The sequence below is a fragment of the Enterobacter sp. MGH 33 genome (assembly GCF_000534535.1).
Taxonomy (GTDB): Bacteria; Pseudomonadota; Gammaproteobacteria; order Enterobacterales; family Enterobacteriaceae; genus Enterobacter; species Enterobacter hormaechei_C.
In genome coordinates this window covers 3,610,040-3,725,382 of the sequence record NZ_KI973212.1, presented here as the reverse complement: position 1 = coordinate 3,725,382, position 115,343 = coordinate 3,610,040, and the positions used below count along the sequence as shown (strand labels likewise).

Sequence of the window (115,343 nt, the reverse complement as noted above, 5' to 3'; positions counted from 1 at the left end):
CCGAGAAATGGATACGCCCTCTGCCTCTGTGTTAGCCGTACCGCAGCCGCACCAGATAAAATCATTTTCATCAATATCGGTGCGCTGATTCTCGTTCTGAGATTTCACGATTCTGGCCACCGGCGAAGCTGCTTTCAGCGTGCCATCGGAGGATTTAGTGGTATTTTCAGAAGTGTAAACAACTGAGCCTGGCTTCACAGACAGCATTGTTGAGAATGCATCGGTGCCATTATTTCTTCCTGCGATTTGGTAAGAGACGGCACCACCAATGCCTGCAACACCTGCCCTGAAGCGAGGAGTACCGTTAACCATCACTGTATGAGCCCATACACTACCCACCGTTGAAAGTCCTTCAACGGTAAAAGCGTAAGGGTTGCCAGCGATACCTGCGATATTCAGAGCATTCGTTAATGTACCTCCGCTCAAGCCTAGCGCGCCAAGGTTTGAGAGTGCAGAACTGGCAGTCTTTGCACCTGTTCCTCCCAGTTCTAATGGGATGACACCATTGCTGTCTACCAAACCGACGTTATATAGATTGCCCTGCGGCAGCCATGCCGATAAGTTCACCGGATTTTTTTGCAGAAAATATTGGGTGAAAAATATGCAAATTGGCTACGTAAGGGTGTCAACAAATGACCAAAAAACGGATCTCCAGCGACAAGCTCTCGAACGTGCAGGATGTGAACAGGTTTTTGAGGAAAAAATGAGCGGGACGGTAGCGAACCGGCCAGCGCTTAAAAAGCTTCTACGAACGCTGAATGAGGGAGATACGCTGGTTGTTTGGAAGCTGGATCGCCTCGGGCGAAGCATGCGGAACCTAGTATTGCTGGTGGACGAACTACGGCAGCGCGGCATCCACTTCAAAAGCCTTACGGACAGCATCGACACTTCCAGCCCAATGGGTCGTTTCATCTTCCACATCATGTCAGCCCTGGCCGAGATGGAGAGGGAGTTAATCGTGGAACGCACCCGGGCAGGACTGGCGGCAGCCCGGGAGAAAGGGCGCATAGGCGGCAGAAGGCCGAAGTTAACCCCTGAGCAATGGGCGCAGGCTGGCAGGCTGATCGCAAACGGAATGGACAGAAAGCAGGTGGCGATTATTTACGACGTTGCGGTGTGCACCTTGTATAAAAAATTTCCGGCGCGGTAGGGGGAGAGGAAAAAATATTGAACATTTAATCCAATTTTCGTAATAAAGTATTGAAATAATGTAATAAAGTTGTTGAAATTTTGGTAAGCGGTTGGGTTGAGCATTGGGGGTATTCATGGCAAAAACAGATTCTATTACACCTGAAGAGTTCAGGGCTATTCACTTTGAATTGTCTAAAATCTCATCAACATGGGCAGACTTATGGTTAACATTGTTTTCTCTCCGTGCTGAAGGCAGCAGGGTGATTACTATTAGATATTCCGATATCGAAGATGACATGCTGCACTTGGCTGGAACTCCAAAATTTGAGCCACGAACAATTAGATTAAATTTATTGCTTTCTAAGCTAATTGCGTACAGAAAGGATTGCAATCCTTCTGATATTTATGTTTTCCAGAGTAGATCAAATCGAGTTAAAGGATTAGCTAGGCCTGTGACTGTAATAGCAATGAATAATGCCTTAAAACAAGCATCCAAATATGTAACAAGGAAAAATATCACTGAATCGCCACGCGTTTAACAGACACCTCAGAGTCATTTAAGATGACTTAAAGAGAGGTGCCCATGAGCGGTAAGCGTTATCCTGAAGAGTTTAAAACTGAAGCAGTCAAACAGGTTGTTGATCGCGGTTATTCTGTTGCCAGCGTTGCAACACGTCTCGATATCACCACCCACAGCCTTTATGCCTGGATAAAGAAGTACGGTCCGGATTCTTCCACTAATAAAGAACAGTCAGATGCTCAGGCCGAGATCCGCCGTCTCCAGAAAGAGCTGAAACGGGTTACCGACGAACGGGACATATTAAAAAAAGCCGCGGCGTACTTCGCAAAGCTGTCCGACTGAGGTACGCCTTTATCCGTGACAACTCCTGTTGCTGGCCTGTTCGCCTGCTCTGTCGGGTGCTGGATGTTCATCCCAGTGGTTTTTACGCCTGGCTTCAGCAGCCGCATTCACAACGCCATCAGGCAGACCTGAGACTGACAGGACAGATTAAACAGTTCTGGCTGGAATCGGGATGCGTCTATGGTTATCGCAAAATCCATCTGGATCTGCGTGACAGCGGGCAACAGTGCGGAGTAAACAGAGTCTGGAGACTGATGAAACGTGTCGGAATAAAGGCTCAGGTCGGATACCGAAGCCCGCGGGCACGTAAAGGCGAGGCCAGTATCGTGTCACCCAACAGGCTCCAGCGACAGTTCAATCCGGATGCTCCTGATGAGCGTTGGGTAACGGACATAACCTACATCAGGACCCACGAAGGCTGGCTGTATCTTGCCGTTGTTGTTGATCTGTTCTCACGCAAAATTATCGGCTGGTCCATGCAATCCCGGATGACAAAGGACATTGTCCTGAACGCACTGCTGATGGCTGTATGGCGGCGTAATCCCGAAAAACAGGTGCTGGTTCATTCGGATCAGGGCAGTCAGTACACAAGCCATGAGTGGCAGTCGTTCCTGAAATCACACGGCCTGGAGGGTAGCATGAGCCGTCGCGGTAACTGCCATGATAATGCGGTTGCAGAAAGTTTTTTCCAGTTGTTGAAACGTGAACGGATAAAGAAAAAGATCTACGGAACGCGGGAAGAAGCCCGCAGTGATATTTTTGATTACATCGAAATGTTTTATAACAGTAAGCGTCGGCATGGTTCTAGCGAACAGATGTCACCGACAGAATATGAAAACCAGTATTATCAACGGCTCGGAAGTGTCTAGATTATCCGTGGCGATTCACACCATGAAAAGTGCTTTAAGGGTAATCGGAAGGAACTAGTTGGACGGGGGTTCATACACTACATACCCACCTGTGGTTAGGACGATGGTCTATGATCACGTCCTTTATCAAGTCATTATTCTCCCTGATGATTTTCGATTTACTACTCGATTGGATGTAAGATAAGTACAAGCATGAATCTTAGGAGGGATTTCAAGTAAGTAAAATGAGATCCTGATCAGAATAAATCAAACCTAGCATTGAGTAGAGTAAATAATAAAGCAGCGCATGCAAGATTTAATAGTATAACAAAACGGGCGGAAACATTCACTGAACAAATCTCCTGATCATGTATTAGTCAGAGAATGACTGTAATGTAAAACCATCTTACATACACCTACTAAAAAAGACAGATTTAAACCAAGGTGCCATCCGATGAGATAGCTAAGCAATTGTGCCTTGGATAGGTCTTACCATCGGAGCATCGGGTTATGCTGGCTTGCTGAGTGCTGAGAAATGAAGAGATTAGAGGTTTATAAGAGGGAGCCAGTTTGTCAAACGAGATAGTTTATTCACGATGCTCAACATATTGAATTATATGGCTTTATCATGGTGGGTTGAAGGGCGTTAAAACGAGCTTATCACAAGCATACAGTTCTTTTTCGTTAGGGGCCTGAAAGCAGATGGGGGCGGTTTTCACTTTTTCTTCTAAAGGTCCAGAGTACTTTGCCGATAGTGAACATAGCGGCGTAGGAGCCTAATGGTGGAAGCCGTAAACTTAAATTAAGTTCAGTCAAATAGGAATTACTATCATGGCACAAGTCATCAATACCAACAGCCTCTCGCTGATCACTCAGAACAACATCAACAAGAACCAGTCTGCACTGTCTTCTTCTATCGAGCGCTTGTCTTCTGGTCTGCGTATCAACAGCGCGAAGGATGATGCTGCGGGTCAGGCAATTTCTAACCGCTTCACCTCTAACATCAAAGGCCTGACTCAGGCTGCGCGTAACGCCAACGACGGTATCTCTCTGGCGCAGACCACTGAAGGCGCTTTGTCTGAAATCAACAACAACTTGCAGCGTATTCGTGAGCTGACAGTTCAGTCTCAGAATGGAACCAACTCTGATTCTGACCTGTCTTCAATCCAGGACGAAATCAAATCTCGTCTGGATGAAATTGACCGCGTATCTAGCCAGACCCAATTCAACGGTGTGAATGTACTAGCCAAAAACGGTAAAATGGCAATTCAGGTTGGTGCTAACGATGGTCAGACTATCAATATTGAACTGAAGACAATTGACTCATCAGCGCTTCACTTGGACGGTTTCAATGTAGCCAGTGGTTATGAAAAAGTAACTTCTCTCACAGTGCAGGATGATGGCGGGGATGATGTATCTGTTTCTGCTGCTAACATCGTTGATTCCAAGGGGAAACAGGTTGAACTTTTAAAATACGCTACCGATGGTGATCCTTCAGAAACTGCTTATGCCTTCAAAAAAGATGATGGCACCTATGCAAAAGTAGATGTTAGTACAGCTAGTCTGGGGGCGGATGGTAAACTTACCGTAGATACTACTGGTGAAGCTGTTGATGATAACGCAGTCACTCAAACAGCAGATCCGTTAGCTGCTCTGGACGCAGCCATTTCTGATGTTGATAAGTTTCGTTCTTCTCTTGGTGCTATTCAGAACCGTCTGAGTTCTGCTGTAACCAACCTGAACAACACCACTACCAACTTGTCTGAAGCGCAGTCCCGTATTCAGGACGCCGACTATGCGACCGAAGTATCCAACATGTCCAAAGCGCAGATCATCCAGCAGGCCGGTAACTCCGTGCTGTCCAAAGCTAACCAAGTTCCTCAGCAGGTTCTGTCTCTGCTGCAAGGCTAATTTTATATTAAGTGTCAAAGCCCCATATATGTGGGGCTTTTTTATTGGCTGAATAAGGTCGTTAAACGTAGTCAAATCCTTTAATCAAAGTTCGCACAATGATTTAGCATTTAACCAGTTTCATTTCGTTTACGCAGGTCCAGCCGTGATTAAAAAACAGGCATTTAAATTTTTGCTTGAACCTAACAAAGGTCAGTTATCTGACTTTTTGGCCTTTGCTGGTTCCTGTCGTTTTGTTTACAACAAAGGCCTTGCTCTTCTTAACGAGAATTACCGTTCTGGTAAAAAATTCATAGGCTACAATCAGCTGGCTTCTGAATTGGTTGAATGGAAGAATGAAGAGAGCCTTTCTTGGTTGAAAGAAGCCCCGTCTCAGTGTTTACAACAATCGTTAAGAGATTTAGACAAAGCATTCAGAAATTTTTTCACCGGCAAATCACAATACCCAAAGTTTAAAAAGAAAGGTCGGCATGATTCTTTCCGCACTCCGAGTCAAAGGGTTAGAGTTGATCAAGAAAAGAAACTGGTGTCTCTCCCTAAAGTCGGCTGGGTAAAGTATCGCAAGAGCCGTGAAATCATTGGTGAGTTAAAAAACGTAACCATTTCCATGAAGCAGGGGAAGTGGTATATCAGTTTTAATACAGAGCATACTGTCCCTGATCCAATACACCCCTCTGATATCAAAACTAAAATTGTACTCAATAATGTGAATTGAATCGCCACGGATAATCTAGACACTTCCGAGCCGTTGATAATACTGGTTTTCATATTCTGTCGGTGACATCTGTTCGCTAGAACCATGCCGACGCTTACTGTTATAAAACATTTCGATGTAATCAAAAATATCACTGCGGGCTTCTTCCCGCGTTCCGTAGATCTTTTTCTTTATCCGTTCACGTTTCAACAACTGGAAAAAACTTTCTGCAACCGCATTATCATGGCAGTTACCGCGACGGCTCATGCTACCCTCCAGGCCGTGTGATTTCAGGAACGACTGCCACTCATGGCTTGTGTACTGACTGCCCTGATCCGAATGAACCAGCACCTGTTTTTCGGGATTACGCCGCCATACAGCCATCAGCAGTGCGTTCAGGACAATGTCCTTTGTCATCCGGGATTGCATGGACCAGCCGATAATTTTGCGTGAGAACAGATCAACAACAACGGCAAGATACAGCCAGCCTTCGTGGGTCCTGATGTAGGTTATGTCCGTTACCCAACGCTCATCAGGAGCATCCGGATTGAACTGTCGCTGGAGCCTGTTGGGTGACACGATACTGGCCTCGCCTTTACGTGCCCGCGGGCTTCGGTATCCGACCTGAGCCTTTATTCCGACACGTTTCATCAGTCTCCAGACTCTGTTTACTCCGCACTGTTGCCCGCTGTCACGCAGATCCAGATGGATTTTGCGATAACCATAGACGCATCCCGATTCCAGCCAGAACTGTTTAATCTGTCCTGTCAGTCTCAGGTCTGCCTGATGGCGTTGTGAATGCGGCTGCTGAAGCCAGGCGTAAAAACCACTGGGATGAACATCCAGCACCCGACAGAGCAGGCGAACAGGCCAGCAACAGGAGTTGTCACGGATAAAGGCGTACCTCAGTCGGACAGCTTTGCGAAGTACGCCGCGGCTTTTTTTAATATGTCCCGTTCGTCGGTAACCCGTTTCAGCTCTTTCTGGAGACGGCGGATCTCGGCCTGAGCATCTGACTGTTCTTTATTAGTGGAAGAATCCGGACCGTACTTCTTTATCCAGGCATAAAGGCTGTGGGTGGTGATATCGAGACGTGTTGCAACGCTGGCAACAGAATAACCGCGATCAACAACCTGTTTGACTGCTTCAGTTTTAAACTCTTCAGGATAACGCTTACCGCTCATGGGCACCTCTCTTTAAGTCATCTTAAATGACTCTGAGGTGTCTGTTAAACGCGTGGCGATTCAAGAAAAGGAAGATAAAAAAAGCTGAGTAATACACGCAATATTCTTAATTGAACGAGTAAAGTAAACTTCCGCCTGTCGTATACAAAACGGGCGGCGACTGGCCGGTGATGGGGCGATAGTAAGAGTTGCAGAGCGAGCTTCGAAACTGATAAAGGCTTTGCGGTAATCGAACCTGTAATGAAGAAGACGCCAGGTGATGTGTTGTTGATTCTGTGCGACTGCCACACACAGTTTGCCAATCTGATGGGGCTGTCACTCATGACAGATGATGGCGAAGCGATCGAAGGTGCTGCTCTGGAAGGGGAGAGGTGCTTGGTAGATTGACATTCTTCATCAACCGCGCGCTGGGTGATGATGACTGCCCAACAATTTAATTTACATTGCTTAACTGTAGGCACTCGTTATCACTCAATGAACAGGAGATCGTATGCTGACGATTTGGGCGCTACAGTGTAATATGCATGCCAGTCGTTGATGGGGTAGTTACTGTGGAGTGTCCACCGCTGTGTCCATCAAGAAGATTTAATCCGCATAGCGAGTAAATAAATCCATACATATGAAGAACATAAGAAATTTCTCCATCATTGCTCACATTGACCACGGTAAGTCGACGCTGTCTGACCGTATTATCCAGATTTGCGGTGGCCTGTCTGATCGTGAAATGGCAGCCCAGGTTCTGGACTCCATGGACCTGGAACGCGAACGCGGTATTACCATCAAAGCGCAGAGCGTGACGCTCGACTATAAAGCTTCCGATGGTGAAACCTATCAGCTGAACTTTATCGACACCCCAGGGCACGTTGACTTCTCTTATGAAGTGTCACGCTCGCTGGCGGCCTGCGAAGGCGCGCTGCTGGTGGTGGATGCCGGGCAGGGCGTAGAGGCCCAGACGCTGGCAAACTGCTACACCGCCATGGAAATGGATCTTGAAGTGGTGCCGGTTCTGAATAAAATCGACCTGCCAGCCGCCGATCCTGAGCGCGTAGCGGAAGAGATTGAAGACATCGTCGGTATTGATGCGACCGATGCAGTGCGCTGCTCGGCGAAAACCGGTGTCGGTGTTCCGGACGTACTGGAACGTCTGGTGCGTGATATTCCGCCGCCGGAAGGCGACCCGGATGCGCCGCTACAGGCGCTGATCATCGACTCCTGGTTTGATAACTACCTCGGCGTTGTCTCGCTGGTGCGTATTAAAAACGGCACCATGCGTAAAGGCGACAAAATCAAGGTCATGAGCACCGGCCAGGTCTACAACGCTGACCGTCTGGGCATCTTCACGCCAAAACAGGTTGACCGTACCGAGCTGAAATGCGGCGAAGTGGGCTGGCTGGTCTGTGCCATTAAAGACATCCTCGGCGCGCCGGTGGGCGATACCCTGACCGGTGCACGTAACCCGGCAGATAAAGCGCTGCCAGGCTTCAAAAAGGTGAAACCGCAGGTTTATGCGGGTCTGTTCCCGGTCAGCTCTGACGATTACGAAAACTTCCGCGATGCGCTCGGAAAGCTGAGCCTCAATGATGCCTCCCTGTTCTACGAGCCAGAAAGCTCAACGGCGCTGGGCTTTGGCTTCCGCTGTGGCTTCCTCGGTCTGCTGCACATGGAGATCATTCAGGAACGTCTGGAGCGTGAATACGATCTGGATCTGATCACCACCGCCCCGACGGTTGTCTACGAAGTAGAAACCACATCGAAAGAGGTGATCTACGTCGACAGCCCGTCCAAGCTCCCGCCGCTGAATAATATTCAGGAACTGCGCGAGCCAATCGCAGAGTGTCACATGCTGCTGCCGCAGGAGTTCCTCGGTAACGTGATCACCCTGTGTATTGAGAAGCGTGGCGTGCAGACCAACATGGTTTACCACGGTAACCAGGTGGCGCTGACCTATGAAATTCCGATGGCAGAAGTGGTGCTCGACTTCTTCGACCGTCTGAAGTCTACCTCCCGTGGCTATGCGTCGCTGGACTACAACTTCAAACGCTTCCAGGCCTCGAACATGGTTCGTGTGGACGTACTGATCAATGGTGAGCGTGTGGATGCGCTGGCGCTGATCACTCACAACGATAACGCACCGTACCGTGGTCGTGAGCTGGTTGAGAAGATGAAAGATCTGATCCCTCGTCAGCAGTTTGACATTGCGATTCAGGCGGCCATTGGCAACCACATCATTGCCCGTTCAACCGTGAAGCAGCTGCGTAAAAACGTTCTGGCTAAGTGTTACGGCGGCGACGTCAGCCGTAAGAAAAAGCTGTTGCAGAAGCAGAAAGAAGGTAAGAAGCGTATGAAGCAGGTCGGTAACGTTGAACTGCCGCAGGAAGCATTCCTTGCCATCCTTCATGTTGGTAAAGACGGTAACGGTAAATAACCTTAAGGAGTTGGCATGGCGAACATGTTTGCCCTGATCCTGGTCATCGCTACCCTGGTGACAGGTCTGTTGTGGTGCCTCGATAAGTTTATCTTCGCCCCAAAACGCCGTGAACGTCAGGCTGCCGCGCAGGCAGCCACGGGCGATGCGCTGGACGCGAAAACCCTGAAAAAAGTCGGCCCAAAACCGGGCTGGCTGGAAACAGGGGCATCGGTATTCCCGGTGCTGGCGATTGTGCTGGTGGTGCGTTCATTTATCTATGAACCGTTCCAGATCCCGTCAGGATCGATGATGCCAACGCTGCTGATCGGTGATTTCATTCTGGTTGAGAAGTTTGCCTATGGCATCAAAGATCCGATCTATCAGAAAACGCTGATCGAAACGGGTCATCCGAAACGTGGCGACATCGTGGTGTTTAAATATCCGGAAGATCCGCGGCTGGATTATATTAAACGCGCGGTAGGTCTGCCGGGCGATAAAGTGACCTACGATCCGGTGGCGAAAGAGGTGACCATTCAGCCAGGCTGTAGCTCTGGCACCGCATGTGAAAATGCGCTGCCAGTCACTTACTCCAACGTTGAGCCAGCTGATTTTGTGCAGACCTTCGCCCGCCGTAACGGCGGTGAAGCAACCAGCGGATTCTTCCAGGTGCCAAAAGGTGAAACCAAAGAGAATGGCATTCGTCTGGTTGAACGCAAAGAGACTCTGGGCGATGTTACTCACCGCATTCTGACCGTGCCCATCGCACAGGATCAGCTGGCAATGTACTACCAGCAGCCAGGCCAACAGCTGGCGACCTGGATTGTGCCGCCGGGACACTACTTCATGATGGGTGATAACCGCGATAACTCTGCGGACAGCCGTTACTGGGGCTTTGTGCCGGAAGCGAATCTGGTCGGTAAAGCAACCGCTATCTGGATGAGTTTTGAGAAGCAGGAAGGCGAGTGGCCGACCGGCGTTCGCCTGAATCGTATTGGCGGAATTCATTAATTTTCGCCAAAAATAACACGTAGCGGCTTTTATTCGCCGCTACGTGAATTATTTCAGCGATAAATCTCTTTGAACTAACGACATCCCCTGTCGTTGTGTATAGAATATTCCCCCGAAGTTTAAGGTTGGCCCTGCAAGGGTGCCACGGCACACGAAACCGCGTTGGTTTTCTCAGGTCGGTTTCGTGTGCTGCATTTTTGACGCATTCATTTATTGGTATCGCATGAACCCCATCGTAATTAATCGGCTTCAACGGAAGCTGGGCTACACTTTTCATCATCAGGAGTTGTTGCAACAGGCATTAACCCATCGCAGTGCCAGCAGCAAACATAATGAGCGTCTCGAGTTTTTAGGCGACTCTATTTTAAGTTTCGTGATTGCAAATGCGCTTTATCATCGTTTTCCGCGTGTGGACGAAGGTGATATGAGCCGCATGCGCGCCACGCTGGTGCGCGGCAATACCCTCGCTGAAATCGCACGCGAATTTGAGCTGGGTGAATGCCTGCGTCTGGGGCCAGGTGAGCTGAAAAGTGGTGGTTTCCGTCGTGAATCCATCCTTGCCGATACGGTCGAGGCATTGATCGGTGGCGTGTTCCTGGACAGCGATATCCAGACCGTAGAAAAGCTGATCCTTAACTGGTATCAGACCCGCCTGGACGAAATCAGCCCGGGCGATAAACAAAAAGATCCTAAAACGCGTCTGCAAGAATATTTGCAGGGTCGTCATCTGCCGCTGCCATCCTATCTGGTGGTGCAGGTGCGTGGCGAAGCCCACGATCAGGAATTTACCATCCATTGCCAGGTCAGTGGCCTGAGTGAACCGGTGGTCGGCACGGGTTCAAGCCGTCGTAAGGCTGAACAGGCTGCCGCCGAACAGGCGTTAAAAATGCTGGAGCTGGAATGAGCATCGACAAAACCTATTGCGGATTTATTGCCATCGTCGGACGTCCGAACGTTGGCAAATCCACCCTGCTGAATAATCTGCTTGGGCAGAAGATTTCTATCACCTCGCGTAAGGCGCAGACCACGCGTCACCGCATCGTCGGTATCCATACTGAAGGCGCGTATCAGGCAATCTACGTCGATACACCGGGCCTGCACATGGAAGAGAAGCGCGCCATCAACCGTCTGATGAACAAGGCGGCGAGCAGCTCCATCGGCGACGTAGAGCTGGTGATTTTCGTTGTGGAAGGCACCCGCTGGACGCCGGACGACGAAATGGTCCTGAACAAACTGCGCGACGGCAAAACGCCGGTGATCCTCGCAGTCAATAAAGTGGACAACGTGCAGGAAAAAGCCGATCTGCTGCCGCACCTGCAATGGCTGGGCAGCCAGATGAACTTCCTGGACATCGTCCCGCTGTCTGCGGAAACGGGTCTGAACGTTGATACCATCGCGGGTATCGTGCGCAAGCATCTGCCGGAAGCGACTCATCACTTCCCGGAAGACTACATCACCGATCGCTCTCAGCGTTTTATGGCGTCTGAAATCATCCGTGAGAAGCTGATGCGTTTCCTGGGCGCTGAACTGCCGTACTCTGTGACGGTGGAGATCGAGCGTTTCCAGAGCAACGAGCGTGGCGGCTACGATATTAACGGTCTGATCCTCGTTGAGCGTGAAGGGCAGAAGAAGATGGTGATCGGCAATAAAGGCGCCAAGATCAAAACTATCGGAATCGAAGCCCGTAAAGACATGCAGGACATGTTTGAAGCACCGGTTCACCTGGAACTGTGGGTGAAAGTGAAATCTGGCTGGGCCGATGATGAGCGTGCGCTGCGCAGCCTCGGTTACGGCGAAGATCAGTAACCTAAGACGACGAGCATATGGATGGATGGCAGCGCGCCTTTGTCCTGCATAGTCGTCCCTGGAGCGAAACCAGCCTGATGCTGGACGTCTTCACGGAAGAGTCCGGTCGCGTGCGCCTTGTTGCCAAAGGCGCTCGTTCCAGACGTTCTAATCTGAAAGGTGCCTTGCAGCCTTTCACCCCGCTGCTGGTCCGCTTTGGCGGGCGAGGGGAAGTCAAAACCCTGCGCAGTGCTGAAGCCGTCTCCCTGGCGCTTCCTCTTTCTGGTATCACGCTCTACAGCGGTTTGTATGTTAACGAACTCATCTCACGGGTTCTTGAACATGAGACCCGCTTCTCTGAACTTTTCTTTGATTACCTGCACTGTATTCAGGCACTTGCTGGCGCAACCGGCACCCCTGAGCCTGTTCTGCGTCGTTTCGAACTGGCGCTGCTCGGGCACCTTGGTTACGGCGTCGATTTTCTGCACTGTGCGGGAAGCGGAGACGAGGTAGAAGACACCATGACCTATCGCTATCGTGAGGAAAAGGGCTTTATTGCCAGTGTCGTCGTCGATAACAGCACCTTTACCGGGCGCCAGCTCAGAGCACTGTATGAACGCGAGTTCCCGGACGCCGACACTCTGCGTGCGGCAAAACGCTTTACCCGAATTGCGCTCAAGCCGTATCTTGGGGGCAAACCTTTAAAGAGCCGCGAATTATTCAGGCAGTTTATGCCGAAACGCTAATGTTTTACCCCTCACCCCAGCCCTCTCCCGGAGGGAGAGGGAGAAGGTAAATGAACAAAAATACCGAGGATTGTCATGGCTGAATTACTGTTAGGCGTCAACATCGATCACATCGCCACGTTACGTAATGCACGCGGTACCGCGTATCCCGATCCGGTTCAGGCGGCGTTTATCGCTGAGCAGGCTGGCGCCGACGGCATTACCGTTCACCTGCGTGAAGATCGTCGCCACATCACCGACCGGGACGTGCGCATCCTGCGTCAGACGCTGGACACCCGCATGAATCTGGAGATGGCGGTCACCGAAGAGATGCTGGCGATTGCCTGCGAGACCAAACCGCATTTCTGCTGCCTGGTGCCGGAAAAGCGTCAGGAAGTGACCACCGAAGGCGGTCTGGATGTGGCCGGGCAGCTCGACAAAATGCGCGATGCCTGCAAACGCCTGGCGGATGCCGGTATCCTGGTTTCTCTGTTTATCGACGCCGATTTCACCCAGATTAAAGCCGCTGCCGACGTGGGTGCGCCGTATATTGAAATTCACACCGGCTGCTATGCCGATGCCGAAAACGATGCAGCGCAGGCGAAAGAGCTGGAGCGAATCGCCAAAGCGGCAACCTACGCCGCGAGCCTGGGACTGAAGGTTAACGCCGGTCACGGCCTGACCTATCACAACGTAAAAGCCATCGCTGCCCTGCCGGAAATGCACGAGCTGAACATCGGCCACGCCATCATTGGCCGCGCGGTGATGAGCGGTCTTAAAGAAGCGGTTTCCGAGATGAAGCGCCTGATGCTGGAAGCGCGTCAGTAATGGCTATTCTGGGCTTAGGCACCGACATCGTTGAAATAGCCCGCATTGAAGCGGTGATCGCCCGGAGCGGCGATCGCCTCGCAAGACGCGTGCTGAGCGATAACGAATGGGCTATCTGGGAGGCGCATCAACAGCCGGTGCGCTTTCTGGCAAAGCGTTTCGCGGTAAAAGAGGCGGCGGCGAAAGCGTTCGGCACGGGCATTCGTAACGGCCTGGCGTTTAACCAGTTTGAAGTGTTTAACGATGAGCTGGGTAAGCCACGTCTACGTTTATGGGGCGAGGCGCTTAAGCTGGCGGAAAAGCTGGGCGTGGCGCACATGCACGTAACGCTTGCCGATGAACGCCACTACGCCTGTGCGACGGTGATCATCGAGAGTTAAATTTTGTCCGCATGGTGCATCAGGACAAACTTATCCCACAGCTGTTCTTCGTTCTCGACGTGTGCCGGATCTTTTAAGATCGTATTGGGAATGGGGCACACCTTCTGGCAGGTCGGCGTCTCATAGTGGCCGATGCATTCGGTGCAGCGGTCGCTGTTAATCTCATAAATGCTGTCGCCCATCGAAATCGCCTCGTTCGGGCATTCGGGTTCGCACATATCGCAGTTGATGCATTTTTTGGTGATTAACAGCGCCATCAGGAAATTCTCAGAAACATCACAAACAGGGCGGGCATTATACGCTCATTCGTTGTTCAGACCAGTTTTTTTACCAGCTCTTCGCTGTGACGAATACGCTCTGGCGCACGCTCCAGATCCTGCTGAACCAGCGCCATAAACAGCAGGTCCGTCAGCATCATCTGCGCACTCGTCGACGAAATCGCCGCACTGCGAGTGGCCTGTTCCTCGGCAATGGTATACAGACAGCGGGTGGCCCGTTGCTGGAGCGCATTCGGGCTGAAGCCAGTAATCGCCAGAATTTTTCCTCCTACGCGCAGGGCTTCGTCGGTAGCCATATTAATTTCACGACGCTCGCCGGAATAGGAGATGGCTAGCAGTAAATCGTCAGGATCCATGGCCTGCACGGTCGCCAGCAGCGCGTGCATATCCTGTTCAACGATGGCGTTATAGCCGATTTTTGTCAGCTTCCAGCCAAAGTTACGCGCAACCAGTCCGGAGGCGCCGATCCCGGTCAATACAATACGCCGCGCGTCGCGAAGCATGGCTACGCTTTCCAGCAGCTTCTCTTCCGTGTTCACATCCAGCGTGGCATGCATTGCCGCCACGTTCTCTTTGATCAGCTTTTCGCCGACCAGACGCATCGGATCGTCGCCGCGGATCTGGTTATGCACCGGCATTGACTGCGGATTAGGGTTGCTTACCAGTGCTTCACTGATCGCCAGTTTTAGCGCCGGAAAGCCTTTATAGCCTATCTTCTGGGCAAATTTCACCACGCTCGACTGGCTCACCCCGGCTTCGCCTGCCAGCTGCTGGGAGCTGAGGTGTCGCGCGCGATCGGGCTGGGAAAGTAAATAATCCGCCAGCTTTTTGTCATTCTGGGCAAACCCTGCGTAGCGCTGGCGAATACGAATTAAACAGTTCATACGGTCTCCTGGCGAAAATGTGATTACCCGCGCAAATACGAATTTTGCTCGCCTGAATGAATTTTATATTCCATTATAGTGCGTTTATTATGAATTAAAAATTCCAGAGGTAAATAACATGAATCTAGGCTCTCTTGTTTCTGAAACGCGTAACCCGCAAACCATGGATCTTGATGCACTGTCCACGCTGGAACTGGTAAACCGCTTTAATCAACAGGATACCCTCGTCGCGCTGGCAGTCAAAGAGACATTGCCCGAGGTGGCAAAAGCCGTAGACGCCGCTGCCGACGCTCTGAAAGCAGGAGGACGCATTATTTACATGGGGGCGGGTACCAGTGGGCGCCTCGGTGTGCTGGATGCCTCAGAATGTCCCCCCACCTTTGGTGTTCCGCATGGTCTGGTCGTTGGCCTGATTGCCGGTGGCCCCGGCGCGCTGCTGAAAGCGGTGGAAGGGGCAGAAGACAATAAACAGCTTGGGGAAGACGATCTCAGGGCGCTGAACCTGACCGCGCAGGATCTGGTCGTCGGGCTGGCGGCTTCTGGTCGTACGCCGTACGTCATTGGTGGGCTGGAATACGCCAGACAAACGGGATGTACCACGGTGGCCATCTCTTGTAACCCGGGTTCGCCGATTGCGCAGGTGGCTGCCATTGCCATCTCTCCTGTCGTCGGGCCGGAAGCGCTCACCGGCTCCACGCGCCTGAAATCGGGAACCGCGCAGAAGCTGGTGCTCAATATGATCTCCACCGGCGCGATGGTGAAATTCGGCAAGGTCTACCAAAACCTGATGGTGGATATGCAGGCCACCAACGTCAAGCTGGTGGACAGAGCCTGCCGCATGGTGATAGAGGCGACAGGGGCAGGTCGGGAAGAGGCGGAAGCGGTACTCAAACAGACCGATTACGACGTCAAACCCGCCATTCTGATGATATTAACCGGGCTGGATGCAGCCGCGGCCAGAGCCAGGCTCGAAGCCCATCACGGGTTTTTACGGGCGGCATTAGAACACCAATAAGAGGCGTGTATGGACAAAACAGCAGCGCTCGCCAGCGACATCCTGCTTGGGATCGGTGGGGAAAAAAATATTCAGCGTCTGGAAAACTGCATGACGCGTGTACGCGTCGAGGTGCACAACGACGAAAAGCTTGATGTAACGCGCCTGAAGCAACTCCCCGGCGTGAGCGGGTACGTTAAACAGGGGCAACAGCACCAGCTGATTGTCGGTCCGGGCAAAGCGGCGCAGGTGGTTGATGCCATGCGCGCCCTGATGACGGGCGGTGAAACGGCTCCCGCCTTTGACGACGCGGAACGCACCAAAGCGCAGGCGAAAGCCAAATACAAAGCCCCCATGAGCGATGCGCTGCGCCAGCTGGCAAACGTCTTTATTCCTCTGATCCCGGCGTTTATCGCGTCGGGGCTGATCACCGGGATTATCAATATCCTCAAGCGTCCGGATATTGTCGGGAATTTTGCCACCCAGTATCCGAACCTGCTGGGTATTCTGGCGATTTTCGGCAGCGCGGTGTTTGCCATCATGAACATTCTGGTGGGGGTGAACACGGCCAAAGTGTTCGGCGGCTCGCTGGCGATGGGCGGCGTAATGGCGGGTATCCTCTCCAGCCCGCAGCTGGCGCAGATTACGCTGTTTGGCGAGGCGCTTCAGCCTGGCCGAGGTGGGGTGATTGCCGTGCTGCTGGTGGTCATTCTGATGTGCTGGATCGAGAAAAAGCTGCGCGCGTTGCTGCCAGGCTCGATTGAGCTGATCCTCAACCCGCTGCTGACCACATTGATTACCGGGAGCGTGGCGATTGTGGCGCTACAACCGTTAGGCGGCGCGATCTCTGAAGCCATCGCCCACGGCGCGTCTCTGGCGATCGATCGCGGCGGGCTGCTGGTGGGGGCCGTGCTGTCCGGGACCTTCCTGCCGTTAGTGCTGACCGGTCTGCATCAGGGGCTGGTGCCGATCCACGTCGAACTGGTACAGGCGCACGGCTATAACGCACTGCTGCCGATCCTGTCGATGGCGGGCGTTGGGCAGGTCGGCGCGGCCATCGCGGTGCTGATGAAAACCCGCAACGCGCGTCTGAAAAAGGTCATTAAAGGGGCGCTGCCGGTCGGGTTACTCGGTATCGGCGAACCGTTGATTTTCGGCGTGACCTTACCACTGGGTAAGCCGTTCCTGGCCGCCTGTCTCGGTGGCGCGGTGGGCGGGGCGTTAATCAGCTACTGGAAAGTGGCGACCGTCATTACCTTCGGGATCTCCGGTTTACCGCTGGCATTAACCATCGTGACCGGAAAAGTGATGCTCTATCTGTTAGGCTATCTGGTAGCGGTGATCGCCGGGTTCCTGTTTACCTGGCTGTTAGGATTCAACGACCCAGAGGAGTAAGGTTTGGCCAGTCACGAGCGTCGCGTTGTCTTTTTTGATCTGGATGGAACGCTGCATCAGCAGGATATGTTCGGCACCTTTATGCGCTACCTGCTGCGGCGCCAGCCCCTTAACGCGTTGCTGGTATTACCCCTGTTACCCGTTATTGGTATCGCGCTGCTGGTGAAAGGCCGTGCAGCGCGCTGGCCGATGAGCCTGCTGCTCTGGGGATGCACGTTTGGTCATAGCGAAGCGCGCCTTAAGCAGCTCGAACAGGATTTTGCGCACTGGTTTCGCGGCCACGTCGCCGCGTTTCCCGTGGTACAGGCGCGCCTGACCAGCTATCTCGACGCCAACGATGCCGATATCTGGCTGATTACCGGCTCCCCGCAGACGCTGGTGGAGCATGTCTATTTTGATACGCCCTGGCTGCCGCGCGTGAATCTTATCGCGACACAAATCGCGCGCGGCTACGGCGGCTGGGTGCTGACTATGCGCTGCCTCGGACATGAAAAAGTGGTGCAGCTGGAGAAACGCATCGGTACGCCGCTGCGTCTGTACAGCGGCTACAGCGACAGCAAGCAGGACAACCCGCTGCTCTATTTTTGCCAGCACCGCTGGCGCGTCACGCCTCTGGGCGAACTTCAGCAACTCGAATAGTCTTATCTGTACCGGCTGTGTATAATGCCGCCCGCTTTTCGACTGGAGTATCAGCCCTTGTCCAACCCTGAACACAATCATGAATACTGGATGCGCCATGCGCTGGCGCTGGCTCAGCGCGCCTGGGAAGAGGGCGAAGTGCCCGTGGGCGCGGTACTGGTCCATAACAATCAGGTGATTGGGGAAGGGTGGAACCGTCCGATTGGCCGTCACGATCCTACCGCGCATGCTGAAATTATGGCGCTGCGTCAGGGCGGACTGGTGCTGCAAAACTATCGTCTGCTTGATACCACCCTGTATGTCACCCTTGAGCCGTGCGTAATGTGCTCCGGGGCGATGGTGCACAGCCGAATCGGTACGCTGGTGTTTGGCGCGCGGGATGAAAAGACGGGCGCTGCTGGTTCACTGATGGACGTACTTGGGCATCCGGGGATGAACCACCAGGTGAAAACTATCGGCGGGGTACTTGCACCAGAATGTTCGGGTCTGTTAAGTGACTTTTTTCGAATGCGTCGGCAGCAGAAAAAGCAACAAAAGGCAGAATTGAAACCGCAGGATGATTAAGCTCGTCCGGTGCGACCACCGGATAGCTTTCAGCCAGCTGTTGCGCCTCGGCCGCCTCTTTTTCTTTCTCCAGCAGATAACCCACCAGGCTTATCTGGTACTTACGAATATTTTCCACGTAGGCATACGCTTCATGCCCGCGCGCATAGCCGTACGTCAGCTTCTGGTACCACTGTTTCTGGCTAAGCAGCGGCAGGCGCTGTTTTACATCTGACCAGCTGTCCGGGTTACCTTTGGTTTTCGCCGTCAGCGCCCGCGCGTCGAGCATGTGCGCATAACCCATGTTATAGGCGGCCAGCGCAAACCAGATCCGCTCCCCTTCCGGGACCGTCTCCGGCACTTTCGCCATCATATCCTGTAAATACTGCGCGCCGCCGCTGATGCTCTGTTCCGCATCGGTCCGGTCGCTGATGCCGAGGCTCTGGGCGGTATTTTTGGTCAGCATCATCAACCCGCGCACGCCCGTGGGGGAGGTGGCCTGAGCATCCCAGTGCGATTCCTGGTAGGAAATCGCCGCCAGCAGCTTCCAGTCAATCTCCTCGGCGTACTTCTCAAACAGCGGTTGCAGATCCGGCAGCACGCTGTCCACCGCGCGCAGGAAGGTGCGGGTGTCAACGTAATCAAAATCGTCTCCGTGACCGAGATATTTCTCTTCCAGGCGCGCCAGGGTGCCGTCTTCATTGATGGAATTAAAGAAATCGAGCATAGCCGCAGAGACGGTTTGATCGTCGTCCAGCTGGGTAAACCAGGTCACCGGCTGTTCGTCGGTCACATCCAGCGCCACGGCAATTTCAGGATGAACGCGCTGGAAAAGGCTGATCGCCACCGAATCAGCAATGGTATAGGCCAGCTTTTTATCTTTTACCTGCTCCAGCAATTCGGTCGTGCCGAGTTTAGGATCGACCGTCCAGCTGAGGTTCGGGTATTTTTTCTCTTTCAACGCCCGCAGATCGTCAATCACCACATGGCCTGGCGCAATGGTCAACTGCTGGTCGGTGATGTCGGCCAGTGAGCGCGGGCGCAGGCTACCCACACGATAAACCACCTGCTGCGACACGGAGTAATAGGTCGGGCCCGGCTGATAGTTTTTGCTGCGTTCGCTGTTGTACACCAGACCTGCGGCGAGAATATCGGCACGGTCATGGTCCAAATCATCAAACAGCTGGTTGATGTTCTGCCGCACGGTAACTTTCAGCTTCACGCCCAGATAGTCCGCAAACAGCTGTGCCAGTTCGTAATCAAGACCGATGGTTTTACCGTTGATATCGTCGTAAATAAGCGGGGAGGAGAGGGTACTGACGCGCAACTCCCCCCGCTCCTGAATGGCGGCGATACGGTTTTCGGCCTTGCCGAACCAGGGGATAGACGGCCAGAGGGCCACTGCCAGCAGCAACGTAACAATGCCGATGAGCAGATAATTAATCTTTAATTTTTTCAATTAGTTAATTCTCTGCGACGCCGGTTGCCTCAGTGTGCTGTAGTCATGTTAAGAGTAGAGTTTGCCATTGATTGAGCGGCATTTTGCGCAAAGTAGCGCCAGTTGGCAACCAATTAGAGAGACAGGTCACATCTATTGTTAAACATAAAGGATGATTTTATTTCGACGCAAACGGTTTCGTCGGCGCTCAGGATTCTCTATAATGACGCCCGTTTTCCCCCCTTGCGCACACTGTAAGCGCCCCGGCGCTTCGAAGACGAGAGACTTATGATGGAAATTCTGCGTGGTTCGCCTGCACTGTCTGCCTTCCGTATTAACAAACTGCTGGCACGTTTTCAGGCGGCCGACCTTCCGGTAAGCAATATTTACGCTGAGTATGTCCATTTTGCTGACCTGAATGCCCCCCTGAATGCAGAGGAGCGCGTACAGCTGGAACGCCTGCTTAAATATGGCCCAAGCCTGAGCAGCCATACGCCGACCGGCAAATTAATCCTCGCCACGCCACGCCCTGGCACCATCTCCCCCTGGTCTTCCAAAGCCACCGACATCGCTCACAACTGCGGCCTGAGCCAGATTAACCGTCTGGAGCGCGGTGTGGCGTACTATGTGGAAGTGTCAACCCTGAGCGACGCGCAGTGGCAGGTGGTTGCCGCAGAGCTGCACGACCGCATGATGGAGAGCGTGTTTGATTCTCTGGATGATGCGCAGAAACTGTTCTCCCACCATCAGCCTGCGCCGGTACAGAGCGTGGATCTGCTTGGGCAGGGGCGTCAGGCGTTGATCGACGCAAACCTGCGTCTTGGTCTGGCGCTCGCAGAAGATGAAATCGACTACCTTCAGGATGCATTCGTTAAGCTGAATCGCAACCCGAACGACATCGAACTGTATATGTTCGCGCAGGCCAACTCCGAGCACTGCCGCCACAAGATTTTCAACGCCGACTGGATTATCGACGGCGAACAGCAGCCGAAGTCGCTGTTCAAAATGATCAAAAACACCATGGAGCAAACCCCTGACCACGTGCTGTCTGCCTATAAAGACAACGCCGCGGTGATGGAAGGTTCCGAGGTGGGCCGCTTCTTCGCCGACCGCGAAGCGGGGCGCTATGACTTCCACCAGGAGCCTGCGCATATCCTGATGAAAGTGGAAACCCACAACCACCCGACGGCGATCTCCCCGTGGCCGGGTGCAGCGACCGGCTCCGGCGGTGAAATCCGTGACGAAGGTGCGACCGGTCGCGGCGCGAAACCAAAAGCGGGTCTGGTCGGTTTCTCCGTTTCCAACCTGCGTATCCCGGGCTTTGAGCAGCCGTGGGAAGAAGACTTCGGCAAGCCAGAACACATCGTGACCGCGCTGGATATCATGACCGAAGGCCCGCTGGGCGGCGCGGCGTTCAACAACGAATTTGGTCGTCCGGCGCTGAACGGTTACTTCCGTACCTACGAAGAGAAAGTGGACAGCCACAACGGCGAAGAGCTGCGCGGCTACCACAAACCGATCATGCTGGCGGGCGGGATCGGCAACATTCGCGCCGATCACGTGCAGAAAGGCGAGATCGTCGTCGGCGCGAAGCTGATCGTGCTCGGCGGCCCGGCAATGAACATCGGTCTGGGCGGCGGGGCAGCCTCGTCTATGGCTTCCGGCCAGTCTGATGCGGATCTCGACTTCGCGTCCGTGCAGCGCGACAACCCGGAAATGGAGCGCCGTTGTCAGGAAGTGATCGACCGCTGCTGGCAGCTGGGCGATGCCAACCCGATTCTGTTCATCCACGACGTGGGTGCGGGCGGCCTGTCCAACGCTATGCCTGAGCTGGTGAGCGACGGCGGTCGCGGCGGACGCTTCAACCTGCGCGATATCCTGAGCGATGAGCCGGGCATGAGCCCGCTGGAGATCTGGTGTAACGAATCCCAGGAGCGCTACGTGCTGGCGGTTGCCGCCGATCAGCTGCCGCTGTTTGACGAGCTGTGCCGCCGCGAGCGCGCGCCGTATGCGGTCATCGGTGAAGCGACCGAAGAGCAGCACCTTTCCTTAAGCGACACCCACTTTGACAACCAGCCGATCGATCTGCCGCTGGACGTGCTGCTCGGCAAAACGCCGAAGATGACCCGCGACGTGCAGACTCGCAAAGCGGCGGGCAAAGCGCTGGATCGCCAGGGCATCACCGTGGCAGAAGCGGTTAACCGCGTGCTGCACCTGCCTGCCGTGGCAGAGAAAACCTTCCTGGTCACCATCGGCGACCGTACCGTGACCGGTATGGTGTCGCGCGATCAGATGGTCGGCCCGTGGCAGATCCCGGTCGCTAACTGCGCCGTGACCACCGCGAGCCTCGACAGCTACTACGGCGAAGCGATGGCGCTGGGCGAACGCACGCCAGTGGCGCTGCTGGACTTCGCCGCTTCTGCCCGTCTGGCGGTCGGTGAAGCGCTGACCAACATCGCCGCGACGCAGATTGGCGATATCAAACGCATCAAACTTTCCGCGAACTGGATGGCCGCTGCCGGTCACCCGGGCGAAGATGCCGGCCTGTACGAAGCGGTGAAAGCGGTGGGTGAAGAGCTGTGTCCTGCGCTCGGCCTGACCATTCCGGTGGGTAAAGACTCCATGTCGATGAAAACCCGCTGGCAGGAAGGTAACGAGCAGCGCGAGATGACCTCTCCGCTGTCGCTGGTGATCACCGCGTTTGCGCGCGTGGAAGACGTGCGTCATACCGTTACGCCGCAGCTTTCCACTGAAGATAACGCCCTGCTGTTGATTGACCTCGGCAAAGGCCATAACGCACTGGGCGCCACCGCGCTGGCGCAGGTTTACCGCCAGCTCGGCGACAAGCCAGCCGACGTGCGCGACGTGGCCCAGCTGAAAGGCTTCTACGACGCTATTCAGGCGCTGGTGGCGCAGCGTAAGCTGCTGGCCTACCACGACCGTTCCGATGGTGGCCTGCTGGTGACGCTGGCAGAGATGGCCTTCACCGGTCACTGCGGCGTTGAAGCAAACATTGCCACGCTTGGCGAAGACCGCCTGGCAGCGCTGTTTAACGAAGAGCTTGGCGCGGTCATTCAGGTACGCGCCGCAGATCGCGACGCGGTGGAAGCGATTCTGGCGCAGCACGGTCTGGCAGACTGCGTACACTATCTCGGTAAAGCGGTGCAGGGCGACCGCTTCGTGATTGAAGCCGACGGCCACGCGGTGTTCAGCGAAAGCCGCACCACGCTGCGTATGTGGTGGGCGGAAACCACCTGGCAGATGCAGCGCCTGCGTGACAATCCGGAATGCGCCGATCAGGAACACAACGCGAAGGCGAACGACAACGATCCTGGCCTGAACGTGAAGCTCAGCTTCGACATTAACGAAGACATTGCCGCGCCGTACATTGCGACCGGCGCGCGGCCAAAAGTGGCCGTGCTGCGCGAGCAGGGCGTTAACTCCCACGTTGAGATGGCGGCGGCCTTCCACCGGGCGGGCTTTGACGCCATCGACGTCCACATGAGCGACCTGCTGGCCGGGCGTACCGGGCTGGATGATTTCCAGGCGCTGGTCGCCTGCGGCGGTTTCTCCTACGGCGACGTCCTGGGCGCGGGCGAAGGTTGGGCGAAGTCCATCCTGTTCAATAGCCGCGTGCGTGACGAGTTCGAAACCTTCTTCCATCGTCCGCAGACGCTGGCGCTGGGCGTGTGTAACGGCTGTCAGATGATGTCTAACCTGCGCGAGCTGATCCCGGGCAGCGAAGCCTGGCCGCGCTTTGTGCGTAACCAGTCTGACCGCTTCGAAGCGCGCTTCAGCCTGGTAGAAGTGACCCAAAGCCCGTCTCTGCTGTTGCAGGGAATGGTCGGTTCACAGATGCCAATCGCGGTTTCGCACGGTGAAGGTCAGGTTGAAGTGCGTGATGCGGCGCACCTGGCTCAGCTTGAAAGCAAAGGACTGGTGGCGCTGCGCTTTGTTGATAACTTCGGCAAGGTCACCGAAACCTATCCGGCTAACCCGAACGGTTCGGCAAATGGCATTACCGCGGTCACCAGCGAAAGCGGTCGGGTGACGATCATGATGCCGCACCCGGAGCGTGTCTTCCGTACCGTGAGCAACTCCTGGCACCCGGAAAACTGGGGCGAGGACAGCCCGTGGATGCGAATTTTCCGCAACGCGCGTAAACAACTGGGTTAAGTTTCAACGCCCTGACTGTAGGCCCGGTAAGCGCGAGCGCCACCGGGCTTTTTTGTACCTGTCGCAAAATCGCGACAATCCTCTGGGTTGAGTGTCTCCAATAAGAGACATTTAACTTATTGATTTATATATATCAGGACGGGTTCCCGTTAAGGTGTTGCTTAATAGCGACACTTAGCCTGGAAATCATTCACCTGACAATCAATGCATTTTAATAATAAAACGATTATTAATCATAAGGATAGTATCAATTTTTGCAATCTGGCACGCGCGTTGCATAACAGTAACCAGTGGCTCATTCACCTTCTTATGTCAGCCCCTTCGGGACGTGCTACATAAACTTCGAATGACGCACAAAAAGGTGCCTGCCGTCCAACTACTGATTATTGCAATGCTTTATCAGGCCAGGGCGAAACGTCGAGTTAGGCACCGCCTTATTCCATGACAAAGCCGGGTTTTTACCCGGCTTTGTTGTATCTGAAGGGCAGACTCAGTTACGCTCTCCTCAAACCCGGATGATGAGAGTAATGTGTTGAAACGCTGGCCCGCTTTCCCTCGCTCCCTGCGACAGCTCGTTATGATGGCCTTCCTGCTGATCCTGCTACCTTTGCTGGTTCTGGCGTGGCAGGCATGGCAAAGCCTGAATGCGTTAAGTGCCCAGGCGGCCCTGACTAACCGCACCACGCTTATTGATGCCCGCCGTAGCGAGGCAATGACCAACGCCGCGCTGGAGATGGAGCGTAGCTATCGCCAGTACTGCGTGCTGGACGACCGCACGCTGGAGAGGGTCTATCAGAACCAGCGTAAACGCTACAGCGAAATGCTGGATGCCCATGCCGGGGTCTTGCCGGATGACAAACTCTATCAGGCGCTGCGTCAGGATCTGAACGATCTGGCGCAGCTCCAGTGCAAAAACAGCGGTCCTGATGCTGCCGCCGCCGCCCGACTTGAAGCCTTCGCGAACGCCAATACGGAGATGGTGCAGTCCACCCGTACGGTTATCTTTTCCCGTGGGCAGCAACTCCAGCAGGAGATTGCCGAGCGCGGCCAGTTCTTCGGCTGGCAGGCGCTGGTGCTGTTCCTCGTCAGCCTTGGGCTGGTACTGCTCTTTACCCGCATGATCATCGGCCCCGTAAAGGGGATCCAGCGGATGATTAACCGCCTGGGGGAGGGCAAATCTCTCGGGGATACGGTTGTTTTTAAAGGCCCGCGCGAGCTGCGCTCGGTCGGTCAGCGTATCATCTGGCTTTCTGAACGCCTGGCGTGGCTGGAATCGCAGCGTCATCAGTTCCTGCGCCATATCTCACACGAACTCAAAACACCGCTGGCCAGTATGCGTGAAGGCACGGAGCTGCTGGCAGACGAAGTAGCGGGGCCGTTAACCCCTGAGCAAAAAGAGATCGTGGCGATTCTGGATGCCAGTAGCCGCAATTTACAAAAACTTATTGAACAACTGCTGGACTATAACCGCAAGCTGGCGGATGGTGCTGTGGTGCTTGAAAGCGTTGAGATTGAACCGCTGGTGGACATGGTGATCTCCGCCCATAGCCTGCCAGCAAGAGCTAAAATGATGCATACCCAGGTGGATCTCAATGCACCTTCCTGCCTGGCAGAGCCGATGTTGTTAATGAGCGTACTGGATAATCTTTATTCCAATGCGGTGCACTATGGTACTGAATCCGGTACCATTTATATCAGAAGCAATAACAACGGTTCGCGGGTATTTATTGACGTAGCGAATACGGGAAGCCCGATTCCGGATGATGAAAAAACGATGATCTTTGAGCCCTTCTTCCAGGGGAGTCATCAGCGAAAAGGTGCGGTAAAAGGAAGTGGTCTGGGGCTGAGTATTGCCCGCGACTGCATACGACGCATGCAGGGTGAGCTTAACATCGTGAGTGATGAACGCGCCGATGTCTGTTTTCGTATCGAACTGCCTCTTGAGCCGGAAAAATCAATGAAATGAATAACAACCTGGTGAGTATGTCACATGTCTTTTACCGCGCACTGCGCGCGGTGTTTTCCAGCAAAAATGTGCGCCTGAGCCTGCCCTGCTTACTGCTGGCCGGCTGTGTAACCCATGCGCCGAAAAGTGCAATTAGCCACAAACAGGAAGATAAATGGCCGCAAAAACAGCTGGCCGATTTCCTTTCAACACGTTGCGATGATATCTGGAACCTGTCGGGGCGTGATGTTGAATCCAATCCGCTGTTCTGGCTGCGCGGAATAGACTGCGCCCAGCGGCTGGCGCCCGCCGAGGCCCGTGCCCAGGCGGCGATGCTGGTGGACGATACTTGGCAGGACGCGTTTAAACGTGGGATCGTGATGGCGGATGCCAGAATCACGCCAGTCGAACGCCGCGCCAACGTGACGCGGCTGGATACTTACGTGATCAATATTCCCCCGCAGGTGCGCCCGGTCTATCAGCTCTGGCGGGATGGACAAACCCTGCAATTACAACTGTCTGAAGAGCGTTTCCGCTACAGCAAATTGCAGCAGTCGAGCGACAGCGAGCTTGATGCGCTTCGCCAGCAGCAGGAGTCGCTGCGCGAGCAGCTGGAAACCACCACCCGCAAGCTCGAAAATCTGACCGATATCGAAAGACAGCTCTCGACGCGTAAGCCGGCAGGCAGCTATCTGCCCGATGGGTCGAAAGGCAACTCTGCCACGACGCCAGACAGTGAGACGCCGAAACAAGAGGATGTGAAGCCATGACAAGCCGTAAACCTGCCCATCTGTTACTGGTGGATGACGATCCCGGGCTGTTAAAGCTGCTGGGAATGCGTCTGGTCAGCGAAGGCTACAGCGTGGTCACCGCTGAAAGCGGGCAGGAGGGGCTGAAAGTGCTCAGCCGCGAGAAAATCGATCTGGTGATCAGCGATTTGCGCATGGATGAAATGGATGGCCTGCAACTGTTCACGGAGATCCAGAAGCAGCAGCCCGGGATGCCGGTGATTATCCTCACCGCTCACGGATCTATTCCTGATGCGGTGGCCGCGACGCAGCAGGGGGTATTCAGCTTCCTCACCAAACCAGTGGATAAAGACGCTCTCTATAAAGCAATCGACAGCGCCCTTGAGCATGCGGCGCCATCCGGCGACGACGCCTGGCGTGAATCCATCGTGACGCGTAGCCCTGTGATGCTGCGCCTGCTGGAACAGGCGCGGATGGTGGCGCAATCCGACGTTAGCGTGCTGATCAACGGCCAGAGCGGGACCGGGAAAGAGATCCTGGCCCAGGCGATCCACAACGCCAGCCCGCGCAGTAAAAATGCCTTTATTGCCATCAACTGTGGCGCGCTGCCGGAACAGCTGCTTGAGTCTGAGCTCTTCGGCCATGCCCGCGGCGCCTTTACCGGCGCGGTGAGCAGTCGTGAAGGGCTGTTCCAGGCGGCTGAGGGGGGCACGCTGTTTCTTGATGAAATTGGCGATATGCCCGCGCCGTTGCAGGTCAAACTGCTGCGCGTGTTGCAGGAGCGAAAAGTGCGTCCGCTTGGCAGCAACCGCGATATCGATATCAACGTGCGTATTATTTCCGCTACCCATCGCGATTTACCCAAGGTGATGGCGCGCAACGAGTTCCGTGAAGATCTTTACTATCGACTGAATGTCGTCAACCTGAAAATCCCGGCGCTGGCCGAGCGTGCGGAAGATATCCCGCTGCTGGCAAATCACCTTTTGCGCCAGGCCGCTGACCGCCACAAACCATTCGTGCGCGCGTTCTCCACCGATGCGATGAAACGCCTGATGACCGCAAGCTGGCCGGGCAACGTACGCCAGCTGGTGAACGTGATTGAGCAGTGCGTGGCGCTGACGTCATCGCCGGTGATCAGCGATGCGCTGGTGGAGCAGGCGCTCGAGGGGGAAAACACGGCCTTACCGACGTTTGCGGAAGCGCGAAACCAGTTCGAGCTGAACTATCTGCGTAAGCTGCTGCAAATCACCAAAGGCAACGTGACCCACGCGGCGCGCATGGCCGGTCGTAACCGTACCGAGTTTTATAAATTGCTCTCACGCCACGAGCTGGAAGCGAACGATTTTAAAGAGTAATACCGCAAAATTCGCCTGAATATGATACTGTGAGCAACCGATTACGAGGCTGCTTACTGGCAAGAGTTTAAGGACCCACCATGAAAAAGATTGATGCGATTATTAAACCTTTCAAACTGGATGATGTACGTGAAGCGCTGGCAGAAGTAGGCATCACCGGGATGACCGTAACTGAAGTGAAAGGTTTTGGTCGTCAGAAGGGCCACACCGAGCTATACCGTGGCGCAGAGTACATGGTGGACTTTCTGCCGAAAGTGAAAATCGAGATCGTGGTGAGCGATGATATCGTCGATACCTGTGTGGATACCATCATCCGCACGGCGCAGACCGGTAAAATTGGCGACGGGAAAATCTTCGTCTTTGACGTGGCGCGCGTGATCCGTATCCGTACCGGCGAAGAAGACGACGCGGCGATTTAACATTCTTGCCGGGTGGCGCTGCGCGTACCCGGCCTAAAAAACCCTTCGTAGGCCCGTGCAAGCGCAGCGCCGCCGGGCGATTACAGCACTTTATGCGGGCCGAAACATTCGTAATGAATGTTGTCTTTATTCACGCCCAGGTCTACCAGCTGCTTCGCGGCATACTGCATAAACGCTACTGGCCCACAAACGTAGAACTGCATCCCCGGTGCGCTGAACGCCCCTTCATGCTGCCCTAAATTCATCAGGCCTTCGCTGTCGAAACGAGCCGCTGCGCGGTCTGCCTCCGTCGGCAGGCGATACCAGGTATGCGCGGTGAAACGCGGCAGGGTCGCTCCGAGCGCTTTGACTTCATCCGCAAAGGCGTGCACATCACCGTTCTCCGCCGCGTGGAACCAGTTAACCTGCGCGCTGTGGTTTGCTTTCGCCAGCGTATCCAGCATCGCCAGCATTGGCGTCTGACCTACGCCTGCGGAGATCAACGTCACCGGGGTATTCGTTTCAACGGCCATAAAGAAATCGCCCGCCGGTGCCGCCAGATGGACCACGTCGCCCACGCTGGCTTCGTTATGCAGCCAGTTGGATACCTGACCGCCTTCCTCACGTTTAACCGCAATGCGATAGCCTTTGCCGTCTGGCTTGCGGGTCAGGGAGTACTGGCGAATCTCCTGGTGCGGGAAGCCTTCAGGCTTCAGCCAGACGCCCAGATACTGGCCCGGCTGGTAATCGGCAACCGGCTGACCGTCCACTGGCTCAAACTCAAAGCTGGTGATCAGTGCGCTGCGCGGGGTTTTCTCAACGATGCGGAAGGCGCGCGTGCCTTCCCAGCCGCCATTCTTGCTGGCGTTTTCGCTGTAGATCTGCGCTTCACGGTTGATGAATACGTTTGCCAGTACGCCATAGGCCTTACCCCAGGCATCCAGTACTTCCTGGCCCGGGCTGAACATTTCGTCCAGGGTTGCCAGCAGGTGACTGCCGACGATGTTGTACTGCTCAGGTTTGATCTGGAAGCTGGTGTGCTTCTGGGCGATTTTTTCCACCGCAGGCAGCAGAGCCGCCAGGTTTTCGATGTTGCTGGCATAGGCGGCAATAGCGTTAAACAGCGCTTCGCGCTGATCGCCGTTACGCTGGTTGCTCATGTTGAAAATCTCTTTGAGCTCCGGGTTATGCGCGAACATGCGATCGTAGAAATGGGCGGTCAGTTTAGGACCCGTTTCAACCAGCAGGGGGATTGTGGCTTTCACGGTAGCGATGGTTTGGGCGTCGAGCATAGCAGCTTCCTTCTGATGTTACTTTAATGATGTATTTTATATGCATCTTATAAAAATACCCCTGCAATGTAAATGGTTCTTTGCATCGTGAAAAATATGCATCACAAAGCTGAAAAGAAATCCGTTGAAAATGGCGAGAGCTTTATTGCTCAAACCCTTGCGTGGCGTGGAGGTAAACGTTTGCGTAAAATCGTTTGTCAAGACCTGTTATCGCAGAACTATTCAGTTATACTGTTGCCCGTCGTCCAACAGGACTGCCTTTTCAGGCCAAAAATTTACTTGTTAGCTGAGTCAGGAGATGCGGATGTTAAAGCGTGAAATGAACATTGCCGATTATGATGCCGAACTGTGGCAGGCTATGGAGCAGGAAAAAGTACGTCAGGAAGAGCACATCGAACTGATCGCCTCCGAAAACTACACCAGCCCGCGCGTAATGCAGGCGCAGGGTTCTCAGCTGACCAACAAATATGCTGAAGGTTATCCGGGCAAGCGCTACTACGGCGGTTGCGAATACGTTGATATCGTTGAGCAGCTGGCGATTGACCGTGCGAAAGAACTCTTTGGCGCTGACTACGCGAACGTCCAGCCGCACTCTGGCTCTCAGGCTAACTTCGCTGTTTACACCGCGCTGTTGCAGCCGGGCGATACTGTTCTGGGTATGAACCTGGCGCAGGGCGGCCACCTGACTCACGGCTCCCCGGTTAACTTCTCTGGCAAACTGTACAACATCATCCCTTACGGTATTGATGAGTCCGGTAAAATTGACTACGAAGACATGGCGAAGCAGGCCAAAGAGCACAAGCCGAAGATGATCATCGGTGGCTTCTCTGCTTACTCCGGCATCGTTGACTGGGCCAAAATGCGTGAAATCGCTGACAGCATCGGTGCGTACCTGTTCGTCGACATGGCGCACGTTGCCGGTCTGATTGCGGCAGGCGTTTACCCGAACCCGGTTCCACATGCGCACGTTGTGACCACCACTACCCACAAAACCCTGGCGGGTCCACGCGGTGGTCTGATCCTGGCGAAAGGCGGTGACGAAGAGCTGTACAAAAAGCTGAACTCTGCCGTGTTCCCAAGCGCCCAGGGCGGCCCGCTGATGCACGTTATCGCCGCGAAAGCCGTCGCGCTGAAAGAAGCGATGGAGCCAGAGTTCAAGGTTTATCAGCAGCAGGTTGCTAAAAACGCCAAAGCGATGGTGGAAGTGTTCCTGAACCGTGGCTACAAAGTGGTCTCTGGCGGGACTGAAAACCACCTGTTCCTGCTGGACCTGGTTGATAAGAACCTGACCGGTAAAGAAGCTGACGCTGCCCTCGGCCGCGCCAACATCACCGTGAACAAAAACAGCGTGCCAAACGATCCGAAGAGCCCGTTCGTGACTTCCGGTATCCGTATCGGTTCTCCGGCCGTAACTCGCCGTGGCTTTAAAGAAGCGGAAGTGAAAGAGCTGGCGGGCTGGATGTGTGACGTTCTGGACAACATCAATGACGACGCGGTTATCGAGCGCGTTAAAGGTAAAGTTCTGGACATCTGCGCACGCTTCCCGGTGTACGCATAATTCTCTGCGTCGCAGAACTGAAAAAGGCCGCTCATGCGGCCTTTTTTTATGGGCTAACGTCGGTCGAGGGAGATGGCCCCCGGCCCGGTAATCGCCAGCAAAATAAAGCCGCCAGCGATACTCACATTTTTGTAGAAGTTAATCATATTTGGCAGAACCGCATCGCCCGTCATATCCCAGTAGTGGTGACCAATCACCGCTGTTCCCAGCGTATAGAAGACAAAGATCACCGCGAGGGGGCGGGTGAAAAAGCCCAGCACGATCAGAATCGAGGCGGGGACTTCCATCACCACCGCAACAATGGCGGCCAGCATGGGCATGGGGGCGCCGAGCGACGTCATATACTGAACGGTGCCGCTAAACCCCGTCAGCTTGGGATAACCGAAAATAATAAACAGGACCACAATAGCAATGCGGGCAATTAAAAGCAGGAAAGAACGAGAGGAGCCGAAATCGAAATAACGTAAGCTGTTCATGGCAAACGACCTCTTCAGGCGATGTTCTTTAAACGTAATACAATTTTGCCGCTCTCGCCATACGCCGACCGGCTGTCCATGATGTTAATTTATCGTTAATTTATAGCGCGCTAACGACTTGCTAAAGTCAGGGATTAACGCCAGACTATCGCCTCCATTTCGGGAGGGATTCATGGTCTTGCATTCCACGCGCTGGCTGGCGCTCAGCTATTTCACCTATTTCTTTAGTTACGGTATTTTTTTGCCTTTCTGGAGCGTCTGGCTCAAGGGAATTGGTCTGACGCCTGAGACCATTGGCATCCTGCTGGGCGCGGGGCTGGTGGCACGTTTCCTGGGTAGCCTGCTGATTGCGCCCCGCGTCAGCGATCCCTCCTTACTGATTAAAGCGGTGCGAATTCTGGCCCTGCTGACGCTGGTCTTTGCGGCCTGCTTCTGGGTCAGCCATCAGTTTGCCTGGCTGATGGTGGTAATGGTTGGCTTTAATCTGTTCTTCTCCCCGCTGGTGCCGCTGACGGATGCCCTGGCGAACACCTGGCAAAAGCAGATCACCATGGACTATGGCCGCGTGCGCCTGTGGGGATCGATTGCCTTCGTGATCGGCTCTGCGCTGGTCGGGAAGCTGGTCAGCCTCTATGACTATCGTGCCATTCTGGCGCTGTTAACGCTCGGCATCGCCTCGATGCTGCTCGGTATGTTGCTGCGTCCGTCGGTAATGCCGCAGGGCGAAAGCCGCCATCAGGAGAGCGCCGGCTGGCCCGCCTGGCGCTCGCTGGTGACGCAAAGCTGGCGTTTCCTGGCCTGCGTCTGTCTGCTCCAGGGGGCACATGCGGCCTATTACGGCTTCAGCGCCATCTACTGGCAGGGGGCGGGCTACTCGGCTTCTGCGGTAGGCTACCTGTGGTCGCTCGGCGTGGTGGCGGAGGTCATTATCTTCGCGCTGAGCCAAAAACTTTTCCGTCGTTTCGGGGCGCGTGACCTGCTGCTGCTTTCCGCCGTTTGTGGTGTGGCGCGCTGGGGCATCATGGGCTGGACGACGGAGCTGCCGTGGCTGATTGTGGCGCAAATTCTGCACTGCGGAACCTTCACCGTGTGCCATCTGGCGGCGATGCGCTACATCGCGGCGCGAGAGGGTGGGGACGTTATTCGTCTTCAGGCGGTCTATTCAGCGGTGGCGATGGGCGGCAGTATTGCGGTGATGACCGTATTTGCCGGTTTCCTCTATCAGCACCTGGGGCACGGTGTGTTCTGGGTGATGGCGCTGGTCGCTTTACCTGCCATCGTCATCCGCCCAAAGGTGGCTGCTCGCTCGTAACTATGATTCGAGCATAACGCGAATATGTTCCTGCTGCTGCGTGTTCAGGGCCTCAACGGCATGAATGAGCGGCGGCGAGAACAGCGGCAAGGCGGTTGGATAAGGCGTAATGACCAGAGCTGCCTCGCGGGGGGCGCCCTCCTTCTTAAACGCCTCCAGGCTAAGATAACGAATATTGAGCGGCAGCAGCGTCAGCTCGCGAAGCTGCTGCTCAATTAACGCTTCGCAGGCTTTATCTTCCCCCGTTAACAGGACCACCTGTTTTTCATGCAGGTCGGTCTCCTGCATCAGCCAGGCACCAAAAATCACCGCCACCAGAGCCATCTCTTCACCGGAGAATCGCAGACCAAATTCGGCTTCCAGCTCAAACAGCGCCTCTTTAGTGGTGCGCAGCAGCCGGGGGTATAAACGGTGGATCTCTTCCGGCAGACTGTTGTCGATGCCGATGTCAAATAAGGAGCGGTCCAGCGCCTGAGCCAGATGAATATAAAGCTGATCGGTCAACCCTTGCTCATCGCTGAAGTTCATCCCGGTTTGCGCCCGGAAGCGGGCAATCATACGCACGATGGCGCGACGCAGGCGCTGATCCTGCTGGTGTTTATCCATCACCGGGTCGGGTGTGCGAAGCATCATAAACAGCAGCGCCAGGAACAGCTGTTCATCGCTGTGCGTTCCCTGCGGGACGCGCCGTTTCCAGTGGCGGACAATTTCCTGCGCCGTAAAGTATTCCCCTCGGGACTGCGTCCAGCTGCGCTGAACGGGCGAAAACTCCGGCGTATTGCCCAGATGATGCTGAATCAGACAATATTGCAGATAAAGCTGTAAAAACTGTACGTCGCGGGACTCAAACTGGCGCTGAAGCTTGCGCGCACAAAAGTTGATAAGCGCCCGAAGGTTCGCATCGTCATAAAGCGGGCGGGCAATGCCGTGCTGTTTAAGCGCGGTTTTTAAGGCAGGGGTAAACTGTTGGGCGACAAAATGTGGACACAGCCGAAGCGCCCTGCGCAGCCAGTGCAGCAGGCACAAACGTTGATTCAGGGCGGAACCCTCAATTCGGTAGCAGCCATCATGGTGCGTGACGATATCAAGCCGATGATAGCGCTGGATTTCATCGCGCGTCTCGGCTATATCTTGCCGTGCCATGACGTCGTCCACGCCGTTGGCAGCGATTATGCTCTGTGCGGTGACGGCAGCATCGGGCAGGTAAAGCATCAAAAGCACCTGGCAGCGGCGCTGCGAACTGGAAAGCACAGATGGAATTTCAAGCGTCGTCATCATCTGTCGGGTATCCAGTGTGAATGTTTGATAAGAATAGCTAAAGGATGGGCGCTGAAAAGCGCACCGGCAGGCCTTTCACTCAGGATTGCTGGCGAACATCACAGAATTTTTGACGTGAGGAACAGATGCAAATAGTTAAACAAAGCGCGGTAGCGTTATTTTTGGCGGTTTTCACTTGTGCCGCCGGCGCACATCCTCACAGTTTTATCAGCCTGAAAACCGAACTGGTGACGGACGGCACGCAGCTCAGCGGCCTGAAAATGCGCTGGACGATGGATGAAATCACCTCCGCCGACCTGCTGTACGATGCCGGTAACGCCAGGCCTGGCGATGAGATCTGGAAAAAGCTGGCGGCGGAAGTCATGGCCAACGTACTCGGCCAGCACTATTTCACCGAGTTCTGGCACAACAGACAAAAGGTGAAGTTTCTTAATCGTCCCACGGAGTACGGCATGACCCGCGACGGTCATCAGGCTGTGCTGACCTTTATCCTTCCGCTGGCGCACCCTCAGCCGCTGGCCGGGCAGAAGTACAGGTTTTCCACGTTTGACCCAACCTACTATGTCGATATGCATTACGCCCAGGACAGCGACGTGCAGCTGCCGGAAAATTTGCAAAAAATCTGCAAAATTGCCGTGCACACCCCGAAACCCAGCGAAGAGATGCTGAACTTTGCCGTTTCTCTTGATAAAGAGGATGCGCCCCCCGAAGACATGGAGTTAGGTAAACAGTTTGCGCAGGAGGTGACGTTACAATGTCAGTGATCTCCTCTCCCGTCAGTAAGCCGCGTCGCTGGCTGCACCTCTGGCCTCTGGCGCTCTTTTTGTTGTTTGCGGTTGGCGGCGCGCTCTGGCTGTGGCAGGCATGGCCGCAGGTGATGGTGAAAAGCATCCTCTGGCAGCGGGAAGTTAATCAGCAGATGAGCGGTCTGCTGAAAGCCGTGGCGGAAAATCCGACCAAAGCGGGCGGCGCTCTTCTGGCGTTCAGCTTCATCTATGGCGTGCTGCATGCCCTGGGACCGGGACACGGCAAAATCGTTATCACGACCTGGCTTGCCACGCATCCGTCGAAGCTGAAATCGAGTATCGGCCTGACGCTGGCGTCCTCTTTACTTCAGGGCGGTGTGGCGATTGCGCTGGTCGTGGTCGTCCTTTCGCTGCTACAGCTGCCGGCCCGCCAGCTGCATATGAGCAGCTTCTGGCTGGAGAAGGGGAGTTACGCGCTGGTAGGCGTGCTGGGGCTGATCCTCTGCTGGCGGGCGCTGAAAAAATTGCGCGCGTTACTGCAAAAACCAAAATTCAAAGCCTTTACGCCACATCACGTTCACCATGAAAACTGCGGGTGCGGGCATCAGCATCTGCCGACGCAGGAACAATTACAGAACGGTGAGGACTGGCGTGCGCGCCTGATGATTGTTCTCTCAATGGGGATTCGTCCGTGCTCGGGTGCGATCATGGTTCTGCTGTTCAGTAAGGTTATTGGCGTGTTTGGCTGGGGCATGCTGTCCGCGCTGGCGATGGCGGCAGGAACGTCTCTCACCATTTCGTCTTTAGCGTTGCTGGTACACAGCTTCCGTCAGCTGGCGGTCAAACTCAGCGGCAATAAAACGCCGGTATTGTGGCGACAGGTTGGCTGGACAACGCTTGCGCTGGCGGGCGGGATGATTCTGCTGGTGGCTGCGGTGACAATGTGGATGAGTGCGGTGCCGGTGGGAAGGGGGTTGCGGCCGTTTTAGCCGTATCTGAGGCGTGTTGTAGGCCCGGTAAGCGTGGCGCCACCGGGCTTAACAGACTGAATTAACGCTTCAGCGCATCGCTCAGTTCATCACGCATGTTTGCCAGCATGGCTTTAACAACGCGCGGGTTACCTGCAACGAGGTTGCCGGTAGACATATAGTTATGGCCGCCGGTGAAGTCGCAAACAATCGCGCCAGCTTCACGAGCGATCAGCTCGCCCGCCGCGAAGTCCCACGGCTTCAGAGACAGCTCAAAGTAACCGTCAACGCGGCCGGTCGCGACGTAGGCCAGATCCAGTGCAGCAGAGCCGGTGCGACGGAAGTCCGCGCATTCGGTGAACAGCTTGCCCAGGATATTCATATAAGTGGTTGCGTGCTGCTTCGCCTTGAACGGGAAGCCGGTCGCCAGAATCGTGCCGTCCAGATCGCGTGCATTGCTGCAACGCAGACGGTAGCCGTTCAGCTGCGCGCCCTGACCGCGGGTCGCGGTGAACAGTTCGTTACGCATTGGATCGTAAACAACGGCGACTTCAGTACGGCCTTTGATGCGTACTGCGATAGACACAGAGAAGTGTGGCAGGCGTTTGACGAAGTTGGTGGTGCCATCCAGTGGATCGATAACCCATTGAACATCCTGATCGGTACCTTCATGTTCACCGCTTTCTTCGGTGATGATGGTGTGCTGCGGGTAAGATTTGCGGATCGTTTCGATAATAATCGCTTCTGCGGCTTTATCTACGTTCGTCACGAAATCATTGCTGCCTTTCTGGCTGGTTTCTACGGAGTCTGGGGTTTCGTAGTGTTTGGCAATTACATTACCCGCCTTGCGCGCTGCGCGCACGGCGATGGTCAGCATCGGATGCATCGGTCTCTCTCACTGGATGTTAAAGAACAGGAAAATCGGCGCAGAGTATAGCAGCGGGATCGGATTATGTCTCTCGTTTATGATAATATGCCCGAATATTCTTCAGACACTGAATCCAGACATTTAAAAATTATGCTGCAAAACATTCGAATCGTGCTGGTCGAAACATCGCACACCGGCAACATGGGCTCTGTGGCCCGCGCTATGAAAACCATGGGCTTAACGAACCTGTGGCTGGTGAATCCGCTGGTGAAACCAGACTCTCAGGCTATTGCTCTGGCGGCCGGCGCCAGCGACGTGATCGGGAATGCGCAGATCGTGGACACTCTGGATGAAGCCCTGGCCGGTTGCAGCCTGGTGGTGGGGACCAGCGCGCGCTCCCGTACGCTGCCCTGGCCGATGCTGGACCCGCGCGAATGCGGCCTGAAAAGCATCTCAGAAGCGGAACAGGCGCCGGTTGCGCTGGTGTTTGGCCGTGAACGTGTTGGCCTGACCAACGAGGAATTACAGAAGTGCCACTATCACGTGGCGATTGCCGCCAACCCGGAATACAGCTCGCTGAATCTGGCGATGGCGGTGCAGGTGATTGCCTATGAAGTGCGCATGGCATGGCTGGCGACGCAGGAGAAACCGGTCGAACCTAAAGAAGATACGGCCTACCCGCTGGTGGACGACCTCGAGCGCTTCTACGGTCATCTGGAGCAGACGCTGCTCTCAACCGGCTTTATCCGTGAAGGCCATCCAGGCCAGGTGATGAACAAGCTGCGCCGTATGTTCACGCGCGCGCGTCCGGAAAGCCAGGAGCTGAACATCCTGCGCGGGATTCTGGCGTCGATTGAGCAGAAGAATAAGGAATAGTGTCGTCTGTTCGCCGGGTGGCGCTTCGCTTACCCGGCCTACAAAACCGTAGGTCGGGTAAGCGAAGCGCCGCCGGGCAAAATACGGCACAGAAGGTTAAATACCTGACTAAAACAGTCAAGTAAATAGTTGACCAATTTAGTCAGGAATGTCAGACTTGGCCCTGCTATGCAACACCCCCATTTTACAATAAAAAACCCCGGGCAGGGGCGAGTTTGAGGTTAAGTAAGACATGAGACTGACATCTAAAGGGCGTTATGCCGTGACCGCGATGCTGGACGTTGCGCTCAACTCCGAAGCGGGCCCGGTTCCGTTGGCTGATATTTCTGAACGACAAGGGATCTCCCTCTCTTACCTGGAACAGCTGTTCTCCAGACTGCGTAAAAATGGACTGGTGTCCAGCGTTCGTGGCCCGGGCGGCGGTTATCTGCTGGGTAAAGACGCAGGCAGTATTGCGGTTGGCGAAGTGATTAGCGCCGTTGACGAATCCGTCGACGCGACCCGTTGCCAGGGTAAAGGCGGCTGCCAGGGCGGCGATAAGTGCCTGACCCACGCGCTGTGGCGCGATCTGAGCGACCGTCTGACCGGCTTCCTGAACAACATCACCCTGGGTGAACTGGTGAATAACCAGGAAGTTCTGGACGTGTCGGGTCGTCAGCAAAGCCATGAATCACAGCGCAGCACCCGTTCGCAGGACGCCATCGACGTTAAACTGCGCGCGTAATAAAAAGATAAGTATTTCAGAATCAGGCCGGGGCGTTAGCTCGCCCCGTGTACTCGGTCGTACATCCAGCCGGTTGCCTGATTCCTTGCATTGAAGCGATGTACGGAGTTTATAGAGCAATGAAATTACCGATTTATCTCGATTACTCCGCAACCACGCCGGTGGACCCGCGTGTTGCCGAGAAAATGATGCAGTGTCTGACCCTGGACGGAAACTTTGGTAACCCAGCTTCCCGTTCTCACCGTTTTGGCTGGCATGCTGAAGAGGCGGTTGATATCGCCCGTAATCAGATTGCTGACCTGGTCGGTGCCGACCCGCGTGAAATTGTTTTCACCTCCGGCGCGACCGAATCCGACAACCTGGCGATCAAAGGTGCTGCCAACTTTTATCAGAAAAAAGGCAAGCACATCATCACCAGCAAAACCGAACACAAAGCCGTGCTGGACACCTGCCGTCAGCTGGAGCGTGAAGGGTTCGAAGTGACTTACCTGGCGCCGCAGAGCAACGGGATCATCGACCTGAAAGAGCTCGAAGCGGCCATGCGTGATGACACCATTCTGGTTTCCATCATGCACGTTAACAACGAAATCGGCGTTGTGCAGGACATCGCAACCATCGGCGAAATGTGCCGTGCGCGCGGCATCATCTACCACGTGGATGCGACCCAGAGCGTGGGCAAACTGCCTATCGACCTGAGCCAGCTGAAAGTGGACCTGATGTCCTTCTCCGGTCACAAAATCTATGGTCCGAAAGGTATCGGCGCGCTGTACGTTCGTCGTAAGCCACGTATCCGCATCGAAGCACAGATGCACGGCGGTGGTCACGAGCGCGGTATGCGTTCCGGTACGCTGCCTGTTCACCAGATCGTGGGCATGGGCGAAGCGTATCGCATCGCGAAAGAAGAGATGGAAACCGAGATGGCACGCCTGCGTACGCTGCGTAACCGTCTGTGGGACGGCGTGAAAGATATGGAAGAAGTGTATCTGAACGGCGATCTCGAGCAGGGCGCGCCAAACATCCTCAACGTCAGCTTCAACTATGTTGAAGGCGAGTCGCTGATCATGGCGCTGAAAGACCTGGCCGTTTCTTCCGGTTCTGCCTGTACGTCTGCAAGCCTGGAGCCATCCTACGTGCTGCGCGCGCTGGGTATGACTGACGAGCTGGCACACAGCTCTATCCGTTTCTCTTTAGGTCGTTTTACTACCGAAGAAGAGATTGACTACACCATCAAACTGGTTCGTAACTCCATTGGCCGTCTGCGCGACCTTTCTCCACTGTGGGAAATGTTCAAGCAGGGTGTGGATCTGAACAGCATTGAATGGTCACATCACTAATCGGTACATAAGGAGAATTCAATCATGGCATACAGCGAAAAAGTTATCGATCATTACGAGAACCCGCGCAACGTTGGCTCTTTTGACAACAGCGATGAATCTGTCGGTAGCGGTATGGTTGGCGCGCCAGCGTGTGGCGACGTGATGAAGTTGCAGATTAAAGTCAACAATGAAGGTATCATTGAAGACGCGCGCTTCAAGACCTACGGCTGCGGTTCTGCTATCGCTTCCAGCTCCCTGGTCACCGAATGGGTGAAGGGCAAGTCTCTGGACGAAGCACAGGCAATCAAGAACACGGATATTGCTGAAGAACTCGAACTGCCGCCGGTGAAAATTCACTGCTCAATTCTGGCAGAAGACGCGATCAAAGCCGCCATTGCGGATTACAAAAGCAAACGTGAAGCAAAATAATTGAGGTTTGAGTATGTCGATTACCCTTAGCGACAGCGCTGCCGCGCGAGTAAGCTCTTTTCTGGCGAACCGTGGTAAAGGCTTTGGCCTGCGACTGGGCGTACGTACCTCCGGCTGTTCTGGTATGGCTTACGTACTGGAGTTTGTTGACGAACCGGCGTCTGATGACACCGTGTTTGAAGACAAGGGCGTGAAGGTGGTGGTCGATGGCAAAAGCCTGCAATTCCTCAACGGCACTCAGCTGGACTTCGTAAAAGAAGGCCTGAACGAAGGGTTCAAATTCACGAATCCGAACGTCAAAGACGAGTGTGGTTGCGGCGAAAGCTTCCACGTTTAACCGCGCGTCATCCTAAACCCCACCGTGGCTTTGCTACGCGTGGGGTTTGTTCTAACAGGCTACCCCTGAGATTGTTATGGATTACTTCACTCTCTTCGGACTACCCGCTCAATACCCGATCGATCTCCAGGCGCTGACGGTCCGTTTTCAGGATCTCCAGCGTCAGTACCATCCGGATAAATTCGCCAGCGGGACGCAGGCAGAGCAGCTGGCTGCGGTATCACACTCCGCAACCATCAACCAGGCCTGGCAAACGCTGCGTCATCCGCTGGCGCGTGCAGAATATCTGCTCTCGCTTCACGGTTTCGATCTGGCGAGCGAACAGCATACCGTGCGCGACACCGCCTTTCTGATGGAACAGCTGGAGCTGCGCGAAGAGCTGGATGAAATTGAACAGGCTAAAGACGAAGCGCGCCTGGAAAGCTTTATCACGCGCGTAAAGGGCATGTTCGATACCCGCCATCAGCAGATGGTGGAGCAACTGAACAACGAGACCTGGGACGTGGCGGCAGACACTGTGCGCAAACTCCGTTTTCTCGATAAACTGCGAAGCAGTGCTGAACAACTCGAAGAAAAGCTGCTCGATTTTTAATTTCGGAAGCAATTATGGCCTTATTACAAATTAGTGAGCCAGGCTTAAGCGCCGCACCGCACCAGCGTCGTCTGGCCGTCGGTATTGACCTGGGCACCACCAATTCCCTCGTGGCGACCGTGCGCAGCGGCCAGGCGGAAACGCTGGCTGACGAGCAGGGGCGCCATCTGCTGCCTTCCGTGGTCCACTACCAGCAGCAGGGTCACGCGGTCGGGTTTGATGCCCGCACCAACGCCGCGCGCGATCCGGCCAACACCATCAGCTCGGTTAAGCGCATGATGGGCCGCTCGCTGGCTGATATCCAGACCCGTTACCCGCATCTGCCGTATCAGCTACAGGCCAGCGAAAACGGCCTGCCGATGATCGCGACCTCTGCCGGTCTGCTGAACCCGATTCGCGTTTCCGCTGACATCCTCAAAGCGCTGGCGGCGCGCGCCACGGCGACGCTCGGCGGCGATCTCGACGGCGTGGTAATCACCGTTCCGGCCTACTTCGACGATGCACAGCGTCAGGGCACCAAAGACGCCGCGCGTCTGGCGGGCCTGCATGTGCTGCGTCTGCTGAACGAACCGACGGCGGCGGCCATTGCCTACGGCCTCGATTCCGGTCAGGAAGGGGTGATTGCGGTTTACGATCTCGGCGGCGGGACGTTTGATATCTCAATCCTGCGCCTGAGCCGCGGCGTGTTCGAAGTGCTGGCGACCGGCGGGGATTCCGCGCTCGGCGGCGATGACTTCGACCATCTGCTGGCAGACTACATCCGCGAGCAGGCGGGCATCAGCGATCGCAGCGATGCGCGCGTACAGCGTGAACTGCTGGATGCGGCCATCGACGCCAAAATCGCCCTGAGCGACGCGCAATCGGTCACGGTTAACGTTGCGGGCTGGCAGGGTGAGATCACCCGCAATCAGTTCAGCGAACTGATCGCGCCTCTGGTTAAGCGTACCCTGCTGGCCTGCCGTCGCGCATTGAAAGATGCGGGCGTGGAGGCCAGCGAGGTGCTGGAAGTGGTCATGGTTGGCGGCTCAACCCGCGTGCCGCTGGTGCGCGAGCGCGTGGGCGAATTCTTTGGCCGCACGCCGCTGACCTCTATCGACCCGGACAAAGTAGTTGCCGTGGGCGCCGCTATCCAGGCCGATATCCTGGTCGGCAACAAGCCGGACAGCGAAATGCTGCTGCTGGACGTCATCCCGCTGTCTCTGGGTTTAGAAACCATGGGCGGCCTGGTGGAGAAAGTCATTCCGCGTAACACCACCATTCCGGTGGCGCGCGCGCAGGAGTTCACCACCTTTAAAGACGGCCAGACCGCGATGTCCATTCACGTGATGCAGGGCGAACGCGAGCTGGTGCAGGACTGCCGCTCTCTGGCGCGCTTTGCGCTGCGCGGAATTCCGGCGTTGCCGGCGGGCGGGGCGCATATTCGCGTCACCTTCCAGGTGGATGCGGACGGCCTGCTGAGCGTCACGGCGATGGAAAAATCGACCGGCGTGGAATCGTCCATCCAGGTGAAGCCGTCCTACGGCCTGACCGATGGCGAAATCGCCTCCATGATTCAGGACTCAATGAGTTACGCCGAGCAGGATGTGAAGGCGCGTATGCTGGCCGAACAAAAAGTGGAAGCCGCACGCGTGCTGGAAAGCCTGAACGGCGCGCTCGCTGCCGATGCCGCGCTGTTAAGCGCCGCTGAGCGCCAGGTGATTGACGACGCTGCCGCGCGCTTAAGCGCAGTCGCCGAAGGCAATGACGCTGACGCAATAGAAGAAGCCATTAAAAACGTTGATAAACAAACCCAGGACTTCGCTGCTCGCCGCATGGACAAATCTGTCCGCGTCGCGCTGAAAGGCCAGTCCGTGGACGAGGTTTAATATGCCAAAGATTGTAATTTTGCCTCATGCGGACCTCTGTCCGGATGGCGCTGTTCTGGAAGCGAAGACCGGTGAAACCATTCTCGATGTAGCCCTGCGTGCAGGTATCGAAGTGGAACACGCCTGTGAAAAATCCTGTGCCTGCACCACCTGCCACTGCATCGTGCGTGAAGGTTTCGACTCTCTTGCAGAGAGCACCGAAGACGAAGACGACATGCTGGACAAAGCATGGGGTCTGGAGCCCGACAGCCGCTTAAGCTGCCAGGCCGCGGTGACCGATGAAGATCTGGTCGTGGAGTTCCCACGTTACACCATCAACCACGCACGCGAGCATTGATATGGGACTGAAGTGGACAGACAGCCGTGAAATCGGCGAGGCGCTCTACGACGCGAACCCGGATCTCGATCCGAAGACCGTACGATTCACCGATATGCATCAGTGGATTTGCGATCTGGAAGATTTTGACGACGATCCAAACGCATCCAATGAAAAAATTCTGGAGGCGATTCTGTTAGTCTGGTTAGATGAAGCAGAATAGATAACATAAACGGGCTGCCTTCAGGCGGCCCGTTTGCTAGTTGCTAATAAGGATAAATAAAATGACCGAAGCGATGAAGATTACGCTCTCCACGCAGCCAGCCGACGCACGCTGGGGCGAAAAAGCCACCTACAGCATCAACAACGACGGTATTACCCTGCACCTGACGGGCAATGATGATTTGGGCCTGATCCAGCGCGCCGCGCGTAAAATTGACGGCCTTGGCATTAAGCATGTGTCGCTGGAAGGCGAAAGCTGGGACACCGACCGCAGCTGGGCGTTCTGGGCAGGCTACAAAGGCCCGAAAGGCACCCGCAAAATCGAGTGGGCGAACCTCGACGAAGCCGGTCAGAAAGAGCTGGAAAGCCGCCTGCAAATCATCGACTGGGTGCGCGACACCATCAACGCCCCGGCGGAAGAGTTAGGCCCTGAGCAGCTGGCACAGCGCGCGGTTGACCTGCTGTGCGGCGTAGCGGGCGACAAGATGTCTTACCGCATCACCAAAGGTGAAGACCTGCGCGAGCAAAACTACATGGGCATTCACACCGTGGGCCGTGGCTCCGAGCGTCCTCCGGTCCTGCTGGCGCTGGATTACAACCCAACCGGCGATAAAGAAGCGCCGGTCTTTGCCTGTCTGGTCGGAAAAGGCATCACTTTCGACACCGGCGGCTACAGCCTGAAGCAGAGCGCGTTCATGGATTCCATGAAGTCCGACATGGGCGGTGCGGCCACCATTACCGGCGCGCTGGCGTTCGCCATCACCCGTGGCCTGAACAAGCGCGTGAAGCTCTACCTGTGCTGCGCGGACAACATGGTGAGCGGCAACGCCTTCAAGCTGGGCGACATCATTCGCTACCGCAACGGTAAAAACGTTGAGGTGATGAACACCGACGCCGAAGGCCGTCTGGTGCTGGCCGATGGCCTGATCGACGCCTCTGCGCAGAAGCCGGAGCTGATTATCGACATGGCAACCCTGACCGGCGCGGCGAAAACGGCGCTGGGTAACGACTATCACGCCCTGTTCAGCTTCGACGACAAGCTGGCCGCTCGCCTGCTGGCCAGCGCGGCGGCGGAAAACGAACCGTTCTGGCGTCTGCCGCTGGCCGAGTTCCACCGCAGCCAGCTGCCGTCCAACTTCGCCGAGCTGAACAACACCGCGAGCGCGGCGTACCCGGCGGGGGCAAGCACCGCAGCAGGCTTCCTGTCTCACTTCGTTGAGAACTACCATGAAGGCTGGCTGCACATTGACTGCTCCGCAACCTACCGTAAAGCGGCGGTTGAGCAGTGGTCTGCGGGCGCGACCGGTCTGGGCGTGCGTACCGTGGCGAACCTGCTGACGGCTGAGTGATCTTTTTTGCCGGGTAGCGCTACGCTTACGCGCGCCTTCGGAGTCATCGTATTGCCCGGCGGCGCTGCGCTTGCACGGGCCTACGGTTTTGTAGGCCGGGTCAGCGAAGCGCCACCCGGCGTTTTTTGAAGTAGCCAAACTATGTCAGAAACCAAAAACGAATTAGAAACCCTGCTGGAGCAGGCGGCGACCGAACCCGCCCACCGTCCGGCCTTTTTCCGCACGCTGCTGGAATCCACCGTCTGGGTGCCGGGCACCGCGGCGGAAGGGGAGCAGGTTGTCGAAGACAGCGCGCTGGATCTGCTGCACTGGGAGAAAGACGACGGCACCTCGGTGATCCCGTTCTTTACTTCGCTCGAGGCCTTGCAGGAAGCGGTAGAAGACGAACAGGCGTTCGTGGTGATGCCGGTGCGCACGTTGTTCGAAATGACCCTGGGGCAGACGCTGTTCCTCAACGCCAAACTGCCGACCGGGAAAGAGTTTACTCCGCGCGAAATCAGCCACCTGATTGGTGACGAGGGCAACCCGCTCAGCACTCAGGAGGTGCTGGAAGGGGGCGAAACGCTGCTGCTGTCTGAAGTGGCCGAGCCGCCCGCGCAGATGATTGACTCCCTGACCACGCTGTTTAAAACCATCAAGCCGGTAAAACGCGCGTTTCTCTGCTCCATCAAAGAGAGCGCTGACGAAAAGCCTGTTCTGCTGATAGGGATTGAGGCCGACGGCGATATCGACGAGATCATCCAGGCAGCGGGAAGCGTGGCAACCGACACCCTGCCGGGCGATGAGCCGATTGATATCTGTCAGGTGAAGAAAGGTGAGAAGGGGATCAGCCACTTTATTACCGAGCACATCACCCCGTTCTACGAGCGTCGCTGGGGCGGCTTCCTGCGCGATCTCAAGACCAACCGCATTATCTGATTACGGCGGGGTGACCTTCACCCCGTTGCTTCCAGCAGCAGTAAATCCATCAGCAGCACCAGATTCGACTCAAACGACGTTACCCCTGCGGCTTCGGCGGCGAAATGTACCGCTTCGTCATAGAGGGCAAAATGCACGTCCGCCATACCCGCCAGCGTATTGGCCGACGCGCGGGTAAACGCGACGATCGTCATGCCGACGTTTTTGGCGATCCGCGCTTTATCCAGTACCTGCTCCGTTTCGCCGCTGCGTGAAACGGCAATAAACACCTGATAGCGCGCGGCGTTGCTGAGAAAAATATTCCGGCTGTCTCCCGGCCCGGAGATGAACGCCGTTTTTCCCAGCACCTGCAACTTCTTGGTCAGGTACTCGGCAAAAAGGTACGAAAACCCGGCGCCGTAGAGAAAGAAGCTCTCTTTCTGGCGCAGCAGGCTGGCAAACTGCTGGCGTTTGTCCTGAGTGACCCACTGGAAGGTCTGCTGATAGTTGGCAACGAACCGGGTAAAAAGCCCGGGCATTTCCGCATGTTGCTCAGGCTGTACGGTGATATGCGGCGTGTCAGAAAGCAACTGCTTGCAGTGCCAGATAAACTCGCTAAAGCCGCTAAACCCCAGCTTCTGACACAGCCGCATAATCGTCGCGGTAGAGACAAATGTCGCCTGCGCCAGCTCGCGCACCGTGATGTTGCCCACCAGCAATGGATGCTCAGTGAGGTGGGCGAGGACGCGATACTCCGCGCGGGTCAGCGACGATCCGCGCGTTAACAGCGTTGCCAGGCGGTTATCCATTATTTCGCCGGTTCAACCGGCAGATCGTCCCGTGCACCCCATTCACTCCAGGCGCCGTCGTACAGAGTCACGTCATTCGCGCCAAGGGTTGCCAGCGCCAGGATCACCACGCAGGCCGTCACGCCGGAGCCGCAGCTGGCAATAACCGGACGATGCAAATCCACGCCCTGACGTTCAAAAATGGCACGCAATTCATCGGTGGTTTTCAGCTCGCCTTCAAACACCAGATCGCCCCACGGTACGTTCAGCGCCCCCGGGATATGTCCGCGTTTCAGTCCCGGACGCGGCTCGTCCGCTTCTGCGTTGAAACGTGGAGCGGGACGCGCATCGACGATTTGCGCCGTGTTTTCGTGGCTCACGACCAGCACGTCGGTCAGGCGCTTGACCACGTTAGCGTCAAACGTGGCATCAAATTCCCCTTCCGGCAGCGTGACGTCACCCTGCTGAAGCGGTAGTTCGTCGCGCTTCCAGCCTGCAAGTCCGCCCGCCAGAATCGATACCTTTTCCACGCCGAAGTTTTTCAGCATCCACCACGCTCGCGGCGCGGAAAACAGATTACCTTCATCGTAAACAACAAGATGTTTATCTTTGCTGATGCCCAGCTCGCGCATCGCCACGGAAAACGCTTCCGGGCGAGGCAGCATGTGCGGCAGGGGAGAGGTGTGATCGGAGAGGGCTTCGATATCAAAAAATACCGCGCCAGGCAGGTGCCCTGCACGGTATTCAGCGGGAACGTCACGATGCTCCTGGCCCGGAGGGGCCATGCGCGCGTCGATAATCTGAACTTCCGGGTCGTCGCCGTGCTCAATCAGCCAGTCGGCAGCGACAAAATATGAGGTGGACATGGTTGCCTCCATTCTTTTCCGTAAAAAAGGATTGTCGGTGTTTTTTCTGACACCGACAAGCTAACCACGTTCAACTCGCGAGCAAGCCCCTATTTTTTCACCGCTTCACCGTCCTGCCAGGCCTTTTGCAGCGCAGGCCAGTAGTCGCGGTTGGCTTCGATCATCTCATCCAGAATCGCTTTCGCGTGCTCCATGGTCGGCACGGTGCGGTTCAGAGTGAACGCCTGCAACGCTTTCTCGTAGCTGCCTTCGATGGTTGCCTCAACCAGCAGCTGTTCAGAGGCCAGCTGCTGTTGCAGGAGCGTCTGGTGGAACAGTGGTACCTGACCCACGCGGACAGGCTCCGGCCCTTCGGAGGTGATATAGGCAGGCACTTCCACCACCGCATCGTACGGCAGGTTGGTAATCGCCCCGCGGTTTTCCACCATCACCAGATGGCGTTGGCGCAGGTTGAACGCCAGTGAGCAGGCGACATCGACGATAAATTCGCCGTGAACACCTACGTGGAAGGCGTCCGGTAAAATTCCGGTGCGCTGGTACTCTTCGGCGGCGGCAAACAGCTTTTTCTCACGCCCGTTCATCACTTCGTTGGCGCGGGTATAGTCCGGGTTCTGATGCTCCACAATCTGGTTTGGCATCAGGTAGTACTGTAGATACGGGTTCGGCAGGTACTCCGGGAAGTTATCCATAATCGGCTTGATGTTGCGCCAGGTTTTCACCCACGACGGATCCGAGTGCTGCGGGTCGGTTTTCGCGGCATCTTCCGTCAGCAGGCCAAACTTCGCGATATGTTTACGCAGCTCCGGCAGCTTGTCCTCGCCGTCCACCCGCACGCGGGTAAACCAGCCGAAATGGTTGAGGCCAAAATAGTCCACCTCCAGTTTATGGCGATCCACGCCCAGAATGGCGCCCATATTGCGCATCGCGGCAACCGGCATATCGCAGATGTTCAGCACGCGTGCGTTGGGGCGCAGGCGACGCACGCCCTCAGCGACAATCGCCGCCGGGTTGGAGTAGTTCACGATCCACGCCTTTTCGTGCGCGTAGCGTTCCACCCGATCGATCAGCTCTACCATCGGCAGGATAGTACGCAGGCCATATGCCAGCCCGCCGGGTCCGCAGGTTTCCTGGCCGACCACCCCGTGGCGCAGCGGGATCTTTTCATCCTGCTCGCGCATTTTGTACTGTCCGACGCGCATCTGGGCAAAAACAAAATGCGCGCCGCTGAAGGCCACTTCTGGGTCGCTGGTGACGGTGAATTTGATGCTCTGGCTGTGGTCGCGAATAACCTTCTCCACCACGGGCGCAATGGTGTTCTGGCGCGCCTCGTCAATGTCATACAGGCGGATCTCTGCCAGAGGGAAATCATGCAGACGTACCATCAGGCTTTTCACAATACCTGGCGTGTAGGTGCTACCGCCGCCGGCAATCGACAGAATAAATGGGGGTGTAAACATCTTTAGCTCCTTTCAGAGAAACGTCTCAACGGCTTCTCGCATTTTTTTGACATGCAGCCCGTAGACCACCTGAACGTTGTTACCTTGTTTGATTATCCCTTTCGCGCCGGTCGCTTTCAGGCGCGGTTCATCGATGATAGCGACGTCCTTCACCGTGACGCGTAAGCGGGTGTAGCAGTTATCCACTACCTCTATATTTTCCCGACCGCCCAGACCCACCACGATGGATTCGCCCAGCTCGTCGTTATTGCCCTTCGCCTGGTACTCCTGCTTGCTGTAAAGGCGTGTCTCCTGGTCCTCATCTTCACGCCCCGGCGTTTTCATGTTGAAGCGCAGGATCAGGAAGCGGAATACCACGAAATAAAGGGCGAACATGATCAGCCCGACCATGATGTACATGGGCCAGTTGGACTTCTCCGTGCCGAGCGGCAGGTTGTAGAGGATGAAATCGATAATCCCGTTGGCGCCGATGGCGTGAACGCCAAACAGCGAGAACAGCATCATGCCGATGCCGGTCAGCACCGCATGCACCACGAACAGCAGCGGGGCGACGAACAGGAAGGAGAATTCAATCGGCTCGGTTACGCCGACCAGCAGCGAGGTCAGCGCCGCCGGGATCAGAATCGCTTTCGCAATCGCTTTACGCTCTGGCTTCGCGGTCATGTACATCGCCAGCGCGGCGGCAGGAAGGCCGAACATCTTGCTGATGCCGCGCGCATCCCACACCACGGTACTGCTGAGCTGCTTCACGTCCGGGCAGGCCATCTCGGCGAAGTAGATATTGCGCGCGCCCTGATAGGTTGCGCCACACACCTCCTGCGTACCGCCCAGTTCGGTATACAGGAACGGCGTATAGACCAGATGATGCAGGCCCGTCGGCACCAGAATGCGTTCAAGGAAACCGTAGATCGCCACGCCAAACGGACCGGACCCTTTGATCGCCAGCGCCAGAGCGCTTATTCCATGCTGTGCGTACGGCCAGAGTTCGCTCATGACCACGCCGAGCAGCATAGAGACAGGCAGCATCACAATCGCGACAAAGCAGTGGCCGGAGTAAATCGCCATCGCGCCGTTAAACTGGACACCGGAATATTTGTTGTACAGATAACCGGAGAGCGCCCCGGTCAGGATCCCGGCGAAAACGCCCATCTCCAGCACCTGGACGCCCAGCACCATGCTTTGTCCGGCGGCTTTCATCTGTTCCGCAGGGGCCAGTTCTCCCTGAAGCTGTAACGTCACGTTCATCGCGTTAATGAATACGATAAAGGTCACCAGCCCAATCAACGCCGCGTAGCCTTTGTCTCGTGTTGCCAGTCCAATGGGGATCCCGACGGCAAATACCAGCGCCAGGTTGACCAGCACCGACACGGCAGATTTGGCGATCAGCTGGCCGACACTCTGGATCAGCGGGTGGCCGAGAAACGGCAGGTACTCGGCCAGATTGCCGTTACCCAGTACATTCCCGAAGGCGATAAACAGGCCGACGATGGGTAAGATAAGTACAGGTCCGTACAATGATTTTCCGAAATTTTGTAGGGCGTTCACGGCTCGTTTCATGGCTTTCTCTCTTATTGAACCGCGCACTCGGGGTGCGTCATGGTCATAAAACTAGCAGGCCTGATGCGAGCTTATCCAGCTATCTTCTTGTTTTAAAAACAAATGACGCGAAAGGTAACATGTTACGTTATGCGCTGTGATCGCCGTTCCATCACGGTTTGGCTGCGTGATGCCATTCTGCGAGGTGCTTTCCAGATTATAAAATTGGACTTTTTGTATTAACGAAACTTGCGGATAATACTTATCCGGACGATGACCAACAGGCCCCTCAGGCCAGGGACACAGGATGAAACCGTTTCGCTTAGCTGCGATCTCTCTCGCGCTGCTCACCACCTTTACGCTTGTCGGCTGTGATAACAGCGACGACAAACCTCAGGCCGCTGCCCCCGCAGCGTCTACTGCATCAGAACAGAAAACCCCAGCAAAACCGGATCCTGAAAAGCTGGCTAAGCTGGCCGCGCAGAGTCAGGGCAAGGCGTTGACGCTGCTGGATGCCTCTGAAGTGCAACTCGACGGCGCTGCGACGCTGGTTCTGACCTTCTCTGTACCGCTGGAGCCCAGCCAGGATTTTGCGAAAACGGTGCATGTGGTGGATAAAAAAAGCGGCAAAGTGGACGGCGCCTGGGAACTGGCCCCCAATCTGAAAGAGCTGCGCCTGCGCCATCTGGAGCCGAATCGTAATCTGGTCGTCACCGTCGAACGTAATTTGCTGGCGCTGAACAAAGCGACATTCGGCATCGACTATGAAAAAGCGATCACCACCCGGGATGTTGAACCGACGGTCGGATTCGCCAGCCGCGGATCGCTGCTGCCGGGTAAGGTGGTGGAAGGATTGCCGGTGATGGCGCTCAACGTCAACAATGTGGATGTGAACTTCTATCGCGTGAAGCCGGAGTCGCTGGCCTCGTTTGTCAGCCAGTGGGAGTACCGTAACTCGCTGACCAACTGGGAATCTGACAACCTGCTGAAGATGGCGGAACTGGTCTACACCGGCCGTTTCGACCTCAACCCGGCGCGCAATACGCGTGAAAAACTGCTCCTGCCGCTCAAAGATATTAAGCCGCTCCAGCAGTCTGGCGTCTATATCGCCGTGATGAATCAGGCTGGTCACTATAACTACAGTAACGCCGCGACGCTCTTTACCTTAAGTGATATTGGGCTGTCCGCTCACCGTTATCATAACCGCCTGGACATCTTCACCCAGAGTCTTGAAAACGGTGCGGCGCAGTCAGGTGTGGCCATTACCCTTCTGAACGATAAAGGGCAGACCCTGGCCGAGGCGAACAGCGACGCCGATGGTCATGCGAAACTGGAAACCGATAAAGAAGCCGCGCTGATCCTGGCCAGTAAAGATGGCCAGACCACGCTTCTCGACCTCAAACTTCCGGCGCTGGATCTGGCGGAGTTTGATATCGCCGGTAACCCGGGTTACAGCAAACAATTCTTTATGTTTGGCCCGCGCGATCTCTATCGTCCGGGTGAAACGGTGATCCTGAACGGCCTGCTTCGCGACAGCGATGGCAAACCGCTTCCCGATCAGCCGGTAAAACTTGACGTGCTGCGCCCGGACGGACAGGTGGCGCGTACGGTCGTTGTGCAACCTGAGAACGGCCTTTATCGCTTCAACTTTCCGCTCGATAGCGGCGCCCAGACCGGCATGTGGCATATTCGCGCGAATACGGGCGATAACCAGCAGCGCATGTGGGATTTCCACGTCGAAGATTTTATGCCTGAGCGTATGGCGCTGAATCTGACCGGGCAAAAAACGCCGGTTTCCCCGCAGGATAATGTCGACTTTAACGTTGTGGGCTATTACCTGTATGGCGCGCCGGCTAACGGCAATTCTCTGCAAGGCCAGCTTTTCCTGCGTCCGCTACGTGACGCGGTGCCTGCGCTGCCTGGCTTCCAGTTTGGTGATATTGCCGAGGAGAACCTGAGCCGCAGTCTGGATGAAGTGCAGCTTACGCTGGACGAACAGGGGCGTGGGCAGGTTACCACCGAAAGCCAGTGGAAAGAGGTGCACTCGCCGCTGCAACTGATTTTGCAGGCCAGCCTGCTGGAATCAGGTGGGCGTCCGGTAACGCGACGCGCCGAGCAGGCTATCTGGCCTGCGGCTGAACTTCCGGGGATCCGCCCACAGTTCGCCAGCAAGGCCGTTTACGACTACCGTACCGATACCACCGTCAATCAGCCGATTGTCGATGAAAACGGCAACGCCAGCTTTGACATCGTCTATGCCGATGCCAGCGGGGCGAAAAAAGCGGTATCCGGTTTGCAGGTGCGTCTGATCCGTGAGCGTCGCGACTACTTCTGGAACTGGTCCGAGAGTGAGGGCTGGCAGTCTCAGTTTGATCAAAAAGATCTGGTTGAGGGCGAGCAGGAGCTAAACCTCAAGGCCGATGAAACCGGTAAAGTCACCTTCCCGGTGGAGTGGGGCTCATACCGTCTGGAAGTGAAAGCCCCTGATGACATGGTCAGCAGCGTGCGCTTCTGGGCGGGGTACAGCTGGCAGGATAACAGCGATGGCACGGGCGCTGCTCGCCCGGATCGTGTGACGCTGAAACTGGACAAGCCATCCTATCAGCCAGGCGATACCATCAACCTGCATATTGCAGCGCCGGCCGCAGGCAAGGGCTATGCAATGATCGAATCCAGCGAAGGACCGCTGTGGTGGAAAGAGATCGACGTGCCAGCAAACGGTCTGGATCTCGCCATTCCGGTGGACAAGGACTGGAAACGTCACGATCTCTACCTCAGCACGCTGGTGGTTCGTCCTGGCGATAAATCCAAATCCGCCACGCCAAAACGGGCGGTTGGCCTGCTGCATCTGCCGATGGGGGACGAAAATCGTCGCCTGGCCATCGCACTGGATAACCCGCAAAAAATGCGTCCGAACCAGACGCTTTCTGTGAAAGTGAAAGCCAGCGTAAAAGAGGGGGCTGTGCCACAGAAGGTGAACGTGCTGGTCTCGGCTGTCGATAGCGGCGTGCTGAACATTACCGACTACGTCACGCCGGATCCGTGGGAAGCTTTCTTCGGTCAGAAGCGCTATGGCGCGGACATCTATGATGTTTACGGCCAGGTGATTGAAGGTCAGGGACGTCTGGCCGCACTGCGCTTTGGCGGAGACGGCGATGAACTGAAACGCGGCGGTAAGCCACCGGTGAACCATGTCACCATAATTGCCCAGCAGGCGCAGCCGGTTACGCTTGATGCCAACGGCGAAGGCACCATCACGCTGCCGATTGGCGATTTCAACGGCGAACTGCGTCTGATGGCGCAGGCCTGGACGGAAGACGATTTCGGCAGCAGCGAAAGCAAAATCATTGTGGCGGCTCCGATTATCACCGAGCTTAATACGCCGCGATTCCTCGCAAGTGGCGATACCTCTCGCCTGACGCTGGACCTGACTAATCTGACGGACCAGCCGCAAACGCTGAACATTGCGTTAACCGCAACCGGTAAGTTGTCGCTCGAAGGTGCTCAGCCAGAGCCGGTTAAGCTGCCGCCTGGCGCACGTAGCACCCTGTTTATTCCGGTGCGCGCCCTGGAAGGCTATGGTGATGGTGAAGTGACTGCTCAGGTGTCGGGGCTTCAGCTCCCTGGTGAGACGTTTGCGCCGCAGCAGAAGAGCTGGAAAATTGGCGTGCGTCCCGCATTCCCGGCGCAAACGGTGAATACGGGCACGATGCTGAACCCTGGCGAATCCTGGAGTGCCCCAGCACAGCATATCAACGGTTTCTCGCCTGCCACGCTACAGGGGCAGCTGTTGCTCAGTGGTAAACCACCTTTAAATCTGGCGCGCTACATTCGTGAACTTCAGGCCTATCCATACGGATGTCTTGAGCAGACCACCAGCGGCCTGTTCCCGTCGCTTTACACCAACGCGGCACAACTTAAGGCACTGGGTATTAAAGGCGATACCGACGATAAACGCCGTGCGGCCATTGATATCGGGATCTCCCGTCTGCTGCAAATGCAGCGTGACGATGGCGGTTTTGCCTTGTGGGATAAAAACGGCCCGGAAGAGTACTGGCTGACCGCCTATGTCACGGACTTCCTAGTGCGGGCAGGGGAGCAGGGTTACAGCGTGCCTGCCGAGGCAGTGAATAACGCCAACAGCCGACTGCTGCGCTATTTACAGGATCCGGGGATGATGTCCATCCGCTACAGCGACGACACCCAGGCCAGCAAATTTGCTGTTCAGGCGTACGCTTCGCTGGTGCTGGCTCGTCAGCAAAAAGCGCCGCTCGGTGCGCTGCGTGAAATCTGGGAGCGCCACGCTCAGGCTGCTTCCGGGCTTCCGTTGATGCAGCTGGGCATGGCACTCAAACTGATGGGGGATGCACCGCGCAGCCAGCAGGCGCTGGATCTGGCTCTCAAAACTCCCCGTAACGACAGCCGAAACTGGATGGCGGATTACGGCAGCCAGCTGCGTGATAATGCCCTGATGCTCTCCCTGCTGGAAGAGTACAAGCTGCTGCCGGATGCGCAAAACAGGCTGCTGAACGCGTTATCTGAAGACGCGTTCAGCCAGCGCTGGCTGTCTACCCAGGAGAGCAATGCGCTGTTCCTGGCCGGACGTTCACTGCAAACCTTGTCAGGCGCGTGGACGGCAACGACCAGCCTCTCTGAACAGACCCAGAGCAGTGATAAAGCGCAGGTAGAAAACCTGAACGGCGACCAGCTTGATGCCTTGCAGGTGACGAATACCGGCACTACGCCGCTGTGGGTACGACTGGACACGACTGGCTATCCGGAGTACGCGCCTCAGCCATCCTCTAATGTCTTGCAGATTGAACGTCATATCCTGGCGACAGACGGCAGCAGCAAGTCGCTCTCTTCTCTGAAGAGCGGTGAGCTGGTTCTGGTGTGGCTGGAGGTGAAGGCCAGCCAGAACGTGCCGGATGCGCTGGTGGTGGATCTGCTCCCGGCAGGTCTGGAGCTGGAAAACCAGAATCTGGCGAGCAGCAGCGCCAGCTTGCAGGACAGCGGCAGTGAAGTGCAAAACCTGCTGAATCAGATGCAACAGTCTGATATTCAGCACATGGAATTCCGCGACGATCGCTTTGTGGCCGCGGTGCCGGTCAATGAAGGTCAGCCGGTCACGCTGGTTTACCTGGCCCGTGCCGTTACGCCGGGAACCTACCAGGTGCCTGTTCCGATGGTCGAGTCCATGTACGTTCCGCAGTGGCGGGCAACGGGGGCGGCCAGTGGCCCGCTGATCGTTGTTCCGTAAGATGCGGATAGCACGCCTGATTCGCTCCCGCTGGCTGTGGCTGGCGGGAGCGCTTCTCGTTTCAGGGGGGCTGATTGTCGTCGCTGACCGCGTGTGGCCGTTGCCCCTGAAAGAGGTCAACCCAGCGCGAGTGGTGGTGGATGAGCAGGGTGTTCCGCTGTGGCGTTTTGCCGACAGCGAAGGCATCTGGCGCTATCCGGTTACCATTGAAGAGGTTTCCCCACGCTATCTTGAGGCGCTGATCCAGTATGAAGATCGCTGGTTCTGGGATCACCCGGGCGTCAATCCGCTTTCTGTACTGCGTGCCGCCTGGCAGGATCTCACCTCCGGGAGAGTGGTTTCCGGCGGGAGCACGCTTACCATGCAGGTGGCGCGCCTGCTGGATCCGCATCCGCGTACCTTTGGCGGTAAAATTCGTCAGCTGTGGCGGGCGATGCAGCTGGAGTGGCATCTCTCCAAGCGTGAAATCCTGACGCTGTATCTTAACCGTGCCCCGTTTGGCGGCACGTTGCAGGGCGTGGGTGCGGCAAGCTGGACTTACCTTGGCAAACCGCCGTCTCAGCTGAGCTATTCCGACGCGGCGCTGCTGGCAGTTCTGCCGCAGGCACCCAGCCGTCTGCGCCCGGACCGCTGGCCGGAACGTGCCGAAGCGGCGCGGAACAAAGTGCTCGACCGCATGCTGACTCAGGGCGTCTGGTCTGAGAAGCAGGTGAAAGAGTCCCGTGAAGAGCCGGTCTGGCTGGCTCCCCGGCAGATGCCGCAGCTGGCGCCGCTCTTTTCCCGCATGATGCTGAGTAAAAGTCGTGACACAAAAATAGTCACCACGCTGGATGCAGCTTTGCAACGACAGCTTGAAGAGCTGGCAATGAACTGGAAATCACGCCTGCCCGCCCGCAGTTCGCTGGCGATGATCGTCGTGGATCATACATCCATGAAAGTGCGTGGCTGGGTAGGCTCGGTAGATATCAATGATGACAGCCGTTTCAGCCACGTGGATATGGTCAATGCGATCCGATCGCCGGGATCGGTCCTCAAGCCATTCATCTATGGCATGGCGCTGGACGATGGTCTGATCCATCCCGCTTCGTTATTACAGGATGTGCCAAGAAAAACGGGGGATTATCGTCCCGGCAACTTTGACAGCGGCTTCCATGGGCCGGTCAGTATGAGCGAAGCCCTGGTGCGTTCCCTCAACCTGCCTGCGGTGCAGGTTCTGGAAGCGTACGGCCCAAAACGTTTTGCCGGAATGCTGAGCAACGCGGGATTACCGCTCATTCTGCCTGCGGGGGCACAGCCCAACCTCTCTCTGATCCTGGGGGGCGCAGGCGCACGCCTGGCTGATATCGCTGCCGCCTATAGCGCCTTTGCGCGTCAGGGTAAGGCGGGCCGGCTGCGTTTACAGCCGGGCGATCCGCTGATCGAACGTCCGCTGCTGTCGCAGGGGGCGGCGTGGATCATTCGTCGCATTCTCGCTAATGAAGCACAGCCCCTGCCGGACAGTGCGTTGCCCCAGGTTGCGCCGCTGGCGTGGAAAACGGGCACCAGCTATGGCTACCGGGATGCCTGGGCCATCGGCCTGAACGCCCGGTATGTCATTGGAATCTGGACCGGACGCCCGGACGGCACGCCCGTTGCCGGGCAGTTTGGTTTCGCCAGCGCGGTACCGCTCCTGAATCAGGTCAATAACATGCTTCAGTCCCGCTCGATGGTGGATGAAGCGCGCCTGCCGCGCGATCCGCGTCCTGCAAGCGTAGGACGGGGCGTGATTTGCTGGCCGGGGGGCCAGTCCCTGCCTGAAGGGAGCGAAAACTGTCGGCGTCGGCTGTCAACCTGGCTGCTGGAAGGCAGTGAACCGCCTACGCTGTTGCTGCCGGAACAGGAAGGTATTCGCGGGATCCGTTTCCCGGTCTGGCTGGATAAAGAAGGCAAACGCGTTGCGGCGGATTGTCCTGATGCGACAGAGAAAGTGCTGGATGTCTGGCCGCTACCGCTGGAGCCCTGGCTGCCTGCTGCTGAAAAACGGGCTGCTCGTCTTCCCGCCCGTTCAGCTATTTGCCCTCCGCTGGATAATCATAATGCGGCGCCGATGATGTTGTCAGGCGTCAGAGAAGGGGCGGTAATTAAACGTCTTCCGGGTGAGAAAAATATGACCCTCAACGTTTCAACCAGCGGCGGGGAGGGACAACGATGGTGGTTTTTGAATGGCGAACCGCTGGACGGGCATCAGAAGAATTATTCACTGCAATTATATTTGCCGGGTAAATATCAATTAATTGTATTAGATGAAACAGGACAAACGGCGACAGTGAATTTTGAATTAGATCGCTAAGTATTACCCCTCAAGAGTTAGCTTGATAATTATCAATATTCGTTCCTGAAAAAAAACGAGAATGCGTTTTTATTTGAAGGAACGAGCAATGAAAAAAAATAAACATCAGGGAGAAAGGCTTATTCCCGCCATATCCCGGCGTCAGTTTATTCAGGCAGGGTCGGCGCTCGCCGCCCTGCCGTTTGTCGTCAAAACCGGCAAAGTACAGGCACAGGGCGCGGCGGTTTCAGACGCTACGCCTGAAGAAAAAGTGGTGCAAACCTGTAGTACGTTTGACTGCGGCGGCAAATGTGATATTCGTGCTCACGTCAGTGATGGCGTTGTGACCCGAATTTCAACGCGTCCGGATAACGCGCTGGATCCGCAGATGCCAGTAATGCGCGCCTGCGTTCGTGGTCGGGCTTATCGGAAATTTGTTTATCACCCCGATCGACTGAAATATCCAATGAAACGCGTAGGTAAACGTGGCGAAGGAAAATTTGAGCGTATTACCTGGGATGAAGCCACTACCCTTATTGCGAATCAATTAAAAACTATTACGCAAAAATACGGTGCTGCGTCACGCTATGTTCATGTGGGCACCGCGGTGTCCGGCGGGACCTTTTCCGGCGATAAAATGGTTCGTCGTCTGCTCAACTTAACCGGCGGCTATCTCGAAAGCTATCATTCGGTCAGTATGGGTAACACGGCGGCGGCAACGCCGTATACCTATGGCACCGCCGCCAGCGGCAACTCTCTGGACACGCTGCTGGACACCAAACTGGTCATTCTCTGGGGGCATAACCCGACGGAAACCATCTTCGGGCACAGCAACCACTTCTACCAGAAGATGAAGCAAAACGGCACGCGCTTCATTGTTGTCGACCCACGCTATTCCGATACGGTTTCCTCCCTTGCCGATCAGTGGATCCCATTGCTTCCTGCCACGGACAACGCCCTGATGGACGCGATGATGTATGTGATCGTCACGGAGAATCTGCACGATCGCGACTTTATTCAACGCTACACCCTGGGCTTTGACGAAGACGCCATGCCAGAGGGCGTTCCGGCCAATGAATCCCTGATGGCTTATCTGAGCGGTGCAAAGGATGGCGTGGCGAAAACGCCTGAGTGGGCAGAGAAAATCACCCACGTGCCTGCACAAACTATTCGTCAGCTGGCGCGTGACTACGCAACCACCAAACCCGCCGCGCTGATCCAGGGCTGGGGACCGCAGCGTCACAACTGCGGCGAGCGCACCGCGCGCGGCTCGACGATACTGGCCACGCTAACGGGTAACGTCGGGGTGAAAGGCGGCTGGGCAGCAGGCTATGGTGGCTGCGCAAACCGCAAATTTGCGGCCGGGCCAGAGATGCCGGACAACCCGGTCAACGCCAAAATTTCGGTCATGAACTGGGTGCAGGCCGCGGATGATGCTTCTAAGGTAACCGCGGAAGATGGCCTGAAGGATGCTGAGAAGCTGGACAGCAATATCCGCATCCTGTTCTCGCTGGCGGGCAATTATCTGGCTAACCAGAACCCGGATCTTCATCAGGCAACCCGTGTCCTGGAAGACGAGTCGAAAATCGAGTTTATCGTCGCAAGCGATCTGTTTATGACGCCGAGCGCCAGATACGCCGACCTGCTTTTGCCGGAAACCAGCTTCATGGAACGCTGGAATATCGGCGAAACCTGGGGTACGGCAAGCTATCTGATCCTGTCAGAAAAGCTGATTGAACCTGAATTTGAACGCCGTTCAGACTACGACTGGCTGCGGGAGGTCGCTGCTAAGCTTGGCGTCGAGCCAGCGTTCAGCGAGGGCCGTGACGAAAAAGCGTGGATTGAGCACATCTGGGAGCAGACGCGGCTGTCCATGCCGGATGAAAACCTGCCGGACTTCGCGACGCTACAGAAGACGCGTCAGCATCTTTTCAAAAGCGCGCCGTACGTTGCCTTTGAAGACAACATTCGCGATCCGCAGAATCATCCGTTCCCGACGCCGTCCGGAAAAATTGAGATCTTCTCGAAGCGTCTGTACGACATGCATCACCCGGAAATTCCGGCGCTGTCGCACTACGTGCCAGCCCATGAAGGGCCGGAAGACGAGCTGGCGAAAACCTTCCCGCTCCAGCTGATCACCTGGAAAGGGAAAAACCGCGCTAACTCCACCCAGTATGCCAACCCGTGGTTAATTGAGGCGCAGCAGCAAAAGCTGTGGATCAACCCGCAGGATGCGCAAAAGCGCGGCATTGCGCAGGGGGATACCGTGCGTATTCATAACGCGCGCGGCATTTGTGAGATCCCGGCGGAGGTCACGCCGCGCATCATTCCAGGCGTGGTGGCCATGCAGGCAGGCGCCTGGTGGCAGCCGGACGCGCAGGGTATCGATAAAGGCGGCTGCGCAAACGTGCTCAGTTCCGCCCGTATTACCGCGCTTGCGAAAGGGAATTCCCATCAAACCATGCTGGTGGAGGTAGCTAAAGCATGAGTCAGTTTAAACATTACGCACCGGTGAGCGACAAACAGCTGGGTTTTTATATCGACTCTTCTCGCTGCTCGGGCTGCAAGGCATGCCAGGTGGCGTGCAAAGATAAAAACAACCTTGAGGTCGGACGTCGTTTCCGTCGCGTTTATGAAGTCAACGGCGGGAGTTTTATCCCGACCGGGCAGGGCGGCGTCAGCAACAACGTTTTTGCCTACACGCTCTCTATTTCCTGTAACCACTGCGCAGATCCTGTCTGCACCAAAAACTGTCCAACCACCGCGATGCATAAGCGTCCGGGGGACGGCATTGTGCGCGTTGATACTGATAAGTGTGTCGGCTGCGGCTACTGCGCATGGTCTTGCCCTTACGGCGCGCCACAGCTCAACGAGCAGACCGGGCAGATGTCCAAATGTGATTTCTGCGTGGATCTCCAGGCGAAGGGAGAGCAGCCCGTCTGTGTGGCAACCTGTCCACTCGAAGCGATTAAATTCGGGCCGATTGATGAACTGCGGGCGAAGTATGGTGCGGTCTGTGATGTGAAAGGCCTGCCTGATTCCTCCATCACCAAACCAAACCTGGTGATCAAAGCGCATCAGGGCGCAGAGAAAGAGGGGAAACGTCATGCATGAGTTACCGCTGCTGATTTTTACGCTGTTCCTGCAAGGATCGGTTGGCGTTACGCTGTGGCTGGCGTTCGGAAGCACGCAACGCAGCGCGCTGCTGCCGGCAGCCGGAGCGTTTGTGCTGGCGAGCCTGGGGCTGCTCGCCTCCGCGCTGCACATGGGCTATCCGCTTAATGCTCTTAACGCGCTGCGCCACGTATCCAGCTCCTGGCTGAGCCGTGAGATTATCTTTGCCAGTCTTTACCTTGCGGCGCTTGGCTTCGCAACGCTGCTGATGTTTGTCAAAAAGCCAGGCTGGAAGCCACTGTTGGTTGTGGCAGGTCTGGTTGGTTTAGTCGATGTGTTCTGCATGGCGCAGATCTACATGCACGCATCCGTGGTGACATGGCAGCACGTTAACACGCTGGCGCTGTTTATCGGCTCGGTAGGAATAATCGGCTCAGCCTGCATGGCCTGTGCGCCGCATGCCCGCATCAACGTGCGTGCGGCGGTTGTCATTATCACGCTGCTGGTGCTTGTGCGTCTGGTGATGCAGCCCGTCTGGCTGGCAGATATTACGGCTATGGACAACACCGTGGTGACGTTCCCTCACGCACCGCTACAGATGCTGGAGCAACTGCGAACCGTGCATCTGCTGAGCTGGTGCGTATCCGTTGCGGGTATGCTGTGCTTTGCTGCGGGCGGTCTGAAAGCGGCGCGATCTCCCATGCTGCTGGGAAGCGCGTTGCTGATTGTCGGTGAGCTGATGCTGCGCTTCGTTTTCTTCAGTATTGGCTGATGGGCGGATTGACCTTTGTCCCGGCGATGGACGTGACGCATGCGTGCGTCCGTCGCCGTTTTCGCCACGCTTCCTGCCTCGCCTGCGCGGACGTCTGTCCTGTGCAGGCTTTTACTTTTACCGACTCAAGCGTCTCGGTTGATGACAGCCGCTGTATTGAATGCGGTGACTGCCTGTTCGTCTGCCCCGCTGAGGCCATCACCGGCATCACGCCGCGAAAACGCTTTCTGTGTGGCGATACGCTTGTTGGGCCGTTTACTGACCGTGCGCCAGGGGTGAATGAGCTTCTGCTGTGGCACGCGCAGTACCACGTTCGTTTTATCAGTATCGACGCGGAGCAGAATCCTGACTGGTTGCTGGCGATTGCCCGGCTGAATCTGGCGCTTCGCCGACGCGGTGAAGCGGCGTGGGCGTTTAAATATATACCCGTCAACGAGGTTAATACCGCCCGGCGTGTGCTGATGCACGTTCCCCGAGAGGATGTCCAGGCCTGTAGCGTCGTGCCCGGTCAGCGTGAACTGCGCAGGGCGTTTTCTGCGTTTAGCGAGGCAGAGATAACTCTCGATGCCAAATCCTGCATACTGTGCGGCGCGTGCTGGCGAAGTTGTATGGAAAACGCGATTCGGTTTGAGAACGCTGAACTGATCGTGGAAACCGGACGCTGTACGGGGTGCGGCGGCTGCGAAGCGGTATGCCAGCATGCGGCGATAAACGTGACGCAAACAGACGGGGTAGGGAAAAGCGTGACCATACCGGCATATGAAGCCGTTTGCCTGACGTGCCACCGTCATTTCTGGTCATTTACGTCTGATGAAAAGCAGTGTCCGCTCTGTTTTCATCATCAACACGGTATGCGAAATACGAGCTGTTGCTAATCTTCGTCTCATTTTAAAAAAATGTTATGCATAACCATAGGCAATGGCGCTATTGCTCTTTATAATCCGCGCCACACCATACTCAGGTATGCAAAAACAACAGAACATTTTACAGAGGTTATCAATGGCTATTGAACGTACTTTTTCCATCATCAAACCAAACGCGGTGGCAAAAAACGTTATTGGCAGCATCTTCGCTCGCTTTGAATCAGCAGGGTTTAAGATCGTTGGCACCAAAATGCTGCACCTGACCGTTGAGCAGGCTCGCGGTTTTTACGCTGAGCACGAAGGTCGCCCATTCTTTGATGGTCTGGTCGAGTTCATGACCTCTGGCCCAATCGTGGTATCCGTACTGGAAGGCGAAAACGCGGTACAGCGTCACCGCGATCTGCTGGGTGCAACCAACCCGGACAACGCGCTGGCAGGTACTCTGCGCGCCGACTATGCAGACAGCTTCACCGAGAACGGCACCCACGGTTCCGACTCTGTTGAATCTGCTGCGCGCGAAATCGCGTTCTTCTTCGCTGAAGGCGAAGTGTGCCCGCGCACTCGCTAATAATTTCGTAAATGCCGCGTGCAAACGTGGCATCCCTGCGCCAGACTTTGTACAATGCAACGCCCCGGACGAGCAGACTGCTTACCGGGGCGTTTCTTTTCAACCCACCAAGGGCCACAACGTGTAACAACGAGGCCGGAAAAAATTATGTCTGAATTAGTGAATACCTCCGAAGTCGCCATTCCTGCGGTTCCCAATAAAAATGGAAAAATTAACCTGCTGGACCTGAACCGTCAGCAGATGCGCGAGTTCTTTAAAGAGATGGGCGAGAAGCCATTTCGTGCCGATCAGGTCATGAAATGGATGTATCACTATTGCAGCGACAACTTTGATGACATGACGGACATCAACAAAGTGCTGCGCAATAAGCTTAAAGAAGTGGCGGAAATCCGCGCACCGGAAGTGGTGGAAGAGCAGCGCTCTTCAGATGGCACCATCAAGTGGGCCATTGCCGTTGGCGATCAGCGCGTTGAAACCGTGTATATCCCGGAAGACGATCGCGCCACGCTGTGCGTCTCTTCTCAGGTGGGCTGTGCGCTGGAGTGCAAATTCTGCTCTACGGCGCAGCAGGGCTTTAACCGTAACCTGCGCGTGTCGGAAATCATCGGCCAGGTCTGGCGTGCCGCGAAAATCGTGGGCGCGGCGAAAGTCACCGGTACACGTCCAATCACCAACGTGGTGATGATGGGGATGGGTGAACCGCTGCTCAACCTGACCAACGTCGTTCCGGCGATGGAAATTATGCTCGACGATTTCGGTTTTGGTCTGTCCAAGCGCCGCGTTACGCTCTCTACTTCCGGCGTTGTGCCTGCGCTGGACAAACTGGGCGACATGATTGACGTTGCGCTGGCCATCTCCCTTCACGCGCCAAACGACGCCATCCGTGACGAAATTGTGCCGATCAACAAAAAGTACAATATCGAAACCTTCCTGGCTGGCGTACGCCGTTACCTGGAGAAATCCAACGCGAACCAGGGCCGCGTGACCATTGAATACGTGATGCTGGATCATGTTAACGACGGTACCGAACATGCACATGAGCTGGCTGAACTGCTGAAAGATACGCCATGTAAGATCAACCTGATCCCATGGAACCCGTTCCCGGGCGCGCCGTATGGCCGTAGCTCGAACAGCCGTATCGATCGCTTCTCAAAAGTGCTGATGGAGTATGGTTTCACCACCATCGTTCGTAAAACGCGTGGCGATGATATCGACGCAGCCTGTGGTCAGCTGGCGGGTGACGTTATTGACCGTACCAAACGTACGCTGCGTAAGCGCATGCAGGGTGAGTCAATCGCGGTCAAAACCGTTTGATTATTATGCAGACACGGCGCGTTTTTTGCGCCGTGAAGCATTAATTTACTGAATATTCAGTCACAATCATTATGACTGATTAATAATTACGGTGCGTTTCATACGACTTTCGGGCAGTATGTAACGACGTAACAACAGTTTAGCGTGAAGGCCTGCCAGCGCTGTCATCTGCGGCCCGACAGTCTTATACTGTTTGTTCCAGGTTAACTGACCTAAAGTTTCGCGGTGCGGGTGGCATTGTGACTCACCGGCACCTGAACCCTTATTTTCACGTACCAGTAGTTGTAGCGAATGAATACTGAAGCCACTCACGATCAAAATGCAGCACTCTCCACTGGCGTTCGTCTTCGCAACGCCCGTGAACAACTCGGACTCAGCCAGCAAGCCGTTGCAGAACGCCTGTGCCTGAAGGTTTCCACCGTTCGCGATATTGAAGAAGATAAGGCACCCGCCGATCTGGCTTCAACGTTTCTGCGCGGTTATATCCGTTCTTACGCCAAACTGGTTCATATCCCTGAAGACGAATTACTGCCGATGATGGAGAAGCAGGCGCCTGTGCGTGCGGCAAAAGTTGCGCCGATGCAGAGCTTCTCTCTGGGTAAACGTCGTAAAAAACGCGATGGCTGGCTGATGAGCTTTACCTGGCTGGTCCTGTTCGTGGTTGTCGGCCTGACGGGCGCATGGTGGTGGCAAAACCACAAAGCGCAGCAGGAAGAGATCACGACGATGGCCGATCAGTCCTCCGCTGAGCTCAATCAGTCTGGTAATAACGGCGCGCAAAGCGTGCCGCTGAGCACCGAAGGAGCTGCGACCTCCAGCGAACCTCAAGCGGCAGCAAGCAGCACGCCTGCAACCGAGCCAGCGACGACGCCAGAAGCGACGGCGAATACCGCACCAGCCACCCAGGCCCAGGATCAGAACGCGGTCGTATCACCTTCACAGGCCAATGTTGATACCGCCCCTGCGGCAACGGCACCGGCAGATAACACCGCGGCGTCACTGCCAACTGACCCGGCGGGTACGGCGGCACCTGCCGTTGACCCGAATGCGCTGGTGATGAATTTCACGGCGGATTGCTGGCTGGAAGTGACTGATGCGACAGGTAAAAAGCTGTTCAGCGGCCTGCAACGTAAAGATGGCACGTTAAATCTAACGGGCCAGGCACCTTACAAGCTTAAAATCGGCGCACCGGCAGCGGTACAGATCCAGTATCAAGGAAAACCTGTCGATCTGAGCCGCTTTATCAGAACTAACCAGGTTGCGCGTCTTACCGTTAATGCCGAACAATCAGCAGCACAGTAACAGACGGGCAATGCGGGAGATTTTACATGCATAACCAGGCTCCTATTCAACGTAGAAAATCGAAACGGATTTACGTTGGGAACGTGCCAGTCGGCGATGGGGCGCCTATCGCCGTCCAGTCGATGACCAATACGCGTACTACGGATGTAGAAGCGACGGTCAATCAAATCAAAGCATTAGAACGCGTAGGCGCGGACATTGTTCGCGTCTCTGTACCGACCATGGATGCCGCCGAGGCGTTCAAACTGATCAAGCAGCAGGTGAGCGTTCCGCTGGTTGCCGATATTCACTTCGATTACCGTATCGCGCTGAAAGTCGCTGAATATGGTGTCGATTGCCTGCGTATTAACCCAGGCAACATCGGCAACGAAGAGCGCATTCGCATGGTGGTTGACTGCGCCCGCGATAAAAACATTCCAATCCGTATCGGCGTGAACGCTGGCTCTCTGGAAAAAGATCTCCAGGAAAAGTACGGTGAGCCGACGCCGCAGGCGCTGCTCGAATCCGCAATGCGTCACGTCGATCATCTGGATCGCCTTAACTTCGATCAGTTTAAAGTGAGCGTGAAAGCGTCTGACGTCTTCCTGGCCGTTGAATCGTATCGTCTGCTGGCAAAACAGATCGATCAGCCGCTCCACCTTGGGATCACCGAGGCGGGCGGTCTGCGCAGCGGTTCGGTAAAATCGGCGATTGGTCTCGGCCTGCTGCTCTCTGAAGGCATCGGCGACACGTTACGCGTCTCCCTGGCCGCCGATCCGGTGGAAGAGATCAAAGTCGGTTTCGACATCCTGAAATCACTGCGTATCCGCGCGCGTGGGATCAACTTCATTGCCTGCCCAACCTGTTCACGTCAGGAGTTTGACGTGATCGGCACCGTGAATGCTCTGGAGCAGCGCCTGGAAGACATCATTACCCCGATGGACGTTTCCATCATCGGCTGCGTGGTGAACGGTCCGGGTGAAGCGCTGGTGTCCACGCTGGGCGTGACCGGCGGTAACAAGAAAAGTGGTCTCTATGAAGATGGCGTTCGTAAAGATCGTCTGGATAATAGTGATATGATCGACCAGCTCGAAGCCCGGATTCGCGCGAAAGCGACGATGATGGACGAAGCGAAGCGCATCAGCGTTCAGCAGGTTGAAAAATAACGTGATGGGAAGCAGGCTGCTTCCCATGTATGATTGAACCCATTCTTTGGGTTCTTTTTTGTATATAGAAAGAGAATAAACGTGGCAAAAAACATTCAAGCCATCCGCGGCATGAACGATTATCTGCCTGGCGAAACCGCCATCTGGCAGCGCATTGAAGGCACACTGAAGCAGGTGCTCGGCAGCTACGGTTACAGCGAAATTCGTTTGCCGATTGTAGAGCAGACCCCGTTATTCAAACGCGCGATCGGCGAAGTGACCGACGTGGTTGAAAAAGAGATGTATACCTTTGAGGACCGCAACGGCGACAGCCTGACCCTGCGTCCTGAGGGGACGGCGGGTTGCGTACGCGCCGGCATCGAACATGGTCTCCTGTACAATCAGGAGCAGCGCCTGTGGTATATCGGCCCGATGTTCCGCCACGAACGTCCGCAAAAAGGCCGCTACCGTCAGTTCAACCAGCTTGGCGTGGAAGTGTTTGGTCTGCAAGGGCCAGATATCGATGCCGAACTGATTATGCTGACTGCCCGCTGGTGGCGTGCGCTCGGTATTTCTCAGCACGTATCCCTGGAGCTGAACTCTATCGGTTCTCTGGAAGCGCGTGCGAACTATCGCGATGCGCTGGTGGCGTTCCTGGAACAGCACAAAGAGAAGCTCGACGAAGACTGTAAGCGTCGTATGTACAGCAACCCGCTGCGCGTACTCGATTCCAAAAATCCTGACGTACAGGCGCTGCTGAACGATGCGCCAGCGCTGGGTGACTACCTGGATGAGGATTCCCGCGAACACTTTGCTGGCCTGTGCAAGCTGCTTGAAGCGGCGGGCATTGCTTATACCGTTAACCAGCGTCTGGTGCGCGGTCTGGACTACTACAACCGCACCGTATTTGAGTGGGTCACCACCAGCCTCGGTTCGCAGGGCACCGTCTGTGCCGGTGGTCGTTATGACGGTCTGGTCGAGCAACTGGGTGGTCGCGCAGCACCGGCAGTAGGCTTCGCGATGGGCCTTGAGCGACTTGTTTTGCTGGTTCAGGCAGTTAATCCGGAATTTAAAGCCGATCCTGTTGTCGATATATACCTGGTGGCCTCAGGTGCGGATACGCAGTCTGCGGCGATGCAGCTTGCCGAACGCGTGCGCGATGCGCTGCCGGGCGTTAAGCTGATGACCAACCACGGCGGCGGCAACTTTAAAAAACAGTTTGCTCGTGCCGATAAGTGGGGCGCAAGTATCGCACTGGTGCTGGGTGAGTCCGAAGTGGCCAACGGCGAAGTGGTAGTCAAAGACCTGCGCTCTGGTGAGCAAACTACGGTAACGCAGGATGGCGTTGCGGCGCACTTGCGCACTCTATTGGGCTAAGGAGAAGGACTGCGTGGAAATTTACGAGAACGAACACGACCAGGTTGATGCGGTTAAGCGCTTCTTTGCTGAAAACGGCAAGGCACTGGTTGTAGGGGTTATTTTAGGTGTTGGTGCGCTGGTAGGCTGGCGTTACTGGAACAATCATCAGGCTGACTCTGCTCGCGGTTCGTCCCTGAACTACGAAAATACCGTTAGCGCAATCCGTGCCGATCAGCCGCAAACGTTGTCGGCTGCGGAGAAATTTGCCGCTGACAACAAAAACACCTACGGCGCGCTGGCTGCGCTGGAAGTGGCTCAGCAGTATGTTGATAAAAACGAACTGGACAAAGCCGCTGCGCAACTGTCTCAGGGGCTTGCTGCTGCCAGTGACGAAAATCTGAAAGCGGTGATCAATCTGCGTCTGGCGCGTATCCAGGTTCAGCAGAAAAAAGCCGACGACGCGCTGAAAACGCTTGATACCATCAAAGGCGAAGGCTTTGCCGCTATTGTTGCCGATCTTCGCGGTGAAGCACTGCTGAGTAAAGGTGATAAAGCGGGCGCGCGTAAAGCGTGGCAAGCTGGCGTGGATAGTAAAGCTTCACCTGCGCTGAGCGAAATGATGCAGATGAAAATAAATAATTTGTCCGTCTGAGAGGGACCCAATGCAATTGCGTAAATTACTTCTGCCAGGACTGCTTTCTGTTACGTTATTGAGTGGTTGTTCACTGTTCAGTGGCGAAGAAGACGTTGTTAAAATGTCCCCGCTGCCGACGGTTGAAAACCAGTTCACCCCATCCACCGCCTGGGACACCTCTGTGGGAGATGGTATTGGCGATTTTTATTCCAACCTGCACCCGGCATTTGCTGACGGCGTTGTCTATGCGGCCGATCGCAAAGGCACCGTTAAAGCGCTGAACGCTGATGACGGAAAAGAAGTGTGGTCCATTAACCTGGCGGAAAAAGACGGCTGGTTCTCCCGTAAACCTGCACTGCTTTCTGGCGGCCTGACCGTTGCCGGCGGTCATGTGTATGTGGGCAGCGAAAAAGCGCAGGTTTACGCGCTGAATGCCAGCGACGGTTCGGTTGCATGGCAGACCACCGTTGCCGGTGAATCCTTGTCGCGTCCGGTTGTCAGCGACGGCCTGGTGCTGATCCATACCAGCAACGGCCAGTTGCAGGCGCTGAACGAAGCCGATGGTCTGGTAAAATGGACGGTTAACCTGGATATGCCAGCGCTGTCTCTGCGTGGTGAATCTGCTCCGGCGACCGCCTTTGGCGCCGCCATTGTGGGCGGTGACAACGGCCGTGTCAGCGCGGTACTGATGCAGCAGGGCCAGATGATCTGGCAGCAGCGTATTTCCCAGGCGACCGGTTCAACTGAAATTGACCGTCTGAGTGACGTGGACACCACGCCAGTTATCGTCGACGGTGTGGTTTACGCGCTGGCATACAACGGCAACCTGACGGCGCTGGACCTGCGTAGCGGCCAGATCATGTGGAAACGTGAGCTGGGTTCCGTGAACGATTTCATCGTCGACGGCAACCGTATTTATATGGTGGATCAGAACGACCGTCTGCTGGCGCTGAGCACCGAAGGTGGCGTGACGCTGTGGACGCAGAGCGATCTGCTGCACCGTCTGCTGACCGCACCGGCACTGTATAACGGCAGCCTGGTGGTGGGCGACAGCGAAGGCTATATGCACTGGATCGATCCAGAGAATGGTCGCTTCGTGGCACAGCAGAAAGTGGATAGCTCAGGCTTCCTGACAGAGCCCGTTGTGGCTGACGGCAAACTGCTGATTCAGGCAAAAGACGGCACGCTGTACGCGATCACGCGTTAATTACACGGCGGTTGTAGTATACTAAACGGCTCCTGTTCACTCAGGAGCCGTTTTGACATTTTTAAAAACGCTGCGAAAGCGACGTTATTTTGAATTTTATGAGGCTTCAAACATGGTACCTGTGGTCGCGCTTGTCGGGCGCCCTAACGTTGGAAAATCCACTCTTTTTAACCGTTTAACACGCACCCGTGATGCGCTGGTTGCGGATTTCCCGGGGCTGACGCGTGACCGTAAGTACGGTCGTGCAGAGGTGGAAGGACGCGAGTTCATCTGTATCGATACCGGGGGTATTGACGGTACGGAAGACGGCGTAGAAACCCGCATGGCAGAGCAATCTCTGCTGGCTATCGAAGAAGCGGATGTGGTTCTGTTTATGGTGGATGCTCGCGCTGGCCTGATGCCCGCGGATTCTGCTATCGCTAAACATCTGCGTTCACGCGAAAAGCCAACCTTCCTGGTGGCGAACAAAACTGACGGCATCGATGCCGATCAGGCTGTTGCGGATTTCTGGTCTTTAGGCCTGGGCGATATTTATCCTATCGCGGCCTCGCATGGTCGTGGCGTTACCAGCCTGCTGGAAACCGTTCTGCTGCCGTGGGTGGATGAAGTGAACCCGCCGGAAGAGGTGGACGAGGACGCTGAATACTGGGCGCAGTTTGAAGCCGGAGAGGAAGGCGAGGAAGAGCCGGAAGACGACTTCAACCCGCAGGATCTGCCTATCAAGCTGGCTATCGTGGGTCGCCCAAACGTAGGTAAGTCTACGCTTACTAACCGTATTCTCGGTGAAGAGCGCGTGGTGGTTTACGACATGCCAGGCACAACGCGTGACAGCATTTACATTCCAATGCAGCGCGATGAACGTGAGTACGTACTTATCGACACCGCAGGGGTGCGTAAGCGTGGGAAAATCACCGATGTGGTGGAAAAATTCTCGGTGATCAAAACCCTTCAGGCGATTGAAGACGCCAACGTGGTGCTGCTGGTCATCGACGCACGTGAAGGTATCTCCGATCAGGATCTCTCTCTGCTCGGCTTTATCCTCAATAGTGGGCGCTCGCTGGTTATCGTCGTCAACAAGTGGGACGGTTTGAGCAATGAAGTGCGCGAGCAGGTGAAAGAGACGCTGGACTTCCGTCTGGGCTTTATCGACTTTGCCCGCGTTCACTTCATCTCTGCCCTGCACGGGAGTGGTGTTGGCAACCTGTTCGAATCCGTTCGTGAAGCCTATGACAGCTCTACCCGCCGTCAGAGCACGGCGATGCTGACCCGTATCATGAACATGGCTGCTGAAGACCACCAACCGCCGCTGGTGCGTGGTCGTCGCGTGAAGCTGAAATATGCTCACGCCGGGGGGTATAACCCGCCTATCGTGGTGATCCACGGTAACCAGGTGAAGGATCTGCCGGACTCCTACAAACGCTACCTGATGAACTACTTCCGCAAGTCGCTGGACGTGATGGGTACGCCTATCCGTATTCAGTTCAAGGAAGGGGAGAACCCGTTTGCGAATAAACGCAACACCCTGACGCCGAACCAGATGCGTAAGCGTAAGCGTTTGATTAAGCACATTAAGAAAAGCAAATAATTCTTACCGAACTCACTAAAACCCGCGCCTGTCGCGGGTTTTTTTCGCCCATTCAAAAGGCCTGCCTTCCCTGTGTGATGTCAATCACTATTCGCTTTTAACCATGTTTATATCTAAGAAAGTAGACAATCATCGAATTTTCGTCTTAAAGTCCAGGGTTCGGTACTAGACAAAACTAGCGCCTGGTTATCAAATGGTTAACCAACATTTCGCCGCATGTAAAAAATCGATCGGATACGTAACCGTTCGGCGTACATGCTGGTGTTTACAAGCACGACACATACCTTTTCGGGAGAATTATGCAATCCTCTGTTAATCAAAAAGAGAGCCGAACCTTCTTCGGCCATCCTTATCCGCTCGGTTCGCTGTTCTTCACCGAGATGTGGGAGCGTTTTTCGTTTTACGGTATTCGCCCGCTACTGATTCTGTTTATGGCCGCCACCGTCTATGACGGCGGGATGGGCCTGGCGCGTGAAAACGCCTCGGCGATTGTCGGCATCTTTGCCGGCACCATGTACCTCGCTGCGCTGCCGGGCGGCTGGCTGGCGGATAACTGGCTCGGCCAGCAGCGGGCTGTCTGGTACGGTTCGATTTTGATTGCGCTCGGGCACCTGTCGATCGCCCTGTCGGCCATCATGGGCGACAACCTGTTCTTCATCGGCCTGATGTTTATCGTGCTCGGCTCCGGCCTGTTCAAGACCTGTATCTCGGTCATGGTCGGCACCCTGTATAAAAAAGGCGATGCGCGTCGTGACGGCGGTTTCTCGCTGTTCTATATGGGCATCAACATGGGCTCGTTCATTGCCCCTCTGATTTCCGGCTGGCTGATTAAAACCCACGGCTGGCACTGGGGCTTTGGTATCGGTGGTATCGGGATGCTGGTCGCCCTGATTATCTTCCGCGTGTTTGCCGTTCCGGCCATGAAGCGCTACGACAGTGAAGTCGGTCTGGACTCCACCTGGAACAGTCCGGTAGTGAAACGTAACGGCGTGGGTGCCTGGCTGCTGGCGCTGGCTGTGGGTGTTGCAATCATCGTAACGTTGATTGCCCAGGGCGTGATTGTGATTAATCCGGTCGCGGTCGCCAGCGTGTTGGTGTATGTGATTGCCGCCTCCGTCGCGCTCTACTTCATCTATCTGTTCATCTTCGCCGGGCTGAATCGCAAAGAGCGCGCAAGGCTGCTGGTGTGCTTTATTCTGCTGGTCTCCGCCGCGTTCTTCTGGTCCGCGTTCGAGCAGAAGCCAACCTCCTTCAACCTGTTCGCCAACGACTACACTAACCGCATGATCGGTGATTTTGAGATCCCGGCGGTGTGGTTCCAGTCGATCAATGCCCTGTTCATCATTCTGCTGGCCCCGGTATTTAGCTGGGCATGGCCGAAGCTGGCGAGCAAAAACATTCGTCCGAGCAGCATCACCAAGTTCGTGATCGGCATTCTGTGCGCGGCGGCGGGCTTTGGCCTGATGATGCTGGCGGCGCAGAACGTGCTGAGCAACGGTGGGGCAGGGGTTTCTCCGTTCTGGCTGGTGGGCAGTATCCTGATGCTGACGCTCGGGGAACTGTGCCTGAGTCCGATTGGTCTGGCGACCATGACCCTGCTGGCGCCGGAGAGAATGCGCGGCCAGATGATGGGCCTGTGGTTCTGCGCCAGTGCGCTGGGTAACCTGGCTGCGGGGCTGATTGGTGGTCACGTGAAGGCCGACCAGCTGGATATGCTGCCAGACCTCTTTGCCCGTTGCTCCATTGCGCTGCTGATTTGTGCTGCGGTGCTGATCGTCCTCATTGTTCCGGTGCGCCGCATGCTGGAAAATGCGCAGACTAAACCGGCCGCTAACGCCTGATAAACCTCGACCTTGCCGGGGTGGCGTTATGCCCCGGCAATTGACTTAACGAGGTAAGAACATGCTGTTAGGGTTTGTTGGGCTTGGTGCTGTGGTTGAAACGGCTTACTTACCGGCAATACGAAATCTTTTTCCTGATACTCCGCGCTGTTTAGGTTTTGATATTCATCCCGAGAAGCAGCCTGAAGGGGTCACACGTTGCGCGTCGCTCGGTGAACTTCTTTCCCACCCGCTGGATACCCTGTTTATCACCACTTCCTCCCTGTACCATCTCGAGGTGCTTGAGCAGGCGCTGGCCTCACCCGCGTCGCGTATTGTGGTAGAAAAACCGATTGTCGCCACGCTGCCCCAAATTGAAAAACTGAAAGCGCTGCTGGCTCAACCGGGAGCCGCCGACCGCGTGCTGGCGCTCGATCACTGGATGGCGCGTCTCGATAGCGTAAAGCAATCACTGGTCGCTCATGTTTCTGACATCGTCAAAATCGAAGGTTTTTTGCAGGAGCCAAGCGGGTATAACGCCGAAGGAGAGCCCATTGCGCTCAACTTCGCCACCGGCGAGCCAGACGCGCGAACGCTTCGCCATCCAGATGGTGTGATTCTGGATATCGGTACGCACGTGCTGGCGATGCTGCGTGAAACGGTGCTTTACCTGGGCGGCAGTGACGATATGACGTTGCAGGTGGTGACAGCAAAAGACCGCCTGGGCCGCGAAATCGCAACGGGCGATCTGACCACGGCGGAAGGCGAGGCGCATTTGCAGGGAAGCATCAGCGGCGTGCCGGTGGACATCTGGCTTAACAAATACGCGGGACCTGCGGGCGGGCAAAAGGGATTACGCTTCCATTTGCGCGACGGGCGTATCGTCAGCCACGACCGACGCGGCGCAGAAGATGTGCTGGAGCTGATTAAGGGTAAAGAAATTCAGCGCTGGCATATTCCCGGTACGATCTACGAGCATTGCCTTGCGGAGCATATTCTGGGGGCAAAAAGTCTCTTTGAACGGGATCCGCACCAGGTGAGCCGCACGACGCGCCGCAGGGTCGAGGAGGTGACGCTGCTGCTGACCTTACAGCAACAGTTGCGTGGCCCGCACTGAACGCGACGTGGTAAAATTATCGCAGACCTGAACGCTTTGAAGGAGTCACCATGACGATTACCTGCCCGGATTGCCAGACACCGCTGGAGCCCCTGAACGGGGTAGCGCACTGCGAAAGTTGTAATAAAGATATCGCGCTCGAAGCCCGCTGCCCGGAGTGTCATCAGCCACTCCAGGTACTAAAAGCCTGCGGTGCGGTGGACTATTTTTGCCAGAACGGCCACGGTCTTATCTCTAAAAAACGCGTGGAGTTTGTTCGGGCCGAAGGTTAATCGCACACGCAGCCTTCACCTTTCTGCCACAGTTCCACCAGCGACTCGGGTGCTTCCTGCTCGGGTACCAGCACTATGATATCGGCGTAGTGCGCCTGATTTTGGCCGGTCCAGATAATCTGGATGCGGAAATAGCGCTGGTCACCGCTGCCGGGGGAAGAGGCTTGCCCGGGCGGCTGGCCGCGCGGGAAAGCCTGCTCAAGAATGCTCACCAGGCGCTGGCGCTGGGCCTCATTAAGCGAGGAGAGCGCAATGGTGCGCTGGCCGCTCAGTTTAGGGATAAAGGCGACGCCGCCTTCCCGGGCCAGCTCAACCACGGCGTCATCCGTCAGTTCCGGAACCTGCATTTACAGCACTCCTACCTGTTCCCAGGCTTGTTTTATAGCCGCCCCAACGTCGCTACCGGAGCGTTTCTCGCCGTGCGCGATCGTCAGTTTTGCGAAAGCGTCAAAATCCGCATCCTGCGCTAGGTTGCGATCGCAAACCGTGTCGTACCAGGCATAACCCGCTTTTTCCCAGGCGTAGCCACCGATCGCCGTTGCGGCCAGGTAAAACGCGCGGTTGGGGATGCCGGAGTTAAGATGCACGCCGCCGTTATCCTCGCGCGTTTTGATGAAATCTTTCATGTGCGCGGGCTGCGGGTCTTTGCCGAGCAGCGGATCGTCGTAGGCGGTACCGGGTTCAGACATGGAACGTAGCCCTTTGCCGTTAATCCCCGCTGCCAGCAGCCCTTCACCAATCAGCCAGTCTGCTTTATCGGCGGTTTGCTTCAGATGATACTGCTTCACCAGCGAGCCAAACACGTCGGATAACGACTCGTTCAGCGCGCCCGACTGTTCAAAATAAATCAGCCCGGCTTCGGTCTCGGTCACGCCGTGGCTCAGCTCATGCGCCACCACGTCGATGGCAATGGTGAAGCGGTTGAAGATTTCTCCGTCACCGTCGCCAAAGACCATCTGCTGGCCGTTCCAGAAGGCGTTCTGATATTCCCGACCATAATGCACGGTGCCGGTGAGGATCAGTCCTTTGTTATCGAGTGAATCGCGCTGATATTCTTTCCAGAAGAAATCATGGGTGATACCCAGATAATCGTACGCTTCATCCACCGCCACATCGCCGTTGGAGGGCTGGCCTTCATAGCGCACCTGGGTACCCGGCAGCTCCTGGGTCTGTTTCGCATCGTAGATGTCACGCTCAAGCTGACCGGCTTTATTAACATGCGGGGCGGCGGGTTTGCCCGGCATATGGGCCATCAGCGTCTGGACGTGGGTTAAGGTCTGACGGGCGCAGCGCTGCTGCGGCTCAGAACCGCTTTCGATAATACGGCGAAGAATATACGGAGGGATGACGCTATGAAAATGGGGCATGCTGCTCTCCTTATTAAAAAAGGCAATAGCAGCAGTATAGTTTGTAACCGGCGAAGATTTATCCGCTTTTACGCTGGCGCGTTTTTTTCACCGGTTTGATCTCTTTCACCTCACTCTCGACCCAGCCGTCAGAAAGCCGGGTGGTGAGCACATCCCCGGCTTTAACCTGTTTCGTTTGTTTCAGCACTTTGCCGTCCGTCGCGGTGGTCACACTATAGCCGCGAGCCAGCGTGGAGAGCGGGCTGACGGCTTCCAGATGGGTGACCGCATTGCCGAAACGCTCGCGCGTGGTGCTCAGGCGTGAGCGGATATTTTCCGCGAGGCGGAACTCAAGCTGCTGGATACGCGTTTGTGCGCGATAAATCTTCGGCTGCGGGTTTTGCTGGTTCAGACGCTGCGTGACGCGCTGCTGGCGAGATACCGCCCGCTTAAGCTGGTTATCCAGCGCGAAGTTCATCCGCTGACGCAGACGTTCCAGCACGGTTTGCTGACGCGCCAGACGCAATTGCGGATGCTGCTGTTGCAGACGATGGTGAAGCTGGGTAAAGCGGCGGGTACGGTTGGCGAGGAAGTAGTCCATCGCCATCTCCAGGCGCTGCTGCCCGTTCTGGATCTGACGCAGCAGCTCCAGCTGGTTACGGCTGACTACCTCTGCCGCCGCGGACGGCGTGGGCGCGCGTAAATCCGCGACAAAATCCGCAATCGTTACATCCGTTTCGTGGCCGACGGCGCTTACCACCGGGATAAGGCTGGCAAAGATTGCCCGCGCCACGCGCTCGTCGTTAAAGCTCCAAAGGTCTTCCAGCGAGCCGCCGCCGCGCCCAACGATTAATACATCACACTCCTGACGGGCATTTGCCAGTTCAATCGCGCGCACGATCTGCCCCGGCGCATCGTCACCCTGAACGGCAGTTGGGTAAATAATGACGGGCAGGGAAGGGTCACGGCGCTTCAGGACGTGCAAAATATCGTGCAGGGCCGCACCGGTTTTCGAGGTAATGACCCCAACGCAGTGAGCGGGTGAGGGCAGGGGCTTTTTAAACTGCTGGTCGAACAATCCCTCAGCCGAAAGCATGGCTTTGAGCTGCTCGTACTTCTGTTGCAGCAAGCCTTCGCCCGCGGGCTGCATGCTCTCGACGATAATCTGATAATCGCCGCGCGGCTCATACAGGGTAATGTTGGCGCGAACCAGAACCTGCTGGCCATGCTGAGGACGGAACGTCACGCGACGGTTGCTGTTGCGGAACATCGCGCAGCGCACCTGAGCGGTGTCGTCTTTCAGCGTAAAGTACCAGTGACCGGAAGCAGGCTGCGTGAAGTTAGAGATTTCACCGCTGATCCAGACCTGTCCCATTTCCTGCTCAAGCAGCAAACGTACCGTCTGATTAAGGCGGCTGACAGTATAAATTGAGGGGGATTGAGAGGATAACATGTGAGCGGGATCAAATTCTAAATCAGCAAGTTATTCAGTCGATAGTAACCTGCTGAGAGGTGAGCGCAAGCATTTTTTTCAAAAAAGTGTGGATGCAATCGGTTACGCTCTGTATAATGCCACGGCAATATTTAACCACCCAGGTCAGAGATATTGCCCATGCTACGTATCGCTAAAGAAGCACTGACGTTTGACGACGTCCTCCTCGTTCCCGCTCACTCCACCGTTCTGCCGAATACTGCCGACCTCAGCACGCAGTTGACGAAAACCATTCGTCTGAACATTCCTATGCTCTCCGCAGCAATGGACACCGTGACTGAAGCGCGTCTGGCTATCGCCCTGGCACAGGAAGGCGGCATTGGCTTTATCCACAAAAACATGTCTATCGAGCGTCAGGCGGAAGAAGTTCGCCGCGTGAAGAAGCATGAATCCGGTATCGTGTCCGATCCTCAGACCGTTCTGCCAACCACCACGCTGCACGAAGTGAAAGCCCTGACCGAGCGTAACGGCTTTGCAGGCTATCCGGTAGTCACTGAAGACAACGAACTGGTGGGTATCATTACCGGTCGTGACGTGCGTTTCGTGACTGACCTGAACCAGCCTGTCAGCGTCTACATGACGCCAAAAGAGCGTCTGGTGACCGTGCGTGAAGGCGAAACCCGCGACGTGGTGCTGGCGAAAATGCACGAAAAACGCGTTGAGAAAGCGCTGGTTGTGGACGCGAACTTCCACCTGCGCGGCATGATCACCGTTAAAGATTTCCAGAAAGCAGAACGTAAACCGAACGCCTGTAAAGACGAGCATGGCCGTCTGCGCGTCGGCGCTGCGGTTGGCGCAGGTGCGGGTAACGAAGAGCGCGTTGACGCGCTGGTTGCTGCGGGCGTTGACGTGCTGCTGATTGACTCCTCCCACGGCCACTCCGAAGGCGTTCTGCAACGTATTCGTGAAACCCGTGCTAAATACCCGGATCTCCAGATCATCGGCGGTAACGTGGCAACCGGCGCAGGCGCTCGCGCGCTGGCGGAAGCGGGTTGCAGCGCGGTGAAAGTGGGTATCGGTCCTGGCTCTATCTGTACCACCCGTATCGTCACCGGCGTAGGCGTGCCGCAGATCACGGCGGTTTCTGACGCGGTTGAAGCGCTGGAAGGTACCGGTATTCCGGTAATCGCGGACGGCGGTATCCGTTTCTCTGGCGACATCGCCAAAGCGATCGCCGCAGGTGCCGCAGCCGTGATGGTGGGCTCCATGCTGGCCGGTACCGAAGAATCCCCGGGTGAAATCGAACTCTACCAGGGGCGTTCTTATAAATCCTACCGCGGTATGGGCTCCCTGGGCGCGATGTCTAAAGGTTCCTCTGACCGTTACTTCCAGACCGATAACGCCGCAGACAAACTGGTGCCGGAAGGTATCGAAGGCCGTGTGGCGTATAAAGGCCGCCTGAAAGAGATCATTCACCAGCAGATGGGCGGCCTGCGCTCCTGTATGGGTCTGACCGGCTGTGGTACCATTGACCTGCTGCGTACCAAAGCGGAATTCGTACGCATCAGCGGTGCGGGTATCCAGGAGAGCCACGTTCACGACGTGACGATCACCAAAGAGTCCCCGAACTACCGTCTGGGCTCCTGATAAATTTCCGCGCCCGGCTCAATGCCGGGCGCTTTGTTTTGTTTCACTTGCCTCGGAATTAGCGTCAATGACGGAAAACATTCATAAACATCGCATTCTCATCCTGGACTTTGGTTCTCAGTACACTCAGCTGGTGGCGCGCCGCGTGCGTGAGCTGGGCGTTTACTGTGAGCTGTGGGCGTGGGATGTCACGGAAGCACAGATTCGCGAGTTCAATCCAAGCGGCATCATCCTGTCCGGCGGCCCGGAAAGCACCACCGAAGAGAACAGCCCGCGTGCGCCGCAGTACGTGTTCGAAGCGGGCGTACCGGTGTTCGGCGTTTGCTACGGCATGCAGACCATGGCGATGCAGCTGGGCGGCCACGTAGAAGGCTCTAACGAGCGTGAGTTTGGCTACGCACAGGTTGAAGTCGTCACCGACAGCGCGCTGGTTCGCGGTATCGAAGACTCCCTGACCGCAGACGGCAAACCGCTGCTGGACGTGTGGATGAGCCACGGCGACAAAGTCACCGCTATCCCGTCCGACTTCGTGACCGTTGCCAGCACTGAAAGCTGCCCGTTCGCCATCATGGCGAACGAAGAAAAACGCTTCTACGGCGTGCAGTTCCACCCGGAAGTGACCCACACCCGTCAGGGTATGCGCATGCTGGAGCGCTTCGTGCGTGACATCTGCCAGTGTGAAGCCCTGTGGACCCCGGCAAAAATCATCGACGATGCCGTGGAGCGTATCCGCCAGCAGGTTGGTGATGACAAAGTGATCCTCGGCCTCTCCGGCGGTGTGGACTCCTCCGTGACCGCGATGCTGCTGCACCGCGCCATCGGCAAAAACCTGACCTGCGTCTTCGTGGACAATGGTCTGCTGCGTCTGAACGAAGCCCAGCAGGTAATGGACATGTTCGGTGACCACTTCGGTCTGAACATCGTTCACGTGGAAGGCGAGCAGCGCTTCCTGGACGCGCTGAAAGGCGAGAACGATCCGGAAGCGAAACGTAAAATCATCGGTCGCGTGTTCGTGGAAGTGTTCGACGAAGAAGCGCTGAAGCTGGAAGATGTGAAATGGCTGGCGCAGGGCACCATCTACCCTGACGTGATCGAGTCTGCGGCCTCCGCCACCGGTAAAGCGCACGTCATCAAATCTCACCACAACGTGGGCGGCCTGCCGAAAGAGATGAAGATGGGCCTGGTTGAACCGCTGCGTGAGCTGTTCAAAGACGAAGTGCGTAAGATCGGCCTGGAGCTGGGTCTGCCGTACGACATGCTCTACCGTCACCCGTTCCCGGGCCCGGGTCTCGGCGTGCGCGTGCTGGGCGAAGTGAAGAAAGAGTACTGCGACCTGCTGCGTCGCGCGGACGCGATCTTCATCGAAGAGCTGCACAAAGCTGACCTGTACAACAAAGTGAGCCAGGCGTTCACCGTGTTCCTGCCGGTTCGCTCGGTCGGCGTGATGGGCGATGGCCGTAAGTACGACTGGGTTGTTTCCCTGCGTGCGGTGGAAACCATCGACTTCATGACCGCGCACTGGGCGCACCTGCCGTATGACTTCTTAGGCCGCGTGTCTAACCGCATCATCAACGAAGTGAACGGCATTTCCCGCGTGGTGTATGACATCAGCGGCAAGCCACCTGCTACGATTGAGTGGGAATAATCTCCCCCTGAATTAACACCCAAACCCTCTGCCTGTGCAGGGGGTTTTTTATTTCCTCACTTCCCTTCACCCAACCTATACGCCAGGGCCACTACCAGCGACTGCACCAGGCACAGCGTTGCCGACTGAGACCGAAACGCATCCACCTGCGCCTCTTTCACCACAAAGCAAAGATCGCTAAACGTCGCCAGGGGGCTTATCTGGCTGTCCGTAATCACGATCTGCCGCGCGCCGACGCTGGCGGCAGTTTCACTGACCATCACTGTCTCTTCGGCGTACGGCGAGAAGCTGATCGACACCACAATGTCGCGCGCTTTAATGCGGCTGATCTGTTCGCGCAGCATTCCGCCCATGCCGTCGAGCAGAATAGGGCGGCACTCCAGATGACTCAGGGCATAGGTCAGGTAAGCCGCGACGCTAAAGGAGCGGCGCAGTCCGGCGATGTAGATGGTGTCGGCGTCAGCCAGCAGCTGCACTGCGCGCTCCAGCATTTCCGGTTCCGCGCGGGCGGCCAGCTGCTGGAGCGCCTGCGCGTTCGAGCGGGCGAACTCGTGCAGAATATCGAGCGGCGTCTCCGGCACGGCCTCGCTCTCCATTTCACGGAACAGCCGCGCACGGTCGCTGTAGCTGGCGGTCTCTTCCACCAGGTTCATGCGAAACAGCTGTTTCATTTCATTAAAGCCGGTGAAGTCAAAGGCGTTGGCGAAGCGGATCAGCGTCGAGGGCGGCACGTCGGCGCGCTCGGCAATAACGGCAACCGTATCAAAGGCCACGCTGTTGGTGTTATCCAGTACATAGCGGGAGACCTGCTGCAACCTCTTACTCAGGTTATCGTATCGCTCGCGGATTTGCTGCTGCAGTTCGTTCAGGCTGGTTGCTGTCGTCATCTTATCCCCCAAATACAGTCTCATGATTCTAAACGCAAAACCGCGTCTTTTAAATGTCGGCCATCCATCTGGCAGCAAAAATGAAACAGAAACTTCAGTCATTTCCTCGCCCGAAATTTCTTAATAGCGCACGCTGAGCCAGTGTTACTGGCTGTAAACATAAAAATCCATCCTTGATCACAATAATCATTATTTATTTTATTTCAACTTAAAATGGAACGTTTGTTTCATATATAGTGTTTGTACACAGTGTTCAGTCAACAGTCACGTATCAACAGCGAGAGGTTAAGGATGGAGACGGTAGCGAATTTTATTCACGGCGAATGTGTCACCGGTTCAGGCCAGCGCGTTCAGGCGATCTTCAACCCAGCCACGGGCGAGCAGATTCGCCAGGTGGTAATGAGTACGGCGCAGGAAACCGGGCAGGCGATTGCCGCCGCGCAGCAGGCGTTTCCTGCGTGGGCGCGCCAGGCTCCGCTTAAGCGCGCGCGCGTGATGTTCCGCTTCAAGTCGCTGCTGGAGGAGAACATGACGCGCCTGGCCCGCATCATCAGCGAAGAGCACGGCAAGGTCTTCTCCGACGCGGTGGGCGAATTGACCCGTGGCCTGGAAGTGGTGGAATTTGCCTGCGGCATTCCGCATTTGCAAAAGGGTGAGCACTCTGCGAACGTCGGCACCGGCGTCGACAGCCACTCGCTGATGCAGCCGCTCGGGGTTTGCGTTGGGATCACACCGTTTAACTTCCCGGCGATGGTGCCGATGTGGATGTTCCCGATTGCGCTGGCGACAGGGAATACCTTCGTGCTGAAACCCTCGGAAAAAGATCCTTCTCTCGCGCTCGCGCTGGCGCAGCTCCTGAAAGAGGCCGGCCTGCCGGATGGCGTCTTCAACGTGGTGCAGGGTGACAAAGAGTCCGTTGACGTGCTACTGACCGATCCGCGCGTGCAGGCGGTGAGCTTTGTTGGCTCTACGCCGATTGCGGAATACATTTACCAGACCGCGTCCGCCCACGGTAAGCGCTGTCAGGCGCTGGGCGGCGCGAAAAACCACTGCATTCTCATGCCGGATGCCGACATGGAGATGGCGACCAACGCCATCATGGGCGCGGCCTACGGCGCGGCGGGCGAACGCTGCATGGCGCTCTCAGTGGTGCTGGCGGTGGGGGATAAAACCGCCGATGACCTCTGCGCCCGGCTGGAAAAACAGATTGCCGCGCTGCGCGTCGGGCCGGGCCTGGACCCGTCGCCGGAAAACGAAATGGGGCCGCTCATCTCCTCCGCGCACCGCAGCAAGGTGCTGGGCTACATCGACAGCGGGGAAGCGCAGGGAGCGAAACTTCGCGTGGACGGTCGTGGCTTCAGCGTGAAGGGCCACGAGCAGGGCTACTTCGTCGGGCCGACGCTGTTCGATACCGTCACCCCGGAGATGACCATCTATAAAGAAGAAATTTTTGGCCCGGTGCTTTCTGTGGTTCGCGTAGCAGATTACAGCAGCGCGGTGGACCTGATTAATCGCCACGAATATGGTAATGGTACGGCGATTTTCACCCGTGATGGCGGCTGCGCCCGCCGCTTCTGCGAGGAGGTGCAGGCGGGCATGGTGGGCGTCAACGTGCCGATTCCGGTGCCGATGGCATTTCACAGTTTCGGTGGCTGGAAGCGTTCCATCTTCGGTGCGCTCAACGTCCATGGTAACGACGGCGTGCGTTTCTACACCCGAATGAAAACCATCACCGCGCGCTGGCCGGAAATGCAGCAGGAGACAGGCGCTGCGTTCTCCATGCCGACGCTGGGCTGACAGGAGGTGTTATGCAAACCGAACGTATGACCATGGCCCAGGCCCTGGTCAGATTCCTTAATCAGCAATACGTTAGCGTTGATGGTGACGAAACGCCCTTCGTGGAGGGCGTCGCCACCATCTTTGGTCACGGCAACGTGCTCGGTATCGGCCAGGCGCTGGAGCAGGATCCCGGTCATCTGAAAATCATGCAGGGGTGCAACGAGCAGGGGATTGCCCACATGGCGACGGGGTTCGCCAAACAGCATCGCCGTCAGCGCATTTTTGCCGTCACTTCCTCCGTCGGGCCAGGCGCTGCCAATATGATTACCGCAGCGGCAACGGCGACGGCGAACCGCATCCCGCTGCTACTACTGCCGGGAGATATCTACGCCAGCCGCCAGCCGGACCCCGTACTGCAGCAGATCGAGCAGTATCACGATCTTAGCATCAGCACTAATGACTGCTTCCGTCCGGTCTCCCGCTACTGGGACCGCATCAACCGGCCGGAACAGCTGATGAGCGCGATGCTAAGCGCGATGCGAATGCTCACTGACCCCGCCGATACCGGCGCGGTGACCATTTGCCTGCCGCAGGACGTGCAGGGAGAAGCCTGGGACTACCCGCTGAGCTTCTTCGCGCGTCGCGTGCACCACATCGAGCGCCGCCCGCCAGATCCGGAGCGCCTGGAGCAGGCGCGGGCGCTGATCGCCCGCAAGCGCCGTCCGCTGGTGGTTTGCGGCGGCGGCGTGCGCTATTCCGGCGCGCATGAAGCGTTTCGCGAATTTGTCGAGACGCTGCGGCTGCCGTTTGCCGAAACCCAGGCCGGAAAGGGGGCGCTGGTAAGTGACCACCCACTTAACCTGGGCGGCGTGGGGGTAACCGGTGGTATGGCCGCCAACCAGCTTGCGCCACAGGCTGACTTAGTGATTGGCATCGGCACGCGTCTTACCGACTTTACCACCGGCTCCAAGGCGCTCTTTTCCCACCCGGACGTTGAGTTTCTGCTGCTGAACGTGGCCGAGTTTGATGCCCTGAAGCTGGACGCCACCGCGCTGATTGCCGATGCCCAAACCGGGCTGAGAGGCTTGACCCACGCGCTCGCCGGGTATCGCAGCGCCTGGGGAGAAGCGATTGCCGGGGCGAAGTCCGCCTGGCGCGACGAGTGCTGCCGCCTGTGGGATCGCCAGTGGCGTCCTGATGACGCGCCCGAAGTGGCTGGACACCTGGATGCGCAGCTGGCGGAATACGGCGAGACGCTCAACACCCGGCTGACCCAGACGCGGTTGCTGGGGCTGATCAACCAGCATATTGAGGATAACGCCATCGTGGTGGGCGCGGCCGGTTCGCTGCCGGGCGATTTACAGCGTCTCTGGCAGGTCAAAGCGCCGGACAGTTATCATCTGGAGTACGGCTACTCGTGCATGGGCTATGAGATCGCGGCAGCTATTGGCGCGAAGCTCGCGAAACCGCAGCTACCGGTTTATGCCATGGTGGGGGATGGTTCGTACATGATGCTCCATTCCGAGCTGCAAACCGCCGTACAGGAGGGGATCAAAGTCACCATTCTGTTATTTGATAACGCCGGCTTTGGCTGCATTAACAACCTACAGATGGGGCACGGAATGGGCAGTTTTGGCACGGAAAACCGCAGGCGCAACCCGGAAACCGGGCGGCTTGACGGGCCGCTGGTGAAGGTCGATTTTGCGCAAAATGCGGAAAGCTACGGCTGCCGTGCGTGGCGGGTGAACGATGAGCAAAGCCTGCTGGCGGCGCTTGAGGCGTCACGCGCGCACCCTGGCCCGACGCTGCTGGACATTAAAGTGCTGCCGAAGACCATGACCCATGACTATGCGTCGTGGTGGCGTACCGGTGACGCGCAGGTGGCGGCGTCGTCTGCCGTGCGCAACGCCGCGGAGCAAACGCAGGCGCAGCTGAAAAAAGCCCGGCAGTATTAAGTTTTTTCGCCTTAACGAAATTTTCATTTCATTTTCCCCTTACCCTACCCTCTCCCCAAAGGGAGAGGGGATAGTTTGGTGCGCTCTTTTCTCCCTCGCCCCTTTGGGGAGAGGGCCGGGGTGAGGGGAGTTGCCGCACGTCCTTCCATGTTGTGAGATTGATAACAAAATTTATCTCATTCATCTCAAAAGTGTTAACTCACACTCAAAAACATAATTTTCACTATTTATAAAAATGAAATAAATGTTTTATTTATAGGGTCGTTAGTTCACAGCATTCACCAACACCGGGAGCCGTTATGTTTAACATTGCTTTACTGGGCGCTGGCCGAATTGGCCAGGTTCATGCAGCTAACATCGCCAGCCACGGCGCGACCACGCTCTGGTCCGTGGTTGACCCGAATCAGGAATTTGCAACCCGTCTCGCCGCGCAGTATCAGGCCCGCCAGCAGAGCTTGATTGATGCGATGACCGACCCTAACGTGCACGCCGTGCTGATCGCCTCCGCGACTGATACCCACGCGGACCTGATTGAAATGGCCGCCCGCCACGGCAAAGCCATCTTTTGTGAAAAGCCGGTACACCTCGACCTCGCCCGCGTGCGCGACTGCCTGAAAGTGGTCAAAGAGTGCGATGTGCCGCTGTTTATCGGCTTTAACCGCCGCTTTGACCCGCAGTTCCGTCGCGTTAAAACCGACGTGCAGGCCGGGTGCATCGGCAAGCCGGAATCGCTGCTGATTATCTCCCGCGATCCATCTCCGCCGCCTGTGGAATACGTGCGCGTCTCCGGCGGCATGTTCCGCGATATGACTATCCACGATTTTGACATGGCACGCTTCATCATGGGCGAAGAGCCGGTGTCGGTGTATGCCCAGGGCAGCAACCTGGTGGATCCGGCGATTGGCGAGGCGGGGGATATCGATACCGCGTTTATCGTTCTGAAATACGCCTCCGGCGCGATGGCGACCATCGTTAACAGCCGCCGTTCATCTTACGGCTACGACCAGCGCCTGGAGTTGCACGGCTCCGAAGGGCTGCTGTGCGCGGGCAACATCCTTGAAAACCAGGTGCAACACTACGGTAAACAGGGCTGCACCAGCGCGCTGCCGGAACATTTCTTCCTGCAGCGCTACAAATCCGCTTACGCCGCGGAATGGGAACACTTTGTTGCGGTCCTGCGTGGCGAAGCGGTACCTGACTGCAGCGGCGATGATGGTGAACGTGCGCTGTACCTTGCGGATAAAGCGCTGGAGTCGCTGCGTAGCCAGCGCGAGATCGTCCTCTAAACACCACAACCCTACACAGAGAGACATAATAATGAAAAAACTGATCGTAGCCGCCCTCATCGCCATGACGTCCGGGGCCGCCCTCGCCGAAAACGAGCAAATAGTTTTCAGTACGCCAAACCTGGCCATGCCGTTTGAAGTTCACATGCAGCGCACGGCGGTGAAAGCCGCAAAAGAGATGGGCGTGAAGCTTCAGGTGCTGGACGGGCAGGGCAGTTCACCGAAACAGGTAGCTGACCTGGAAAACGCCATCACCCGCGGGGCGCAGGGCTTTATCGTCTCCCCGAACGACGTAAACGCGGTCTCCAGCGCGGTGGATGAAATTCAGGATGCGAAGCTGCCGGTGGTCACGCTCGACCGCTCCGTCGACAGCCAGAAGAAAGTGCCGCACTTCGGCGCCAACAACTATAAGGGCGGCCAGGCGATTGGCGATTTCGTCAAAACCAAATTCCCCAACGGCGCGGACATCATTCTCCTCACCGGTCAGCCGGGCTCTTCCTCCAATATCGAACGCACCAAAGGGATCCGCGACAGTCTGAAGGCGGGCGGGGATAAGTACAAGATCGTCGCCGATCAGACCGGCAACTGGATGCGTTCCGAAGGGATGCGCATTGTGGAAAGCGTTCTGCCTTCGCTGCCGAAACGCCCGCAGGTGATCCTCTCCGCCAACGACGATATGGCGCTGGGGGCTATTGAAGCGCTGCAAGGCCAGGGCGTAAAGCCGGGAGAAATTCTGGTCACCGGCTTTGATGCGGTACCGGAAGCGCTGGCTCGCGTGCGCGACGGCTGGCTGGCGGTGACGGCTGATCAGCGTCCGGGCTTTGCGGTGCAGACGGCGATGAGCCAGCTGGTGGCCAACGTGCGCGAGAAGAAAGCCATCACCGGAGCCGACTACCCGCCGACGCTGATCACCAAAGAGAACCTACAGCAGGCCGAGCGTATCGGTGAGGCCGGTAACTGATATGTCCCGAGCCGCCTCTGGCGGCTCAACATGAGGAGGAGCAGACCGATGTCGCAACCCTTACTGAAAGTGACCGACCTGGCAAAAAGCTTTTCCGGCGTCTGGGCGCTGAGCAGCGCTCAGCTGACCGTCGGTAGCGGAGAAATCCACGCCCTGCTGGGGGAAAACGGGGCGGGAAAATCTACATTGCTGAAAGCGCTCGCGGGCGCGCAGCCGCAAACCCGCGGGGATATCTGGTTTAACGACGAAACGCTGCCGGTAGATGACTCTCCAGTGGAACGCCAGAACAAGGGCATTATCACCATCTATCAGGAGTTCAACCTGCTGCCCAACATGACCGTTGCGGAAAACATGTTTCTCGGGCGCGAACCGCGCAGGCGCAACCTGATCGTTGACGAAAAAGCAGTAAACCAGGAGGCGCAGGTCATTCTGGATTACCTGCAACTGAATGTTGCGCCGACCACACCGGTTGCCCGCCTGAGCGTGGCCCAGCAGCAGATGGTGGAGATCGCGAGAGCGCTGACCCTTAACGCTCGGCTGATCATCATGGATGAACCTTCCGCCGCGCTGAGCGATAGCGAAGTAGAAAGCCTGCACCGCGTGGTGCGGGAGCTTAAAAACCGTGGCGTGAGTATTATCTATGTAACTCACCGCCTGCACGAAGTTTTCCAGCTCTGCGATCGCTTCACCGTTTTCCAGGACGGCCGCTTCACCGGCACCGGCGCGGTGGAGGAGACCAACGTAGAGCAGCTGATCCGCCTCATGGTCGGGCGCGACGTAGCCTTTAACCGCCGTCCTGCCAGCGAAACGCATCATGAAGACAAACCCGTCCGCCTGGCAGTGAAGGGGCTGAGCCGCGAGAAGCCGCCGCTGGATCCGCACGGTATTGCCCTGCACGACATCAGCTTCCACGTCCACGCCGGGGAGGTGCTGGGCATCGCCGGACTGGTGGGCGCGGGACGTACCGAGGTGGCGCGCTGCCTGTTTGGCGCAGACGCGTTTACCTCGGGCAGCTTTGAGCTGGACGGCGTGCCGTATCAGCCGCGTGACCCGTTGTATGCCCTCGATCAGGGCGTGGCGCTGGTGCCGGAAGATCGCAAAAAGGAAGGGGCGGTGCTGGGGCTGTCGATCCGAGATAACCTGTCGCTCTCCTGTCTCCCTTCGCTGCTGAAATGGCGCTGGTTTGTGAACACCCGCAAGGAAGACGATCTGATTGAATCCTACCGCCAGGCGCTTCAGATCAAAATGGTCAACAGCGCGCAGGAGGTGCGCAAGCTCTCCGGCGGTAACCAGCAAAAAGTCATCCTCGCGCGCTGTATGGCACTCAACCCGCGGGTGCTGATCGTCGATGAGCCGACGCGCGGCATCGATGTGGGGACCAAATCGGAAGTGCATCAGGTGCTGTTTGACATGGCAAAAAAGGGCGTGGCGGTGATCGTGATCTCCTCCGATCTGCCTGAGGTGATGGCGGTGTCTGACCGGATCATCACCCTCAGCGAAGGTCGGGTAACCGGCGAGATCCACGGTGACGACGCTAACGAAGAACGGCTGATGACGATGATGGCTATCAACCATAACGCCCTGAACGCGGCATAACGGAGTTTCCCATGACGCAGATGATTTCTAAAACGCAGGCCCCGGTCAAACGCGCCGGACGCATCGATCCCATCGCCTTCTTCGAGCGCTTCGGGGTGCTGATTTTCATGATCCTGCTGCTGATCTTCTTCCAGTCGCAGAACAGCAACTTTTTCTCTGAACGCAATATTTTCAACATTCTGACCGAAGTCTCCATCTACGGGATCATGGCCGTGGGGATGACCTTCGTCATTCTCACCGCCGGGATCGACCTCTCCGTTGGCTCCATTCTGGCGGTGTGCGCCATGACCGCGGCGTACGTGATTAAGGGCGACAACTTTACCACCGTTGACCCGAACGCCTGGGGCGGCATGAGCTGGCTGATCGGCCTGGGGATTTGTCTGGCGATGGGCACGGCGATTGGATTTCTCCATGGCCTGGGCGTCACCCGCCTGCGCCTGCCGCCGTTTATCGTCACCCTCGGCGGGATGACCATCTGGCGCGGCCTGACGCTGGTGATTAACGATGGCGCGCCGATCGCCGGTTTCGACCCAAGCTACCGCTGGTGGGGGCGCGGGGAGTTGCTCGGCATCTCCATTCCGATCTGGATCTTCGCCATCGTCGCCGTCGGCGGCTATCTGGCGCTGCATAAAACCCGCTGGGGCCGCTTCGTCTACGCCATCGGCGGCAACCCGGAGGCGGCGCGCCTGGCGGGCGTCAACGTCAAGCGCGTGCTGGTCAGCGTCTACGTGCTGATTGGCTGTCTGGCGGGGCTGGCAGGCTTCATCCTGAGCGCGCGTCTGGGCAGTGCTGAGGCGGTGGCCGGAATTTCCTTTGAGCTGCGCGTCATCGCCTCGGTGGTGATTGGCGGCACCTCGCTGATGGGCGGCTACGGGCGCATCGGCGGCACCGTTATCGGCTCCATCATCATGGGCATTCTGATTAACGGCCTGGTGCTGATGAACGTCTCGGCCTACTACCAGCAAATTATTACCGGATTAATTATCGTTCTGGCGGTGGCATTCGATACCTATGCCAAGAGCCGTCGCGGCGCACTGTGAGGATCGTGATGAAAGAGATTCGTATTGGATTGATTGGCACCGGGTATATCGGCAAGGCGCACGCCATCGCCTATGCCCAGGCCCCGACGGTGTTCAACCTGCGCGGCACACTGGTGCGCGAGATGGTGGCGGAAGTGACGCCGGAGCTGGCGGCAGCACGTGCGCAGGCGTTTGGCTTCAACCGCTCCACTGGCGACTGGCGGGCGCTGGTGGCCGACCCGGCCATTGATGTAGTGGATATTTGCTCACCCAACCATCTGCATAAAGAGATGGCGCTGGAGGCGATCCGCCACGGCAAGCACGTCTACTCGGAGAAGCCGCTGGCGCTTAACGCCCACGACGCGCGCGCGATGGTCGATGCCGCGAAGCGGGCCGGGGTGAAAACGCTGGTGGGGTTCAACTACATGAAGAACCCGACCGCGCAGCTGGCGAAGGAGATTATCGCCCGCGGCGAGATTGGCGAGGTGATCCACTTCTACGGCACCCACAACGAAGACTATATGGCCGACCCGCTGTCGCCCATTCACTGGCACTGCTTTAAAGAGACCGCCGGGCTGGGCGCGCTGGGCGACCTTGCGGCGCACATCGTCAATATGGCCCAGTACCTGGTGGGGGATATCGAGCAGGTCTGCGGCGACCTGAAGATCGTGGTCCCGGAGCGCCCGGCGAAGGCCGGATTGTCGGAGATGATTGCCGTCGAAAACGAGGATCAGGCCCACGCGATGGTGCGCTTCGCGAGCGGGGCGCAGGGCGTCATTGAAACCTCCCGCGTCGCCTGCGGCCGCAAGATGGGGCTGTCGTACGTCATCACCGGGACGAAAGGCGCCATCAGCTTCACCCAGGAGCGCATGGCGGAGCTGAAGCTCTATCTGCATGACGATCCGGTGAACCGTCAGGGGTTCCGCACGCTGCTCGTTGGCCCGGCGCACCCGGACTACGCCGCGTTCTGCATGGGCGCGGGCCATGGTATTGGCTTTAACGATCAAAAAACGGTGGAGGTGCGCGACCTGGTGGACGGGATTGCCGCCGACGCGCCAATGTGGCCGGACTTCGAAGAGGGCTGGAAGGTGTCGCGCGTGCTGGACGCGATCGCGCTCTCACACCTGGAAGGCCGCTGGCTGAACGTGAACGATATTGTCTGATGAGGTATCAACGTGGAAAAGCAGTTTGATGTGATATGCATGGGCCGCGTGGCGGTAGACCTCTACAGCCAGCAGGTTGGTGCCCGTCTGGAGGACGCGTCGAGCTTCGCCAAATATCTCGGCGGGTCTTCCGGCAACGTGGCGTACGGCACCGCGCGCCAGGGTTTACGCTCGTCGATGCTGGCGCGCGTTGGCGATGAACATATGGGCCGCTTCCTGCGCGAAGAGCTCAACCAGGTTGGCTGCGATACCCGCCATCTGATTATTGATAAAGAACGCCTCACGGCGCTGGTGCTACTCGGCATTAAAGACCGGGACACTTTTCCTCTGATTTTTTATCGCGATAACTGCGCGGATATGGCTATTACGGCCAGCGATGTGGACGAAAGCTACATTGCCTCCGCCCGTTGTCTTGCCATCACCGGGACGCATCTTTCTCATCCGCAGACCCGCGAGGCGGTGCTGACGGCGCTGGGCTATGCCCGCCGTCACGGCGTGCGCACGGTGCTGGACATCGACTTCCGTCCGGTGCTGTGGGGGCTGACCTCCTTAGGCGACGGTGAAACGCGATTTATCGCCGCCGACAAGGTCACCCGTGAGCTACAGGAGGTGCTGCACCTCTTCGACGTCATTGTCGGCACCGAAGAGGAGTTTCACATTGCGGGTGGCAGTACGGATACGCTACAGGCGCTGGCTCAGGTGCGTGGCGTGAGTCAGGCGACGCTGGTCTGCAAGCGCGGCGCGCTGGGCTGCTCGGTCTATACAGACGCTATTCCGCCTCGTCTGGACGACGGCCTGACGGTGACCGGCGTGCGCGTGGAGGTGCTAAACGTCCTCGGCGCGGGGGACGCATTTATGTCCGGCCTGCTGCGCGGCTACCTGAACGACGAGGGCTGGGAGCAGGCGTGCCGCTATGCCAACGCCTGCGGCGCGCTGGTGGTGTCGCGCCACGGCTGCGCCCCGGCGATGCCGAGCAAAATTGAGCTGGATGATTATCTCTCGCGCGCGACGCTCGTTCCGCGCCCGGATCTCGACCCGCGTCTCAACCATCTCCACCGCGTCACTACCCGTCGCCGCGCCTGGCCAGAGCTGTGCGTGATGGCCTTCGATCACCGCAGCCAGCTTGAGGATATGGCGATGCAGTGCGGCGCGTCGCTCAAGCGCATTCCGGCGCTGAAGCAGTTGATCCTGCTGGCCAGCCGCGAGGCGGCAAGCCGCGCCGGGCTGGAGGGCAAAGCCGGTCTGCTGTGCGACGGGACATTTGGTCAGGATGCGCTCAACGCAATAACCGGAGAAGGGTGGTGGATAGGCCGCCCCATTGAACTGCCAGGATCGCGTCCGCTGGAGATGGAGCACGGCAACATCGGAACCCAGCTTATCAGCTGGCCGCAGGAGCACGTGGTGAAGTGTCTGGTCTTTTTCCACCCGGAAGACGCCCACGGTCTGCGCCTGGAGCAGGAGCAGAAAATCGCCGAGGTGTACCACGCCTGCTGCCAGTCCGGGCACGAGCTGCTGCTGGAAGTGATTTTGCCCGCCAGCATGCCGCGCAGCGACGAACTTTACCTGCGGGCCATTTCTCGCTTCTACAACCTGGGGATTTACCCCGACTGGTGGAAACTGCCACCGCTCTCCGCAGAGGGCTGGACGGCGTTGAGCGAGATTATCGAACGCCGGGACCCGTACTGCCGTGGGGTGGTGATCCTCGGGCTGGATGCTCCGGCAGAACAGCTCCGGGCCGACTTCAGAGCCGCGGCGGGGCAGCCGCTGGTGAAAGGTTTCGCCGTGGGACGCACACTGTTTGGCGATGCTTCCCGCGCGTGGCTGAAACATGATATTGACGATGCGCAGCTGGTGGCGCGCATCCGGGACAACTACCTACAGCTTATCGCCTGGTGGCGCGAGCGCGGACACGCATAATGGAGACGACAATGAGTGTGCAATTAGGCATTAACCCGCTGACGTGGACGAACGACGATCTGCCTTCTCTCGGGGCGGAAACCTCGCTGGAGACCTGTCTGAGCGAAGGCAAAGCGGCAGGCTTTGCCGGTTTCGAGCTGGGGAACAAATTCCCGCGCGAAGCGCACCTGCTCGGCCCTGTTCTACAGCGCCACGACCTGCAACTGGTCTCCGGCTGGTACTCCGGCCGCCTGCTGGAGCGCAGCGTGGAGGAGGAGATCGCCGCCGTGCAGCCGCACCTGACGCTGCTGCGCGAGCTGGGGGCGAAGGTGCTGGTCTTTGCGGAGGTGAGCGGCTGCATTCATGGCGAGCAGCAGACCCCGGTGCATCTGCGCCCGCGCTTCCCGCAGGAACGCTGGAAAGAGTATGGCGAGAAGCTCACCGAATTTGCCCGCTACACCCAGCAGCAGGGCGTGCAGATTGCCTACCATCACCATATGGGCACGGTAATTGAGTCCGCTGAGGACGTGGACAACCTGATGATCCACACCGGGGAGGCGGTCGGTTTGCTGCTGGATACCGGACATCTGACCTTTGCCGGGGCCGATCCGCTGGCGGTGGCGCAGCGCTGGGCGTCGCGCATCAACCACGTTCACTGCAAAGACGTGCGCGCCGACGTGCTGGCGGAGGTCAAAAACCGCAAAACCAGCTTCCTTGATGCGGTGCTGAGCGGCGTGTTTACCGTGCCGGGCGACGGCTGTGTGAATTACTCGCCCATCATGCGGCTGCTGAAAGCGCAGAATTATCACGGCTGGCTGGTGGTGGAGGCCGAGCAGGACCCGGCAATCGCCCATCCGCTTACCTATGCCCGACTGGGGTATAACAACCTGCACCGCCTGGCGCGCAATGCCGGACTTATTTGAGGAGGTGACATGTCACGTCTGTTATCACGCTGGCAACAGCCGAACGCGGAGGGGCGCACGCAGTCCGTTACGCCAGAAAGCGCTGACTGGGGGTATGTCGGCTTTGAAGCTTATGAGTTGCAGGAGGGGCAGCAGCTGACGCTGCCTGCTGTCAGCGAAGAGCGCTGTCTGGTGCTGGTTGCCGGTCGCGCTTCCATCAGCACCCCTTCCGCCCGGTTTAACGACATCGGCGAGCGGATGAGTCCGTTCGAGCGCATTAAGCCCTGGGCGGTTTACGTGACCCCACAGGAGACTGTAGAGGTGAAAGCGCTGACTAAGCTGGAGCTGGCCGTCTGCGCTGCGCCGGGCACAGGAGCGTATCCGACGCGGCTGATTGCCCCACAGGATATCGACGGCGAAGCGCGCGGTATGGGCCACAACCAGCGCTACGTGCACAACATCCTGCCAGAAGACAAACCTGCCGACAGCCTGCTGGTGGTGGAAGTGTGGACCAGTGAGGGCTGCACCAGCTCGTATCCCAGTCATAAGCACGACACCGATAACCCGTCGCAAGAGACGTACCTGGAAGAAACCTACTACCATCGTCTTAACCCTGCGCAGGGTTTCTGCATGCAGCGCGTCTACACCGACGACAGAACGCTGGATGAGTGTATGGCGGTCTATAACCGTGACGTGGTGATGGTGCCCAGGGGGTACCATCCTGTGGCAACGATGGCCGGGTATGACAGTTATTACCTCAACGTGATGGCCGGCCCGGTGCGCAAATGGATGTTTACGTGGGAGAAGGACCACGCATGGATTAACAGGAGTTATCCTGTAGATAACAGGCGCTGAAATCGGCTTTTCTTGTCGGGTGGCGCTGAGCCTACCCGACCTGCGAAACTTTGCCATCGCGCGCTCAGGTTCAGGATCATTCATCCGCTCACTCTTACTAACCACGAGCCATCCTGGTTTGTTATCCCACGCCACGTGAGTCACTTTTTCCCGACCCGACCCCCCCATCTGACAGATAATCATTTTTAGGTATCGGAGATATTTGGCGGCTATCGCCAGTCCGGAAAAGACCCGCGTCAACCCGAGGTAAATCTGCGGTGATGACCATACCCGGTCGGATGAAATCGCTCGTACAAAAGGATTGCAGGCATTATTCGAATAGTGCAAAAACACCCGGTACGTTAGCGCTCGGGCGTTTCAACGCTAAGACTGGTTTGCTGCGACTGAATTTTGTCCTGATGGTGATACCAGGCGCCAATGGAGGAATAAACAAAGCGGCCAAAGAAAAACAGGAAACTGATAAGCAGTATGATGCGGGTCATCCGGGTGTTAAATCGATGTCGTTTTCGCATACGCGTAGCCTGACTCACTTTCTTTTCCTGAGTATACCCTTTTGGGCGATACGGCTATTAAGGCACAGCCGCAAGTCAGGGTCAATTCGGCGAAATGTAAAATAGCGTCAATGCTTACATTAATTTATGTTATTAAAAACAACGCTTTTATTTATCGCATTGATAATTACAGGAAAAATACTCAAAAAAAACGTAAGAAAGGTTTATTCAGATAAATTAATTTGATTTAGGTCAACCGCATCCCGTCGTTGATATTTAAAATCCCTCCTCCACTGTGCTTGCCAGGAATTTTCCAGGCAACGTGTACGTCAGGTTGGATGCCTGTCTTCATTTACCCTCTGGAGCGCAAGGGTTGTAAACGAGCATCTATGAATATTCACCACATCCTGAAGCAAAATAAAGACCGCTGGTGGGCACTTCCTCTTATTTTACCCGTCGTGTTACTCCCGGTGCTTAGTGTGGCTAATACCTTAACGCAGTTGGGCGACGGTATCGTTGCGCTCTATTATCTCCCGCTCTCCTTTTTGCTGACGCTGATGTTATTCTTTGGCCTGGAAGCCCTCCCCGGGGTGGTGGTGTCGCTGTTTTTACGTTATTACCCCTCCGTTGGGTTATTTGAAGCCATGGCCGGCATTCTGCATTTTATCGTCCCTCTGGTGCTCAGCTGGGGCGGTTATCGCGTGTTTGCGCCCCGGCGCAATATGACCGCTTACGGTGACATACGCCTGATGGGGCAGCGTATTTTCTGGCAGGTGTTTTGCCCGGCAACGCTATTTCTGCTGCTGTTTCAGTTTGCGGTCTATCTCGGCGTCTATGAGAGCCGCCAGAGCCTCGCAGGACTGAATCCCCTCAATATTCGGACCCTTATTAACTATCAGGGGCTGCTGGTGAGCGGGCTGACGGGCGTGCCGCTAAGCTACCTGCTGATCCGCCTGATACGTCATCCGCGCTATATCAAGGGACTGATGTCCCAGCTCCGCGCGCAAATAGACAAAAAGGTGACGGCCTTTGAGTTTGTGGTGTGGTTTTTAGCCCTGGGCGGGTTGCTGGTCATGCTGCTGCTGCCCATGAATGCAAACAGTTCCATTTTCAGTACCAACTACACCTTGTCCCTGCTGATGCCCGTGATGCTCTGGGGGGCGATGCGCTTTGGCTACAAGCTGATGTCACTCATCTGGACGCCGGTCCTGCTGGTGTCGATTCACTTTTTTTATCACTACATTCCGGTGCAAGAGGGGTATGGCATTCAGCTGGCGATCACCTCATCCAGCTATCTGGTCTTTTCCTTCGTTGTGACGTACATGTCGATGCTGGCGACACGCCAGCGGGCCATCAATATTCGCTCCCGCAGTCAGGCTTTTCTCGATCCGGTGGTGCATATGCCCAACCTGCGGGCGCTGTCGCGCGAGCTGGCCAGTCATCCGTGGTCAGCGCTCTGTTTACTGCGCGTGCCCGAGCTGGAGGTGCTGGGACGCAATTACGGCGTGATGCTGCGGATCCAGTATAAACAGCAGCTGGCGCAATGGATAAACGGCACCCTTCAGCCCAATGAGCGAGTCTATCACCTCACCGGGTATGACATGGCGGTGCGTCTGGAGGCGGAGTCGCATCAACAGCGCATTGAAACGCTGGACGAGCATATCAAGCAGTTTGTTTTTATCTGGGATGGTATGCCGGTACAGCCTCAGGTCGGCGTGAGCTATTGCTATGTACGCTCACCCGTCAATCATCTCTATCTGGTGCTGGGGGAACTGGGCATCGTGGCCGATCTCTCCCTTTCTACCAACCACCCGGAAAATCTTCAGCAGCGCGGGGCTGTTCATTTGCAGCGTAGCCTGAAAGATAAGGTCGCGATGATGAGTCGTTTGCAGGCCGCGCTGGAGCAGGACGCTTTTACCCTGCTGGTTCAGCCCGTTCGCGGGCTGCGCGGTGATTGTTATCACGAGGTGCTGCTGCGAATGCGTGATGATAACGGGGCGCTGATCTTTCCCGAGCAGTTCCTGCCCATTGCACAGGAGTTTGGTTTATCGTCGCGTGTTGATTTATGGGTACTGGAGCATACGTTGAGTTTTCTGGCACAGCACCGCCAGCGTTTGCCGGGCCAGCGCTTTGCGATCAACCTCGCACCTTCTACCGCCTACAGGGCGCAGTTCCCGCTTGAAGTGAGCCGCCTGTTAGCCAAATACGCCGTTGAAGCGTGGCAGCTGATCTTTGAAGTGACCGAAAGCAGCGCCTTTGGTCATGCGGATCTGGCGGCGTCGACCCTCAGGAAATTACAAAAAATGGGCATCCGGATCGCCATTGATGATTTTGGCACGGGCTACGCCAGCTATGCGCGGTTAAAAAGCGTGGACGCAGACATTCTCAAAATCGACGGCGGCTTTATTCGCAATATTGTCAGCAACAGCCTGGATTACCAGATTGTGGCTTCCATTTGCCATCTGGCCCGGATGAAGAAAATGCTGGTGGTGGCGGAATATGTGGAAACGGAAGAGATACGTAGCGCGGTGCACGCGCTAGGTATCGATTATGTGCAGGGCTATTTGATTGGGTTGCCGGCTGAGCTTGATACGTTGCTCAACACGCAGCCTTCTCAGGAGACCGCCTGAGCCGTTACGCTGCCGCCTCAGAACTCTCTTCTTCAATCTTCAGCAGCCAGCCGGTGACCGCTTCCCAGTACTGCTGCTCTTTTTCCAGATCCAGCAGCACCAGCGCGTTCTGGCTAAACCAGTCGTGCGGGAAGCTCAGCGTCCAGTGATAGTCATCCGTTTTTAGCTTCAGCGTCGGCGGCGTGGTGGTTGCCTGTCGCTGATTATTGAGCAACACGCCCAGGCGCAACAGCTGAATGAGCGGCAGGAACTGCTTTTTCTTAAATAACGTAAAGCGCGGCAGATCGTCGAGCTTGATGGCTTTGCGGTGATAGCGCACCAGCGTCGCCATCATGGTTTGCTGCTCCTGGTTGAAACCAGGCAGATCGCTGTTTTGCAGAATATAGGCTGAATGGCGATGCATTCCGCTGTGGTTAATGTTCAGCCCCACCTCGTGCAACATGGCGGCCCATTTCAACAGCGCGGCCAGCTGCGGATGCGCCAGCTTCGGATTCTGCTCCTCCCACTGCTCGTACATCTGAACCGTGGTTTCGAGCACCCGTTTCGCCTGTTCGCGGTCAATGTTGTACTGGTTGGCCAGGCTCTGCGCGGTGCGGCTGCGAATATCCTGATGACGGAAACGGCCTTCCATCTCATACAGCACGCCTTCACGCAGGGCGCCGTCAGAGAGGCGCAGCTCTTTGATCGCCAGCGCGTCAAACACGCCGCAGAGGATCGCCAGCCCCGGTACGAACACGGCTTTACGTTCGTCGGACAGACCCGGCAGACTCAGGGCGTCGAAGCTCTTATGCTTAAGCACCTCTTCGGTGAGTTTCACCAGGCGCTCAGGCGTAATAAAGCCGTCTTTTTCACCCATTGCCAGCAGCACTTCATGGGCCGCTTTAATCGAACCCGATGCGCCCAGCGCCACGTTCCAGCCCTGAATACGGTATTGCCAGGCCAGATTTTCCAGTTTTTGTACGGCGGCCATGCGCGCGCGCTGGAAGTTTTCGCGGGTGATGACGCCGCCAGGGAAATACATCTGCGCGAAGCTGACGCAGCCCATACGGCGGCTTTCCACCAGACGCGGCTCGAAGTCTTCGCCAATCACCAGTTCCGTGGAACCACCGCCGATATCAATCACCAGCTTGCGGCCTTTTTCCGGCTGCGTATGCTCCACGCCCATAAAAATCAGGCGCGCTTCTTCGTTACCGGAGATGATCTCAATCGGGTAGGGGATAACCTTTTCCGCGCGCTTAAGAAACTCCGGCGCGTTCAGCGCCTGGCGTAGCGTATGCGTCCCGACGATGCAGACGCTGGACGGCGAAAAGCCTTGCAAACGTTCTGCGAACAGCGACAGACAGTTCAGCCCGCGCTCCATGGCCTCTTCGCTCAGCATGTTACGCGCGTCGAGTCCATCGGCCAGATGCACACGCTGCTTCAGACGACCGATGATCTGCATCGCGCCATCCACCTCGCGGGCGATGACCATATGGAAACTGTTTGAGCCAAGATCGACCGCGGCGAACTCCTGCGGGCGTGGGGTATTATCGTTTATTGGCATAGGTTAATCGGATTGCTCAAGTGATTTAATGTAATCGTAAATCGCCAGCTGCGAGCGCACTTTACGGCGATTGCCGCGCGGTACATAGCGATTACTGAGTTCTTTGTCGATATAACGTGCTTTCACCGTATCGCTGAACAGGATCTCGATAATGTCCAGGATACGCTGCTTAAGGCGAGGATCCAGCAGCGGTGCCGCCACTTCAATACGGTAATCAATGTTACGCGTCATCCAGTCGGCGGACGAGAGGTATACGCGCTTATCACCGGCGTTATCGAAAATATAGACGCGATCGTGTTCAAGATAGCGATCCACAATGCTGATCACGCGGATATTGTCGCTGATGCCTTCCAGTTCCGGAATGAGCGAGCACATGCCGCGAATGAGCAGATTTACCGGAACGCCGGAGCTGGAGGCCGCGTACAGGCGGTCCACCAGCCCTTTGTCCACCAGATTGTTGAGCTTCAGCGTGATGCCGGACGACAAGCCGTTCTGCGCATTGGCAATCTCTTTATCGATCATATCGTACAGCAGGCGCCGTGAGTTCTGCGGTGACACCAGCAGATAATCGAAGCTCACCGGGCGGTACGGGTTCTCAATGAAGTTGAACACCCGACGCACTTCGTTGGTGATGCGGGCATCGGCAGTCAGCAGCGAATAGTCGGTGTAGATTCTCGCGGTTTTCTCGTTAAAGTTCCCGGTACCGATATGGGCGTAGCGCACCACGTCGTCGCCCTCTTTACGGGAGATCAGGAACAGCTTGGCGTGAATTTTCAGCCCTGGCGCGGAGAAGATGACGTGTACGCCCGCTTCCGTCAGTCGGCGCGCCCAGTGGATGTTGGCCTCCTCGTCGAAGCGAGCCTGGAGCTCAACCACCACGGTCACTTTCTTGCCGTTGTGCGCCGCGTGGATCATCGCATCGATGATACGGGAATCTTTCGCCACGCGATAAATGTTGATTTTGATCGCCAGCACGTTCGGATCGAACGAGGCCTGACGCAGCAATTCCAGCACGTGTTCAAAGGTGTGATACGGATAGTAGAGCAGCACATCCCGTTCGCGGATGGCGTCGAACCCGTTGCGGAACTTATCGAACCAGATATGGCGCAGGCGCGGCAGCGGTTTGTTCACCAGATTGGCCTTGCCGACGTTCGGGAAGCCAATGAAATCTTTAAAGTTGTGGTAACGCCCACCGGGGATAATGGAGTCGTAGCGGGAGATGGTCAGCTTATCGCGCAGCATCTCCACCATCGCGTCCGGCATATCGCGCTGATAGACAAACCGCACCGGCTCCGCCGTCAGGCGCTGCTTGAGGCTGGAAGACATCAGCTCCATCAGGCTGGCCTCCATCTCATGTACCAGATCGTACTCGGCGTCACGGGTCATCTTCATCGAGTAGGCGTTGAGCGCGTCGTAATCGAAGAAGCCTTTGAAGATATCGTCCAGGCAGTAGCGCAGGATGTTATCCAGCAGGATCATCGGCTTACGTCGGCGCGGGGTTTCCGGCGGCAGGTTTACAAAGCGTGGGACTTTATCAGACGGTATTTCCAGCAGCGCGTAGTTAATGGTCTCACCCCGAATGATTTCTACCGCCAGATAGGTGTAATCATCTTTCAGGAACTGCACCAGATCGGTTTCACGGTTGATCAGAATCGGGGTAATGTGCTGGCGCAGATAATGTTTGAAATAGTGGCGCAGCCAGTTTTGCTGATTCGCGGAGAGCTGGCGTTCGTTGATCAGGAAGATTTGGTTGCGTGCCATTTCCAGCAGCAGCTCGTTATAGAGGCCATCAAATTCCTGATCGGCTTTCATGACGCGAGACTGGATTTTTCCAAGCAGATGCCGCGAGTGGGAGTTTAAGCCCTGTTCTTCGCTGATGATGATTCGGCGTTTCAGTTCGGCGAAGCGAACCTTGTAGAACTCATCCAGATTGTTGGAATAGATGCCTAAAAAACGCATACGTTCAATCAGCGGGTTGCTTTTATCGGCCGCTTCCTGAAGTACACGTTCGTTGAATGCTAACCAGCTTAGCTCTTTCTCGATGTATAACTTTTCCTGACCCATTACAGCTCACACTCCAGTTCAATCACAGGACGTGGTAAATCCGTCTCGTCCTTATTATGGCGAGCATTTCCACGATATGTCCAACAGTGCCAGAAAAGTATGACAGTTATTTTTTTGTTGGGGAATTTAGAGGGTTGGGGGAGGGGGTGTCGGGTGGCGCTGCGCTTACCACGACCTACGGGACCGTAGGCCCGTGCAAGCGAAGCGCCGCCGGGCAATTCAAACAGACTACTCTTCAGCCGCATAACCCTGCGGGGGCAACTTCACGCCGTCCAGCCAGGCTGCGCCGTTGCGCATCTCCAGACGTCCATCGACAAACCAGCTTACCACCAGCGGATAAATGGCGTGTTCCTGCGTCTGCACACGTTCGGTCACGTCGTCTTCGTTGTCGCCGTCAAAGACCGGTACTTTTGCCTGCAAAATGACCGGACCGCCGTCCAGCTCGTCGGTGACGAAATGCACGGAGGTACCATGCTCCTCATCGCCGTTCTCCAGCACCTGACGATGGGTGTGCAGACCGGGGTATTTTGGCAGCAGGGAAGGGTGGATATTGAGCAGTCGTCCGGCGTAGTGTGCAACAAAAGCCGGGCTCAGGATGCGCATGTAGCCTGCCAGCACCACCACGTCAGGTGCGTAGGCGTCAATCTCCTGCACCAGCTCACGGTCAAAGGCTTCACGCCCGGCGAACTGGCTGGCTTCCAGCGCGTGCGCAGGAATGTTCGCTACCCGCGCGCGCTCAAGGCCGAATGCATCGGCCTTGTTGCTGAATACTGCCCGAATGGTGCCATTGATTTTCTTCTGTTTGCAGGCGTCTATGATTGCCTGCAAATTGCTTCCGTTGCCGGAAATGAGCACCACGATGTTTTTCATTCAATGACCACACGCTGTTCGGAATCGGAAGCTTTAATCGTACCGATTTTCCACGCGTTTTCACCTTTTTCTGTCAGCAGCTTAACCGCTTTATCCGCTTCGCTGGCGGGCAGGGCGATAACCATGCCCACGCCGCAGTTAAAGGTGCGGTACATTTCGTGAGAGCTCACGTTGCCTGCGGTTTGCAGCCAGTTGAAGACGGACGGCCACTGCCATGAGGATGCGTCGATCACCGCCTGGGTATTGTCCGGCAGCACGCGCGGAATGTTTTCCCAGAAGCCGCCGCCGGTGAGGTGAGCGATGGCGTGCACGTCAACGTTCTCAATCAGCTCCAGCACGTTTTTCACGTAGATGCGGGTCGGGGCCAGCAGGTGATCGGCCAGCGGTTTGCCGTCCAGCTCGGTGGTCAGCGGGTCGCAACCGCTCACTTCGAGGATTTTACGCACCAGAGAGTAGCCGTTGGAGTGCGGACCGCTGGAAGCCAGCGCAACCAGCACATCGCCGTCAGCCACTTTGCTGCCGTCGATAATTTCTGATTTTTCTACCACGCCGACGCAGAAGCCTGCGACGTCATAATCTTCACCGTGATACATGCCAGGCATTTCCGCGGTTTCACCGCCGACCAGCGCACAGCCGGATTGCAGGCAGCCTTCGGCGATACCGTTAATGACGCTGGCTGCGGTATCCACGTCCAGCTTGCCGGTCGCGTAGTAATCGAGGAAGAACAGCGGCTCGGCGCCCTGTACCACCAGGTCGTTGACGCACATCGCCACCAGATCGATACCAATCGTATCGTGACGCTTAAGATCCATCGCCAGGCGCAGTTTTGTACCGACACCATCCGTACCCGAGACCAGCACAGGTTCACGATATTTTTGCGGCAGCGCGCACAGTGCGCCGAATCCACCCAGGCCACCCATCACTTCCGGGCGGCGGGTTTTTTTCACCACACCTTTGATTCGGTCAACCAGCGCATTACCTGCGTCAATATCAACACCGGCATCTTTGTAGCTGAGAGAAGTTTTGTTGGTCACGGCTTAAATCCCCACGCGATTGCATAGCTAGTAAGAAAAATCGGCGCAATTCTAACAGTCCAGGCAAACGTTTGCGAGCCTATTCTCGGCGCGGGGATCTTTTTTTCTGTGCGGGCTGTCCAGGGCAACAAACTTGACTCTGTTCACGAAAATGAAACCGGTTTCGGCGATCTGCTTGCAACGGCTATCCCCTTTGCACATCATCAAACTGAAACCGGTTTCTGTAACTGTTTTTGCAGAAAATAACGCAGAATGAGGGATAGCGAATGTCAGGATTTAAAGCAGGTTTTCTGTGGGGTGGGGCCGTTGCGGCGCACCAGCTCGAAGGCGGCTGGAAAGAGGGCGGCAAGGGCGTGAGCGTTGCCGATGTCATGACGGCAGGCGCCCACGGGGTACCGCGTGAAATCACCAACGGCGTGCTGGAGGGGAAAAATTACCCAAACCACGAAGCCATCGACTTCTATCACCGCTATAAAGAAGACATCAAACTCTTTGCCGAGATGGGGTTCAAATGCTTTCGCACCTCCATCGCCTGGACGCGTATCTTCCCGAAAGGCGACGAGCTGGAGCCGAACGAAGCGGGACTCAAATTCTATGACGATCTTTTTGACGAGTGCCTGAAGCACGGCATCGAGCCGGTGATCACGCTTTCCCACTTCGAGATGCCTTTCCACCTGGTGACGGAATACGGCGGCTGGCGCAACCGTAAGCTGATCGACTTCTTTGTTCGCTTCGCGAAGGTCGTTTTTGAGCGCTACCAGCATAAAGTGAAGTACTGGATGACCTTTAACGAGATCAACAACCAGGCCAACTTCCACGAAGACTTTGCGCCGTTTACCAACTCCGGGCTGAAATATGCGCCGGGAGAAGATCGCGAGCCGGTGATGTTCCAGGCGGCGCACTATGAGCTGGTGGCCAGTGCCCTGGCGGTGAAGGCGGGGCGCGAGATCAACCCGTCGCTGCAAATCGGCTGCATGATTGCCATGTGCCCCATCTATCCGCTGACCTGTGCCCCGGACGATATGATGATGGCGATGAACGCCATGCATCGTCGCTACTGGTTCACCGACGTTCACGTGCGCGGCAAGTATCCGCAGCATCTGCTCAACTACTTTGAACGTCGCGGCTTCGCGCTGGATATCACCGAAGAAGATAAAGTGGCGCTGACGCAGGGCTGCGTGGATTACATCGGGTTCAGCTACTACATGTCTTTTGCCACCAAAGCGACCGCGGACAACCCGCTGCTGGACTACGATGAGAGCAAGAGCCTGGTCTCTAACCCGTACGTGCAGAAATCGGACTGGGGCTGGCAGATCGATCCTGTCGGGCTGCGCTACTCTCTGAACTGGTTCTGGGATCACTATCAGCTGCCATTGTTTATCGTTGAGAACGGCTTTGGCGCGATCGACGTGCAGGAGAGCGACGGCACGGTGAACGACCAGTACCGCATCGACTACCTTTCCGCGCACATCCGCGAGATGAAAAAAGCGGTGGTGGAAGACGGCGTAGATCTGATGGGCTACACGCCGTGGGGCTGTATCGACCTGGTCTCTGCCGGCACCGGCGAGATGAAAAAACGCTACGGCTTTATCTTTGTCGATAAAGATAACGAAGGTAACGGCACGCTGAACCGCAGCAAGAAGAAATCGTTCGACTGGTATAAGCAGGTGATTGCCAGCAACGGAGAGCAGCTATAATTGCCCGGTGGCGCTGCGCTTACCGGGCCTACGGGATGTGTAGGCCGGGTAAGCGTTAGCGCCACCCGGCATAATCCCGCCCCCAAGCCGGAGCCCAGCCTCCGGCTTTTTTGTTTTTGATTGATATACGTCAAGCAAGATGGGTATGGCGCAATCCGAAAAAAGCGGTATAATCCCGCGATTTTTTTGCGGATGCCACCTCAGAGGAGAAAGAGAATGAAGATTGTGGAAGTGAAACACCCACTCGTTAAACACAAGTTGGGCCTGATGCGTGAGCATGACATCAGCACGAAGCGTTTTCGCGAACTGGCTTCTGAAGTGGGTAGCCTGCTGACCTACGAAGCGACCTCTGATCTGGAAACGGAAAAAGTGACCATCGAAGGCTGGAACGGTCCGGTACAGGTTGAGCAGATCAAAGGTAAAAAAATTACCGTGGTGCCAATCCTGCGTGCGGGTCTGGGCATGATGGAAGGCGTACTGGAGCACGTCCCAAGCGCGCGTATCAGCGTGGTGGGTATCTACCGTAACGAAGAGACGCTTGAGCCGGTCCCGTACTTCCAGAAGCTGGTCTCTAACATCGACGAGCGTATGGCGCTGGTGGTTGACCCGATGCTGGCGACCGGCGGTTCGATGATCGCCACCATCGACCTGCTGAAAAAAGCGGGATGCAGCAGCATCAAAGTGCTGGTGCTGGTTGCGGCGCCGGAAGGTATCGCGGCGCTGGAAAAAGCGCACCCGGACGTTGAACTCTATACCGCGTCTGTCGACCAGGGACTGAACGAGCACGGGTACATCATCCCGGGGCTCGGCGATGCCGGCGATAAGATTTTTGGTACTAAATAATCGAATAACGATAAAGAAGCCGACTTTGATAGTCGGCTTTTTTTTGAATAAAAACCAACAATGACACTCAGAGGAAAACACTATGACGCGCCGTGCTATCGGGGTGAGTGAAAGACCGCCGCTTTTACAGACAATCCCGCTTAGTTTGCAGCACCTGTTCGCCATGTTTGGCGCAACCGTGCTGGTGCCAATCCTGTTTCACATTAACCCGGCTACCGTGCTGCTGTTCAACGGCATCGGTACGCTGCTTTACCTCTTCATCTGTAAAGGCAAAATCCCGGCCTATCTCGGGTCGAGCTTCGCGTTTATCTCCCCGGTTCTGCTGTTGCTGCCGCTGGGTTATGAGGTCGCGCTGGGCGGCTTTATCATGTGCGGCGTGCTGTTCTGCCTGGTCTCCTTCATCGTGAAGAAAGCCGGTACCGGCTGGCTGGACGTGATGTTCCCGCCTGCGGCCATGGGGGCCATCGTTGCCGTCATCGGCCTGGAGCTGGCGGGCGTGGCGGCGAACATGGCCGGGCTGCTGCCTGCGGACGGTCAGTCACCGGATTCTAAAACCATCATTATTTCGCTGGTGACGCTGGGCGTGACGGTGTTTGGCTCCGTGCTGTTCCGCGGTTTCATGGCGATTATCCCGATCCTGATCGGCGTGCTGGCGGGCTACGCGCTCTCCTTCGTGATGGGCGTTGTGGATACCACCCCGATTGCCGAGGCGCACTGGTTCGCGCTGCCAACCTTCTACACCCCGCGCTTTGAATGGTTCGCCATTTTCACTATTCTGCCTGCCGCGCTGGTGGTGATTGCTGAGCACGTCGGCCACCTGGTGGTCACGGCGAACATCGTGAAGCGCGACCTGATCCGTGACCCGGGTCTGCATCGCTCCATGTTTGCCAACGGTTTCTCCACCATCATCTCTGGTTTCTTCGGCTCCACGCCAAACACGACTTACGGTGAGAATATCGGCGTAATGGCGATCACCCGCGTCTACAGCACCTGGGTTATCGGCGGCGCGGCGATCATCGCCATTCTGCTCTCCTGCGTTGGTAAACTGGCGGCGGCGATCCAGATTATCCCGGTTCCGGTGATGGGCGGCGTTTCCCTGCTGCTGTACGGGGTGATCGGTGCCTCCGGTATTCGCGTGCTGATTGAATCCAAAGTGGATTACAGCAAGGCGCAGAACCTGATCCTGACCTCCGTTATCCTGATTATCGGCGTGAGCGGCGCGAAGGTGCACATCGGCGCGGCAGAGCTGAAGGGTATGGCGCTGGCGACCATCGTCGGCGTCGGCCTGAGCCTGATTTTCAAGCTGATCTCGGTGATCCGCCCGGAAGAGGTGGTGCTGGACGCAGACGACAGCGAAAAAGCGCCACATTGATCGTCATGCCGGGCGAAGGATCGCCCGGTTCTCTCCTTGCAGGTTCCGTGTTAAACTCCATTCCGATTTTATGTAAGATCTCTGGTTGAGGTATTTCTGAACGGACCGGCACAGCTCTCTCTGCCACTTTATCTCCCTGACGACGAAACTTTCGCGAGTTTCTGGCCGGGTGATAACCCCTCTTTACTGGCTGCACTGCAAAACGTGCTGCGCCAGGAACACAGCGGATACATCTATATCTGGTCACGCGAAGGCGCGGGACGCAGCCACCTGCTGCATGCCGCCTGTGCGGAGCTTTCGGCGCGCGGTGACGCGGTAGGCTATGTGCCGCTGGATAAACGCACCTGGTTTGTGCCTGAAGTGCTGGAGGGCATGGAACATCTCTCCCTGGTCTGCATCGATAATATCGAATGCGTGGCGGGGGACGAACCGTGGGAAATGGCGATCTTTAACCTCTACAACCGCATTCTGGAGTCGGGCAAAACCCGGCTGCTGATCACCGGCGATCGTCCGCCGCGCCAGCTCAATCTGGGACTGCCGGATCTGGCGTCTCGTCTGGACTGGGGGCAAATCTACAAGTTGCAACCGCTGTCGGATGAAGACAAACTCCAGGCGCTTCAGCTGCGCGCCAGACTGCGCGGATTTGAACTGCCGGAAGACGTAGGGCGCTTCCTGCTCAAGCGTCTGGATCGGGAGATGCGTACGCTCTTCGATACGCTCGATCAGCTCGATCGCGCCTCCATCACCGCCCAGCGCAAGCTGACCATTCCGTTTGTGAAAGATATTCTTAAGCTTTGAGTTTTTTGCCCGGTGGCGCTGCGCTTACCGGGCCTACGAAAACCCGTCATACCTTGTAGGCCGGGTAAGGCGCAGCCGCCACCCGGCTAAAGATCCCCCAACAAGTGCTCCACCAGCAGCGGAATCGGTCTTCCCGATGCCACGCTTCTGCCGTTCTCACGCCACAGCGCCGTCCCGCTGATATCCAGATGCGCCCACGGAATGGTCGGCGGGCAGAAGTGATGCAGCAGCCACGCCGCCGAGGCGCTGATCGCCGCATTGTTGGTCGGCGTGTTGCATAGATCGGCAATGGCGCTGTCGGTCTGCTTTCTCAGCCGCGCATCCAGCGGCAGGGACCACACCTCGTCGCCGCTCCGTTTGCCCGCGAGCGTCAGTGCCTGACGCAGCGGTTCATCCTGGGTCATCAGCCCGCTCAGCTCATACCCCAGCGCTTTCACCACCGCTCCGGTTAAGGTCGCCATATCAATGATATAGTGAGCCTGCGGATGGCGCTGACTCGCCCAGGCGATAGCGTCTGCCAGCACCAGCCGGCCCTCGGCATCGGTATTGTTGATTTCAACGGTGGTGCCGTTGCAGGCCATCGCCACCGTGCCGGGCTGCATGGCGTCGGGGCCGATGGCGTTTTCCGCCAGCGCCAGCACGCCCATGATGCGCACGGGTAATTTCAGCTCCGCAACGGTCAGCATCAGCCCGAGCACGTTAGCCGCGCCGCACATGTCATATTTCATGGTGTACATGCCCGCGCCTTCCTTCAGCCACAGGCCGCCGGTGTCAAAGGTAATGCCTTTTCCCACGTAGCAGCGCACCGGGCCATCAGACACGCCGTTATAGTGAATAGCCAGCAGGCGCGGCGGGCAGGTCGCCCCTTTGCCAACGGCGTGCAGTAGCCCCAGCCCCTGCTCAACAATTTGCTTTTCATCCAACACCTCGCAGCGCAGGGCAGGGCTGGCGGCACACAGTTTTTGCGCCTCTTCCACCACAAACTGCGGCGTGCAGCGGTCGGACGGCATATCCGCCAGACGTCGCGCCGCAACCATGCCGAGCGCAATGGTCTGCTGCTGGCGGAAGGTCGTCTCCAGCTTCGCCTGCTGTTCCGGCAAGCAGAGGGCAGTGATGCAGGTAAGACGCAGCGCTTCGTCCGTCTTCTTCAGCTTCAGGTCACTGAGCCTGTGCGCCTGATTAAAGAGAAAACGCAGTACTTGCGCCAGCACCACATCGTCAATATCCGTCACGTCCAGCACGAGTTCGGCGCTGGCGGGGGCGGCAAGCAGCGGTCGCAGAGCGGTTAGCAACCCTTCGGTCAGGGCGTCATGCCAGAGCGCATCCGGCAAAAGGGTGATGCGGGCAAACGGCGCGCAGCCAAAGCGCGCGTCCGCGACGGTGCTCTGCTGGCGCATTTCAGCGACAAGAGCGCTTTCCGGTAACAGGGAACTGTCAGCGCGCGCAATCAAATGGCTTTGCGGCTTCGCGTCTGAAAGCGCGTTGATAAACTGGTATGTGATCATCATGACTCCTCAATCGGTGCGCGGATCCGCGCGGCATAGGCCTGCATCCACTCCTCATCTACCGCGTGATAGTGCGTTTTCTCCCGCAGGCGTTCAGTACGGAAAACGGTGAGGGGCTGGCGAGCCGTCGCCACCACAAACGAGAAGGTTTTGATGTTGGTCGCGGCGCCAAATTCTCCTTTGCTGTTCATGCACACCACGGAGAGATCGCCCGCGCGGCCAAAGCGCGACATCAGCTTGTCTTCCAGTTCGAACACCACCGAATCCGCCGCCTGCTGCGGCGCCATCCCTTGCGCCATCCGGCGAACGATTTCGTAGCTGGTACAGCCCTTCATCAGATCTTCACCGACGCCCGTGGCGGTGGCCGCGCCGGTTTCGCTGTCGCAGTAAAAGCCGGAGCCGATGATGGGTGAGTCACCGAGGCGGCCGCGTTTTTTCATAAACAGGCCGCTGGTGGAAGTGGCGACGCTCATCGAGCCCTGTTTATCGAGGCCGATGATGCCGACGGTGTCATGTCCGTCGTAGGGGCTTAACCCCTTGTCCAGCGTTTCGCGGCAGCGCTTTCGGTAGTGTTGCATGGCGCGATCCGTGAGCATGGTTTTGTCGGCAAAGCCCTGGCTCAGCGCCCATTCGCGCGCGCCCTGGCCGACCAACAGGCTGTTATAGCGCTGTCGGCTGAGCGCGTGCGCCACGCGCACCGGGTTGGCGATATCCACCAGATTGCCCACGGCGCCGAACGCCAGCGTGTCGCCGTCCATATAGGCCGCGTCCAGCTCTACCTCGCCGTTCTCGGTCGGCAGCCCGCCGTAGCCGACGGATTTATAAAACGGAAAGTCCTCGACGGCGGCGACGGCATCCACCACCGCCGGAGCGACAGGTTTGCCCGCAGCCAGCGCAGACGCAGATTCCGTGACGCCTTCAAGCGCCATTCGCCAGGTTGCGATAATTCCCCACATGCTTTACTCCTGTTTTGCAAGGGTGGTGTCGGTTTGCGTAGCGGTAGTCAGTTCCGCGGCGCGGTACTGTTTATCCACGATACGCATGAAAGGCAGGTACAGCATGGCGCCAATCAGCAGGTTGATCAGCTGCATCACGCTGCCGCTCAGGTGCCCGGTGACGATAAAGCCGCTGATAACCGGCGGCAGCGTCCAGGGGATAAACACCCCGGTGGTGACGGCGACCGCACCAATTTTCATCGCCGCATACTGCACGGTGACCAGCACCAGCGGCACCAGATTGAACGGGATGAGCATGATCGGGTTCATGATCACCGGCAGGCCAAACAGGATCGGTTCGTTGATGTTAAACACCGACGCGCCCGCACCGAGGCGCGCTACTTCGCGCATGTTTTTGCTGCGGGCAAAAATCAGCATCGCAATCACCAGCGACAGCGTGGCGCCCGCGCCGCCCATCCAGATCATGTCAAAAAACTGTTCGGTGATGATGTGCGGCGGCGTCGTTCCCGCCTGGATCGCGGCGATGTTGTCGGTCTGGTTCTCCATCCACAGCGGGCGAATAATCCCGTTGATCATCGAACCGGAGTTAATGCCCACTGACCACAGAATGGTGATGCTGAATACGGTCATCAGCGCCCCGAAATAAGAGGTGCCGTAGTGGCGTACCGGGGTGGCAACCACTTCATAAATAAACTGGTGGATGGTGTGGTAGTGGGTGTTTTCAAAGATGATGCGGATAAGCAGCACCAGAATCATCACCAGCAGGGCCGGGATCAGGGCCGCGAACGACTCCTGCACCGCCGGAGGCACGCCGTCCGGCATTTTGATGACCAGCTTTTTGCGCTTCAGCCAGCAGAACAGTTCCGTCCACAGCAGGGAACCGATCATCGCCACGAACAGCCCTTTGCTGCCAATCCACTCCACCGGCATCACGGTAATGCCGCCGTTTTCCGCCACTTTGATAAAGGGCGTCAGGATCAGAAACGCGACCAGCGCCAGGATGCCGCAGGAGATGCGGTCCTCTCCATAATGCTCAGCCAGGCGGTAGGCCACCAGGAAGCTGATAAACAGCGACATGGTTGAGAACACCGCGTTAAACGGGATCTCTATAATTGCACTCCAGCTCTCACCAAAGGCCTGAGACATAAACTGCTGATAGGCCTGATTCGGGAAGGAGGAGATCACCAGCAGAATGGAGCCGACGATGATAAACGGCATGAATGACACGTAGGCGCCGCGAATGGCCCCAAGATGACGCTGCTGGGCCGTTTTCGCCGCCAGCGGCATCAGTTTTGCTTCAAGAAATCCCAGAACATTGTTCATTGTGAACTCCGTACAAGATTGAGAGGTGTTGTTTATGTTATGTCTGTGGATTATCAGTGAAGCGTGGCGAGCGAAAGGTGAAATCGGTCACAAAGCATTCGCTGCTCTGATATAAATCTCATAAGATTAGTTCCGGAGAGACGCGATGGAAATCAAACTGCATGCCAACGCCACCACCACACCGCGTATCCGTCGTTATCTTCAGCAGTCAGATAAAAGCGACAGGGAACTTGCCGTTGAGCTGGGGATCTCGGTCACCACCGTCAGGCGCTGGCGCAACCGCGACCAGGTTTCGGATAACCACACAACGCCAAAAGTGATACACAAAGCGCTGAGACAAGAGCAGGCGGCACTGATAAATGCCCTGCGGGATATCACCGGGGCACCGCTGGACGATCTGCTGCTGCTGGTGAATGACGGATTCGGGATCGCCGTTTCCCGCGCGACCCTGAACCGCTACCTCAAACCAGCTTCGGTAAAACAAAAGGGGGCGTCGTTGCAGGGCAAAAAGGCGCTGAAGGCCGGGATCATGCCGCAGAAGCTACTCCTGCATCATCAGCCGCTGTCGCTGCATATGGACGACGGTGGCGAGCAACACCTGCTCTGGGCGCGTGAACCCGTCAGCGGCTGGTGTTACGCCCGGCTTTATGCTGGCGTATCGCCGCAGTTGCTGACCCGCTGGACGAACGAGGTGCTGGCTGCCTGTCCGGCTGATATTCAATCTGTTGAGACTTTTGGGCTAGAAGTGAACTTGCCGGAGCATAACGTCATCGTAAAAGTGCATTCACAGTATTATCTCGCCCTTCAGGTCACCGTGCCGTTACGCGAAATCATTCCGCGGGTGAACAGTGAACCGATGGGAGAGCTGTTGATCCAACTGTGTGAGTTTTACAACCGGGGAAAAGCGCAGAAAAAGCTGGGAGAGCGTACGCCGCAGGCGTTTCTGGAAGCGCTGCGGCGTAACGATTAGACGATCTCGAGCACGTCTTCCGGCGGACGGCCGATACGCGCCTTGCCATTTGCCACCACAATCGGGCGCTCAATCAGCTTTGGATTGTCGACCATCGCCTGAATCAGCCGATCTTCAGTGAGAGTGGTATCGTTCAGATTGAGCGACTTATACAGATCTTCTTTCTGACGCATCAGGTCGCGTGCGCTGCCCATGTTCAGCATCTTCAGCAGCTGGCGGATAGTCTGCGCGTCCGGCGGCGTTTCCAGGTACAGCACCACTTCCGGTTCGATGCCGTTAGACTTCAGCAGGCTGAGGGTGTCTCGGCTCTTGGAGCAGCGAGGGTTATGGTAAATTTTTACCGCGTCTGTCATGACTTCTCCTTTATTACATCTTCTCGTACGGCTTAAAGCGTTGTTGCAGGCCGCGCAGCTGGTCGATTCGCGCATCGTAGCGGGCCTGTTGCAGGCTGCCAAGCTTCACCTGCGAGCTGGCGCTGCTCAGCAGGGAAATGGCCTGATCGAGACGACCCGCCAGCGCCAGACCTTCCGCACGCGCGGCCAGCTCCTGATCGCGGTTACCCAGTTGCCCCTGGGCCTGGGCGAGCAGCTCCCAGCCGTTCTGGTCATCTTTATTGTTAAAGGTGTAGCGGTTCAGAATGGTCACCGCCTCGCCGGGCTGGCCGCCCTGTAGGTAGGCGTTCGCCAGGTTAAGCTGCAATACTGGATTATTACGAAGATCTTTCGCCCCTTTCAGGCGATTAATCGCATCGGTCGCTTTTTTCTGCCCCAGATCGATATCGGTGGCGAGGTCGAGATACCACGGATTGTCAGGCGCCGCCGCCAGCAGCGGCTGTAGCGCTTTTCGCGCTTCATCGTATTTGCTGGCCTCCATCGCCTGGAGCGCCTGACCATACTGCGCCGCGTTTTTCTCGCGCACGTTGCCTTTCGCCAGCGCGTCCAGCAGATCGCTGGTGAGCTGATTACGTCCGGAGTTGTACATGCCAAGCGTTCTCACTTTGGCCATGTAGAAATCCTGCGAAGACTGCACCACGACCGGACGCATCTGGTTGGCACGGTTACGCGCATCCGAGAGGCGGCTTTCCGGCAGCGGGTGGGTCAACAGAATTTCAGGCGGGCGCGACGAGTAGCGTGCCTGGTCGAGCAGTTTTTCCAGGAAGCTCGGCATGGCCTGCGGGTCAAAGCCGGAACGCTGTAAAACCTGAATGCCGATGCGGTCTGCTTCCTGCTCATTCTGCTGGGTAAAGCTGATCATCCCCTGACGCGTCCCCGCCAGCGTCCCGGTAAGCGCCGCCATCCCGGCCTGCGGGCTGGCCATCGCCAGCAGAATAGAGCCCAGCGCGCCCACCCAGGTTAGCGGGGCGTTACGCTTCTGATCTTCCATCGCACGCGCCAGATGGCGCTGGGTGACGTGCGAAATTTCGTGCGCCATGACGGACGCCAGCTGGCTTTCGTTATCGGAATAACGGAACAACGCCGAATGCAGCACCACGTTCCCGCCAAAGAAAGCGAAGGCGTTGATTTCGTCGTTATTGATTAAATAGAAGTGGAAGGGCGTTTTTACCGAGTCGGCGTGCGCCACCAGACGCATCCCCAGGCCGTTAATGTATTGCACCAGCAAAGGGTCGTTAATCA

At 56.6% G+C, this 115,343-nt stretch carries 99 protein-coding genes (2 of these 99 running past the window's edge); 72 read left to right on the top strand and 27 right to left on the bottom strand.

What is annotated here, in order from left to right; translation table 11 throughout:
• Window positions 1-567, bottom strand: the 5' portion of a protein-coding gene (locus tag L379_RS26340) for a phage tail fiber protein (protein ID WP_234863320.1). 306 nt of this gene lie to the left of the window's left edge; only the first 567 of its 873 coding nucleotides appear in the window; the start codon lies at window positions 565-567; the stop codon falls past the left edge of the window.
• Window positions 568-601: 34 nt separating this feature from the next.
• Between L379_RS26340 and L379_RS06780 the strand changes: the two genes are divergently transcribed.
• From L379_RS06780 to L379_RS06795, 5 genes are all read left to right on the top strand, one after another.
• Window positions 602-1,150: a recombinase family protein gene (locus L379_RS06780; RefSeq protein ID WP_032655680.1), complete on the top strand. Its 549-nt coding sequence runs from the start codon at window positions 602-604 to the stop codon at window positions 1,148-1,150.
• A gap of 115 nt (window positions 1,151-1,265) precedes the next feature.
• Window positions 1,266-1,670 (top strand): hypothetical protein, encoded by a 405-nt coding sequence (locus L379_RS25930; RefSeq protein WP_032654515.1) that lies wholly within the window; start codon window positions 1,266-1,268, stop codon window positions 1,668-1,670.
• Window positions 1,671-1,714: 44 nt separating this feature from the next.
• A protein-coding gene (locus tag L379_RS0124200; protein ID WP_085949497.1) for an IS3 family transposase occupies window positions 1,715-2,862 on the top strand; the annotation gives its coding sequence in 2 pieces (ribosomal slippage) (window positions 1,715-1,952 and window positions 1,952-2,862; 1,149 coding nt in all).
• 810 nt (window positions 2,863-3,672) lie between these two features.
• Complete coding sequence (locus tag L379_RS06790; RefSeq protein WP_032654513.1) at window positions 3,673-4,752, top strand: FliC/FljB family flagellin; 1,080 nt, start codon at window positions 3,673-3,675, stop codon at window positions 4,750-4,752.
• A gap of 145 nt (window positions 4,753-4,897) precedes the next feature.
• Window positions 4,898-5,467 carry an RNA-guided endonuclease InsQ/TnpB family protein gene (locus L379_RS06795; protein WP_255360354.1) on the top strand — a complete coding sequence of 190 codons (570 nt, stop codon included), beginning with the start codon at window positions 4,898-4,900 and terminating at the stop codon, window positions 5,465-5,467.
• Between the two features lie 15 nt (window positions 5,468-5,482).
• On the opposite strand, the gene L379_RS0124195 is transcribed toward L379_RS06795, so the two are convergent.
• Window positions 5,483-6,630, bottom strand: a protein-coding gene (locus L379_RS0124195; RefSeq protein WP_085949497.1) for an IS3 family transposase whose coding sequence is annotated in 2 segments (ribosomal slippage) — window positions 5,483-6,393 and window positions 6,393-6,630 — 1,149 coding nt in all. Because the reading frame shifts where the segments join, the coding sequence is not laid out codon by codon here.
• 240 nt (window positions 6,631-6,870) lie between these two features.
• Here L379_RS0124195 and L379_RS26335 point away from each other — a divergent pair.
• The 8 genes from L379_RS26335 (at window position 6,871) to acpS (ending at window position 13,763) form a co-directional block, all read left to right on the top strand.
• Window positions 6,871-7,017: a hypothetical protein gene (locus L379_RS26335; RefSeq protein WP_164722473.1), complete on the top strand. Its 147-nt coding sequence runs from the start codon at window positions 6,871-6,873 to the stop codon at window positions 7,015-7,017.
• Window positions 7,018-7,249: 232 nt separating this feature from the next.
• Window positions 7,250-9,055, top strand: coding sequence for a translation elongation factor 4 (gene lepA / locus L379_RS06805; protein ID WP_003860714.1), 1,806 nt, complete (start codon window positions 7,250-7,252; stop codon window positions 9,053-9,055).
• Between the two features lie 15 nt (window positions 9,056-9,070).
• A complete protein-coding gene (gene lepB, locus L379_RS06810) occupies window positions 9,071-10,045 on the top strand; it encodes a signal peptidase I (protein ID WP_006811565.1) in 975 nt (324 codons plus the stop codon).
• A 223-nt stretch (window positions 10,046-10,268) separates the two neighbouring features.
• Entirely contained in the window at window positions 10,269-10,949 is a 681-nt protein-coding gene (rnc, locus tag L379_RS06815; protein ID WP_003860711.1) for a ribonuclease III, read from the top strand.
• Window positions 10,946-11,851 carry a GTPase Era gene (era, locus tag L379_RS06820; protein ID WP_003860709.1) on the top strand — a complete coding sequence of 302 codons (906 nt, stop codon included), beginning with the start codon at window positions 10,946-10,948 and terminating at the stop codon, window positions 11,849-11,851. Before rnc ends, era begins: the two co-directional genes overlap by 4 nt.
• Window positions 11,852-11,868: 17 nt before the next feature.
• Window positions 11,869-12,576 carry a DNA repair protein RecO gene (gene recO / locus L379_RS06825; protein ID WP_015572142.1) on the top strand — a complete coding sequence of 236 codons (708 nt, stop codon included), beginning with the start codon at window positions 11,869-11,871 and terminating at the stop codon, window positions 12,574-12,576.
• A gap of 75 nt (window positions 12,577-12,651) precedes the next feature.
• Window positions 12,652-13,383: a pyridoxine 5'-phosphate synthase gene (gene pdxJ / locus L379_RS06830; RefSeq protein ID WP_015572143.1), complete on the top strand. Its 732-nt coding sequence runs from the start codon at window positions 12,652-12,654 to the stop codon at window positions 13,381-13,383.
• Window positions 13,383-13,763 carry a holo-ACP synthase gene (gene acpS, locus L379_RS06835; protein WP_015572144.1) on the top strand — a complete coding sequence of 127 codons (381 nt, stop codon included), beginning with the start codon at window positions 13,383-13,385 and terminating at the stop codon, window positions 13,761-13,763. Before pdxJ ends, acpS begins: the two co-directional genes overlap by 1 nt.
• On the opposite strand, the gene L379_RS06840 is transcribed toward acpS, so the two are convergent.
• Both L379_RS06840 and L379_RS06845 read right to left on the bottom strand, forming a co-directional pair.
• Window positions 13,760-14,020: a YfhL family 4Fe-4S dicluster ferredoxin gene (locus L379_RS06840; protein WP_003860704.1), complete on the bottom strand. Its 261-nt coding sequence runs from the start codon at window positions 14,018-14,020 to the stop codon at window positions 13,760-13,762. The genes acpS and L379_RS06840 overlap by 4 nt on opposite strands.
• A gap of 56 nt (window positions 14,021-14,076) precedes the next feature.
• Window positions 14,077-14,925 carry a MurR/RpiR family transcriptional regulator gene (locus tag L379_RS06845; protein ID WP_032654509.1) on the bottom strand — a complete coding sequence of 283 codons (849 nt, stop codon included), beginning with the start codon at window positions 14,923-14,925 and terminating at the stop codon, window positions 14,077-14,079.
• A gap of 118 nt (window positions 14,926-15,043) precedes the next feature.
• Here L379_RS06845 and murQ point away from each other — a divergent pair, with 118 nt between their 5' ends.
• The 4 genes from murQ to tadA are packed head-to-tail and all read left to right on the top strand — an operon-like array spanning window position 15,044 to window position 18,517.
• Window positions 15,044-15,940: an N-acetylmuramic acid 6-phosphate etherase gene (gene murQ, locus L379_RS06850; protein ID WP_015572145.1), complete on the top strand. Its 897-nt coding sequence runs from the start codon at window positions 15,044-15,046 to the stop codon at window positions 15,938-15,940.
• Window positions 15,941-15,949: 9 nt separating this feature from the next.
• Window positions 15,950-17,314: a PTS transporter subunit EIIC gene (locus tag L379_RS06855; protein ID WP_032654505.1), complete on the top strand. Its 1,365-nt coding sequence runs from the start codon at window positions 15,950-15,952 to the stop codon at window positions 17,312-17,314.
• Window positions 17,315-17,317: 3 nt separating this feature from the next.
• Window positions 17,318-17,953, top strand: a complete 636-nt coding sequence (yfhb, locus tag L379_RS06860; protein ID WP_017383550.1) for a phosphatidylglycerophosphatase C — start codon at window positions 17,318-17,320, stop codon at window positions 17,951-17,953.
• 24 nt (window positions 17,954-17,977) lie between these two features.
• The gene (tadA, locus tag L379_RS06865; protein WP_022649032.1) at window positions 17,978-18,517 is read left to right on the top strand and encodes a tRNA adenosine(34) deaminase TadA; all 540 of its coding nucleotides are present in this window, start codon (window positions 17,978-17,980) and stop codon (window positions 18,515-18,517) included.
• Here tadA and mltF read toward each other — a convergent pair.
• Entirely contained in the window at window positions 18,405-19,955 is a 1,551-nt protein-coding gene (mltF, locus tag L379_RS06870) for a membrane-bound lytic murein transglycosylase MltF (RefSeq protein WP_017383549.1), read from the bottom strand. The genes tadA and mltF overlap by 113 nt on opposite strands.
• A gap of 267 nt (window positions 19,956-20,222) precedes the next feature.
• Here mltF and purL point away from each other — a divergent pair, with 267 nt between their 5' ends.
• From purL to glnB, 5 genes are all read left to right on the top strand, one after another.
• Window positions 20,223-24,110, top strand: a complete 3,888-nt coding sequence (purL, locus tag L379_RS06875) for a phosphoribosylformylglycinamidine synthase (RefSeq protein ID WP_032654502.1) — start codon at window positions 20,223-20,225, stop codon at window positions 24,108-24,110.
• Between the two features lie 532 nt (window positions 24,111-24,642).
• The gene (gene qseE / locus L379_RS06880) at window positions 24,643-26,076 is read left to right on the top strand and encodes a two component system sensor histidine kinase QseE/GlrK (RefSeq protein ID WP_003860691.1); all 1,434 of its coding nucleotides are present in this window, start codon (window positions 24,643-24,645) and stop codon (window positions 26,074-26,076) included.
• Window positions 26,073-26,825, top strand: a complete 753-nt coding sequence (gene qseG, locus L379_RS06885; RefSeq protein WP_015572149.1) for a two-component system QseEF-associated lipoprotein QseG — start codon at window positions 26,073-26,075, stop codon at window positions 26,823-26,825. The genes qseE and qseG overlap by 4 nt, the downstream gene beginning before the upstream one ends.
• On the top strand, window positions 26,822-28,159 hold the full coding sequence (gene glrR / locus L379_RS06890) for a two-component system response regulator GlrR (RefSeq protein WP_015572150.1): 1,338 nt from the start codon (window positions 26,822-26,824) through the stop codon (window positions 28,157-28,159). Before qseG ends, glrR begins: the two co-directional genes overlap by 4 nt.
• An 80-nt stretch (window positions 28,160-28,239) precedes the next feature.
• A complete protein-coding gene (glnB, locus tag L379_RS06895; RefSeq protein ID WP_003860685.1) occupies window positions 28,240-28,578 on the top strand; it encodes a nitrogen regulatory protein P-II in 339 nt (112 codons plus the stop codon).
• A gap of 80 nt (window positions 28,579-28,658) precedes the next feature.
• On the opposite strand, the gene hmpA is transcribed toward glnB, so the two are convergent.
• Window positions 28,659-29,849 (bottom strand): NO-inducible flavohemoprotein, encoded by a 1,191-nt coding sequence (gene hmpA, locus L379_RS06900; RefSeq protein ID WP_023304225.1) that lies wholly within the window; start codon window positions 29,847-29,849, stop codon window positions 28,659-28,661.
• A gap of 304 nt (window positions 29,850-30,153) precedes the next feature.
• Between hmpA and glyA the strand changes: the two genes are divergently transcribed.
• Window positions 30,154-31,407, top strand: coding sequence for a serine hydroxymethyltransferase (glyA, locus tag L379_RS06905; protein WP_003860678.1), 1,254 nt, complete (start codon window positions 30,154-30,156; stop codon window positions 31,405-31,407).
• Window positions 31,408-31,460: 53 nt separating this feature from the next.
• On the opposite strand, the gene L379_RS06910 is transcribed toward glyA, so the two are convergent.
• Window positions 31,461-31,883 carry a DoxX family protein gene (locus L379_RS06910; protein ID WP_032654499.1) on the bottom strand — a complete coding sequence of 141 codons (423 nt, stop codon included), beginning with the start codon at window positions 31,881-31,883 and terminating at the stop codon, window positions 31,461-31,463.
• Window positions 31,884-32,055: 172 nt separating this feature from the next.
• On the opposite strand from L379_RS06910, the gene L379_RS06915 reads away from it, so the two are divergent.
• A complete protein-coding gene (locus L379_RS06915) occupies window positions 32,056-33,195 on the top strand; it encodes a 3-phenylpropionate MFS transporter (RefSeq protein ID WP_032654496.1) in 1,140 nt (379 codons plus the stop codon).
• On the opposite strand, the gene csiE is transcribed toward L379_RS06915, so the two are convergent.
• Complete coding sequence (csiE, locus tag L379_RS06920) at window positions 33,196-34,473, bottom strand: stationary phase inducible protein CsiE (RefSeq protein ID WP_032649100.1); 1,278 nt, start codon at window positions 34,471-34,473, stop codon at window positions 33,196-33,198. It abuts the gene before it with no gap.
• Between the two features lie 125 nt (window positions 34,474-34,598).
• Between csiE and L379_RS06925 the strand changes: the two genes are divergently transcribed.
• Both L379_RS06925 and L379_RS06930 read left to right on the top strand, forming a co-directional pair.
• On the top strand, window positions 34,599-35,237 hold the full coding sequence (locus L379_RS06925; RefSeq protein ID WP_023304222.1) for a DUF1007 family protein: 639 nt from the start codon (window positions 34,599-34,601) through the stop codon (window positions 35,235-35,237).
• Window positions 35,228-36,208 carry a nickel/cobalt transporter gene (locus tag L379_RS06930; protein WP_032654492.1) on the top strand — a complete coding sequence of 327 codons (981 nt, stop codon included), beginning with the start codon at window positions 35,228-35,230 and terminating at the stop codon, window positions 36,206-36,208. The genes L379_RS06925 and L379_RS06930 overlap by 10 nt, the downstream gene beginning before the upstream one ends.
• Before the next feature lie 61 nt (window positions 36,209-36,269).
• Here the strand turns inward: L379_RS06930 and suhB are convergent, their stop codons facing one another.
• Window positions 36,270-37,073, bottom strand: a complete 804-nt coding sequence (suhB, locus tag L379_RS06935; RefSeq protein ID WP_032654489.1) for an inositol-1-monophosphatase — start codon at window positions 37,071-37,073, stop codon at window positions 36,270-36,272.
• Between the two features lie 132 nt (window positions 37,074-37,205).
• On the opposite strand from suhB, the gene trmJ reads away from it, so the two are divergent.
• The 11 genes from trmJ to sseB all read left to right on the top strand — a co-directional run bounded on the left by trmJ (window position 37,206) and on the right by sseB (window position 45,999).
• Window positions 37,206-37,931, top strand: coding sequence for a tRNA (cytosine(32)/uridine(32)-2'-O)-methyltransferase TrmJ (trmJ, locus tag L379_RS06940; RefSeq protein ID WP_032655674.1), 726 nt, complete (start codon window positions 37,206-37,208; stop codon window positions 37,929-37,931).
• Window positions 37,932-38,163: 232 nt separating this feature from the next.
• Window positions 38,164-38,655: a Fe-S cluster assembly transcriptional regulator IscR gene (iscR, locus tag L379_RS06945; protein ID WP_015572158.1), complete on the top strand. Its 492-nt coding sequence runs from the start codon at window positions 38,164-38,166 to the stop codon at window positions 38,653-38,655.
• 119 nt (window positions 38,656-38,774) lie between these two features.
• Complete coding sequence (iscS, locus tag L379_RS06950; protein WP_003860663.1) at window positions 38,775-39,989, top strand: cysteine desulfurase; 1,215 nt, start codon at window positions 38,775-38,777, stop codon at window positions 39,987-39,989.
• 24 nt (window positions 39,990-40,013) lie between these two features.
• Window positions 40,014-40,400 carry a Fe-S cluster assembly scaffold IscU gene (iscU, locus tag L379_RS06955; RefSeq protein WP_003860661.1) on the top strand — a complete coding sequence of 129 codons (387 nt, stop codon included), beginning with the start codon at window positions 40,014-40,016 and terminating at the stop codon, window positions 40,398-40,400.
• Window positions 40,401-40,413: 13 nt separating this feature from the next.
• Window positions 40,414-40,737 (top strand): iron-sulfur cluster assembly protein IscA, encoded by a 324-nt coding sequence (gene iscA, locus L379_RS06960; RefSeq protein WP_003860659.1) that lies wholly within the window; start codon window positions 40,414-40,416, stop codon window positions 40,735-40,737.
• Between the two features lie 76 nt (window positions 40,738-40,813).
• Window positions 40,814-41,329, top strand: a complete 516-nt coding sequence (hscB, locus tag L379_RS06965; RefSeq protein WP_003860657.1) for a co-chaperone HscB — start codon at window positions 40,814-40,816, stop codon at window positions 41,327-41,329.
• A 14-nt stretch (window positions 41,330-41,343) separates the two neighbouring features.
• Window positions 41,344-43,194 carry a Fe-S protein assembly chaperone HscA gene (gene hscA / locus L379_RS06970; protein ID WP_032654486.1) on the top strand — a complete coding sequence of 617 codons (1,851 nt, stop codon included), beginning with the start codon at window positions 41,344-41,346 and terminating at the stop codon, window positions 43,192-43,194.
• Window position 43,195: 1 nt separating this feature from the next.
• Window positions 43,196-43,531, top strand: coding sequence for an ISC system 2Fe-2S type ferredoxin (fdx, locus tag L379_RS06975; RefSeq protein ID WP_003860652.1), 336 nt, complete (start codon window positions 43,196-43,198; stop codon window positions 43,529-43,531).
• A gap of 1 nt (window position 43,532) precedes the next feature.
• A complete protein-coding gene (gene iscX / locus L379_RS06980; RefSeq protein WP_003860650.1) occupies window positions 43,533-43,733 on the top strand; it encodes a Fe-S cluster assembly protein IscX in 201 nt (66 codons plus the stop codon).
• A 61-nt stretch (window positions 43,734-43,794) separates the two neighbouring features.
• Window positions 43,795-45,081 carry an aminopeptidase PepB gene (gene pepB, locus L379_RS06985; RefSeq protein WP_032654483.1) on the top strand — a complete coding sequence of 429 codons (1,287 nt, stop codon included), beginning with the start codon at window positions 43,795-43,797 and terminating at the stop codon, window positions 45,079-45,081.
• A gap of 141 nt (window positions 45,082-45,222) precedes the next feature.
• Complete coding sequence (sseB, locus tag L379_RS06990; protein WP_023325069.1) at window positions 45,223-45,999, top strand: enhanced serine sensitivity protein SseB; 777 nt, start codon at window positions 45,223-45,225, stop codon at window positions 45,997-45,999.
• 17 nt (window positions 46,000-46,016) lie between these two features.
• On the opposite strand, the gene L379_RS06995 is transcribed toward sseB, so the two are convergent.
• The 4 genes from L379_RS06995 to L379_RS07010 form a co-directional block, all read right to left on the bottom strand.
• Entirely contained in the window at window positions 46,017-46,787 is a 771-nt protein-coding gene (locus L379_RS06995; protein WP_017692918.1) for a MurR/RpiR family transcriptional regulator, read from the bottom strand.
• On the bottom strand, window positions 46,787-47,632 hold the full coding sequence (gene sseA, locus L379_RS07000) for a 3-mercaptopyruvate sulfurtransferase (protein ID WP_017383536.1): 846 nt from the start codon (window positions 47,630-47,632) through the stop codon (window positions 46,787-46,789). The genes L379_RS06995 and sseA overlap by 1 nt, the downstream gene beginning before the upstream one ends.
• Before the next feature lie 89 nt (window positions 47,633-47,721).
• A complete protein-coding gene (locus L379_RS07005; protein ID WP_017692919.1) occupies window positions 47,722-49,089 on the bottom strand; it encodes a 6-phospho-alpha-glucosidase in 1,368 nt (455 codons plus the stop codon).
• Between the two features lie 12 nt (window positions 49,090-49,101).
• A complete protein-coding gene (locus tag L379_RS07010; RefSeq protein ID WP_032654480.1) occupies window positions 49,102-50,646 on the bottom strand; it encodes a PTS transporter subunit EIIC in 1,545 nt (514 codons plus the stop codon).
• Window positions 50,647-50,932: 286 nt separating this feature from the next.
• Here L379_RS07010 and L379_RS07015 point away from each other — a divergent pair, with 286 nt between their 5' ends.
• From L379_RS07015 to L379_RS07095, 17 genes are all read left to right on the top strand, one after another.
• The gene (locus L379_RS07015) at window positions 50,933-55,885 is read left to right on the top strand and encodes an alpha-2-macroglobulin family protein (protein ID WP_032654478.1); all 4,953 of its coding nucleotides are present in this window, start codon (window positions 50,933-50,935) and stop codon (window positions 55,883-55,885) included.
• 1 nt (window position 55,886) lies between these two features.
• Entirely contained in the window at window positions 55,887-58,214 is a 2,328-nt protein-coding gene (pbpC, locus tag L379_RS07020) for a peptidoglycan glycosyltransferase PbpC (protein ID WP_023295146.1), read from the top strand.
• A gap of 88 nt (window positions 58,215-58,302) precedes the next feature.
• Window positions 58,303-60,681, top strand: a complete 2,379-nt coding sequence (locus L379_RS07025) for a DMSO/selenate family reductase complex A subunit (RefSeq protein ID WP_032654476.1) — start codon at window positions 58,303-58,305, stop codon at window positions 60,679-60,681.
• Window positions 60,678-61,307 carry a DMSO/selenate family reductase complex B subunit gene (locus L379_RS07030; protein WP_015572168.1) on the top strand — a complete coding sequence of 210 codons (630 nt, stop codon included), beginning with the start codon at window positions 60,678-60,680 and terminating at the stop codon, window positions 61,305-61,307. The genes L379_RS07025 and L379_RS07030 overlap by 4 nt, the downstream gene beginning before the upstream one ends.
• Window positions 61,300-62,079: a dimethyl sulfoxide reductase anchor subunit family protein gene (locus L379_RS07035; protein ID WP_032654474.1), complete on the top strand. Its 780-nt coding sequence runs from the start codon at window positions 61,300-61,302 to the stop codon at window positions 62,077-62,079. The genes L379_RS07030 and L379_RS07035 overlap by 8 nt, the downstream gene beginning before the upstream one ends.
• Window positions 62,079-62,954, top strand: a complete 876-nt coding sequence (locus L379_RS07040; protein ID WP_032654472.1) for a 4Fe-4S binding protein — start codon at window positions 62,079-62,081, stop codon at window positions 62,952-62,954. The genes L379_RS07035 and L379_RS07040 overlap by 1 nt, the downstream gene beginning before the upstream one ends.
• 124 nt (window positions 62,955-63,078) lie before the next feature.
• Entirely contained in the window at window positions 63,079-63,510 is a 432-nt protein-coding gene (gene ndk, locus L379_RS07045) for a nucleoside-diphosphate kinase (protein WP_003860625.1), read from the top strand.
• 147 nt (window positions 63,511-63,657) lie between these two features.
• A complete protein-coding gene (locus L379_RS07050) occupies window positions 63,658-64,824 on the top strand; it encodes a dual-specificity RNA methyltransferase RlmN (RefSeq protein WP_003860623.1) in 1,167 nt (388 codons plus the stop codon).
• 291 nt (window positions 64,825-65,115) lie between these two features.
• Window positions 65,116-66,126, top strand: a complete 1,011-nt coding sequence (rodZ, locus tag L379_RS07055; protein WP_032649072.1) for a cytoskeleton protein RodZ — start codon at window positions 65,116-65,118, stop codon at window positions 66,124-66,126.
• A 26-nt stretch (window positions 66,127-66,152) separates the two neighbouring features.
• On the top strand, window positions 66,153-67,271 hold the full coding sequence (gene ispG / locus L379_RS07060; RefSeq protein WP_017383528.1) for a flavodoxin-dependent (E)-4-hydroxy-3-methylbut-2-enyl-diphosphate synthase: 1,119 nt from the start codon (window positions 66,153-66,155) through the stop codon (window positions 67,269-67,271).
• Between the two features lie 81 nt (window positions 67,272-67,352).
• Entirely contained in the window at window positions 67,353-68,627 is a 1,275-nt protein-coding gene (hisS, locus tag L379_RS07065; RefSeq protein WP_017692928.1) for a histidine--tRNA ligase, read from the top strand.
• Window positions 68,628-68,640: 13 nt separating this feature from the next.
• Window positions 68,641-69,261 carry a YfgM family protein gene (locus L379_RS07070; protein WP_032654470.1) on the top strand — a complete coding sequence of 207 codons (621 nt, stop codon included), beginning with the start codon at window positions 68,641-68,643 and terminating at the stop codon, window positions 69,259-69,261.
• Window positions 69,262-69,271: 10 nt separating this feature from the next.
• Window positions 69,272-70,450, top strand: a complete 1,179-nt coding sequence (gene bamB / locus L379_RS07075; protein WP_017383525.1) for an outer membrane protein assembly factor BamB — start codon at window positions 69,272-69,274, stop codon at window positions 70,448-70,450.
• A gap of 112 nt (window positions 70,451-70,562) precedes the next feature.
• A complete protein-coding gene (der, locus tag L379_RS07080; protein WP_022648998.1) occupies window positions 70,563-72,035 on the top strand; it encodes a ribosome biogenesis GTPase Der in 1,473 nt (490 codons plus the stop codon).
• A gap of 299 nt (window positions 72,036-72,334) precedes the next feature.
• Window positions 72,335-73,876 (top strand): peptide MFS transporter, encoded by a 1,542-nt coding sequence (locus L379_RS07085; RefSeq protein ID WP_015572174.1) that lies wholly within the window; start codon window positions 72,335-72,337, stop codon window positions 73,874-73,876.
• Between the two features lie 61 nt (window positions 73,877-73,937).
• The gene (locus L379_RS07090; protein WP_032102799.1) at window positions 73,938-74,972 is read left to right on the top strand and encodes a Gfo/Idh/MocA family oxidoreductase; all 1,035 of its coding nucleotides are present in this window, start codon (window positions 73,938-73,940) and stop codon (window positions 74,970-74,972) included.
• A 50-nt stretch (window positions 74,973-75,022) separates the two neighbouring features.
• Window positions 75,023-75,244 carry a zinc ribbon domain-containing protein gene (locus tag L379_RS07095; RefSeq protein WP_015572176.1) on the top strand — a complete coding sequence of 74 codons (222 nt, stop codon included), beginning with the start codon at window positions 75,023-75,025 and terminating at the stop codon, window positions 75,242-75,244.
• Here the strand turns inward: L379_RS07095 and L379_RS07100 are convergent.
• The 3 genes from L379_RS07100 to xseA are packed head-to-tail and all read right to left on the bottom strand — an operon-like array spanning window position 75,241 to window position 78,043.
• Window positions 75,241-75,591 (bottom strand): protealysin inhibitor emfourin, encoded by a 351-nt coding sequence (locus L379_RS07100; protein WP_006811517.1) that lies wholly within the window; start codon window positions 75,589-75,591, stop codon window positions 75,241-75,243. The two genes, L379_RS07095 and L379_RS07100, sit on opposite strands and share 4 nt — an antisense overlap.
• Window positions 75,592-76,611 (bottom strand): M4 family metallopeptidase, encoded by a 1,020-nt coding sequence (locus L379_RS07105; protein WP_032654468.1) that lies wholly within the window; start codon window positions 76,609-76,611, stop codon window positions 75,592-75,594.
• A gap of 58 nt (window positions 76,612-76,669) precedes the next feature.
• Entirely contained in the window at window positions 76,670-78,043 is a 1,374-nt protein-coding gene (gene xseA / locus L379_RS07110; protein WP_032654466.1) for an exodeoxyribonuclease VII large subunit, read from the bottom strand.
• A 159-nt stretch (window positions 78,044-78,202) separates the two neighbouring features.
• Here xseA and guaB point away from each other — a divergent pair, with 159 nt between their 5' ends.
• Window positions 78,203-79,669 (top strand): IMP dehydrogenase, encoded by a 1,467-nt coding sequence (gene guaB / locus L379_RS07115; protein ID WP_003860601.1) that lies wholly within the window; start codon window positions 78,203-78,205, stop codon window positions 79,667-79,669.
• A 67-nt stretch (window positions 79,670-79,736) separates the two neighbouring features.
• Entirely contained in the window at window positions 79,737-81,314 is a 1,578-nt protein-coding gene (guaA, locus tag L379_RS07120) for a glutamine-hydrolyzing GMP synthase (RefSeq protein ID WP_006811514.1), read from the top strand.
• A 56-nt stretch (window positions 81,315-81,370) separates the two neighbouring features.
• Here the strand turns inward: guaA and L379_RS07125 are convergent, their stop codons facing one another.
• Entirely contained in the window at window positions 81,371-82,201 is an 831-nt protein-coding gene (locus L379_RS07125) for a MurR/RpiR family transcriptional regulator (RefSeq protein WP_032654464.1), read from the bottom strand.
• Between the two features lie 291 nt (window positions 82,202-82,492).
• Between L379_RS07125 and L379_RS07130 the strand changes: the two genes are divergently transcribed.
• The 10 genes from L379_RS07130 (at window position 82,493) to iolB (ending at window position 95,613) form a co-directional block, all read left to right on the top strand.
• Window positions 82,493-83,998, top strand: a complete 1,506-nt coding sequence (locus L379_RS07130; RefSeq protein ID WP_032654462.1) for a CoA-acylating methylmalonate-semialdehyde dehydrogenase — start codon at window positions 82,493-82,495, stop codon at window positions 83,996-83,998.
• 11 nt (window positions 83,999-84,009) lie between these two features.
• Window positions 84,010-85,935, top strand: coding sequence for a 3D-(3,5/4)-trihydroxycyclohexane-1,2-dione acylhydrolase (decyclizing) (iolD, locus tag L379_RS07135; RefSeq protein ID WP_032654460.1), 1,926 nt, complete (start codon window positions 84,010-84,012; stop codon window positions 85,933-85,935).
• A 299-nt stretch (window positions 85,936-86,234) separates the two neighbouring features.
• Window positions 86,235-87,221 carry an inositol 2-dehydrogenase gene (gene iolG, locus L379_RS07140; RefSeq protein ID WP_032654459.1) on the top strand — a complete coding sequence of 329 codons (987 nt, stop codon included), beginning with the start codon at window positions 86,235-86,237 and terminating at the stop codon, window positions 87,219-87,221.
• 31 nt (window positions 87,222-87,252) lie between these two features.
• Window positions 87,253-88,182: a substrate-binding domain-containing protein gene (locus L379_RS07145; protein WP_032654457.1), complete on the top strand. Its 930-nt coding sequence runs from the start codon at window positions 87,253-87,255 to the stop codon at window positions 88,180-88,182.
• A 48-nt stretch (window positions 88,183-88,230) separates the two neighbouring features.
• Window positions 88,231-89,778 carry a sugar ABC transporter ATP-binding protein gene (locus L379_RS07150; RefSeq protein WP_032654455.1) on the top strand — a complete coding sequence of 516 codons (1,548 nt, stop codon included), beginning with the start codon at window positions 88,231-88,233 and terminating at the stop codon, window positions 89,776-89,778.
• 11 nt (window positions 89,779-89,789) lie between these two features.
• Window positions 89,790-90,818, top strand: coding sequence for an ABC transporter permease (locus tag L379_RS07155; protein WP_032654454.1), 1,029 nt, complete (start codon window positions 89,790-89,792; stop codon window positions 90,816-90,818).
• A gap of 8 nt (window positions 90,819-90,826) precedes the next feature.
• The gene (locus L379_RS07160; protein WP_032654452.1) at window positions 90,827-91,960 is read left to right on the top strand and encodes a Gfo/Idh/MocA family protein; all 1,134 of its coding nucleotides are present in this window, start codon (window positions 90,827-90,829) and stop codon (window positions 91,958-91,960) included.
• A gap of 12 nt (window positions 91,961-91,972) precedes the next feature.
• Window positions 91,973-93,877, top strand: a complete 1,905-nt coding sequence (iolC, locus tag L379_RS07165; RefSeq protein WP_032654448.1) for a bifunctional 5-dehydro-2-deoxygluconokinase/5-dehydro-2-deoxyphosphogluconate aldolase — start codon at window positions 91,973-91,975, stop codon at window positions 93,875-93,877.
• Window positions 93,878-93,888: 11 nt separating this feature from the next.
• Window positions 93,889-94,779, top strand: a complete 891-nt coding sequence (iolE, locus tag L379_RS07170) for a myo-inosose-2 dehydratase (RefSeq protein WP_032654446.1) — start codon at window positions 93,889-93,891, stop codon at window positions 94,777-94,779.
• Between the two features lie 9 nt (window positions 94,780-94,788).
• Window positions 94,789-95,613, top strand: a complete 825-nt coding sequence (iolB, locus tag L379_RS07175) for a 5-deoxy-glucuronate isomerase (protein WP_032654443.1) — start codon at window positions 94,789-94,791, stop codon at window positions 95,611-95,613.
• 341 nt (window positions 95,614-95,954) lie between these two features.
• Here iolB and L379_RS07180 read toward each other — a convergent pair whose 3' ends face one another.
• Window positions 95,955-96,143 carry a YfgG family protein gene (locus L379_RS07180; protein WP_032654440.1) on the bottom strand — a complete coding sequence of 63 codons (189 nt, stop codon included), beginning with the start codon at window positions 96,141-96,143 and terminating at the stop codon, window positions 95,955-95,957.
• Window positions 96,144-96,493: 350 nt separating this feature from the next.
• Between L379_RS07180 and L379_RS07185 the strand changes: the two genes are divergently transcribed.
• Window positions 96,494-98,734: an EAL domain-containing protein gene (locus L379_RS07185; RefSeq protein WP_032654437.1), complete on the top strand. Its 2,241-nt coding sequence runs from the start codon at window positions 96,494-96,496 to the stop codon at window positions 98,732-98,734.
• A 4-nt stretch (window positions 98,735-98,738) separates the two neighbouring features.
• Here the strand turns inward: L379_RS07185 and ppx are convergent, their stop codons facing one another.
• From ppx to purM, 4 genes are all read right to left on the bottom strand, one after another.
• A complete protein-coding gene (gene ppx / locus L379_RS07190) occupies window positions 98,739-100,277 on the bottom strand; it encodes an exopolyphosphatase (RefSeq protein WP_003860570.1) in 1,539 nt (512 codons plus the stop codon).
• A 3-nt stretch (window positions 100,278-100,280) separates the two neighbouring features.
• Window positions 100,281-102,341, bottom strand: a complete 2,061-nt coding sequence (ppk1, locus tag L379_RS07195; protein ID WP_017692942.1) for a polyphosphate kinase 1 — start codon at window positions 102,339-102,341, stop codon at window positions 100,281-100,283.
• 228 nt (window positions 102,342-102,569) lie between these two features.
• Window positions 102,570-103,211: a phosphoribosylglycinamide formyltransferase gene (purN, locus tag L379_RS07200; RefSeq protein WP_032654434.1), complete on the bottom strand. Its 642-nt coding sequence runs from the start codon at window positions 103,209-103,211 to the stop codon at window positions 102,570-102,572.
• On the bottom strand, window positions 103,208-104,245 hold the full coding sequence (gene purM / locus L379_RS07205; protein WP_017383509.1) for a phosphoribosylformylglycinamidine cyclo-ligase: 1,038 nt from the start codon (window positions 104,243-104,245) through the stop codon (window positions 103,208-103,210). Before purM ends, purN begins: the two co-directional genes overlap by 4 nt.
• 266 nt (window positions 104,246-104,511) lie before the next feature.
• Between purM and L379_RS07210 the strand changes: the two genes are divergently transcribed.
• The 4 genes from L379_RS07210 (at window position 104,512) to L379_RS07225 (ending at window position 108,955) form a co-directional block, all read left to right on the top strand.
• Window positions 104,512-105,942, top strand: coding sequence for a 6-phospho-beta-glucosidase (locus L379_RS07210; protein WP_032654430.1), 1,431 nt, complete (start codon window positions 104,512-104,514; stop codon window positions 105,940-105,942).
• Between the two features lie 216 nt (window positions 105,943-106,158).
• Window positions 106,159-106,785 (top strand): uracil phosphoribosyltransferase, encoded by a 627-nt coding sequence (upp, locus tag L379_RS07215; RefSeq protein WP_003860560.1) that lies wholly within the window; start codon window positions 106,159-106,161, stop codon window positions 106,783-106,785.
• 82 nt (window positions 106,786-106,867) lie between these two features.
• Window positions 106,868-108,157, top strand: a complete 1,290-nt coding sequence (gene uraA / locus L379_RS07220; RefSeq protein WP_003860558.1) for a uracil permease — start codon at window positions 106,868-106,870, stop codon at window positions 108,155-108,157.
• A gap of 96 nt (window positions 108,158-108,253) precedes the next feature.
• The gene (locus L379_RS07225; protein WP_211482948.1) at window positions 108,254-108,955 is read left to right on the top strand and encodes a DnaA inactivator Hda; all 702 of its coding nucleotides are present in this window, start codon (window positions 108,254-108,256) and stop codon (window positions 108,953-108,955) included.
• An 86-nt stretch (window positions 108,956-109,041) separates the two neighbouring features.
• Here L379_RS07225 and L379_RS07230 read toward each other — a convergent pair whose 3' ends face one another.
• From L379_RS07230 to celB, 3 genes are read right to left on the bottom strand one after another with little or no spacing between them, the layout of a single operon-like run.
• Window positions 109,042-110,460 carry a leucyl aminopeptidase family protein gene (locus L379_RS07230; RefSeq protein WP_032654427.1) on the bottom strand — a complete coding sequence of 473 codons (1,419 nt, stop codon included), beginning with the start codon at window positions 110,458-110,460 and terminating at the stop codon, window positions 109,042-109,044.
• Window positions 110,460-111,416 (bottom strand): N(4)-(beta-N-acetylglucosaminyl)-L-asparaginase, encoded by a 957-nt coding sequence (locus tag L379_RS07235; RefSeq protein WP_032654425.1) that lies wholly within the window; start codon window positions 111,414-111,416, stop codon window positions 110,460-110,462. The genes L379_RS07230 and L379_RS07235 overlap by 1 nt, the downstream gene beginning before the upstream one ends.
• 3 nt (window positions 111,417-111,419) lie before the next feature.
• A complete protein-coding gene (gene celB / locus L379_RS07240) occupies window positions 111,420-112,739 on the bottom strand; it encodes a PTS cellobiose transporter subunit IIC (protein ID WP_015572194.1) in 1,320 nt (439 codons plus the stop codon).
• A gap of 145 nt (window positions 112,740-112,884) precedes the next feature.
• Here celB and L379_RS07245 point away from each other — a divergent pair, with 145 nt between their 5' ends.
• The gene (locus L379_RS07245) at window positions 112,885-113,709 is read left to right on the top strand and encodes a homeodomain-like domain protein (RefSeq protein ID WP_032654416.1); all 825 of its coding nucleotides are present in this window, start codon (window positions 112,885-112,887) and stop codon (window positions 113,707-113,709) included.
• Here the strand turns inward: L379_RS07245 and arsC are convergent.
• Entirely contained in the window at window positions 113,706-114,062 is a 357-nt protein-coding gene (arsC, locus tag L379_RS07250) for an arsenate reductase (glutaredoxin) (protein WP_015572196.1), read from the bottom strand. The two genes, L379_RS07245 and arsC, sit on opposite strands and share 4 nt — an antisense overlap.
• Window positions 114,063-114,075: 13 nt before the next feature.
• Window positions 114,076-115,343, bottom strand: partial view of a beta-barrel assembly-enhancing protease gene (gene bepA, locus L379_RS07255; RefSeq protein ID WP_015572197.1) — the 3' portion only. It continues 196 nt past the right edge of the window; only the last 1,268 of its 1,464 coding nucleotides appear in the window; the start codon falls outside the window, past its right edge; the stop codon is at window positions 114,076-114,078.

Coding starts and splice junctions, on each gene's coding strand:
- L379_RS07095 (WP_015572176.1), top strand. CDS start 75,023: ATGACGATTACCTGCCCGGATTGCCAGACACCGCTGGAGCCCCTGAAC.
- L379_RS07105 (WP_032654468.1), bottom strand. CDS start 76,611: ATGCCCCATTTTCATAGCGTCATCCCTCCGTATATTCTTCGCCGTATT.
- L379_RS07050 (WP_003860623.1), top strand. CDS start 63,658: ATGTCTGAATTAGTGAATACCTCCGAAGTCGCCATTCCTGCGGTTCCC.
- pbpC (WP_023295146.1), top strand. CDS start 55,887: ATGCGGATAGCACGCCTGATTCGCTCCCGCTGGCTGTGGCTGGCGGGA.
- iolG (WP_032654459.1), top strand. CDS start 86,235: ATGTTTAACATTGCTTTACTGGGCGCTGGCCGAATTGGCCAGGTTCAT.
- fdx (WP_003860652.1), top strand. CDS start 43,196: ATGCCAAAGATTGTAATTTTGCCTCATGCGGACCTCTGTCCGGATGGC.
- L379_RS07010 (WP_032654480.1), bottom strand. CDS start 50,646: ATGAAACGAGCCGTGAACGCCCTACAAAATTTCGGAAAATCATTGTAC.
- L379_RS06780 (WP_032655680.1), top strand. CDS start 602: ATGCAAATTGGCTACGTAAGGGTGTCAACAAATGACCAAAAAACGGAT.
- L379_RS07015 (WP_032654478.1), top strand. CDS start 50,933: ATGAAACCGTTTCGCTTAGCTGCGATCTCTCTCGCGCTGCTCACCACC.
- iscX (WP_003860650.1), top strand. CDS start 43,533: ATGGGACTGAAGTGGACAGACAGCCGTGAAATCGGCGAGGCGCTCTAC.
- rnc (WP_003860711.1), top strand. CDS start 10,269: ATGAACCCCATCGTAATTAATCGGCTTCAACGGAAGCTGGGCTACACT.
- L379_RS07025 (WP_032654476.1), top strand. CDS start 58,303: ATGAAAAAAAATAAACATCAGGGAGAAAGGCTTATTCCCGCCATATCC.
- L379_RS06845 (WP_032654509.1), bottom strand. CDS start 14,925: ATGAACTGTTTAATTCGTATTCGCCAGCGCTACGCAGGGTTTGCCCAG.
- L379_RS07185 (WP_032654437.1), top strand. CDS start 96,494: ATGAATATTCACCACATCCTGAAGCAAAATAAAGACCGCTGGTGGGCA.
- L379_RS06925 (WP_023304222.1), top strand. CDS start 34,599: ATGCAAATAGTTAAACAAAGCGCGGTAGCGTTATTTTTGGCGGTTTTC.
- pdxJ (WP_015572143.1), top strand. CDS start 12,652: ATGGCTGAATTACTGTTAGGCGTCAACATCGATCACATCGCCACGTTA.
- L379_RS07005 (WP_017692919.1), bottom strand. CDS start 49,089: ATGTTTACACCCCCATTTATTCTGTCGATTGCCGGCGGCGGTAGCACC.
- trmJ (WP_032655674.1), top strand. CDS start 37,206: ATGCTGCAAAACATTCGAATCGTGCTGGTCGAAACATCGCACACCGGC.
- L379_RS07125 (WP_032654464.1), bottom strand. CDS start 82,201: ATGACGACAGCAACCAGCCTGAACGAACTGCAGCAGCAAATCCGCGAG.
- glrR (WP_015572150.1), top strand. CDS start 26,822: ATGACAAGCCGTAAACCTGCCCATCTGTTACTGGTGGATGACGATCCC.
- recO (WP_015572142.1), top strand. CDS start 11,869: ATGGATGGATGGCAGCGCGCCTTTGTCCTGCATAGTCGTCCCTGGAGC.
- iolD (WP_032654460.1), top strand. CDS start 84,010: ATGCAAACCGAACGTATGACCATGGCCCAGGCCCTGGTCAGATTCCTT.
- L379_RS06790 (WP_032654513.1), top strand. CDS start 3,673: ATGGCACAAGTCATCAATACCAACAGCCTCTCGCTGATCACTCAGAAC.
- iscU (WP_003860661.1), top strand. CDS start 40,014: ATGGCATACAGCGAAAAAGTTATCGATCATTACGAGAACCCGCGCAAC.
- guaB (WP_003860601.1), top strand. CDS start 78,203: ATGCTACGTATCGCTAAAGAAGCACTGACGTTTGACGACGTCCTCCTC.
- L379_RS26335 (WP_164722473.1), top strand. CDS start 6,871: ATGAAGAAGACGCCAGGTGATGTGTTGTTGATTCTGTGCGACTGCCAC.
- L379_RS07150 (WP_032654455.1), top strand. CDS start 88,231: ATGTCGCAACCCTTACTGAAAGTGACCGACCTGGCAAAAAGCTTTTCC.
- L379_RS07040 (WP_032654472.1), top strand. CDS start 62,079: ATGGGCGGATTGACCTTTGTCCCGGCGATGGACGTGACGCATGCGTGC.
- L379_RS07160 (WP_032654452.1), top strand. CDS start 90,827: ATGAAAGAGATTCGTATTGGATTGATTGGCACCGGGTATATCGGCAAG.
- L379_RS07035 (WP_032654474.1), top strand. CDS start 61,300: ATGCATGAGTTACCGCTGCTGATTTTTACGCTGTTCCTGCAAGGATCG.
- upp (WP_003860560.1), top strand. CDS start 106,159: ATGAAGATTGTGGAAGTGAAACACCCACTCGTTAAACACAAGTTGGGC.
- iscS (WP_003860663.1), top strand. CDS start 38,775: ATGAAATTACCGATTTATCTCGATTACTCCGCAACCACGCCGGTGGAC.
- L379_RS07100 (WP_006811517.1), bottom strand. CDS start 75,591: ATGCAGGTTCCGGAACTGACGGATGACGCCGTGGTTGAGCTGGCCCGG.
- qseG (WP_015572149.1), top strand. CDS start 26,073: ATGAATAACAACCTGGTGAGTATGTCACATGTCTTTTACCGCGCACTG.
- ispG (WP_017383528.1), top strand. CDS start 66,153: ATGCATAACCAGGCTCCTATTCAACGTAGAAAATCGAAACGGATTTAC.
- hmpA (WP_023304225.1), bottom strand. CDS start 29,849: ATGCTCGACGCCCAAACCATCGCTACCGTGAAAGCCACAATCCCCCTG.
- der (WP_022648998.1), top strand. CDS start 70,563: ATGGTACCTGTGGTCGCGCTTGTCGGGCGCCCTAACGTTGGAAAATCC.
- L379_RS07155 (WP_032654454.1), top strand. CDS start 89,790: ATGACGCAGATGATTTCTAAAACGCAGGCCCCGGTCAAACGCGCCGGA.
- suhB (WP_032654489.1), bottom strand. CDS start 37,073: ATGCATCCGATGCTGACCATCGCCGTGCGCGCAGCGCGCAAGGCGGGT.
- iscR (WP_015572158.1), top strand. CDS start 38,164: ATGAGACTGACATCTAAAGGGCGTTATGCCGTGACCGCGATGCTGGAC.
- csiE (WP_032649100.1), bottom strand. CDS start 34,473: ATGATGACGACGCTTGAAATTCCATCTGTGCTTTCCAGTTCGCAGCGC.
- glnB (WP_003860685.1), top strand. CDS start 28,240: ATGAAAAAGATTGATGCGATTATTAAACCTTTCAAACTGGATGATGTA.
- iscA (WP_003860659.1), top strand. CDS start 40,414: ATGTCGATTACCCTTAGCGACAGCGCTGCCGCGCGAGTAAGCTCTTTT.
- lepB (WP_006811565.1), top strand. CDS start 9,071: ATGGCGAACATGTTTGCCCTGATCCTGGTCATCGCTACCCTGGTGACA.
- celB (WP_015572194.1), bottom strand. CDS start 112,739: ATGAACAATGTTCTGGGATTTCTTGAAGCAAAACTGATGCCGCTGGCG.
- L379_RS07235 (WP_032654425.1), bottom strand. CDS start 111,416: ATGTGGGGAATTATCGCAACCTGGCGAATGGCGCTTGAAGGCGTCACG.
- iolB (WP_032654443.1), top strand. CDS start 94,789: ATGTCACGTCTGTTATCACGCTGGCAACAGCCGAACGCGGAGGGGCGC.
- L379_RS07090 (WP_032102799.1), top strand. CDS start 73,938: ATGCTGTTAGGGTTTGTTGGGCTTGGTGCTGTGGTTGAAACGGCTTAC.
- purL (WP_032654502.1), top strand. CDS start 20,223: ATGATGGAAATTCTGCGTGGTTCGCCTGCACTGTCTGCCTTCCGTATT.
- L379_RS07245 (WP_032654416.1), top strand. CDS start 112,885: ATGGAAATCAAACTGCATGCCAACGCCACCACCACACCGCGTATCCGT.
- L379_RS06910 (WP_032654499.1), bottom strand. CDS start 31,883: ATGAACAGCTTACGTTATTTCGATTTCGGCTCCTCTCGTTCTTTCCTG.
- sseA (WP_017383536.1), bottom strand. CDS start 47,632: ATGTCCACCTCATATTTTGTCGCTGCCGACTGGCTGATTGAGCACGGC.
- rodZ (WP_032649072.1), top strand. CDS start 65,116: ATGAATACTGAAGCCACTCACGATCAAAATGCAGCACTCTCCACTGGC.
- L379_RS07230 (WP_032654427.1), bottom strand. CDS start 110,460: ATGATCACATACCAGTTTATCAACGCGCTTTCAGACGCGAAGCCGCAA.
- ppx (WP_003860570.1), bottom strand. CDS start 100,277: ATGCCAATAAACGATAATACCCCACGCCCGCAGGAGTTCGCCGCGGTC.
- iolE (WP_032654446.1), top strand. CDS start 93,889: ATGAGTGTGCAATTAGGCATTAACCCGCTGACGTGGACGAACGACGAT.
- hscB (WP_003860657.1), top strand. CDS start 40,814: ATGGATTACTTCACTCTCTTCGGACTACCCGCTCAATACCCGATCGAT.
- L379_RS07030 (WP_015572168.1), top strand. CDS start 60,678: ATGAGTCAGTTTAAACATTACGCACCGGTGAGCGACAAACAGCTGGGT.
- L379_RS07130 (WP_032654462.1), top strand. CDS start 82,493: ATGGAGACGGTAGCGAATTTTATTCACGGCGAATGTGTCACCGGTTCA.
- sseB (WP_023325069.1), top strand. CDS start 45,223: ATGTCAGAAACCAAAAACGAATTAGAAACCCTGCTGGAGCAGGCGGCG.
- hscA (WP_032654486.1), top strand. CDS start 41,344: ATGGCCTTATTACAAATTAGTGAGCCAGGCTTAAGCGCCGCACCGCAC.
- ppk1 (WP_017692942.1), bottom strand. CDS start 102,341: ATGGGTCAGGAAAAGTTATACATCGAGAAAGAGCTAAGCTGGTTAGCA.
- xseA (WP_032654466.1), bottom strand. CDS start 78,043: ATGTTATCCTCTCAATCCCCCTCAATTTATACTGTCAGCCGCCTTAAT.
- pepB (WP_032654483.1), top strand. CDS start 43,795: ATGACCGAAGCGATGAAGATTACGCTCTCCACGCAGCCAGCCGACGCA.
- lepA (WP_003860714.1), top strand. CDS start 7,250: ATGAAGAACATAAGAAATTTCTCCATCATTGCTCACATTGACCACGGT.
- L379_RS06855 (WP_032654505.1), top strand. CDS start 15,950: ATGGACAAAACAGCAGCGCTCGCCAGCGACATCCTGCTTGGGATCGGT.
- L379_RS07085 (WP_015572174.1), top strand. CDS start 72,335: ATGCAATCCTCTGTTAATCAAAAAGAGAGCCGAACCTTCTTCGGCCAT.
- L379_RS07145 (WP_032654457.1), top strand. CDS start 87,253: ATGAAAAAACTGATCGTAGCCGCCCTCATCGCCATGACGTCCGGGGCC.
- uraA (WP_003860558.1), top strand. CDS start 106,868: ATGACGCGCCGTGCTATCGGGGTGAGTGAAAGACCGCCGCTTTTACAG.
- ndk (WP_003860625.1), top strand. CDS start 63,079: ATGGCTATTGAACGTACTTTTTCCATCATCAAACCAAACGCGGTGGCA.
- L379_RS06915 (WP_032654496.1), top strand. CDS start 32,056: ATGGTCTTGCATTCCACGCGCTGGCTGGCGCTCAGCTATTTCACCTAT.
- L379_RS25930 (WP_032654515.1), top strand. CDS start 1,266: ATGGCAAAAACAGATTCTATTACACCTGAAGAGTTCAGGGCTATTCAC.
- murQ (WP_015572145.1), top strand. CDS start 15,044: ATGAATCTAGGCTCTCTTGTTTCTGAAACGCGTAACCCGCAAACCATG.
- arsC (WP_015572196.1), bottom strand. CDS start 114,062: ATGACAGACGCGGTAAAAATTTACCATAACCCTCGCTGCTCCAAGAGC.
- L379_RS07210 (WP_032654430.1), top strand. CDS start 104,512: ATGTCAGGATTTAAAGCAGGTTTTCTGTGGGGTGGGGCCGTTGCGGCG.
- era (WP_003860709.1), top strand. CDS start 10,946: ATGAGCATCGACAAAACCTATTGCGGATTTATTGCCATCGTCGGACGT.
- acpS (WP_015572144.1), top strand. CDS start 13,383: ATGGCTATTCTGGGCTTAGGCACCGACATCGTTGAAATAGCCCGCATT.
- L379_RS06995 (WP_017692918.1), bottom strand. CDS start 46,787: ATGGATAACCGCCTGGCAACGCTGTTAACGCGCGGATCGTCGCTGACC.
- tadA (WP_022649032.1), top strand. CDS start 17,978: ATGCCGCCCGCTTTTCGACTGGAGTATCAGCCCTTGTCCAACCCTGAA.
- L379_RS06840 (WP_003860704.1), bottom strand. CDS start 14,020: ATGGCGCTGTTAATCACCAAAAAATGCATCAACTGCGATATGTGCGAA.
- purN (WP_032654434.1), bottom strand. CDS start 103,211: ATGAAAAACATCGTGGTGCTCATTTCCGGCAACGGAAGCAATTTGCAG.
- L379_RS06930 (WP_032654492.1), top strand. CDS start 35,228: ATGTCAGTGATCTCCTCTCCCGTCAGTAAGCCGCGTCGCTGGCTGCAC.
- guaA (WP_006811514.1), top strand. CDS start 79,737: ATGACGGAAAACATTCATAAACATCGCATTCTCATCCTGGACTTTGGT.
- glyA (WP_003860678.1), top strand. CDS start 30,154: ATGTTAAAGCGTGAAATGAACATTGCCGATTATGATGCCGAACTGTGG.
- bamB (WP_017383525.1), top strand. CDS start 69,272: ATGCAATTGCGTAAATTACTTCTGCCAGGACTGCTTTCTGTTACGTTA.